The sequence below is a fragment of the Trinickia terrae genome (genome assembly GCF_005144415.1).
Taxonomy (GTDB): Bacteria; Pseudomonadota; Gammaproteobacteria; order Burkholderiales; family Burkholderiaceae; genus Trinickia_A; species Trinickia_A terrae.
Genome location: NZ_SWJE01000007.1, coordinates 56102 through 170284, shown reverse-complemented (window position 1 = coordinate 170284; position 114183 = coordinate 56102). Strand labels below are relative to the sequence as shown.

General features: G+C 64.9%; 102 protein-coding genes and 1 riboswitch (2 of these 103 only partly in view). Of the genes, 56 read left to right on the top strand and 46 right to left on the bottom strand.

Annotation, left to right across the window (positions count from 1 at the left end; genetic code table 11):
* The 3 genes from FAZ69_RS14715 to FAZ69_RS14705 all read left to right on the top strand — a co-directional run.
* A protein-coding gene (locus FAZ69_RS14715; RefSeq protein WP_136895708.1) for a sensor domain-containing protein crosses the window boundary here: on the top strand, window positions 1–1956 show its 3' portion. 1197 nt of this gene lie to the left of the window's left edge; the window shows 1956 of its 3153 coding nt (coding positions 1198–3153); its start codon lies off the left edge, out of view; it ends in the stop codon at window positions 1954–1956.
* Between the two features lie 108 nt (window positions 1957–2064).
* Complete coding sequence (gene hpnA, locus FAZ69_RS14710) at window positions 2065–3075, top strand: hopanoid-associated sugar epimerase (RefSeq protein WP_136895706.1); 1011 nt, start codon at window positions 2065–2067, stop codon at window positions 3073–3075.
* 127 nt (window positions 3076–3202) lie between these two features.
* Window positions 3203–3736: a hypothetical protein gene (locus tag FAZ69_RS14705; protein WP_136895704.1), complete on the top strand. Its 534-nt coding sequence runs from the start codon at window positions 3203–3205 to the stop codon at window positions 3734–3736.
* A 62-nt stretch (window positions 3737–3798) separates the two neighbouring features.
* Here the strand turns inward: FAZ69_RS14705 and FAZ69_RS14700 are convergent, their stop codons facing one another.
* Both FAZ69_RS14700 and hpnC read right to left on the bottom strand, forming a co-directional pair.
* Window positions 3799–4974, bottom strand: a complete 1176-nt coding sequence (locus FAZ69_RS14700; RefSeq protein ID WP_136895702.1) for a glycosyltransferase — start codon at window positions 4972–4974, stop codon at window positions 3799–3801.
* Window positions 4971–5837 (bottom strand): squalene synthase HpnC, encoded by an 867-nt coding sequence (gene hpnC, locus FAZ69_RS14695; RefSeq protein WP_136895700.1) that lies wholly within the window; start codon window positions 5835–5837, stop codon window positions 4971–4973. Before hpnC ends, FAZ69_RS14700 begins: the two co-directional genes overlap by 4 nt.
* A gap of 263 nt (window positions 5838–6100) precedes the next feature.
* Between hpnC and ispH the strand changes: the two genes are divergently transcribed.
* The 3 genes from ispH to pepE all read left to right on the top strand — a co-directional run bounded on the left by ispH (window position 6101) and on the right by pepE (window position 9122).
* Complete coding sequence (ispH, locus tag FAZ69_RS14690; RefSeq protein WP_136895698.1) at window positions 6101–7045, top strand: 4-hydroxy-3-methylbut-2-enyl diphosphate reductase; 945 nt, start codon at window positions 6101–6103, stop codon at window positions 7043–7045.
* An 11-nt stretch (window positions 7046–7056) separates the two neighbouring features.
* On the top strand, window positions 7057–8208 hold the full coding sequence (gene hpnH, locus FAZ69_RS14685; protein ID WP_136895696.1) for an adenosyl-hopene transferase HpnH: 1152 nt from the start codon (window positions 7057–7059) through the stop codon (window positions 8206–8208).
* A 158-nt stretch (window positions 8209–8366) separates the two neighbouring features.
* Window positions 8367–9122, top strand: coding sequence for a dipeptidase PepE (gene pepE / locus FAZ69_RS14680; RefSeq protein ID WP_136895694.1), 756 nt, complete (start codon window positions 8367–8369; stop codon window positions 9120–9122).
* Between the two features lie 30 nt (window positions 9123–9152).
* On the opposite strand, the gene FAZ69_RS14675 is transcribed toward pepE, so the two are convergent.
* Window positions 9153–9368: a YbdD/YjiX family protein gene (locus tag FAZ69_RS14675; RefSeq protein ID WP_136895692.1), complete on the bottom strand. Its 216-nt coding sequence runs from the start codon at window positions 9366–9368 to the stop codon at window positions 9153–9155.
* Between the two features lie 13 nt (window positions 9369–9381).
* Window positions 9382–11466 (bottom strand): carbon starvation CstA family protein, encoded by a 2085-nt coding sequence (locus FAZ69_RS14670; RefSeq protein WP_136895690.1) that lies wholly within the window; start codon window positions 11464–11466, stop codon window positions 9382–9384.
* Window positions 11467–11666: 200 nt separating this feature from the next.
* Between FAZ69_RS14670 and FAZ69_RS14665 the strand changes: the two genes are divergently transcribed.
* Together FAZ69_RS14665 and FAZ69_RS14660 are read left to right on the top strand one after the other, a co-directional pair.
* Window positions 11667–13076 carry a cache domain-containing protein gene (locus FAZ69_RS14665; RefSeq protein WP_136895688.1) on the top strand — a complete coding sequence of 470 codons (1410 nt, stop codon included), beginning with the start codon at window positions 11667–11669 and terminating at the stop codon, window positions 13074–13076.
* Window positions 13073–13723 carry a response regulator gene (locus FAZ69_RS14660; protein ID WP_136895686.1) on the top strand — a complete coding sequence of 217 codons (651 nt, stop codon included), beginning with the start codon at window positions 13073–13075 and terminating at the stop codon, window positions 13721–13723. The genes FAZ69_RS14665 and FAZ69_RS14660 overlap by 4 nt, the downstream gene beginning before the upstream one ends.
* Window positions 13724–13879: 156 nt before the next feature.
* Here the strand turns inward: FAZ69_RS14660 and FAZ69_RS14655 are convergent, their stop codons facing one another.
* Window positions 13880–14488, bottom strand: coding sequence for an MlaC/ttg2D family ABC transporter substrate-binding protein (locus tag FAZ69_RS14655; protein WP_136895684.1), 609 nt, complete (start codon window positions 14486–14488; stop codon window positions 13880–13882).
* A 224-nt stretch (window positions 14489–14712) separates the two neighbouring features.
* Between FAZ69_RS14655 and hpnN the strand changes: the two genes are divergently transcribed.
* Both hpnN and FAZ69_RS14645 read left to right on the top strand, forming a co-directional pair.
* Complete coding sequence (gene hpnN / locus FAZ69_RS14650; RefSeq protein ID WP_136895682.1) at window positions 14713–17337, top strand: hopanoid transporter HpnN; 2625 nt, start codon at window positions 14713–14715, stop codon at window positions 17335–17337.
* Window positions 17334–18176: an MlaA family lipoprotein gene (locus tag FAZ69_RS14645; RefSeq protein ID WP_136895681.1), complete on the top strand. Its 843-nt coding sequence runs from the start codon at window positions 17334–17336 to the stop codon at window positions 18174–18176. The genes hpnN and FAZ69_RS14645 overlap by 4 nt, the downstream gene beginning before the upstream one ends.
* A gap of 28 nt (window positions 18177–18204) precedes the next feature.
* Here the strand turns inward: FAZ69_RS14645 and FAZ69_RS14640 are convergent, their stop codons facing one another.
* From FAZ69_RS14640 to FAZ69_RS14605, 8 genes are all read right to left on the bottom strand, one after another.
* Complete coding sequence (locus FAZ69_RS14640; RefSeq protein ID WP_136895869.1) at window positions 18205–18861, bottom strand: phosphorylase; 657 nt, start codon at window positions 18859–18861, stop codon at window positions 18205–18207.
* A 38-nt stretch (window positions 18862–18899) separates the two neighbouring features.
* Window positions 18900–20927, bottom strand: coding sequence for a squalene--hopene cyclase (shc, locus tag FAZ69_RS14635; protein WP_136895679.1), 2028 nt, complete (start codon window positions 20925–20927; stop codon window positions 18900–18902).
* A 10-nt stretch (window positions 20928–20937) separates the two neighbouring features.
* Entirely contained in the window at window positions 20938–22263 is a 1326-nt protein-coding gene (gene hpnE / locus FAZ69_RS14630; protein WP_136895677.1) for a hydroxysqualene dehydroxylase HpnE, read from the bottom strand.
* Window positions 22263–23111, bottom strand: coding sequence for a presqualene diphosphate synthase HpnD (gene hpnD / locus FAZ69_RS14625; protein WP_136895675.1), 849 nt, complete (start codon window positions 23109–23111; stop codon window positions 22263–22265). The genes hpnE and hpnD overlap by 1 nt, the downstream gene beginning before the upstream one ends.
* Window positions 23112–23329: 218 nt before the next feature.
* The gene (locus FAZ69_RS14620; RefSeq protein WP_136895673.1) at window positions 23330–23662 is read right to left on the bottom strand and encodes a hypothetical protein; all 333 of its coding nucleotides are present in this window, start codon (window positions 23660–23662) and stop codon (window positions 23330–23332) included.
* A gap of 156 nt (window positions 23663–23818) precedes the next feature.
* Window positions 23819–24760, bottom strand: coding sequence for a sensor domain-containing diguanylate cyclase (locus tag FAZ69_RS14615; protein WP_136895671.1), 942 nt, complete (start codon window positions 24758–24760; stop codon window positions 23819–23821).
* A complete protein-coding gene (locus FAZ69_RS14610; protein ID WP_136895669.1) occupies window positions 24757–25380 on the bottom strand; it encodes a chemotaxis protein CheC in 624 nt (207 codons plus the stop codon). The genes FAZ69_RS14615 and FAZ69_RS14610 overlap by 4 nt, the downstream gene beginning before the upstream one ends.
* On the bottom strand, window positions 25373–25741 hold the full coding sequence (locus tag FAZ69_RS14605; RefSeq protein ID WP_136895667.1) for a response regulator: 369 nt from the start codon (window positions 25739–25741) through the stop codon (window positions 25373–25375). The genes FAZ69_RS14610 and FAZ69_RS14605 overlap by 8 nt, the downstream gene beginning before the upstream one ends.
* A 134-nt stretch (window positions 25742–25875) precedes the next feature.
* On the opposite strand from FAZ69_RS14605, the gene FAZ69_RS33265 reads away from it, so the two are divergent.
* From FAZ69_RS33265 to FAZ69_RS14595, 3 genes are all read left to right on the top strand, one after another.
* Window positions 25876–26028, top strand: a complete 153-nt coding sequence (locus FAZ69_RS33265) for a hypothetical protein (protein ID WP_169708651.1) — start codon at window positions 25876–25878, stop codon at window positions 26026–26028.
* Window positions 26029–26275: 247 nt separating this feature from the next.
* Window positions 26276–28534, top strand: coding sequence for a hybrid sensor histidine kinase/response regulator family protein (locus FAZ69_RS14600; RefSeq protein ID WP_136895664.1), 2259 nt, complete (start codon window positions 26276–26278; stop codon window positions 28532–28534).
* Window positions 28535–28631: 97 nt separating this feature from the next.
* Window positions 28632–29621 carry a hypothetical protein gene (locus FAZ69_RS14595; protein WP_136895661.1) on the top strand — a complete coding sequence of 330 codons (990 nt, stop codon included), beginning with the start codon at window positions 28632–28634 and terminating at the stop codon, window positions 29619–29621.
* 105 nt (window positions 29622–29726) lie between these two features.
* Here the strand turns inward: FAZ69_RS14595 and FAZ69_RS14590 are convergent, their stop codons facing one another.
* On the bottom strand, window positions 29727–30281 hold the full coding sequence (locus FAZ69_RS14590) for an NADPH-dependent FMN reductase (protein WP_136895659.1): 555 nt from the start codon (window positions 30279–30281) through the stop codon (window positions 29727–29729).
* Between the two features lie 522 nt (window positions 30282–30803).
* Here FAZ69_RS14590 and FAZ69_RS14585 point away from each other — a divergent pair.
* From FAZ69_RS14585 to FAZ69_RS34220, 7 genes are all read left to right on the top strand, one after another.
* A complete protein-coding gene (locus FAZ69_RS14585) occupies window positions 30804–31049 on the top strand; it encodes a BufA1 family periplasmic bufferin-type metallophore (RefSeq protein ID WP_136895657.1) in 246 nt (81 codons plus the stop codon).
* A 115-nt stretch (window positions 31050–31164) separates the two neighbouring features.
* Window positions 31165–32025: an MNIO family bufferin maturase gene (bufB, locus tag FAZ69_RS14580; protein WP_136895655.1), complete on the top strand. Its 861-nt coding sequence runs from the start codon at window positions 31165–31167 to the stop codon at window positions 32023–32025.
* The gene (locus FAZ69_RS14575) at window positions 32025–32774 is read left to right on the top strand and encodes an HvfC/BufC N-terminal domain-containing protein (RefSeq protein ID WP_136895653.1); all 750 of its coding nucleotides are present in this window, start codon (window positions 32025–32027) and stop codon (window positions 32772–32774) included. Before bufB ends, FAZ69_RS14575 begins: the two co-directional genes overlap by 1 nt.
* Window positions 32761–33231, top strand: coding sequence for a DoxX family protein (locus FAZ69_RS14570; RefSeq protein ID WP_136895651.1), 471 nt, complete (start codon window positions 32761–32763; stop codon window positions 33229–33231). Before FAZ69_RS14575 ends, FAZ69_RS14570 begins: the two co-directional genes overlap by 14 nt.
* Before the next feature lie 5 nt (window positions 33232–33236).
* Complete coding sequence (locus tag FAZ69_RS14565; protein WP_136895867.1) at window positions 33237–33839, top strand: RNA polymerase factor sigma-70; 603 nt, start codon at window positions 33237–33239, stop codon at window positions 33837–33839.
* A complete protein-coding gene (locus FAZ69_RS14560; protein WP_136895649.1) occupies window positions 33826–34029 on the top strand; it encodes a zf-HC2 domain-containing protein in 204 nt (67 codons plus the stop codon). The genes FAZ69_RS14565 and FAZ69_RS14560 overlap by 14 nt, the downstream gene beginning before the upstream one ends.
* 199 nt (window positions 34030–34228) lie before the next feature.
* Window positions 34229–34351 carry a hypothetical protein gene (locus tag FAZ69_RS34220; RefSeq protein WP_255451535.1) on the top strand — a complete coding sequence of 41 codons (123 nt, stop codon included), beginning with the start codon at window positions 34229–34231 and terminating at the stop codon, window positions 34349–34351.
* Window positions 34352–34551: 200 nt separating this feature from the next.
* On the opposite strand, the gene arsC is transcribed toward FAZ69_RS34220, so the two are convergent.
* Window positions 34552–34911, bottom strand: coding sequence for an arsenate reductase (glutaredoxin) (gene arsC / locus FAZ69_RS14550; protein ID WP_136895647.1), 360 nt, complete (start codon window positions 34909–34911; stop codon window positions 34552–34554).
* A gap of 1093 nt (window positions 34912–36004) precedes the next feature.
* Between arsC and parA the strand changes: the two genes are divergently transcribed.
* Window positions 36005–36667 (top strand): ParA family partition ATPase, encoded by a 663-nt coding sequence (parA, locus tag FAZ69_RS14545; protein ID WP_136895645.1) that lies wholly within the window; start codon window positions 36005–36007, stop codon window positions 36665–36667.
* Between the two features lie 24 nt (window positions 36668–36691).
* Window positions 36692–37756, top strand: coding sequence for a ParB/RepB/Spo0J family partition protein (locus FAZ69_RS14540; protein WP_136895643.1), 1065 nt, complete (start codon window positions 36692–36694; stop codon window positions 37754–37756).
* A 50-nt stretch (window positions 37757–37806) separates the two neighbouring features.
* Here the strand turns inward: FAZ69_RS14540 and FAZ69_RS14535 are convergent, their stop codons facing one another.
* Window positions 37807–39162 carry a replication initiation protein gene (locus FAZ69_RS14535; protein WP_169708649.1) on the bottom strand — a complete coding sequence of 452 codons (1356 nt, stop codon included), beginning with the start codon at window positions 39160–39162 and terminating at the stop codon, window positions 37807–37809.
* Between the two features lie 2148 nt (window positions 39163–41310).
* On the opposite strand from FAZ69_RS14535, the gene FAZ69_RS14530 reads away from it, so the two are divergent.
* Entirely contained in the window at window positions 41311–42507 is a 1197-nt protein-coding gene (locus FAZ69_RS14530) for a DNA-binding protein (protein ID WP_136895639.1), read from the top strand.
* Window positions 42508–42671: 164 nt separating this feature from the next.
* Here the strand turns inward: FAZ69_RS14530 and FAZ69_RS14525 are convergent, their stop codons facing one another.
* From FAZ69_RS14525 to FAZ69_RS14515, 3 genes are all read right to left on the bottom strand, one after another.
* Window positions 42672–43685: a tyrosine-type recombinase/integrase gene (locus tag FAZ69_RS14525; protein ID WP_136895637.1), complete on the bottom strand. Its 1014-nt coding sequence runs from the start codon at window positions 43683–43685 to the stop codon at window positions 42672–42674.
* A gap of 5 nt (window positions 43686–43690) precedes the next feature.
* On the bottom strand, window positions 43691–44080 hold the full coding sequence (locus FAZ69_RS14520; protein ID WP_136895635.1) for a DUF2471 family protein: 390 nt from the start codon (window positions 44078–44080) through the stop codon (window positions 43691–43693).
* 79 nt (window positions 44081–44159) lie between these two features.
* Window positions 44160–44768: a helix-turn-helix domain-containing protein gene (locus tag FAZ69_RS14515; protein ID WP_136895633.1), complete on the bottom strand. Its 609-nt coding sequence runs from the start codon at window positions 44766–44768 to the stop codon at window positions 44160–44162.
* Window positions 44769–44927: 159 nt separating this feature from the next.
* Here FAZ69_RS14515 and FAZ69_RS14510 point away from each other — a divergent pair, with 159 nt between their 5' ends.
* The 3 genes from FAZ69_RS14510 to FAZ69_RS14500 all read left to right on the top strand — a co-directional run bounded on the left by FAZ69_RS14510 (window position 44928) and on the right by FAZ69_RS14500 (window position 47862).
* Window positions 44928–46139: a glycine C-acetyltransferase gene (locus FAZ69_RS14510; RefSeq protein WP_136895631.1), complete on the top strand. Its 1212-nt coding sequence runs from the start codon at window positions 44928–44930 to the stop codon at window positions 46137–46139.
* Window positions 46140–46148: 9 nt separating this feature from the next.
* Window positions 46149–47177 carry an L-threonine 3-dehydrogenase gene (gene tdh / locus FAZ69_RS14505; protein WP_136895629.1) on the top strand — a complete coding sequence of 343 codons (1029 nt, stop codon included), beginning with the start codon at window positions 46149–46151 and terminating at the stop codon, window positions 47175–47177.
* A gap of 208 nt (window positions 47178–47385) precedes the next feature.
* On the top strand, window positions 47386–47862 hold the full coding sequence (locus FAZ69_RS14500) for a VOC family protein (protein ID WP_136895627.1): 477 nt from the start codon (window positions 47386–47388) through the stop codon (window positions 47860–47862).
* Between the two features lie 131 nt (window positions 47863–47993).
* Here the strand turns inward: FAZ69_RS14500 and FAZ69_RS14495 are convergent, their stop codons facing one another.
* Window positions 47994–48614: a YceI family protein gene (locus FAZ69_RS14495; RefSeq protein ID WP_136895865.1), complete on the bottom strand. Its 621-nt coding sequence runs from the start codon at window positions 48612–48614 to the stop codon at window positions 47994–47996.
* Between the two features lie 214 nt (window positions 48615–48828).
* On the opposite strand from FAZ69_RS14495, the gene FAZ69_RS14490 reads away from it, so the two are divergent.
* The 3 genes from FAZ69_RS14490 (at window position 48829) to FAZ69_RS14480 (ending at window position 50889) form a co-directional block, all read left to right on the top strand.
* Window positions 48829–49470 (top strand): TetR/AcrR family transcriptional regulator, encoded by a 642-nt coding sequence (locus FAZ69_RS14490; protein ID WP_136895625.1) that lies wholly within the window; start codon window positions 48829–48831, stop codon window positions 49468–49470.
* Between the two features lie 298 nt (window positions 49471–49768).
* Window positions 49769–50248, top strand: a complete 480-nt coding sequence (locus FAZ69_RS14485; protein ID WP_136895623.1) for a nuclear transport factor 2 family protein — start codon at window positions 49769–49771, stop codon at window positions 50246–50248.
* Between the two features lie 134 nt (window positions 50249–50382).
* Window positions 50383–50889 carry a hypothetical protein gene (locus FAZ69_RS14480; RefSeq protein WP_240702233.1) on the top strand — a complete coding sequence of 169 codons (507 nt, stop codon included), beginning with the start codon at window positions 50383–50385 and terminating at the stop codon, window positions 50887–50889.
* A gap of 175 nt (window positions 50890–51064) precedes the next feature.
* On the opposite strand, the gene FAZ69_RS14475 is transcribed toward FAZ69_RS14480, so the two are convergent.
* Both FAZ69_RS14475 and FAZ69_RS14470 read right to left on the bottom strand, forming a co-directional pair.
* Entirely contained in the window at window positions 51065–51295 is a 231-nt protein-coding gene (locus tag FAZ69_RS14475; RefSeq protein WP_136895619.1) for a hypothetical protein, read from the bottom strand.
* Window positions 51296–51308: 13 nt separating this feature from the next.
* Window positions 51309–52121, bottom strand: a complete 813-nt coding sequence (locus tag FAZ69_RS14470; RefSeq protein ID WP_136895617.1) for a hypothetical protein — start codon at window positions 52119–52121, stop codon at window positions 51309–51311.
* Window positions 52122–52200: 79 nt separating this feature from the next.
* Between FAZ69_RS14470 and FAZ69_RS14465 the strand changes: the two genes are divergently transcribed.
* Window positions 52201–52584, top strand: coding sequence for a helix-turn-helix domain-containing protein (locus FAZ69_RS14465; RefSeq protein ID WP_136895615.1), 384 nt, complete (start codon window positions 52201–52203; stop codon window positions 52582–52584).
* Window positions 52585–52625: 41 nt separating this feature from the next.
* Complete coding sequence (locus FAZ69_RS14460; RefSeq protein ID WP_136895613.1) at window positions 52626–53066, top strand: SET domain-containing protein; 441 nt, start codon at window positions 52626–52628, stop codon at window positions 53064–53066.
* Between the two features lie 710 nt (window positions 53067–53776).
* On the opposite strand, the gene FAZ69_RS14455 is transcribed toward FAZ69_RS14460, so the two are convergent.
* The 3 genes from FAZ69_RS14455 to FAZ69_RS14445 form a co-directional block, all read right to left on the bottom strand.
* Window positions 53777–54145, bottom strand: a complete 369-nt coding sequence (locus FAZ69_RS14455) for a hypothetical protein (protein WP_439654770.1) — start codon at window positions 54143–54145, stop codon at window positions 53777–53779.
* 348 nt (window positions 54146–54493) lie between these two features.
* Window positions 54494–56764: an ATP-dependent DNA helicase gene (locus FAZ69_RS14450; RefSeq protein WP_136895611.1), complete on the bottom strand. Its 2271-nt coding sequence runs from the start codon at window positions 56762–56764 to the stop codon at window positions 54494–54496.
* Window positions 56761–58434, bottom strand: coding sequence for a VRR-NUC domain-containing protein (locus tag FAZ69_RS14445; protein WP_136895609.1), 1674 nt, complete (start codon window positions 58432–58434; stop codon window positions 56761–56763). The genes FAZ69_RS14450 and FAZ69_RS14445 overlap by 4 nt, the downstream gene beginning before the upstream one ends.
* 143 nt (window positions 58435–58577) lie before the next feature.
* Between FAZ69_RS14445 and FAZ69_RS14440 the strand changes: the two genes are divergently transcribed.
* On the top strand, window positions 58578–58901 hold the full coding sequence (locus tag FAZ69_RS14440) for a thioredoxin family protein (protein WP_136895607.1): 324 nt from the start codon (window positions 58578–58580) through the stop codon (window positions 58899–58901).
* 13 nt (window positions 58902–58914) lie between these two features.
* Window positions 58915–59409: a cupin domain-containing protein gene (locus FAZ69_RS14435; RefSeq protein ID WP_136895606.1), complete on the top strand. Its 495-nt coding sequence runs from the start codon at window positions 58915–58917 to the stop codon at window positions 59407–59409.
* Window positions 59410–59509: 100 nt separating this feature from the next.
* Here FAZ69_RS14435 and FAZ69_RS14430 read toward each other — a convergent pair whose 3' ends face one another.
* Window positions 59510–59788, bottom strand: a complete 279-nt coding sequence (locus tag FAZ69_RS14430) for a hypothetical protein (RefSeq protein WP_136895604.1) — start codon at window positions 59786–59788, stop codon at window positions 59510–59512.
* Window positions 59789–60336: 548 nt separating this feature from the next.
* Between FAZ69_RS14430 and FAZ69_RS14425 the strand changes: the two genes are divergently transcribed.
* Window positions 60337–61575, top strand: coding sequence for a PQQ-binding-like beta-propeller repeat protein (locus FAZ69_RS14425; RefSeq protein WP_169708648.1), 1239 nt, complete (start codon window positions 60337–60339; stop codon window positions 61573–61575).
* A 402-nt stretch (window positions 61576–61977) separates the two neighbouring features.
* Here FAZ69_RS14425 and FAZ69_RS14420 read toward each other — a convergent pair whose 3' ends face one another.
* The 3 genes from FAZ69_RS14420 to tssJ all read right to left on the bottom strand — a co-directional run bounded on the left by FAZ69_RS14420 (window position 61978) and on the right by tssJ (window position 64940).
* Window positions 61978–62757, bottom strand: coding sequence for a DotU family type IV/VI secretion system protein (locus FAZ69_RS14420; protein WP_136895600.1), 780 nt, complete (start codon window positions 62755–62757; stop codon window positions 61978–61980).
* Window positions 62754–64100 (bottom strand): type VI secretion system baseplate subunit TssK, encoded by a 1347-nt coding sequence (gene tssK, locus FAZ69_RS14415; protein WP_136895598.1) that lies wholly within the window; start codon window positions 64098–64100, stop codon window positions 62754–62756. Before tssK ends, FAZ69_RS14420 begins: the two co-directional genes overlap by 4 nt.
* Window positions 64101–64325: 225 nt before the next feature.
* Window positions 64326–64940 carry a type VI secretion system lipoprotein TssJ gene (gene tssJ / locus FAZ69_RS14410; protein WP_136895596.1) on the bottom strand — a complete coding sequence of 205 codons (615 nt, stop codon included), beginning with the start codon at window positions 64938–64940 and terminating at the stop codon, window positions 64326–64328.
* A gap of 350 nt (window positions 64941–65290) precedes the next feature.
* On the opposite strand from tssJ, the gene FAZ69_RS14405 reads away from it, so the two are divergent.
* The 9 genes from FAZ69_RS14405 (at window position 65291) to tssA (ending at window position 76119) form a co-directional block, all read left to right on the top strand.
* Window positions 65291–65968 (top strand): tetratricopeptide repeat protein, encoded by a 678-nt coding sequence (locus tag FAZ69_RS14405; protein WP_136895594.1) that lies wholly within the window; start codon window positions 65291–65293, stop codon window positions 65966–65968.
* Window positions 65969–65999: 31 nt separating this feature from the next.
* Entirely contained in the window at window positions 66000–66536 is a 537-nt protein-coding gene (gene tssB / locus FAZ69_RS14400) for a type VI secretion system contractile sheath small subunit (protein ID WP_136895592.1), read from the top strand.
* Between the two features lie 21 nt (window positions 66537–66557).
* Window positions 66558–68048, top strand: a complete 1491-nt coding sequence (gene tssC / locus FAZ69_RS14395) for a type VI secretion system contractile sheath large subunit (protein WP_136895590.1) — start codon at window positions 66558–66560, stop codon at window positions 68046–68048.
* Window positions 68049–68172: 124 nt separating this feature from the next.
* The gene (locus FAZ69_RS14390; protein WP_136895588.1) at window positions 68173–68706 is read left to right on the top strand and encodes an Hcp family type VI secretion system effector; all 534 of its coding nucleotides are present in this window, start codon (window positions 68173–68175) and stop codon (window positions 68704–68706) included.
* Window positions 68707–68800: 94 nt separating this feature from the next.
* Window positions 68801–69280, top strand: a complete 480-nt coding sequence (gene tssE, locus FAZ69_RS14385) for a type VI secretion system baseplate subunit TssE (protein ID WP_136895586.1) — start codon at window positions 68801–68803, stop codon at window positions 69278–69280.
* Between the two features lie 94 nt (window positions 69281–69374).
* Window positions 69375–71210, top strand: a complete 1836-nt coding sequence (tssF, locus tag FAZ69_RS14380) for a type VI secretion system baseplate subunit TssF (RefSeq protein WP_136895584.1) — start codon at window positions 69375–69377, stop codon at window positions 71208–71210.
* On the top strand, window positions 71174–72268 hold the full coding sequence (tssG, locus tag FAZ69_RS14375; RefSeq protein ID WP_136895582.1) for a type VI secretion system baseplate subunit TssG: 1095 nt from the start codon (window positions 71174–71176) through the stop codon (window positions 72266–72268). Before tssF ends, tssG begins: the two co-directional genes overlap by 37 nt.
* Before the next feature lie 31 nt (window positions 72269–72299).
* Complete coding sequence (gene tssH, locus FAZ69_RS14370) at window positions 72300–74993, top strand: type VI secretion system ATPase TssH (protein ID WP_136895580.1); 2694 nt, start codon at window positions 72300–72302, stop codon at window positions 74991–74993.
* A gap of 1 nt (window position 74994) precedes the next feature.
* Window positions 74995–76119 (top strand): type VI secretion system protein TssA, encoded by a 1125-nt coding sequence (tssA, locus tag FAZ69_RS14365; RefSeq protein WP_136895578.1) that lies wholly within the window; start codon window positions 74995–74997, stop codon window positions 76117–76119.
* A 152-nt stretch (window positions 76120–76271) separates the two neighbouring features.
* Here tssA and FAZ69_RS14360 read toward each other — a convergent pair whose 3' ends face one another.
* The gene (locus FAZ69_RS14360) at window positions 76272–76484 is read right to left on the bottom strand and encodes a DUF1059 domain-containing protein (RefSeq protein ID WP_136895576.1); all 213 of its coding nucleotides are present in this window, start codon (window positions 76482–76484) and stop codon (window positions 76272–76274) included.
* Window positions 76485–76777: 293 nt separating this feature from the next.
* Here FAZ69_RS14360 and FAZ69_RS14355 point away from each other — a divergent pair, with 293 nt between their 5' ends.
* The 5 genes from FAZ69_RS14355 (at window position 76778) to FAZ69_RS14335 (ending at window position 84764) form a co-directional block, all read left to right on the top strand.
* The gene (locus FAZ69_RS14355) at window positions 76778–77512 is read left to right on the top strand and encodes a response regulator (protein WP_136895574.1); all 735 of its coding nucleotides are present in this window, start codon (window positions 76778–76780) and stop codon (window positions 77510–77512) included.
* Entirely contained in the window at window positions 77496–78767 is a 1272-nt protein-coding gene (locus FAZ69_RS14350) for an ATP-binding protein (RefSeq protein WP_136895572.1), read from the top strand. The genes FAZ69_RS14355 and FAZ69_RS14350 overlap by 17 nt, the downstream gene beginning before the upstream one ends.
* Window positions 78768–78900: 133 nt before the next feature.
* A complete protein-coding gene (locus tag FAZ69_RS14345) occupies window positions 78901–80130 on the top strand; it encodes an efflux RND transporter periplasmic adaptor subunit (RefSeq protein ID WP_136895861.1) in 1230 nt (409 codons plus the stop codon).
* 12 nt (window positions 80131–80142) lie between these two features.
* Window positions 80143–83340, top strand: a complete 3198-nt coding sequence (locus FAZ69_RS14340) for an efflux RND transporter permease subunit (protein ID WP_136895570.1) — start codon at window positions 80143–80145, stop codon at window positions 83338–83340.
* On the top strand, window positions 83337–84764 hold the full coding sequence (locus FAZ69_RS14335; RefSeq protein WP_136895568.1) for an efflux transporter outer membrane subunit: 1428 nt from the start codon (window positions 83337–83339) through the stop codon (window positions 84762–84764). The genes FAZ69_RS14340 and FAZ69_RS14335 overlap by 4 nt, the downstream gene beginning before the upstream one ends.
* A 323-nt stretch (window positions 84765–85087) precedes the next feature.
* Here the strand turns inward: FAZ69_RS14335 and FAZ69_RS14330 are convergent, their stop codons facing one another.
* From FAZ69_RS14330 to FAZ69_RS14320, 3 genes are read right to left on the bottom strand one after another with little or no spacing between them, the layout of a single operon-like run.
* Window positions 85088–85915 carry an SDR family oxidoreductase gene (locus tag FAZ69_RS14330; RefSeq protein ID WP_136895566.1) on the bottom strand — a complete coding sequence of 276 codons (828 nt, stop codon included), beginning with the start codon at window positions 85913–85915 and terminating at the stop codon, window positions 85088–85090.
* A 41-nt stretch (window positions 85916–85956) separates the two neighbouring features.
* A complete protein-coding gene (locus tag FAZ69_RS14325) occupies window positions 85957–86697 on the bottom strand; it encodes an SDR family oxidoreductase (protein ID WP_136895564.1) in 741 nt (246 codons plus the stop codon).
* A gap of 17 nt (window positions 86698–86714) precedes the next feature.
* Window positions 86715–87125: a (R)-mandelonitrile lyase gene (locus tag FAZ69_RS14320; protein WP_136895562.1), complete on the bottom strand. Its 411-nt coding sequence runs from the start codon at window positions 87123–87125 to the stop codon at window positions 86715–86717.
* Window positions 87126–87225: 100 nt separating this feature from the next.
* On the opposite strand from FAZ69_RS14320, the gene FAZ69_RS14315 reads away from it, so the two are divergent.
* Entirely contained in the window at window positions 87226–88131 is a 906-nt protein-coding gene (locus FAZ69_RS14315; protein WP_136895560.1) for a LysR family transcriptional regulator, read from the top strand.
* 257 nt (window positions 88132–88388) lie between these two features.
* Here the strand turns inward: FAZ69_RS14315 and FAZ69_RS14310 are convergent, their stop codons facing one another.
* From FAZ69_RS14310 to FAZ69_RS14295, 4 genes are all read right to left on the bottom strand, one after another.
* Window positions 88389–89339 (bottom strand): OmpA family protein, encoded by a 951-nt coding sequence (locus FAZ69_RS14310; RefSeq protein WP_136895859.1) that lies wholly within the window; start codon window positions 89337–89339, stop codon window positions 88389–88391.
* 25 nt (window positions 89340–89364) lie between these two features.
* Window positions 89365–90342: a type VI secretion system-associated protein TagF gene (gene tagF / locus FAZ69_RS14305; protein WP_136895558.1), complete on the bottom strand. Its 978-nt coding sequence runs from the start codon at window positions 90340–90342 to the stop codon at window positions 89365–89367.
* Complete coding sequence (tssM, locus tag FAZ69_RS14300) at window positions 90339–94370, bottom strand: type VI secretion system membrane subunit TssM (RefSeq protein WP_136895556.1); 4032 nt, start codon at window positions 94368–94370, stop codon at window positions 90339–90341. The genes tagF and tssM overlap by 4 nt, the downstream gene beginning before the upstream one ends.
* An 86-nt stretch (window positions 94371–94456) precedes the next feature.
* Window positions 94457–95353, bottom strand: a complete 897-nt coding sequence (locus tag FAZ69_RS14295; protein ID WP_136895554.1) for a M15 family metallopeptidase — start codon at window positions 95351–95353, stop codon at window positions 94457–94459.
* A gap of 126 nt (window positions 95354–95479) precedes the next feature.
* Between FAZ69_RS14295 and FAZ69_RS14290 the strand changes: the two genes are divergently transcribed.
* Window positions 95480–96409 carry a hypothetical protein gene (locus FAZ69_RS14290; RefSeq protein ID WP_136895552.1) on the top strand — a complete coding sequence of 310 codons (930 nt, stop codon included), beginning with the start codon at window positions 95480–95482 and terminating at the stop codon, window positions 96407–96409.
* Between the two features lie 185 nt (window positions 96410–96594).
* Here FAZ69_RS14290 and FAZ69_RS14285 read toward each other — a convergent pair whose 3' ends face one another.
* On the bottom strand, window positions 96595–97314 hold the full coding sequence (locus FAZ69_RS14285; RefSeq protein WP_169708647.1) for a hypothetical protein: 720 nt from the start codon (window positions 97312–97314) through the stop codon (window positions 96595–96597).
* A gap of 394 nt (window positions 97315–97708) precedes the next feature.
* On the opposite strand from FAZ69_RS14285, the gene FAZ69_RS14280 reads away from it, so the two are divergent.
* Window positions 97709–97954, top strand: a complete 246-nt coding sequence (locus tag FAZ69_RS14280) for an H-NS family nucleoid-associated regulatory protein (RefSeq protein WP_136895550.1) — start codon at window positions 97709–97711, stop codon at window positions 97952–97954.
* A gap of 16 nt (window positions 97955–97970) precedes the next feature.
* On the opposite strand, the gene bluB is transcribed toward FAZ69_RS14280, so the two are convergent.
* The 4 genes from bluB to FAZ69_RS14260 form a co-directional block, all read right to left on the bottom strand.
* Window positions 97971–98627, bottom strand: coding sequence for a 5,6-dimethylbenzimidazole synthase (bluB, locus tag FAZ69_RS14275; RefSeq protein WP_136895548.1), 657 nt, complete (start codon window positions 98625–98627; stop codon window positions 97971–97973).
* Entirely contained in the window at window positions 98611–99912 is a 1302-nt protein-coding gene (locus FAZ69_RS14270; RefSeq protein WP_136895546.1) for a cobyrinic acid a,c-diamide synthase CobB, read from the bottom strand. Before FAZ69_RS14270 ends, bluB begins: the two co-directional genes overlap by 17 nt.
* Window positions 99913–99915: 3 nt before the next feature.
* Window positions 99916–100518 carry a cob(I)yrinic acid a,c-diamide adenosyltransferase gene (cobO, locus tag FAZ69_RS14265; RefSeq protein ID WP_136895539.1) on the bottom strand — a complete coding sequence of 201 codons (603 nt, stop codon included), beginning with the start codon at window positions 100516–100518 and terminating at the stop codon, window positions 99916–99918.
* Window positions 100519–100579: 61 nt separating this feature from the next.
* Window positions 100580–100978: a cobalamin biosynthesis protein gene (locus FAZ69_RS14260; protein ID WP_136895537.1), complete on the bottom strand. Its 399-nt coding sequence runs from the start codon at window positions 100976–100978 to the stop codon at window positions 100580–100582.
* 205 nt (window positions 100979–101183) lie between these two features.
* Window positions 101184–101451: riboswitch (cobalamin riboswitch) on the top strand.
* 200 nt (window positions 101452–101651) lie between these two features.
* Between FAZ69_RS14260 and FAZ69_RS14255 the strand changes: the two genes are divergently transcribed.
* From FAZ69_RS14255 to FAZ69_RS14235, 5 genes are all read left to right on the top strand, one after another.
* Complete coding sequence (locus tag FAZ69_RS14255) at window positions 101652–102713, top strand: HoxN/HupN/NixA family nickel/cobalt transporter (RefSeq protein ID WP_136895535.1); 1062 nt, start codon at window positions 101652–101654, stop codon at window positions 102711–102713.
* Window positions 102714–102738: 25 nt separating this feature from the next.
* Window positions 102739–103812 carry a cobalamin biosynthesis protein CobW gene (cobW, locus tag FAZ69_RS14250; RefSeq protein WP_136895533.1) on the top strand — a complete coding sequence of 358 codons (1074 nt, stop codon included), beginning with the start codon at window positions 102739–102741 and terminating at the stop codon, window positions 103810–103812.
* Between the two features lie 27 nt (window positions 103813–103839).
* Complete coding sequence (gene cobN / locus FAZ69_RS14245; protein ID WP_136895531.1) at window positions 103840–107655, top strand: cobaltochelatase subunit CobN; 3816 nt, start codon at window positions 103840–103842, stop codon at window positions 107653–107655.
* A 74-nt stretch (window positions 107656–107729) separates the two neighbouring features.
* Window positions 107730–108782, top strand: coding sequence for a magnesium chelatase ATPase subunit I (locus tag FAZ69_RS14240; protein WP_240702239.1), 1053 nt, complete (start codon window positions 107730–107732; stop codon window positions 108780–108782).
* Between the two features lie 47 nt (window positions 108783–108829).
* Window positions 108830–109447, top strand: a complete 618-nt coding sequence (locus tag FAZ69_RS14235) for a vWA domain-containing protein (protein ID WP_240702238.1) — start codon at window positions 108830–108832, stop codon at window positions 109445–109447.
* 46 nt (window positions 109448–109493) lie between these two features.
* Here the strand turns inward: FAZ69_RS14235 and FAZ69_RS14230 are convergent, their stop codons facing one another.
* The 4 genes from FAZ69_RS14230 to FAZ69_RS14215 form a co-directional block, all read right to left on the bottom strand.
* Window positions 109494–110897 carry an MFS transporter gene (locus FAZ69_RS14230; protein WP_136895527.1) on the bottom strand — a complete coding sequence of 468 codons (1404 nt, stop codon included), beginning with the start codon at window positions 110895–110897 and terminating at the stop codon, window positions 109494–109496.
* Between the two features lie 57 nt (window positions 110898–110954).
* The gene (gene kduI / locus FAZ69_RS14225; protein WP_136895525.1) at window positions 110955–111806 is read right to left on the bottom strand and encodes a 5-dehydro-4-deoxy-D-glucuronate isomerase; all 852 of its coding nucleotides are present in this window, start codon (window positions 111804–111806) and stop codon (window positions 110955–110957) included.
* Between the two features lie 72 nt (window positions 111807–111878).
* Entirely contained in the window at window positions 111879–113333 is a 1455-nt protein-coding gene (gene hpaB, locus FAZ69_RS14220; RefSeq protein WP_136895523.1) for a 4-hydroxyphenylacetate 3-monooxygenase, oxygenase component, read from the bottom strand.
* Between the two features lie 37 nt (window positions 113334–113370).
* Window positions 113371–114183, bottom strand: the 3' portion of a protein-coding gene (locus FAZ69_RS14215; protein WP_136895521.1) for a non-ribosomal peptide synthetase. It continues 3426 nt past the right edge of the window; the window shows 813 of its 4239 coding nt (coding positions 3427–4239); its start codon lies off the right edge, out of view; the stop codon is at window positions 113371–113373.

Here is a 114183-nt window from a genome sequence, read left to right as displayed (position 1 = left end):
GACGTCGGCCTCACCGACGCCTCGAAGATCGCCGGCCTCACCGACTACGACCTGCCGTGGCACAGCTTCGCGTCGACGGCACGCATGCGCGACAGCGAAGTGATCGCGAGCGGCAAGCCGTTGCTCGGCTACGAGGAGTACGCCCCCGCGCAAGGCGGCGCATGGCGCTGGTTCCGCAAGACCAAGGTGCCGCTCAAGAACGCGCGCGACGACGTCATCGGCTTGCTCGCGACCTACGAAGACATCACCGAGCGCAAGGACGCCGAACTCGCGCTGCGCCTGCGCAGCCGCGCGCTCGACGCAATCGTCAACGCGGTGCTGATCACGCGCGCCACAAAGAACGGCAATCTGATCGAATATGCGAACCCCGCGTTCGAGCGCATCACCGGCTACCGCATCGACGACGTGATCGGCTCCGATTGCCGCTTCCTGCAAGGCGACGACCGCGACCAGCCCGGCATCGACGCGATCCGTCGCGCTCTTGCGCAAGAGCGCGACGTGACGACGCTCGTGCGCAACTACCGCCGCGACGGCACGCTGTTCTGGAACCAGCTCTACATCGCCCCCGTGCGCGACGAGCATGGCCAGGTCACGCATCACATCAGCGTCGTCAACGACGTGACCGAGCTCATGCAGTCGCACGAGATGCTGCACCACCAGGCGAACTTCGATTCGCTCACCGGGCTGCCGAACCGCGCGCTGCTCAACGAACGGCTCGACCAGGCGATCCGGCTCGGCGCCGAGCTCGGCACTCGCGTATCGCTGATCTTCATGGACGTCGACCATTTCAAGGACGTCAACGACAGTCTCGGACACGGCATCGGCGACCGCCTGCTGCGCAACATCGCGCAACGCCTCGGGGCCTGCGCCGGCGACGCGGACACGGTGGCGCGCTACGGCGGCGACGAGTTCGTGCTGGTGATCGCCGAAGAGGCGCACACCGACCGCCTGACCGAAGTCCTCGCGCGCGTCTCGCAGGCGTTCGCGCGCCCCATATGGATCGACGGCACCCAGTTCTACGTCGAGGCGAGCATCGGCATCGCGAGCTTTCCGTCCGACGGCTGCGATGGCGAAACGCTGCTGCGCCGCGCCGACCTCGCGATGTACCGCTCCAAATCGAACGGCCGCAATTCGGTACATCGCTACGAGCCCGAGCTCGGCCGCGCCGCGGACGAACGCCTCGCGCTGTCGCGCCGCATGCGCGTGGCGCTCGCCAACGGCGAGTTCCGGCTCGACTACCAGCCGCAAGTCGATCTTCTGACGAATCGCGTGACGGGCGTCGAGGCGCTGCTGCGCTGGCGCGATGCGGAACTGGGCCCCGTGAGTCCCGCCACCTTCATTCCGATCGCCGAGGAAAACGGCCTGATCGTGCCGATCGGCGAGTGGGTGATGCAGCAGGCGTGCTTCCAGGCGCAGGCGTGGCAGTCGACGCTGCCGGGCCTGCGGATGTCGGTGAACATCTCACCGCGGCAGTTCGCGCGCGCCGACATCCTGCGCGTGATGGAGTGCGCGCTCACGCGGGCCGGCTTGCCGCCGTCGCTGCTCGAAGTCGAGATCACCGAGGGCGCGCTGATGGCGTACGGGTCGATCGAAATGCTGCGCGCGATCCGGGCGACGGGCGTGGATATCGCCATCGACGATTTCGGCACGGGCTATTCGAGCCTTTCCTACATCCGCACCTTCCACGCCGACCGCTTGAAGCTCGACATGTCGTTCGTGCGCGGCATCGGGGAGCATCGCGAGGACGAGGTGATCACGCGCGCGATCCTCTCGCTCGGACGGGCGCTCGGGTTCAAGGTCGTGGCCGAAGGCGTCGAGACCGACAACCAGCTCGCGTTCCTGCGCCGCCACGGCTGCAACTTCGTGCAGGGATACCGCTTCGCGCGGCCGATGGTCGCCGCCGATGCGCATGCGTTCATCCTCAACTTCAATGAAGGGGCGGTGGAGTACAGCTGATCGGCCGCGCCCTTGTGTTCCTCGGGGCAAGTAAAATCGCGCAACGTCCAGACCGGCGAGCGCATGTGTGTCGCGCACCACGCCCGCCGCCGCACCACTGAGGAACCCATGGCAGATCAAACACGAGACCTCGTTCTCGTTACCGGCGCGTCCGGCTTCGTCGGCTCGGCCGTCGCGCGCATCGCGCAACAGAAAGGCTACGCCGTGCGCGTGCTGGTGCGCGCCACGAGCCCGCGCAAGAACCTCGAAGATCTCGATGCCGAAGTCGCCGTCGGCGACATGCGCGACGAAGCGTCGATGCGCACCGCCTTGCGCGGCGTGCGCTATCTCTTTCACGTCGCCGCCGACTACCGCCTGTGGGCGCCCGATCCCGCCGAGATCGAACGCGCCAACCTCGAAGGCACCGAAGCGACGATGCGCGCGGCGCTCGCGGAAGGCGTCGAGCGCATCGTCTATACGAGCAGCGTCGCGACGCTCAAGGTCACCAGCGCCGGCCATTCGGTCGACGAAACCGCGCCGCTCACGGCCGAGCAGGCGATCGGCGTCTACAAGCGCAGCAAGGTGCTCGCCGAGCGCGCGGTCGAGCGCATGATCGCGAACGACCGCCTGCCCGCCGTGATCGTCAATCCGTCGACGCCGATCGGCCCGCGCGACGTGCGTCCGACGCCCACCGGCCGCATCATCGTCGAAGCCGCCCTCGGCAAGATCCCGGCGTTCGTCGATACGGGGCTGAACCTCGTCCATGTCGACGATGTCGCCGCGGGCCACTTTCTCGCCCTCGATCATGGACGCATCGGCGAGCGCTACATCCTCGGCGGCGAAAATCTGCCGCTGCAGCAGATGCTCGCCGACATCGCCGCGCTCACGGGCCGCAAGGCGCCGACGATCAGCCTGCCGCGCTGGCCGCTCTATCCGCTCGCGCTCGGCGCGGAGGCGGTCGCGAAGATCACCAAGCGCGAGCCGTTCGTGACCGTCGACGGCCTCAAGATGGCGAAGAACAAGATGTACTTCACATCGGCGAAGGCGGAGCGCGAGCTCGGCTATCGCGCGCGGCCGTATCGCGAGGGATTGAGCGATGCGCTCGACTGGTTCCGGCAGGCGGGGTATCTGAAGGCGTGATGCGGCGTGGCTATCAGCTCGACCGCGCGGCGCGCCGAGCAATTTGTTACAACCTGTGAACGCGCCGGTACGGTCAAGGCCGGCGCGCAGCGAGTAAAATCGCGAGTCTTACGTAGAGAAGACTCGCATGAACCTCCAAGAACAGATCGGCGCGCTCGAAACGGGTGTCGATCAGCTCACCCAGCTCATTCAATCCGCCCTCGCTCAACAAGCGGCGCAGGAAGCGCCGCAAGCCTCGGCCGCTTCCGCTGAAACGCCCGCCGATTCAGCCGCGCCGGACGCAGCCGATGCGCATGCGGCGAACGCCGTCGAGCCCGCAGCGGAGAGCGTCGACGAAAAGCCCACTCTGCACGTCGCGCGCCCGACGCAAAACGAAATCGTGCTGACGGTCGGCGGGAAGTCGGTGTCGCTGCATCCCGACCAGGTGACGCAGCTGATCGAAGAGCTGGCGAACGCGCGTGCGTCGATGCTCCCGGAACCGCCGATGGCCCTGCCCCCCGGCTGGCGTTTCGTATCGACGAAGAACCCGGTGATGGCTGTGCAAAAGCAATCGAACGGCGATCGCCTGCTGGTCCTGCGCCATACGGGCCACGGCTGGGTGCCGTTCACGTTCTCGCCGGACATGGCGATCCAGCTCTACATGATGCTGACGCAGCGTTGACGATGTAAAAAAAGCCGCGCTCCAGGCGCGGCCGTTCGCGAGCAACGAGCAGCGAATCGAACCTACCGCTCCTGCACCGGCGCCTGCACGCGCGCCTTCCACTGCCCGCCCTTGCCGCGCCAATAGCGCACGGCGGACGCCACCGTCGCCCCGACATAGAACAGCGCCACGAGCGGCAACGCCGGCGCCCATAGCGGCGAGCGTTTGTAGTAGCGCAGCATCGGCGCATACGCGCAGCACATCGCGGCCCACGCGAGCCACGCCGGCCAGCCATACGGACCAAGCGCAAGCGCGACGACGGGCGGCACCAGATAGATCAGCGTCATGCCGATCAGCGTCCCGGCAAGCAGCCACGGCGAGTAGCGCAGCTGCGTGAACGCAGTGCGCGCAATCATGTTCCAGATCTCGCGCCAGTTGTCATACGGACGCAGCGACACGCTCTGCGCAGCGACATCGAGCCGGATCGGGTGACGCCCCTCGCCGCGATGCTTGATGCGATTCGCGAGGCTGCAATCGTCGATCAATTCGCCGCGGATCGATTCGATCCCGCCGGCTTCCTCGAGCGCCGCGCGCCTCACGAGCATGCAGCCGCCCGCGGCAGCGGCGGTCTTGTTGCGCGGATTGTTGACCCACGAGAATGGGTAGAGCTTCGCGAAGAAAAACACGAACGCGGGAATCAGCGCCTTTTCCCATAACGAATCGCAGCGCAGCCGCACCATCAGCGAGACCAGGTCGCGCTTCTCTTCCGTTGCGCGCGCAACGAGTTGCGCGACGGCGTCGGGGGGATGGCCGATGTCGGCGTCGGTGAGCAGCAGGTAGTCGGCGGGCAGCCCGAGCGACTTCACCGCCTCGATACCCTGCGACTGCGCCCAAACCTTGCCGGACCAGCCCGCGGGCAATGGCTTCGCGGTGAGCACCGTCAGGCGCTCCGGCCTTTGCAGCGACAGTGCCGCGGCGCGCGCGGCTTCAGCGGTGCCGTCGGTGCTATGGTCGTCGACGACGATCACATGGAACGCGCCCGGATAATCCTGCGCGATCAATGTCGCGACGGCCTTGCCGATCACGTCGGCCTCGTTGCGGGCCGGCACGACGGCAGCCACGGCAGGCCACGACTCGCGCGCGCCGATGGCGAGCGGCGGCGCCGGACGCGCACGCCAGAAGCCGCCGCGGGCAAACAGCAGCACACACCAGATCAGAAGCGATAGGGCGGACAGCAGAAACAACAGAATTGCGATCATGCGTGACCCTCAAACGATAGTGCGCTCACGCCGACGCTCCCGAAGAGACGCATTTTCGCCGTGCGCGCCGCGATGATGCACCAATCGAGCGTATCCAGCACGGGTCGATGGTGAAACACGTCGTAATCGGCCTGCTCGATGCGCTCGATAACGCGCAGGCCGCCTTGCACGACGCTGCACAGCTCGAGGCCGAAACGCCCCGGCAGACGCCGCGCGAGCGGCGCGCCGCGCACCATCAACGCACGGGCGCAGGCAAGCTGATGCGCCATCAGCGCCCGCCAGGCGTCGTCGCAAACGCCATTGGCGATTTGCGCCTCGGTCACGGAAAATCGCGCGATATCGGCAAGCGGCAGGTAGACATGCCCTTTGCGCCAGTCGAGCGCGACATCCTGGCAGAAGTTGATCAATTGCAGCGACGTGCAGATCGCGTCGGAATCGGCAATATTTTCCGGATTGGCGGCGCCAATCAGATGCAGCAGCAGGCGCCCGATCGGATGCACCGCAAGGCGGCAGTAGTCGACGAGCGCGGCGTGGTTGTCGTAACGGGTGGTGTCGATGTCCTGGTCGAAGGCCGACACGAGGTCGTAGAACGGCTCGAACGGCAAGCCGTGCTGCGAGGCCGCGGCAGCCAGTTTGTCGAACAGGAGCGGGTGGACGGGGGCCGTGCGGCCGTTCAGGGCGGCGTCGAGCCCGGCCCGGAAGTCGGCAAGCCGGGCACGTCGGCAGGCGTGGCTGAAATCGTCGTTCTCGGCAATCTCGGCGGCGGTGCGCACAAAGTGATGGATCAGTCCGACCGGCGCGCGCAGCGCCTTGGGCAACAAAATCCTCTCGACCGGTAAGGTTTCGTAGTGTTCGACTTCCATGCTGCAAATTACGTAATGCAAGCGAAAGATTCGCCTGCGGCCCAGTAGTTTACTGGGTTCCGGCATGCCTCGGCCCCCTGGGAACGACTGCTTTCAAAATGTGCGACGGCCCCATTAAAGCGCGCCGGACTCGATAGCGGTAGAATGCGCGTTTTGAATTCGGTTTTGCCGGGATTGCGCCCGCTTTCTAATACCTGGATTCGGGGCGACGAAGTCATGACCGGCTTGTTCGAGACCCCGCGTCAGTCGGAGTTCCCAAACATATGCGAGTCATCCTTGCTCAGCCCCGCGGCTTTTGTGCGGGGGTCGTCCGCGCGATTGAGATCGTGGATCGCGCGCTGCAACGACACGGCGCACCCGTCTATGTGCGCCATGAAATTGTTCACAATCGGCATGTCGTCGAAAACCTGCGCAGCAAAGGCGCGCGCTTTGTCGAGGAGCTCGACGAAGTGCCGCATGGCGCCGTGGCGATTTTCAGCGCGCACGGCGTGGCGCAGAGCGTCGAGCGCGATGCCGAGCAACGCGGCCTCGACGTGCTCGACGCCACCTGCCCGCTCGTGACGAAAGTGCACGTGCAAGGGCGCCAGTATGTGGCCGCCGGCCGCACGCTGATCCTGATCGGCCACGCGGGCCACCCGGAAGTCGAAGGCACGATCGGCCAGATTCCGGGCAAGGTCCTGCTCGTGCAGAGCGAGGCGGAAGTCGCGACCCTGCCGCTGGCGAACGACACGCCGCTCGCCTACGTCACGCAGACGACGCTCTCCGTCGACGACACGCGCGGCATCATCGAAGCGCTGATGCGCCGCTTCACCGACATCGTCGGCCCGGATACGCGCGACATCTGCTACGCGACGCAAAACCGCCAGGCAGCGGTGCGCGAGCTCTCGAAGCAGGTCGACGTGCTGCTCGTGGTCGGCGCGACCAACAGCTCGAACTCGAACCGCTTGCGCGAGATCGGCACCGAAAGCGGCGTGCCGAGCTACCTCGTCGCGGACGGCTCGGAAGTGAAGTCCGAATGGTTCGCGAATGCGCAGACCGTCGGCCTCACGGCAGGCGCGTCGGCGCCGGAAGAAATGGTCGAACACGTGATCGATGCGCTGCGCGCATTGGGCCCCGTCGATGTCACGACGATGGCGGGCCGTGAAGAAAAAGTCGAATTCAAGCTGCCGTCTAAGCTGGCCGAGCCAGCCGTCGCGCGCGAAGCCTAAGGAGCTCAACCTTGTCTATTCCGCTGCTACAAAAAGTCCGTGTTGGCTCCTACATCTTCCGCCAGCATTTTTCCGGCAACAAACGCTACCCGCTCGCGCTGATGCTCGAGCCGCTGTTCCGCTGCAACCTCGCCTGCAATGGCTGCGGCAAGATCGACTATCCCGATCCCATCCTGAACCAGCGCCTGTCGCTCGAAGAGTGCCTCGGCGCGGTCGACGAGTGCGGCGCGCCGGTCGTCTCGATCGCCGGCGGCGAGCCGCTCCTGCACAAGGAAATGCCGGAGATCGTCAAGGGCATCATCAAGCGCAAGAAGTTCGTCTACCTCTGCACGAACGCGCTCCTGATGGAAAAGAAGATGGACGACTACGAGCCGAGCCCGTACTTCGTCTGGTCGGTGCACCTCGACGGCGACCAGCAGATGCACGATCACTCGGTTTCGCAGGAAGGCGTCTACGACAAGGCTGTCGCCGCGATCCGCGAAGCGAAGCGCCGCGGCTTCCGCGTCAACATCAACTGCACGCTGTTCAACGACGCCGTGCCCGAGCGCGTCGCGGCGTTCTTCGATACGTTGAAGCCGATCGGCGTCGACGGCATCACGGTATCGCCGGGCTATGCGTACGAGCGCGCGCCCGATCAGCAGCACTTCCTGAACCGCGACAAGACCAAGCAACTGTTCCGCGAGATCTTCAAGCGCGGCAACAACGGCAAGAACTGGTCGTTCAGCCAGTCGGGCCTGTTCCTCGACTTCCTCGCGGGCAACCAGACCTACGAATGCACGCCGTGGGGCAACCCGGCGCGCACGGTGTTCGGCTGGCAGAAGCCGTGTTATCTGGTCGGCGAAGGCTACGTGAAGACCTTCAAGGAACTGATGGAAACCACCGACTGGGACAAGTACGGCACCGGCAACTACGAGAAGTGCGCGGACTGCATGGTCCACTGCGGCTTCGAGGCGACGGCGGTGATGGATACCGTCGCGCATCCGCTGAAGGCGCTTGGTGTGGCTATGCGCGGCCCGAAGACAGAAGGCGCGTTCACCAAGGACATCCCGCTCGACAAGCAGCGTCCGGCTGAATACGTGTTCTCGCGTCACGTCGAGATCAAGCTCGAGGAAATCGGGCGTGCGAAGGGCGCGAAGAAGACGCAGGCGGTCGCGGCGCATTGAGCCAATGAAACGCACGCTGCGTGCGTGGTGAATGAGAGGGCGCAACGGGTCATACTGTTGCGCCTTTTTTCATGCCCGCGCCGCTCTAAAAAGCGACTCCAACAATCGACCGCGCGGCTCCCGAATTCCCTCACCTTACGTCGATCCGGAAGGCAACCATGGCACATCGCATCCTGCTGATGAGCAGCTCCCGCAAAGACAGCCTCGGCTATCTGGAGCACGCCACCGAACAGATCCATACGGTACTCAAACACGAGGCGCGCAAAATTGTCTTCGTTCCGTTTGCCGGCGTCGCATTGAGCTTCGACGCGTATGAAGCCACCGTCAAGCCGGCGTTCGAAAAGCTCGGCTATGCGCTCGAGTCGATTCATCGCAGCGCGAATCCGCGTCAAGCGATTGAGCGGGCGGACGCGATCGCGGTCGGCGGCGGCAACACGTTTGCGCTGCTCAAGCGCATGTACGAAGCCGATATCGCCGATGCGATCCGCGCGAAGGTGCGCGAGGGGACGCCTTACGTCGGCTGGAGCGCCGGCAGCAACGTCGCGTGCCCGACGATCCGCACGACCAACGACATGCCGATCGTCCAGCCGCCGACGCTGCGCGCGCTCGGCCTCGTGCCGTTCCAGATCAACCCGCACTTCATCAGCGGCAAGCCCGTGGGGCACAACGGCGAAAGCCGCGAAGAGCGGATTGTCGAGTTTCTCGACATCAATGCGCCGGAGCAGGTGCTGGCGTTGCCGGAAGGCTCGGCGCTGCTCGTCGAAGACACACACGGCACCGTGCTCGGCGAACGCGGCGCGTTGCACTTCGAGAGCAAGGACGTGGTCGAACAGGTCATCGAAGGCACGACGTTCCCGCTCGCGCGCATCCGAGGCCCCGCGGACTTCGCGACCTGGCCGGACTTCCGCGTCTAGGTCGGCGCTTGCGGGCGCGGCAACGGCAGATCAACAGCACTTCCCCGCCCCCGCGCCATACCGCGCATTCTGCCGCTCGCGGAAAAACTCCTCGTACGTCATCACGGGCCGATCCGGATGCGTCGCGCGCATGTGCGCGACATACGTCTCGTAGTCAGGCACCCCGACCATCAGCCGCAGCGCCTGCCCCAGATAACGGCCCGCGTTCCGCACTTCATTGCGCACCCCAGTCAGGTTGGAGAACATCGCGGGCCTCCCGTTATTGCACCGTCGAGGCCACCGCGGCCTGGCTGGCCGGCATCGCTTCGAACGGCGTCTCGCTCGACGTCGGGCGCTCGGCGCGGCGCGCGCGCATCACCGCCAGCACGCCATACACCACCATGCTCGCCACGACGAAGATGAACAGCCCCGCCAGCGCTGCGTCGATATAGTCGTTGAAGATGACCCTGTGCATCTGCTCGATCGACTTCGCGGGCGCCATGACCGTCCCCGCATCGGCCGCAGCCGAGAGTTTCGCCGCGTGCGCCAGAAAACCCACTTTCGGATTCGCGTCGAAGATCTTCTGCCAGCCCGCCGTCAGCGTGCAAACCAGCAGCCACACCGTCGGCACCAGCGTGACCCAGGCGAAGCGGTCGCGCTTCATCTTGAAGAGCACCACCGTGCCGAGCGTCAGCGCGATCGCGGCCAGCATCTGGTTCGAGATGCCGAACAGCGGCCACAGCGTGTTGATGCCGCCGAGAGGATCGACCACGCCTTGGTACAGGAAGTAGCCCCACGCCGCCACGCACAGCGCCGTCGCCATAAGGTTCGCCGCCAGCGAGTCGGTGCGCTTCAAAGCCGGATGGAACGTGCCGAGCAGGTCTTGCAGCATGAAGCGGCCCGCGCGCGTGCCCGCATCGACCGCCGTCAGGATGAAGAGCGCTTCGAACAGGATCGCGAAGTGATACCAGAACGCCATCATCGCTTCGCCGCCGATCACCTGGTGCAGGATGTGCGCCATGCCGACCGCGAGCGTCGGCGCGCCGCCGGCGCGCGCGATGATCGTCGTTTCGCCGACGGCCTTCGCGGTCGTCGTGAGCATGTCTGGCGTCAGCACGAAGCCCCAGCTCGTGACGGTATGCGCGACCGCCTCGGGCGTCGTGCCGAGCACGGCAGCCGGCGCGTTCATCGCGAAGTAGATGCCCGGCTCGATCACGCAGGCGGCCACGAGCGCCATGATCGCGACGAACGATTCCATCAGCATCGCACCGTAGCCGATGAAGCGCGCATTGGTTTCGTTGTCGAGCATCTTGGGCGTCGTGCCCGACGAGATCAGCGCGTGGAAGCCCGACACCGCGCCGCACGCGATCGTGATGAAGAGGAACGGGAACAGGTTGCCCGACCAGACCGGCCCGGTGCCGTCGACGAACTTCGTCAGCGCGGGCATCTTCAGCTCCGGCGCGACGACGAGAATGCCGATCGCTAGACCAAGGATCGTGCCGATCTTCAGGAACGTCGACAGATAGTCGCGCGGCGCGAGCAGCAGCCAGATCGGCAGCACGGACGCCACGAAGCCGTAGCCGATCAGGATCCACGTGAGCTGCGTGCCGTTGAACGTGAACCAGGCGGCGAGCGTCGGCGAATCGTGCACATGCTGGCCGTAGACGATCGACGCCATCAGCAGCACGAAGCCGATGATCGACACCTCGCCGATCCGGCCCGGCCGGATGTAGCGCGTATAGACGCCCATGAACAGCGCGATCGGAATCGTCGCCGCAACGGTGAACGTGCCCCAGGGCGAATTGGTCAGCGCCTTCACGACGATCAGCGCGAGCACCGCGAGGATGATCACCATGATGAGGAACGCGCCGAACAGCGCGATCACGCCGGGCACCGTGCCGAGCTCCATCTTGACGAGATCGCCGAGCGAGCGGCCGTCGCGGCGCGACGAGATGAAGAGCACGACGAAGTCCTGCACCGCGCCCGCGAACACGACGCCCGCGAGAATCCACAGCATGCCGGGCGTGTAGCCCATCTGCGCGGCGAGCACGGGGCCGACGAGCGGCCCGGCGCCGGCAATCGCCGCGAAGTGATGGCCGAACAGCACGTACTTGTTGGTCGGCACGTAGTCGAGGCCGTCGTTGTGCTTGACGGCGGGCGTCATGCGCAGGCCGTCGAGCTGCAGCACCTTGCTCGCGATGAAGCGGCTGTAGAAGCGGTAAGCGATCAAATAGACGCAGACGGCGGCGATCACGACCCAGAGGGCGCTGACGCGTTCGCCGTGCGCAAGGGCGATGGTGCCGAACGCGAACGCGCCCAGCAGCGCGACCGCGATCCAGATCAAACAATGGGAAGCCCGACTCATGGCGTCTCCTAAATTATTATGGGATACCGGCGTCAGGCGCCGGCTGCGAAATCACGCGCTGGGCCAGCGCGATGCATGGCGCGTGGACCATGTCATGGCCGTGTAGTATTCGCTTTCGGTGTGTGCGCCACAAGCGGATAACTACGTAAGCACACTGCGTAAAACTACGTAGGCGCAGCCGCCATGAAACAAAGCCAGTGATGAAACTCAAGACAAAGATCTTCCTGCTCGCGATCGTGCCCTTCCTGGTCGCGATCGCGGGCATCGAGTTTGGCGTGCGCCAGCAGGCGACGGCGCTGGCGCAGACGCAACACGCGACGATGGAAGCCGCCTACCTGTCGAGCAAGGAGATCGAGCTCAAGCACTACGTCGACCTGGCGACGAGCGCGATCGCCCCGCTCTACGACGCCAGCGGCGAAAACGCGCGCGACGACGCGCTGCGCCGCAAGCAGGCCCTCGCCGTGCTCGAAAAAATGGACTTCGGCCAGGACGGCTACTTCTTCGTCTACGACATGCAGGGCAACTCGCTGATGCATCCGCGCGAGCCGAATCTCGTCGGCCACAACTGGTGGTCGCTGCGCGATCCCGCCGGCTCGCTCACGATCCAGCAGTTGATCGCCGCGGCCTCGCGCGGCGGCGGCTACGTGCGCTACGTCTGGCATCGGCCGTCGACGAACCAGCTCGCGCCGAAGCTCGGCTACGTCGTGCCGCTGCCGCGCTGGGGCTGGATGATCGGCACGGGCATCTATCTCGACGACGTCAACGCGACGCTCGCGCATATCGACGAGCGCGCCTCGGCCAACATCGAGCACACGATGGTGTGGATTGCCGCGATTGCGCTGACAGGCTTCGGCGCGATCGCGCTCTGCGCGCTCGTCGTCAACGTCAGCGAGTCGAGGAGCGCCGACGCGAAGCTCAAGCGCCTCGCGCAGCAGGTCGTCGAATCGCAGGAGAACGAGCGCGCGCGGCTCTCGCGCGAACTGCACGACGGGATCAGCCAGATGATGGTGTCGATCAAGCTGCTGCTCGAATCGGCGCTCGCGCGCTTCGAGCGCGCTTCAGGCCCGGCGGCCCGCGTGCCGGCGGCCGAAGCGGCGCTCTCCACGGGCCTCGCGCGCCTCTCCGACACGCTGCGCGAAGTGCGCCGCATCTCGCACGCGCTGCGCCCCGCGATGCTCGACGACCTCGGCCTCGCCGCCGCGCTCGAGCAGCTCACGCGCGAGCTCGGCGACGAGACCGGCATCGAGATCGGCTTCACGCAAATCACGCACACGCGTGCGGGCGCCCTGCCCGACGCGGTCAACACCGCCCTCTTCCGCATCGCGCAGGAAGCGCTCAACAACATCGTGCGTCACGCGCAGGCGACGCGCGCGTCGCTGTCGCTCGACGTGTCGGCGCGCGCCGTCACGCTCGCGATCGCCGACAACGGCCGCGGCTTCGACATCGAGCGCGTGCAGGCCGACGCGCGCGGCGGCATCGGCCTGCGCAACATGCGCGAGCGGCTCGATACGCTGTCGGGCGCGTTGTCGCTCGTCTCGCAGGCCGGGCATACGGTCGTCACGGCGCGCGTGCCGCTATCCGCAACACCCAACGAGGTTCCCCGCTCATGAACCCAGCGACTCCAGGCTCCGCCGCGAAAATCATCCTGGTCGACGACCACCCGCTCGTGCGCGACGGGCTGCGCCTGCGCCTCGAAGGCGTGCCGAACCTCGACGTCGCCGGCGAGGCGGGCAACGCGGACGAAGCGCTCGCGCTGGCCGAAGCGGTCTCTCCTGACCTCGTGCTGATGGACGTCGGCATGAACGGGATGAACGGCATCACGCTCGCGGGGATCTTTCACGAGCGCTTTCCGGCGATCCGGGTGCTGATGCTGTCGATGCACGACAACATCGAATACGTAATGCAGGCGGTGCGCGCGGGCGCGAGCGGCTACGTGCTCAAGGATTCGCCCGCGACCGAGATCGTCCACGCGATCGGCTCGGTGCTCAACGGACAGACGTTCTTCAGCGCGGGGCTCGCCGCGCGGATGATCCAGGCGAGCGCAATGCAGACGCCGCTCGAAACGCTGACGCCGCGCGAACGCCACATTCTCGATGCACTCGCGCAAGGGCTGTCGAGCAAGCAGATCGCGCAATTGAACGGGCTGTCGGTGCGCACGGTCGAGACGCATCGGCTCAACTTGAAGCGCAAGCTCAATATCGAGGGGCAGGCGGAGCTGATCAAGTTCGCCGTCGAGCATCGGCGGCCGAAGAAATGACCTGCCAGCTTTGCATGGGACCCAAGTAATGCTCTGCATGGGGCCGGAGTAAGTGCTGAAGCGCTAACTTGGGTCGACAAAAAAAGAAAGGACGCCGAGGCGTCCTTTCTTTGAACAACGCATCACGAGCGGCTTCTGCGCCGCCCGTCTCGCGCATCAACCCGCGCTGCGCGCGTTGTGCTCGGTCAGGAACTTGATGAGCCCGTCGATGCCGCCCTTCGCGATCTGGTCCGCGAACTGGTGCTGATAGACCTGGATCAGCCAGGCGCCCATCATGTTGATGTCGTAAATCTTCCAGCCGTCAGCCGTTTTTTCCATGCGGTAGTCGATCCCCTGGTCGTCGCCGTTGCTGATCACGTGGGTCTGCACGACGGTGTCCTTGGCGCCCGCGGGCGTCGGCGCCGGCACGAACTTGAAGCTCACGTCCTGGCTGCGCAGCTGCGACAGCGACGCGGCATAGGTCCGCACGAGCAGGAGCTGGAATTGCTCGAAGAGCTGCTTTTGCTGCTCGGGCGTCGCGGTGCTCCAGGCCTGCTGACCGACCGCGATGCGGGTGGTGCGCAGGAAGTCGGTGTAGGGCACGAAGCGCGTTTGGACCAGGCCGGTAATTTTTGCCATGTCGCCGCCCTTCGCCTGCGGGTCGGCCTTCATCGCGTTGACGGTGCCTTCGACGGCCGTCTTCACGGCGGAATCGGGACTTGCCTGGGCGAAGGCGGTGCCGGACACGAAAGCAGCTGCGAGAAAAGCAATCAGATAACGTTTCATACGCTCGTCGGGACAGTGAAGAAGTGAGCGGCCGCGGCTTGGAAGGCTATGGAGCGCGCGGGCGTCGGGCCAGTATACCGGCTTTGGCGGCCTCGCCTTGCCGCGTCCTCGCGCCGCGAGGCGCGCCAGACACGATGGCGGCTTCGTGCGCCCATCTCAGGCGCACCGGTATACTTGCGCCTCTTGCCAAATGCATCCCCTTGTGACAAGGCCCCCTCGCCTACATGCTGAAGTCATCCGTCGTCCGTCTCGTCGCCTGGTCCGTCCGCCATCCGGTCTGGGTCATCGTGCTCTCGCTGCTCCTGGCCGCAGTGAGCGGCTACTACGTCGTCAATCACTTCAAGATCAACACCGACGTGAGCCGTCTGATCGAAACCGACCAGACCTGGACCGCGCTCGGCGACGCCACCGACAAGGCCTTTCCGCAGCGCGGCCAGACGATCCTCGTAGTGGTCGAAGCCGGCGCGCCGGAATTCGCCGACGCGGCCGCCAACGAGCTGACAGCCGCGCTGCGCAAGCAGCCGAACGAATTCGCGGCGGTCTCGCAGCCGTCGGGCGGGCCGTTCTTCGAACGCAACGGCTTGTTGTTCCTGTCTCCGAAGGAAATCGCGGACACCACCTCGCAACTCACCAAGGCCAAGCCGCTCATCAATACGCTCGCGAAAGACCCGAGCCTGACCGGCCTCGCCGATACGCTGACCACCACGCTCCTCTTGCCGCTGCAGCTCGGCCAGGTCCAGCTCGGCGACATGGCGAACCTGCTCGGCAAGAGCGCGGCGACGGTCGACGGGGTGCTCGCCGGCAAGCCCTCGGTGCTGTCGTGGCGCGGGCTCGTCGACAAAGACCAGGCCAAGGTGCCCGCGCGCGCCTTCGTCACCGTGCAGCCCGTGGTCGACTACGGCGCGCTCGAAGCAGGCGCGCGCGGCTCGCAGGCGGTCCGCACCACCGCCACCGTGCTGAACCTCGCGGGCCGCTACGGCGCGACGGTCCACCTGACCGGCGAGCAGCCGCTCGCCGACGAGGAATTCGCCTCGGTCGAGCAAGGCGCGGCCGTCAACGGCATCGCCACTTTCGTCGTCGTGCTGCTGATCCTGTGGCTCGCGCTGCGCTCGGGCAAGCTGATCGTCGCGGTGTTCATCACGCTGTTCGTCGGGCTTGCGATCACGGCCGCGCTCGGCCTCTTGATGGTCGATGCGCTCAACATGATTTCGGTCGCGTTCATGGTGCTGTTCGTCGGGCTGGGCGTCGATTTCGGCATCCAGTTCGGCGTCAAGTACCGCGAGGCGCGCTTTCACGAAGACAATCTCGAACACGCGCTCATCGCCACCGCGCGCGAAGTCGGCATCCCGCTCACGCTCGCCGCGACGGCCGTGGCCGCGAGCTTCTTCTCGTTCCTGCCGACTGCCTATCGCGGCGTCTCGGAGCTGGGCCTGATCGCGGGCGTCGGCATGTTCGTCGCCTACCTGACGAACATGACGCTGCTGCCCGCGCTCATCAAGCTCTTCGCGCCCGCGGGCGAAAAGGGCTCGCCCGGCTTTCCGCGCCTCGCGCCCGTCGACGACTATCTCGACCGCAACCGCAAGCCGGTGCTGATCGGCACGCTGGTGGTGATCGTCGGCGCGCTGCCGCTGCTCTGGCACCTGCACTTCGACTTCAACCCGCTGCATCTGAAAGATCCGCACAGCGAATCGATGGCGACGCTGCTCGCGCTGAAGGATTCGCCCGAAGCGGGCGTCAACGACGTCACGGTGCTCGCGCCGTCGCTCGCCGCCGCCGACCGCACGGCCGCGCGCCTCGCGGCGCTGCCGGAAGTGGGCCGGGTCACGACGCTCTCGAGCTTCATTCCGGCCGGCCAGCCGCAGAAGCTCGGGCTCATCGACGACGCCGCCGCGGAGCTCTCGCCGGCGCTCACGCAGCCGGGCGCGCCCGCTTCGAGCGACGCGATCCGCGTCGCCTCGCTCAAGCGCGCGGCGAACCAGCTCTCGCTCGCCGCCGACGACCACCCCGGCCCGGGCGCGGCCGAAGCGAAGCACCTGTCCGAGGCGCTGACGAAGCTCGCCGCCGCCGATGCCGGCACGCGCGAGCGCGCCGAAACCGCGATCTCCGAGCCGCTGCGCCTCGCACTCCGGCAGCTCACGCAGCTGCTCGAACCCGAGCAGATCACGCGCGAGAACCTGCCGCCCGAACTCGTGCGCGACTGGGTCTCGGCGGACGGCCGCGCGCTCGTCAATATCTCGCCGAAGGTCGCGCCCGGCGCCGACCCGAACGACGACGCGACGCTGCGCCTCTTCGCCCACGCGGTGAAGAAGGCGGACCCGTCGGCGATCGGCGGGCCGATCTCGATCCTGCATTCGGCCGACACCATCATCGAGGCGTTCGTGCAAGCCGCCGCGTGGGCCGTGCTGTCGATCACGCTGCTGCTCTGGCTCACGCTGCGCCGCTTCGGCGACGTGCTGCGCACGCTGATTCCGCTGCTGGTCTCGGCGGTGGTGACGCTGGAACTGTGCGTCGTGTTCCACATGCCGCTCAACTTCGCGAATATCATCGCGTTACCGCTCATGCTCGGCGTCGGCGTCGCGTTCAAGATCTACTTCGTGATGGCCTGGCGCGCCGGGCAAACCAGCCTGCTGCAATCGAGCCTCACGCACGCCGTCATGTTGAGCGCCGCGACGACCGCGACCGCCTTCGGCAGCCTGTGGCTCTCGCACCATCCGGGCACGGCCAGCATGGGCAGGCTGCTTGCGCTGGCGCTGTCGTGCACGCTGATCGGCGCCGTGGTGTTCCAACCCGTATTGATGGGCAAACCGCGCGTGAAGCGCGCTTCCAAGAAGAAACCAGGAAATCGATGAACAAGATGCGAAACACCGCGCTGGCGCTTGCCGCCGCGAGCGCCCTCGCCGGCTGCGCCACCGGCCCGGATCGCACTCCCGGCGACCCGCTGGAGCCGATGAACCGCGTCATTTTCAAGGTCAACGATGCCGTCGACCGGACGATTGCCGTGCCCGTCGCGAAGGGCTACCAGAAAGTCACGCCGCAGCCGATACGCACGGCCGTCAGCAACTTCTTTTCGAATCTCGGCGATGTCGGCAACTTCGCGAACAACCTGCTGCAACTGAAGATCACCGATGCCACCGAAGACCTGATGCGCCTGACGTTCAACACCGTGTTCGGGCTCGGCGGCTTGATCGATTGGGCGACGCCCGCGGGGCTGCCGAAGCATCACCAGGACTTCGGCCTGACGCTCGGCCGCTGGGGCGTGCCGTCCGGCCCGTATCTGGTGCTGCCGCTGTTCGGGCCTAGCTCGTTCCGCGACGGCGTCGGGCGCGCCGCCGACGTCTACGTCAATCCGCTGAATTTCACCTCCCTCGATCCGGAGGAGCGCGTCCCGCTCTACGTGCTGCAGTTCGTCAGCGCGCGCGCGGACCTGCTCGGCGCGACGAATCTGCTGGAAGCGGCGGCGCTCGACAAGTATTCGTTCGTCCGCGATGCCTATGTGCAGCAGCGCAAGGCGTTGTTGAACCAGAATTCGTCCAAGCCACCCGCGCTGCCCAACTACGGCGACGAGGGTGAAGCCGAGGCGCCTAACGCGGCATCGGCGGCGGGAGCCGCAACGCCTGCGCCGGCCGCTCCGGCCAGTGGAAGCACGCCCGCCACCCCGGCCCCGGCGAGCGCTCCAAGCGGTCAATAAAGGGAAATAAAGAGACGCGCCGCGGGGCTCATGCCGCCCGCAATGCCCCGGCTTCGCCGAGCGCATGCCGCGCCTTGATGAGCGTCGTGCGGGCGGCGCGCGCGTCGGCGGCGAGCCGGATCAGCGCGCCGAGCTGCGACGGCTCGCGGACCAGTTCGCGCAGGATCGGCCCGACGGCCGTGGTGCCGTCGTCGCGCAAGCCTGCGGTCGCCGCGCGCGGCAGCGTGCGCCAAGCGGGATCGACGACCGCGCGGCATACGATGAACGGCAGTCCGTGCGCCGCCGCGATGGCGCCGGCGACGTGCGATTCCATGTCGACCGCAAGCGCACCCGTCGAGCGATGTAGCCGCGCCTTGTCCTCTGCGCTCACGACCGGCGCTGTCACGCCTGCCATCGTGCCGCGCCGCACGCTCGCCTTGATCGGCGTCGCGGCCAAAGCGGCAACGCAGCGCGCCGCCCAGGCGGCATCGATGGGTATGCGTCCGAGAGGTCCGTCGACGGCGTCCGCGATAATCAGCGAGCCGGGCTCGAGACCCGGCGCCAATCCTCCGGCCGTCCCGAAGCTCACGATGCCCGCGCAGCCGCGCGCCACGGTCTCCGATAGCGCGCGCTCGAGCAGGTCGGCGCGCGCCGCAAAGACCGCCTCGACGCCTTCGCCGCGCGCGATACGCGCCTCGAACGCCATGCCGGTCACGGCGACGATGGAAAGCGCCGCCCTCACCGTCACAGCCCGACCGTCACGCGCTTGAGCCCGTCGCGCTTCAGGTTGCGGTAGCGGGCCAGCGCCCACAGCGGGAAGAACTTGCGATAGCCGTGGTAGCGCAGATAGAACACGCGCGGAAAGCCCGTCGCCGTGAAGCGCGTTTCGTCCCACAGCCCGTGCGCTTGCTGCGTGCTCGTCAGGTAGGCGACGCCGCGCTCGATCGCCGGATGATCGACGACGCCCACCGCCATCAGCCCGATCAGCGCCCAGGCCGTCTGCGACGACGTGCTCGCCGCGCGCTCGTAGCCGCGATAGTCGAGCTTGTAGCTGGTGCCGTCCTCGCCCCAGCCGCCGTCGTCGTTCTGGATCGAGATCAGCCATTGCGTGGCGCGCTTGATGCGCGGGTCCTCGTGCGAGATGCCGGCCGCGTTCAGCGCGCACAGCGCGGTCCAGGTGCCGTAGATGTAGTTCATCCCCCAGCGGCCGTACCAGCTGCCGTCGGCTTCCTGCTCCTTCAGGATGTAGTCGTACGCCCGGCGCGCCGGCTCGCTGTTGGCCGGCATCTCGCCGAGCTGCGCGAGCATCGAGAGGCAGCGGCCCGAGACGTCCGCCGTCGGCGGATCGAGCAGCGCGCCGTGATCCGAGAACGGGATGTTGTTCAGGTAGTACTGCGTGTTTTCCGGCTCGAACGCGCCCCAGCCGCCGTCGCTGCTCTGCATGCCGACGACCCATTCGCGCGCCCGCGCAATCGCCTCGCGATCGACGTTCGACTTGGTGAGCGTCGCGGCACGGTCCATCGCCAGCGCGACCACGGCCGTATCGTCGACGTCCGGATAGTGCGGGTTCGCATACTGGAACGCCCAGCCGCCCGGGCGCACGTTGGGCCGGCGCGAGATCCAGTCGCCGCGCACGTCCAGGATCTGCAGCGGACGCAGCCATTGCAGGCCGCGCAGCGCGGCCTCTTCGGCGCGCGGCTCTTCGCTCTCGAGCAGCGCGTGCGCCGCGAGCGAGGTGTCCCACACCGGCGACAGGCACGGCTGGCAATACGCCTCTTCCTCGCCGATCACGAGCAGCTTCTCGACCGACTTGCGCGCAATCGCGCGATTCGGATGATCGGGCGGATAGCCGAGCACGTCGTACATCATCACGGAGTTGGCCATCGCCGGGAAGATCGCGCCGAGCCCGTCCTCGCCGTTCAGGCGCTCGTCGACGAACGCGACGGCGGCGTCGATCGCCTTCTGGCGCGTTATGCGCGGAAAGAGGCCGTCAACCGTGCGCAGGATCGCGTCGACACCGCGGAAAAACACGAACCAGCCCTGGCTCTGATGCCCGGCGCGCGGCAAGAGGCCCGTGGAAACGGGCGCGCCCCTGAAGATCTCGTCGATGCGCACGCCGCGCGGATTCTTCGCCTTCGGCCGCTTTGCGTTCAGGACGAGCAGCGGCACGATCACCGTGCGCGCCCAGTACGACACCTTCGACAGGTGGAACGGGAACCACATCGGCAGCAGCATGATCTCGACCGGCATCATCGGCACCGCATGCCACGGAATCACGCCGAACAGCGCGAGCAGGATGCGCGTGAACACGTTCGCGGCTTCCGCGCCGCCATGCGCGAGAATCGCGCGGCGCGCGCGCTGCATGTGCTCGGCGTCTTCCGGATCGCCGACCATCTTCAGCGCGAAATAGGCCTTCACGGTGGCGCTGACGTCGAGCTTGCCGTCGGTGAAGAGCGGCCAGCCGCCGTCGGCGAGCTGGATGCGGCGCAGATAGCGCGCGATCTTCTGCTCGAGCTCGAGGTTCGGCGTCTCGCCGAGGTAGTGCACGAGCAGGATGTACTCGGCGGGAATCGTCGCGTCGGCTTCGAGTTCGTAGACCCAGTGGCCGTCGGGACGCTGCGCGGCGAGCAGCGCGTCGACGGCGCGCGTCACGGCTGCATCGAGCGCGGGGTTCGCCGGCGCGCGGGCGGCGGCGCCCGCTTGCGGCTCGGCGAAGGGCGTGGCTTCGGTCACGGCGGCGTCGGCAAGGTTATCGGCGGTCAAGTCGTTCATCGGCGGTCCATCAGTTCATCGGTTGATTGAGGAGCGTGTCGGCGGCCTTCTGGCCCGAGCGGATCGCTCCTTCGATCGTCGCAGGCAGGCCGGTGGCCGTCCAGTCTCCCGCGAGCACAAGATTATTCCAGCGCGTCTTCGCCGCCGGCCGCAGCATTTCCTGCGACGGCAGCGCGGCGAACGCCGCGCGATTTTCGCTCACGATCTGCCAGGCCGGCATCGGATCGACAGGGAGGCCGGCCGCTTGCGCGACCTCGGCCCAGATCGTCTTCGCCAGCGCTTCGCGCGGCATATCGACCAGGCGCTCGGCGCCGCTCGCCGTCGCCGACAAGCGCGCGTCGAACGCGTAGAGCCACTCGGCCGTCGCGTTCACGAGGCCCGTGAGCGGCGGCATGCCGTGCGGCGGCGCAACCGCAAAATGCGCGTTGACGGCCGCGCTGTACACATTGGGCGCCCGCATGCCCGGCACGAGCGTTTGCGCGGCCTCCGGCGGCACCGCGAGCACGACGGATTCGCCGGGCTCGAGCGCGATGTCCGTGCCGTCGGCAAAAGTCAGCGCGGCGGCACGCTCACGCGGGTCGACAAACCCTCCGACGGCGCTTTTCGCCTCGCCATGCGCGGCCGCTTTTGCCGCACGGCCGGCAAATCCGATCTTCTCCAGCCGCGCGCCGAGCCTGATCGTCGCGCCGCCATGCTGAAGCATGCGCAGCGCCGGATCGACGAACGCGCTACCAAGCCCGTTCTTCGCGACGAGCGGCCGGCACGCCTGACCGCCCGCAGCGAACGTCTCGCGCGCCACCGCCGCCGCGAGCTCGGCCGTGCCCTGGCGCGGCTCGACCTTCAGTGCCGCGAGGAACAGCGGCCGCAGCAGCCGGTCCCACAGCACGCCGTCGCAGCGCATCGTCTGCGCCATCGTGCGGCCGGGCTTCGCGAAAAAAAGCGGTGCGAGCGCGAGGTAGTCGGCTGGCTGCGTACCGGGCACGCGTGCGGCGGCATCGAAGATCCACAGCGGCAGGCGGCCCGGGCTGAAGCGCACCGACCAGCGGCGTCCGCTCGCGACATCCACGAACGAAAATTCGGGCGACGCAGGCCCGGCCAGCTCGTCGGCTGCGCCGATCGCGCGCGCGTAGCCGAGCGTCGCCTGGTTGCCCGACATCACGAAGTGATTGCCGTTGTCGATCGTCGTGCCGAGCGCGTCGTCGTAATACGACCGGCAGCGCCCTCCCGCGTGACCGGCAGCTTCGTACAGCACGACTTGCGCGCCGCGGCGCTGCAATTGAACCGCTGCCGCGAGGCCTGCGAGCCCCGCGCCGATCACATGCACCCGCCTCGCCATCAGAACAAGGCATAACGCGCGACGATCCACAACAGCCGCCCCTTCGGCTTCGTGATCGGCGTGCGCGGCAGGTCGAAACCGCGTTCGAGAGTGCGTTCGAGCAAGACCCGGTAGACGCCCGACATGATGCGCGGCGCGCGCACCGCGCGGCGCGGCGACGCGTCCATGATCGCGTCGGCCTTGGCGAAGTGGTCGAGCGCGCGCTCGGCGAGCGTCGCGCAGACGCGCGGCAGCGAGGGGTCATCGGCGATCGCGGCCGGGTTCGACGCGACAATCCCCTCGCGCGCGAGCAATTCGCGCGGCAGGTAGCAGCGGTTGATGTCGGCGTCCTCGTCGATGTCGCGCAGGATGTTCGTCAGCTGCAGCGCGCGTCCCAGATGATGCGAGAGCCGGATGCCCGGCTCTTCCTGCATCCCGAATATCCTCACCGATAGACGCCCCGCCGCACTGGCGACGCGGTCGCAATAGAGATCGAGCGTGGCTTCGTCGGGCGCGCAGATGTCTTCGGCGGCGTCCATCGCCATGCCGTCGATCATCGCGTGGAAGTCTTCGCGCTGCAGGTTGAAGGTGCGGATGTGGCGCGTCAGCGTGGCGAGCGAAGGCCGCGGCGTGCCGGCATAGCACGCGTCGATGTCCGCGCGCCAGCGTGCGAGGCCCGCGCTGCGTTCGGCGCGCGGCGCGTTGCTGTCGGCGATGTCGTCGACGGCGCGGCAAAAGGCGTAGACCTGAAACATCGCGTCGCGCTGCTTGGCCGGCAGGATGCGCATCGCGAGATAAAACGAGCTGCTCGATGTGACGGCAGCGGCGTCGGTTTCTGGATCGTCCGCGACAAGATTGGAAACGGCCAAGACGAACTCCGCTGTGGCGCCCTCTTGGGCGATTGAGATCCAGGGCCTGTTCACGCTGATGGCGGGCCCTGAGCTATCCAGGCGGCGTGCCGCTCGGCGCCGCGCGCAAAAGATGCGCGGCGCACCGGCATGACTGCCGGAAACGGCCGAAAGTATAACAATCTTTGGGGGGAGCCGCTGATGCGGCCCGGCCGGCCGGGCTTACGCGCGCTCGGCGGTCACGCGAAAACGACATCGTGCTGGACTTCCAGCGCGATCAGGTTGAGTTCGCGCACGAGCCGCCGGACCTGCCGGGCTTCGATCTGCGAGGCCATGAAGCTGAGCACCTGCCCGTCGGGCTCGCTCGTGAACTGGAATTCGGAGGGGCCGGTGCCGAACCATGCGCCCGGCACGTGACGCGATTCGCACCAGGAAATCGCCGGGAAAAACGACGCGAGGTTTTGTTTGATGTCTTCGCAGGAGCCGATCGGGGCGGGCGCGTCGCCGAGATCGTCGAGCGAGTAAGGACCGGCCTTCGGCGGCTTCAGGTAAAAGAGATAGTCGCGGTTCATGGGGACCCCCTGTAGCAAAGGTCCCGCCAAGTTATCGGCGACCCCCGGCCTACGCATATCGGACAAGGACTAAAAATCGGGCCAGCGCGGGATCGGACTCGATCTGCGCAAACGAACACGCTCCGAAGGCTCCGATGCAACCCGCAAACGCGCTGATCAGACGAATGCCACCGACCGGTTGCGCCCCTGGCGCTTGGCGCTGTAGAGCGCGGCATCCGCATCGTTGATGAGAACTTCGTACGCGCTCATGCCCGCGCGAGCCGCGGCGCCGCCAACACTCGCCGTCACGGGCACGCTTACGCCCTCCGCGTCCACGGGCGTATCGCCGATCGTCGTGCGGATCTTCTCGGCGACGATCATCGCTTCGTCGAGCGTCGTGCACGGCAAGAGCAGTGCGAACTCCTCGCCGCCGAAGCGGCCAAACGTGTCCTGCGCGCGCACCACGTCGCCGACGCGCTGCGCCATCACGCGCAGCACCGTGTCGCCGATCGTGTGGCCAAACTCGTCGTTGATCGTCTTGAAGTGGTCGAGATCGAAGAGCAGCACCGAGAAATCGCCGCCGTAGCGCTGCCAGCGCACGTATTCGTCGTGTAGGCGCGCCTCGAAGAAACGCCGGTTCGAGATGCCGGTCAGGCCGTCGCGGTCTGCGTACTCCCTGAGCTTGGCGACGGCCTCCTCGCGCTCGCGCTGCATCACGCTGACGTGGGTCACGTCGGAGATCGTCACGCAGATGGCCACCACCTCGCGGCCGCGCATGAGCGGCATGAAGGTGCAGTCCTGCTGCATGAAATCGACGCCGCCCGTAATGGGCCGGTCATGCTCGAACTTGAACAGGTACGGCCGCTGCTCCCACGAGCTGAACGCGAAGCTGCCGAGCTGGAAAACGCTTTCGAGCTTGCGCGTGAGCCATCCGCGCGGCAACTCCGGGAAGCTCTCGAAGATCGGCTTGCCGACCACCTCGGCAGGCGGCCGGCCGCTGTGGTCCTGCATGAACCGGTTCCACATCAGGACATTGAAAGCGCGGTCGACCACGAAGATGCCGAACCCGACCCGCTCGATCACGAGGTCGGACAGAGATGGCTCGGTAGGGACGTTCATAAGCTGGAAAGCAGTGCGGCAATTGCCTCGTTCACGCGACGAATCGAGTCCTCGGCCATCAGCATCACGAGGTGCGCGCGGAACGACTGGTCTTCCAGCGCGAAATTCACCTCGAGCAGCAGCGCAACCTTCCAGGCAAGCACGTCGGACTGGAACACGTCGTCGAGCGAAATTTTTTCGCCAAGCATGCTTGGCGGGGAAAAAACCGGCGTGCGGTCAAATTGTTCGAGAATGCTCGCCACGCATGCGCCCGTCAGCACGTTGGCGACGTCGAGCATCAGCTCGCGCTGGCAATCGGCTTCGTCGGCGGGGTCGGCACACGGACCGTCGACGAACGCGCACAGGTGCTCGACGCCGCTGCTGCGGCAAATCACGAGCCCCTCACCCTTGATGTCGGCGCGAAAGCCCTGGCGCACGGCAGTCACGCTTTCGTCGATGCCCGTCATCTCACGCAGCGCCGCCGCCGCCTCGCTCACCTCGACCACGCGCACAACCGGCACCGACAGCTCGATGAAAGCATCGAGCAGCCGGGCAAGACGCGTCGCCGCCTGGCCCATCGCCAGGTTCGCGATCTCCTGCAACGCGTCGCGCTGTTCTTCGGTGAAGACGATCTCAGGCATACAACCCGTACTCCTTGAGGATGGGCACCAGGGCCTCGGGGGTCACGGGCTTGGCGACGAACGCCGCGGCGCCGAGCGCGCGAACGCGCTCCTGGGCGAGCGGCTGGATGTCGGCCGAGACGACGATCACGAACGTGTTCAGGTCCTCGTGCTGGAGCGCTTCGAGCACCTGGTAGCCGGTCATGTCGGGCATCGTCAGGTCGAGAAACATCACCGAAGCCTTGCCGGCGCGGTACAGCGCGAGTGCTTCGCGTCCGTTCGTCGCATACGCGATTTCGACGTCCCAATCGGCCGGCAAGGCTTTGGTCAGCACCTTGCGGGCAAGCAGGGAATCATCGGCAATCACAATCGGCAAAGGCATGGCAGCGTGACAAATAAGCGGAGTTTTCTAGGGCGCGTTAACGGCTGCCCGCGTCGATTCTTTAGCGCAAGCAAGGAAATCGACAGGCTACGGCGCGACTGGCGGCAAGAGAGCGGATTGGCCGGCCGGGAGGCATGGGCGTGCATCGCGTACGCAATGCGCGAAGCTTGCGCTTCGCTTGGCGCCCGGACTTGGCGGGCGTCTATGTCATCAAAATGATGCGCGATTTTCTGAGCAAACCGCTCGAAAAGCAACTCGCCAAATTTCCGGCGATCAAACAAAAATAATTTCCATTTTTTACTTTGGAGGAATACATCAGATGTAAACGTGTGAGAAATGCGTGAACTATTCTTTTGTGTACGTTTGCGCTTTTGAATTTGTCGCTGATTGGGGGCACGCCGCCAGCATGCGGGAAAGCCGCCGCCTTCCGAGCCACCGGACGCCGCAGGCCGGCGGCCGATCCCGACATGGCGGGCTGGTCAACTCGTTTATGATGGCACGCACAGCCTCCTTATCGCTCATACGATTCCGACGATGACGCCTCACCGGCCCGACGAGCCGCACGCGAGCCAGCCGGCTCCGAACTGGCAAGAGGAATCGCCGTATCCGGCCGTCCCCGAGCCCGATTTCGCCGTGCGGCGCATCACGCTGATCGCGCTCCTGATCGCCGCGATCGTGCTGCCATGCGTCTACGTGGCTGCCTCGGCCTATGCCAGCTTCCGGGCGCGCGTCGCCGAGGCGACCGATATCACGTTGCGCACCGTGCGCATCGGCGAGGAGCACGCGCTCAAGGTGTTCGACCTCAACGAAACGCTCGATGCGCGCATCGACGACTTCGTGCGCGGCCTCTCCAACGACGCCGTGCGCGCCCAGGAAGCCACCATCCACGAGAAGCTCAATACGATCGGCGGCGGCTATCCGCAGGTCGCGTCGGTGTCGATCTTCGGCCCCGACGGGATGCTGCTCGCCAACAGCCGCTACTACCCCGCGCCGCATGCGTCGATCGCCGACCGCGACGATTTCACCGGCATCCGCGACGGCAAGGTGATCGAGCACGTGTCCAAGGTGATGATCGGCCGCGTCGGCGCCGGCGAGACCGTGTTCAACAGCGGCATCGCACGGCGCAATGCCGACGGCTCGTTCGGCGGGCTGGTGTCGGTGGCGCTGCGCCAGTCGTATTTCGATGCGTTCTACCGGGAGCTGCTGGGCAGCGAGGCCTCGGCCGTGACGATGACGCTGATGCGCGAGGACGGCGCCGTACTCGCGTCGTTCCCGCTGTTGCCGGCCGCCCAGCGGCAGCCGGCGCCGCGCCCCGAGCTGGCGTCTGCGCTCGCCGCGGCCAGGCGCGACGGCGTGCTGCACACGCGCGACGACGGCGCGAGCGCAAACGGTGGCGCGGAGATCATCGCCTACCGGCGCGTCGGCTCGTATCCCGTGTACGTGTCGTGCGCGTATCGCGAAGCCGCGTTGCGGGCCGACTGGTACCGCCACCTGGCGGTGCTCATGGTGTCGGTCTTCACGCCGTCCATCGTGCTGTGGCTCATGATCGGACTGTCGCTCAAGCGGCTTGCCGCCGAAGAGCAGGCTTGGGCGCGCTGGCAGGCGGAGGCGTCGATGCGCCGCTCGATCGAATCCGCCTACCGCCAGTCGCGCAAGATGGAGGCGCTCGGCAACCTCGTCGGCAGCGTCGCGCACGATTTCAACAATCTGCTGATGATCGTCTCGGCCAACGTGCAGATCGCGCGGCGGCGCGGCAATCGTCCCGCCGAAGGCGAGTTGTCCGCCATCGAGCGCGCCTTGAAGGGCGGCCAGTCGCTCACGCGGCAATTGCTCGGCGTCGCGCGCAAGCAGCCGTTGCGCTCCGAGACGATCGAGTTCGCGCGCTGGATGGACGCGAGCCGCGAGCTGCTGCGGGCGTCGCTCGGCGCGAAGGTCGAGCTCGTGATCGAGGTCCGCGCCGACGTCTGGCCGATCCACGTCGACGTGGCGGAGCTCGAGCTCGCGCTCATCAACATCGCCGTCAACGCGCGCGACGCCATGCCCAACGGCGGGCGCTTCACCGTGCGCGCCGGCAACGTCAGCCTGCGCCACGGCGACGGCTTCCCGCTGACGGGCGACTTCGTCCAGATCTCGCTCGACGACACCGGCTCCGGCATGGGCCGCGACGTGCTCGCCCACGCCTTCGAGCCGCTCTTCACGACCAAGCCGAAGGGAATGGGCACGGGCCTCGGGCTGCCGCAGGTGTTCGCGTTCTGCGAGCGCTCGGGCGGGCTCGCGACGATCGACAGCGCGATCGGCGCGGGCACCTCGGTGCGTCTCTACCTGCCGCGCAGCAACGCCGTGGCCGCCGCGGCGCCCGCCGCCGAGCCGCGCCGCGAAGAACCGGCGGTATCGGGCGGCTTGAACATCCTGCTCGTCGAGGACAACGACGAAGTCGCGGCCGGCACCGAAGCGCTGCTGCAGATGATGGGCCACACGGTCCACTACGTGTTCAACGCCGACGCCGCGCTGCGGCTCGTCGAGCATCCCGCCGCGCCGTTCGATCTCGTCATCTCGGACATCCACATGCCCGGCGCGATGAACGGCATCGATCTTGCGGAGGCGATCGAGGCGCTGCCTGCGCCGGTGCCGGTGATCCTCGTGACCGGCTACGCGGAGGAGCTCGAGCGGGCGAGGAATGTCAAGGCGCGCGTGCTGTCAAAACCTTTTGATATCGCGCTGCTCGAAAAAATACTGCAGACAATCCGGCGCGAACGCGAGCAACGCGCGCAGCCTGCTGGCAAGCCGGGCTGAACGCGGCGGAGCGTTCCGGGGTTTGTTCATATATATGCGAGCGGCACGGCGCTTGCTGGCCGATGCATGAATGTCGAGCTTTGCATAGGAGAACGCCATGCAACATACCGTTATCGCGCTGTTCGACACCTACCCCGAAGCCGAGGCTGCGCGCGACGCGCTGATCCGGGCCGGCTTCGATCGCGACGGCATCGCGCTGCAGGCCCGCTGCGAGCCGACCTACGCCAGCGACGCCACCTCCGCCGCCGATACGGCACCGCCCGCCGACGAAGGCGTGATCGCGAACATCGGGCGCTTCTTCGAGGCGCTGTTCGTGAGCGAGCCACGCCGGCACGAAATCGCGCAATACGCCGAAGCGGTGCGCCGCGGCGCGGTGCTGCTGAGCGCCGACGCGCCGACCGACGCCTATGCCGAGCTCGCGCGCTCGATGCTGGAGCGCAGCGGCGCGATCGACATCGAGGAGCGCGCGGCGACTTGGCACGCGCCCGACGAGACCACCGCAGCCGCCTGGCGCGCGCCGGACGACGAGACCGCCCGCGCCCACTCGCCGCTCGAGGAGCTCGGCATCCGCAGATCGGCGCAGCGGCAACGCTCGCCGGTGCGCAGCTACATGCGGGGAGCGCCGGCCGAGCGCGGCATGGAAGGCGCGGCCGAGCGTCCCGCGACCGAAGCCGCGGCCACTGCCACGGCATGCGGCTCCGCGGCGGGGATGGGCGCGGTCTTTTCCGCAGGCCGCAGCGATCCGGCGGATTCGGGCACGGCGGCTGAAGGCGCAACGAACGCGCCTGCGGGCGCCGCCGCGCCGATTCCGGACGAATTTCTTCAGTACGAAGAGGATTTTCGCGGCGACTACGAGACCAAATACGCAAGCGACGGCTCGCGCTACGAAGACTACGAGCGCGCCTATCGCCATGGCGCAGCGCTGGGCCGCGACTCGCGCTACGCGGAGCCCCGCGCTTGGGAAGACGTCGAGCCGCACGCGCAGCGCGATTGGGAGAGCGCGCATCCGCACAATGCTTGGACGCGCTTCAAGGCCGCGGTGCGACATGGGTGGGAGCGCGCCACGCATCACGATCACCACGCGTGATCGGATTGCGGCCCCGGCTTCGTGCAAATAACAAACGGCGGCGTCCTCATCGGACAGCCGCCGTTCGCTTTTCGACGCAGCGTCGATGTACCCGGATTGCGCGAACTACTTGCTCACGTGTCGCTTCACCCAGCTCTCGTAGCGATGGACGAAGTGCTGCAGGAACTTGCGCGTATCGTCGTTGGTGACATCGCCGTCGGCCGTGATGACGCCGTCGACGTGCTTGATGAACATCTCGGGCTGGCCGAGCAGCGCCACATCAAGGTAGGCAAGCACGTTGCGCAGATGCTGCTGCGAAAGCGCCGTGCCCGTGGCGCCGGGCGACGTCCCCAGCACCGCGCCCGACTTGCCGCCCCACGAGTTCTTGCCCCACGGGCGCGAGCCCCAGTCGAGCGCATTCTTCAGCACGCCGGGCATCGAGCGGTTGTACTCGGGCGTCACGAACAGGAGCGCGTCGGCGGCTTCGATGCGCGCCTTGAAGTGCCGGGCGGACTCGGGAAAATCGGCGTCGTAATCCTGCGAATAAAGCGGCAGCGAGCCAATGTCGAGGAGTTCGAATGCGAAGTCCGCGCTGGCGAGCTTCGTCACAGCATGGGCGAGCGCCTTGTTGAACGACTCGCGACGCAGACTGCCGACAGTTACCGCAATGTTGTAAGCCATTCCTGTTTCCTCACTGTTGGTTGGACGAAACGCGCATACGATACAAGCTTCCGGCAATACCCACCCGACTCGAAAGCGACGGGCTTGTTTTTCATGCAATCCAGCTCTCGGCCTACTCGTCGTGGGTTCCGGCCACATTTTCCACAAAGTTCTCCACAGAATCTGTGGATAAGTTGCCGCCGACGAAACGCAGTTACTCGCGGTTACATTCATGAAACTGCCGTGGCGATTCCCTGACAGTTCGATGGCGATCGCCAGCCCGCCCGTTCGAGCGAAGACTCGCGCAACGCCCGTGCACGCGGCGCGAACGGCTAAAGCATAGTTCGCGATCGACGCATCTGCATCCGCCTGTTCCTTCGGGACGTATTGAAGCGTGCAAGAGCCGGATGTCATCGAAGCGGTGGGGATGCGCCGCCAGTCACAAAAAATTTTCATCCCGACTGTCATATCCGCCGGCGAGCGCCGACTCTAGCTCCGGAAGCCAATTTCAAGGCTCCATTTCCAACCTAAAGGAGAGTCAAGATGAACAAGCAACTGATCGCCGCTGCCGCCTTCACCGCCGTCCTGGGCGCCACGCTCGCGAGCCCGGTCTTCGCCGCCGACAAGGAAAAGTGCTACGGCATCGCCAAGGCCGGTCAGAACGATTGCAAGGGCAACAACCACTCGTGCGCGGGCCAGGGAACGAAGGACATGGACAAGGGCGAGTTCAAGGCCGTCCCCGCCGGCTCGTGCGAGAAGATGGGCGGCTCGCTGCAGCCCGGCATGTAAGTCGTCCACGCCGGCGCGCCGCAATTCGCGCCGATACTGGCAAGATGGGCGGCTGCGCGTCACGCGCGGCCGCCATCTCCACCATCACGAGCCATCACAGGACGGGACGCTTTCGATGAATCCGCAGCCTCAGCAGCTTGGCGCAGGTCTCGGCCTGCGCGGACCGCACGTCGCCGGCGTGCTCGCGGCGTGGCCGTCGGTCGGATGGTGGGAAGTCCACAGCGAAAACTATTTCGGCGGCGGCGAACCGGTCGCCGCGCTCGAGCGCGTGCGTGAGCACTATGAGATCAGCCTGCACGGCGTCGGTATGGGGCTCGGCAGTCATGCCGCGCCCGACGCCCAGCATCTGCAACGCCTGAAGGCGCTCGTGACGCGCATCGAGCCCGCGCTCGTCTCCGAGCACCTGTGCTGGAATCGCGGCGCAGGCCGGTATTTCAACGATCTGCTGCCCGTGCCGCGCATCGACGGCGCCGTGCCGCTGATCGCCGCGCATATCGATGCCGTGCAGGAAGCCCTCGGGCGCCGCATTCTCATCGAGAACGTGTCGGCGTATGTCGCGTTCGAAAACGAGACGTGCACGGAGGCCGAGATGCTGGCCGAGCTCGTCGCGCGCACCGGCTGCGGCGTGCTGCTCGACGTCAACAATCTCTACGTGAACGCGCTCAACCTGAAGACCGATCCGCTCGCGGAGATCGCGCGGCTGCCGCTTGGCTGCGTCGGCGAGATTCATGTGGCCGGGTTCGAATGGCTCGACGATGTCGCGATCGATACGCATGGGGCGAGCGTCTGCGACGCCGTGTGGACGCTGCTCGATGCGGCGCTCGAGCGCTTCGGGCCGGTGCCCGTGCTGCTCGAGCGCGATACGCACCTGCCGCCGCTCGATGCGCTCATCGACGAATACCGGCAGCTCGAAGCGCGTGTGGCCACGGCACGCGAGCGGGCGATGGCGCCCACGCCGACGACGGAGGCGCACTGATGTCGAGCTACCACGACACGCTCGAGCGCTTCGCCGCCGCGCTTGCCGACGACACGTGCGAGCCCGCGGGCCTCACGGCCGCAACACGCGCCAACATCGGCGTCTACCGCAACAACGTGCGGCTCAACCGCATCGCCGCGCTGACCGACGCGTTCACGCACGTCGTCACGCTCGTCGGCGCGGAGTATTTCCGCGCGCTCGCGCGGGCTTACGTCATCGCCACGCCGGCCACCTCGGCCAACCTGCACGACGACGGCGCCGGCCTCCCCGCTTTCATCCGACGCTTCGCGCCCGCCGCCGACCTGCCCTATCTCGGCGACGTCGCCGAAGTCGACTGGCTGATGCAGCGCGCCTACTTCGCCGACGACGGCACGCCGGTCGCGGGCGTTGCGCTTGCCGCGCTGGGCGCCGAGCGGTTTGCCTCGGCGTCGCTGCGGCTCGCGCCCTCGGTGGGCGTCGCGCGGTCGGCGAAGTGGCCGATCGCCGATATCGTCGCGATGCACGAAGGCGGTCCGGCGGCCTCGCTCGATGCGGGCGGGCAAGCCGTGCTCGTTTGGCGCGATACGTTCACGGTGCGCTGGCGCAAGATCGGCGGAGACGAGGCGCAAGTCGTCGCTGCGCTCAGCGACGGCAGCAGCATCGAAACCGCTCTGTCTCTCGCGACCGGCGACCCCAGTTCGTTGCTCGCACAACTATTCGCTCATGGGCTCGTCCATGACATAGAGGAACCCGAAAATGCAAACCACTAATCTTGCCGGCCGCTTGTACGGCCTACTGGAAGCCGTCGCCATCGCGCTGCAGCCGCTCGTCGCGCTCGCCGTGCGGCTCTACATCTTCCGCGTGTTCTTCGTGTCCGGCCTGCTCAAGCTGCGGGACTGGGGCAGCACACTCTATCTCTTCACGAGCGAATATCATGTACCGGTATTGCCGCCGGCCGTCGCCGCCGTGATGGGCGCGGGCGGCGAGCTGATCTTTCCGATCCTGCTGCTATTCGGATGGCGCGGACGCTTCGCAGCGGCGGGCCTGTTCGTCGTCAACCTGATCGCAGTGCTCTCCTACCCGGGGCTCGAGCCTGTGATGGTCAAGGACCACATCCTGTGGGCGGTGCTGATCGCCTACCTCTTCTTCCACGGCGTCGGACGCTGGTCGCTCGACGGCATCCTCTATGGCGCGAAGTCCGCGAGGCTGCGAGAGGAACACGCTTGAGGCCGGTGTCGCCGCGCGCCGCGCACGATGATCCGGCCTATCTGGCGCAGCTGCGCCGCGACCTGCTGCGCTTTGCGCGCCTGCAGCTGCGCGACGCAGCCGCCGCGGAAGACGCCGTGCAGGAAGCGCTCGCCGCCGCCTGGACGCAAGCCGAAAAGTTCACGGGACAATCGGAGCACAAGACCTGGGTATTCGGCATCCTGCGCCACAAGCTCATCGACACGCTGCGCGCCCGGCAGCGGACCGTCAACGTGTCGGCGCTCGAGTCGGAACTCGACTCCGAGACGCTGCTCGACCGCGAACTCTTCAAGGACAACGGCCACTGGACGCCGCATGCCAAGCCGCGTCCGTGGGCGACACCGGAGACCGAGCTGCAGCGGCAGCAGTTCTGGCGGTTGTTCGAGGCGTGTCTCGAGCATCTGCCAGAGCAGATCGGACGCGTGTTCATGATGCGCGAATTCCTCGATTTCGAAACCGAAGACATTTGCACCGAGCTCGAACTCACCGCGAACCATTGCAGCGTGTTGATCTATCGCGCGCGGCTCAGGCTGCGCACGTGTCTCGCCGAGAAAGGATTAGGCAGAGAGGACGCGAATGGGGAAATGTAAGGACATCACGCGTCTCTTGTCGGACGCGCTGGACCGGCGGCTGACCGCCGGAGAATGGCTGGCCATCGGGGTCCATCTGCCGACTTGCAGCGGATGCCGCAACTTTCGCAAACAGATTGCGCAGTTGCGCGATGCGTCGCGCGAAATCAGTGGGACGGATCGGGAGACGCCTGAAGAGCCGCGGAGCTGAGGTATCGCTTGCGTTGGCCGCGTGTACGCGCCGATGCAAGCACGACGCTTGTCATCCTAAGACAGCGCGTCCCGCAGCGCGAGTGTCAGCGCGAGCCCAACGACAGAGACGATCGTCCGCAATATCGACCGGACCGAACACGGTCTGCTTGAGCTTCAGGCCGAAGTGTTCGCGCACCATCAGAAGCTCCGTCGTTCACGTGCCAGAAGACGCCGATGGCAAGCGCAAGCAGCGAGCCATGCATCGCGCTCTGCCGGTCACGACCGGCGCGACGATGTCGACCGTCGTCGTGGTGGCGACAGTGGCCGAGCCGGTCGCCTAGCGCAGCGCGAACGAAGCGGTCAACTGCACGATGTTTTGTATTGGTTTGACGCATCGCGTGACGCGCTGGCGTGGGGGCGGATGGAAAGCGCTCCATCAGGGCAAGGCCGGGCTGTTAGTTGCGGACCAAACGTGCGGGCGGGCGCTTACGGTGTGTTGGCTAGGGCTTTCACAGGCCGCGTGCGCTCGCATGCATTCCCGTCAATCGAACAACGTCTTGACTGCTTCTGGCGGGCGGCCGATCACCGCCTTCCCGTCGCGCACGACAATCGGGCGCTGCAGCAGAATCGGATGCGCTGCAATTGCTTCGCATAACTGATCATCTGTCAATCGATCGTTGTCGAGGCCGAGTTCTTTGTATGGCGCCTCGTTGTCGCGAAGCATGTCGCGCACCGAGCCGCCCAGCATCTGGTGCAACTCCTTGAGTTGTGCAACCGTGGGTGGATGCTTCAGGTATTCGACGATTTCGACAGATTCGTTGGACACCTTCAAGGTGTTGTCGACGAGATCGCATGCACTTCGGGACTTGGAACAACGGGGATTGTGATAGATCGTGATCATGAGGTTGAGGCGTTGAAGCGAGAATTTGAAAGGCGATTCATTGTAGCTGGAGACGAGTTGGGGTGTTGTTGGAGTGAACTTGCGCGGTGGCAGGAAGAGCAAGGAGGAGTGGGCAGTGGTTCGGCGCGAGCCGTGAGGTGCTCAGGGCCGGTCGCGATTCAGAGGGCGGCTTCTGTGAAGGACATTCCAGCGGAGCGAACGAATTGACCAGGCTTATACAACCGATCGATAAGAAAAGTACCCAGGGGTTTTAAATTTGCCACGATAAGTCGATGGCGTATGGCTTTACGGTGACTCACCAATTCGCACTCTATATGCTACGTAAAACGTTTTAGGCGATTGTTCTTGAAGCCCGCAATCAACGATTTAACGTAGTTGGGCCGCCCACTGAAGAGCCTTGACCAACGTCCAGCGCACGATCGATCGATTGGGATTTATTGGCCTAGGTGAAAGCGGCGTGCGTCGGCGGATACTCTTGCGCGCGATACACCTCCGAGAATCACCCCAGCCGCCAGATTGCTCCTCGCAAGGAGCGAGAACATCAGGCGGCCGTACATATTACGAACGCGGCCGAATTTCGCAGCAAGTTTGCCTCCGCTGTATCCCATGCGCTGAAATTTGCTCCCGCCGTGAGGCGGATACGGCGTGTACGTCGGCAACCCGAGGGGCAGTGGCAAATCCAGTCTGCCTTTCGGCCTCGACCTTGAGCGTTTATGCGCATAAACCCGGCACGCGCTCAAAGACTCCATCATCCCTAATTCGCCAGCCGAGCCCACTTGCAAGCGCGGCCGCATGGGATCACGCGGTCGCGCAAACGGCGTCACGAGAATCTTGCAAGGGGCGATACAAACTGACGTTCGTACCCCAGCAGGCATCGCTTGCAGCCTCAGTGAGGATGTGGCAACTGAATCGATCGGCCGCGTCAGCAACCCAATCGACTCCATAACGAAGGACACCCTTTGCCGCCGGTCGGCCTCCTTTATGCGCATAAACATTCCCCGAACGGCCAATTCGTGGCATCGCGGCTACGAAATGATTGAAATGAAAATATTTCCCGGTAAAATTCACCAACCTCTATAAGGGAGTGAAAAAATTGGCAGCGGAAATCGTCGCGGTAACTCAACAAAAGGGCGGGGTCGGTAAGAGCACAATTGCCATGCATCTCGGGGCGGCCTTCCACGAAAAAGGAAAGCGCGTCCTCGTCGTGGATGCTGACGGGCAAAACACGCTGGTTCACTGGGCGAGCGCTTCTTCCGAGGGCGATTCAGGCATCCCGTTTCCGGTCGTGAACCTCTCGGAAGCCGGTGGCCAGATCCATCGCGAAATCAAGAAGTTCATCAACGACTATGACATCATCGTCGTCGACTGCCCGCCGTCCATTACCGAGAAGGTCTCCGGTGTCGTCTTGCTCGCTGCGACAATCGCAGTCATCCCCACCTCGTCATCACCAGCTGACTACTGGTCGAGCGTTGGGCTCGTCAAATTGATCCAGCAGGCGCAGGTCATGAACGAAGACTTGCGTGCCGTGTTCCTCCTCAACAAGACGGAAGAGAAGCGAATGTTGACGCGCGAACTCAAGCGCGCGCTGGAAGAGCTCGGCTTCCCCTTGCTGAAAACTCAAATCCCGACGCGCGAGGCCTACAAACAAGCCATGGCGCTCGGACAAACGGTGCTCCAAATGAGCGACCGAGGCGCGAAGCTCGCCGCCGTCGAAATCCGTGCATGTGCGGACGAAATTGCCGCCTTGCTACCCTGAATTTATGCGCATAAAGGACCCTGAATGAAACCCTCTCAATTCGCCAAAGGCTTCCAAGCGCGCCCAGAAACGACCAGCAGCGAAAAAAGAACAGCGCTTGACCGCCTGAATGCGATCGACGGCATCGTCAAGAGCGAAGCCGCCACTCCGGCTGCAAAAGCACCCGGGCGTTCAAGCCAGCCGCTCGTGGCCGTGCCGCAGGAGAATGATCCGACGCATGAGAACGAATCGCTGCAATATCGCGCGTGGCGCATCGAGCACGGCTACACCCACGGCCAAGTCATCGAACTTCCGCTCAAAACAATCAAGCCAAGCCCGTTCAATCCGCGGCATTTTTATTTGAAGTCGTCAATTGCCGAATTGGCGGTCAACCTCGCCAAGCAAGGTCAACAGCAAGCCATTCATGTCATTCCCGACTACGACAATCCTGGCACTTACTTCGTCAGCGACGGCGGTCGACGCGTTCGGGCGCTCAAGGAAGCCAACAAGGAAACGGTCAAGGCCATCGTCATCGACCTCCCGATCGGCATCCAGAGCTACAAGCTCGGCTATGACCTGAACGTTCAGCGCGATTCGCAAACCGTCTTCGATAACGCGGTCGTCTGGCGGCGCTTTCTCGACGACAAGCACTTCCAAAGCCAGAAAGAACTTGCCGAACATCTCGGCCTCGATGAATCCACGGTCGCCGTCGCGCTCTCCATCGCGAAGTTGCCTGAAGCCGTGATGCAGGAAATGGTCGCCAGACCGGATCGTTTTGGCTCGAACATGGCCTATCAGGTCGGCCGATATCATTCGGCACGCGGGGTCGACGCCACGCTGCGGCTCATCAACAAGATCCTTTCGGATGACCTGAGTACGCGGCAAGTCGCCGATATCGTGAAGGGCAGGGCTGCGGGCACGCCCGAAAATGCAAAGCCCGCAGGACGCCAGCGCTATGCGCAGCGGATGGAGATCAAGCTGGATGGCGTATCCGTCGGCGACCTGAAATCCTATGGCGACGATCGGCTCGAATTGCGCTTGCGCGGTTTATCGAAGGAAAAACGCGATGACATCCTGCGGCAGATCGAGCACATGCTTCTGCCGAATTAAGCAGGATCCAACAAAAAGGGAATCAAAGGACGCCGCGCCGCTCAGCGGCGTTACGCCGCACGCGACTGGCTGAGCGTGAACGACAGCAGATCGCCGTCGGTTGGTTCGCCCCAGGTCTTTCGAGCCAGCCAATCAAAAAACGCCGTTTCGGCGAGCTTCGAATTCAGCCCGCGCCGGCGCCAGTCGTCCCGCATATGGGCGCCGAGCTCCGGCAGCACATCGGTTTCGAACGATTGCCGTGCGAGTTCCTGATCGGCCTCACCCTGCTCGTCGTAAAGCGCCTGAGCTTCCTTGCGCCGATACACGGCGTACTCGCTGAGCAGGCGCGCCTTAAGATCGTCGGCCGGCGCAACTGCCGCCGCCTTGCTGTTGCCCGCCGACGGCAATGCCTCCACCGGCGGCGCATAACCCTTCTTCAGCGCATCCTTGAAGAGCGCCGGGGCGCTGCGTACCGGCGGCAGCGCCGTGCTGCGCATGCGCTGCTCGGTCATCTGCAAGGCGGCGCGAATTCGGTTTTCTTCGCTGTCGGCGTAAAGCGTCTGGGCTTCCTTGAGCGGAATGCCGATCTTGACCATGCGGTCGACCAGCGTGCTGTCAAACACGTTCGGGTGTTCGTCGAGCGCCAGCATCGGTTGCTTGCGTTCGGTTACGCGAAACTGAATTTCGGCAACCCGGCGTCCCTCCCGATGCTCGATCAGTTCGACGAAGATATTGGTCACCGCATTGACTTCCGCAATAGCCGGACGCAGATAGTCGCGCTTGAAGTACTTGTATTCGCGCTTGGCTTCGTCGCCAGCTTCGGTGTCGGGCGTACCCGACAGGATCGGCCGCCACCACTCCCACGACTCGCGCATCGTCAGATGGCTGGGATTGGTCAGATAGCGCACGCAGATTTCGTAGAGTGCAAGGCCCGCGCTGCTGCGCAGCTGGCTCTGGAACTGGAGACTCAGGCGCGCGTATTGGACGGGGTCCAACAGCTTCTTCTTGATCTTCGGCGCAAACGAAAATTCGACCCACACCCGGCGGGTCGTCGGATCTTCGAGAATTTCCGCATCGGCGATCAGCGTCGAGATGCCCCACTTGCGGCCAGGCTTCTGACTCGACGTGCCCTGACTCCACTCGACTTGAACCGACACCATGCGCCGCAAGTGCTCCTTGACGAGTGCCGTATCGTTCGAATCGAACGCCGAATTCGCGACGATATCGGACAGCAGCGCGCGGTAGGTGTCGCCCGACTCGTCGGCCTGCTGGGCCACAGCAAGGAGGACGTTGAACAGCTTGCGCGTGAGAAGCGTAATCTTGCCGCTCTTGGGCTGAATCGCGATCGCTTCGACAGCTTTACGCAATTCGGCCGAGCTTGCGCTCACCACATCCACGTCGGTTTTCTTCGCGCGCTTCGTTGCCATGCGTCGGGTCGAAAGGAGATTTTTCGAGAGGATACCGATTGCGGTGATGCACGTCTATAGGCACGCTCTCACCGTTTCCCGGTGAAGCCAGTTTACGAAGCATGACTCACTTCGGTGATCTCCCGCAAAAGCTCACCTCACCGAAGCGCGGTCTCGGCTAGACCTCGTTGCCGGTCGCCGGATAGCGGGAACTGTGTGCTTTCGGCGTGCCCAGAAGCCGCCTCAATCGATTCCCGAATTGGCTCACCTCAAAGTCTGTCGTTATTTCACGACGCGACTTTGCTCGTGACTCAAGGCGGGGCGGGGCCCTGAGCAACATCGAGCCGGATTTCGATCGCGTGCGCTCGAGCCACGCCAAAACAGACCAGACGATCAGGTGGCAAGGCAAACAACGGCAGCTGGAACGCTGCGGCCGAATCGGAGCGATAACGGGTAACAAGGTGCGCCGCGGCGTGCCGCCAGTGCGTCCCAAGCACCGCAGCGGTTCCGCTCTCGGCTACCAGACCGTCACGCTGCGTCAAAAACGCGCCAGGCGGGACTGGGTCTGCCCCCGCATTGCGCGTCTCGTCCCACAACCCGCCAGAAAGAACGAAGACCGGCATCGGCCACAAAAATGTCACCGCCCAATGCCGGCGCTGCGCTTACCGACACCTCTTGTGCTGCCGCAATGCCGGACACCAGGCCTGCGCCCCGAGCTCACTAAGCCGCACGAGATCCAGGCATGAAACTTTCATTTCATGGCCTTTCTCGTACGGCCCGCCTGCACTCCTGTAAATCCTCACCATTGTTCCAACTAAGAGCCGCCACCAGTCCGCCTCTCCCCGCACAGGCATCTCGAAACACCCGAATTTGACACCCGGAAAACCTCACCTTTCGATTCATTCGCTCCCAAATAGGAAAGGAAATCCGGGCCAACCCACTCTCCCGCAAAAGCTCACCATTGAAGCGCTCAGCGAAAATGTTCAATCGCATCCGGGACTTATCGCTTGCGCCTCAAGCACTTTCGATCGTGTCAAGCTCCCGTATTACCTCACCTTTGGAACTGGCACGATCCACCGTACAGCTCCCTCGACGCGTCGAACAGCTCCCGAAAAACCTCACCTCAGTCGAATCCCAGGATCTTCAATCACGCTCACCAACCAACTATCACGGGCATTTCGCCGCGAGTAACCGCCAACTTCTCTCGAAAACGCCCACCTATCGACGTCGCCGAGTCCAATTTGACTCCCGCAAACCCTCACCTTTAGCATTAGCCGAGCCCATTCGAAACCATCGCTTACTGGCAAAAGAGTCTCCCGAATAAGCTCACCTTGCAGGGCAAACCGGTACCTCGATCGACGAATTCGCCCCGCTTCCATGCAAAATGCATCGCCAAGGTCCCGAAAACCCTCACCTTAAGGTCCAGTTGCACAAATCTTGAGCAAATTTGGCCGCCCACTCCCGAAAAGACTCACTCCCGAACGCTGTTTACTCCCGTGATGCCTCACCACTTGAGATTTCAACCCGTAAACCGGCGCTCAACCCGGGCTCATAGGCATTCCCGAATGCCCTCACCACCATGCTTTCTTTCCCCAAGAGCCGCGATGATGCCGCTAAAGGGTCTACGTAAGGCACACTCCTGAAAAACTTCACCTTTGCAAAGGCCATACGTGAGCCAATGCTCCTGAACCCGCTCACGTCCTGTCCCGCAGCGGCTCACCGCCGGCCCCGAACCCCATCACTCGGCTATCCCGCAGCTCCTCACCACGCTTCCTGTAAAACCTCACCTTGTCGGGCTGTCTCCCTTGTCCCACAAGGGTTTAGCATGTCGTTAACGTTTTTAACAAGGTTCAATGGTGTTTACTTTTATTACTCTCAAGAGCACCCCGCGAGCTCTCGAAAAAACACCGTCCAAGCATCCAGCATTCCGCTTCGTGAAACACTCACAAAAGCCTAGAAAGCAGTCAGAATCTTTTTAAAACAAAAACTTATCGCGTGCTCTTCGCTTTGTTTCACGAAAAAACATGAGGGAGACCACTGTACGGACCCACCTCGACGGAGAAAAAGTACCGATTCGGCAAAACTGCAACAGCCCCTTCAAGAAACGTATCAAACGCTACGTAAATTGTTATTATTTATCCCTCTTAACGAGGCAAACGAAAAACATCGATGACGCTCGACGAACAACGGCAGGCCATCCGGCATGAGCTAGAAACGTTACGGGCCAACGGGGCTCGTCGCCAGGAACTGTCGCTTCACGCTTGCAAGCGATTGTTTTTCGATCTGGGCATTCGTCCATCGATGGCGACCGTACGTGACCTCACGCAAACCGGCAGCGCCAGCGACATCCCAAAAGACATCGATCATTTCTGGGAACGTATTCGGGAGGCTTCGAAAATTCGTGCCGGAGCGGGGTCAATTCCGAAAGCGCTCGAAGAAAAAGCCGGCGAGCTGCTCGGTGAGTTATTCGAAGCGGCTCGAGTTCACGCACGCGCGATGCTCGACGAGGAGCGCCATGAAACACAGACCTTCATACAAGCCTCCGAGGAGCGAACCCGACGAGCGGAAATTCTTCGCGAGGCTTCCGAAGAAGCCAGGCAACGGGCGGAAACGCGCGCCGATGCGGCCATGGAGCACATCCGCGAACTCGAAACCGAGTTGAGCGCTGCCGCCACTCGGCGTTCGGCGAATCACGAAAACGCGCAGAGCGCGGTCCAGCGACTTGAGGCGGAAAAAGAAAACCTCCTCAAACGCCTTGAGACCGAACAAGCGGCCAACGCCACACTGCGCGACCGAATCGATGCATTGCACACCGAGTTGCGGCAAAGCACCGAGCACTATGCGCAACAAATCAAAGACGCGATCGCCGAAGCAGAACGGCGTGTGAAGCCGATGCTGGTGGAACTCGATTCGCTACGCAGCATGGCGGCCACTTACCAGTCGGGGATTCGGGACGCGAGCCGCAAGGAATTCGATTTTATTCAACAGCTTAGCGTCGCCAAGGCCCGTGGCGACCGGCTCGAGGTCCAAGTGCGCAGCCAATCCGAAGAGCTCGACGCTTTGACGCGCGAAGCCGACGGCTTGCGTGCCCGGGGAAGCGTCGACCCCGCGCTCGCGACACTGCTCTGCTCGTTGGCGGCATCAGGCCGCCTCGGTGAGAATGAATTGAGTTCGATCGGCAACGTCCTCGACGGTTACGTGACGATTCCGCCGCGTTGCCCGAAATGCGAGGACGGTGAGCCCGAGCTATCGCAGGCGGGCACCGGTTACGAACTGCTATGCCCGGAGTGCGAGCATTCGTCGGGGGCCGGGTTGTCCCGGTTCGAGGCCGTTGCGCGGTTCTTGAACGACCGGGAAGCGCTGTAGCGGCGCGTGACGCATACGACCGGGGGGCGCGGCGAAAGCGTCACTCAGCGGCCAAGGTGAGAGAATTCGGGATTCAAAAGGTGAGTGTTTCCGGGATTTTCGAGACCACCGTTCTACGTCTGTCGGGCTTTTCCAAGCAGTGACGGTGAGCTTGGCGACGACGTTTATTGCGCCGATTCGATTCGCTGCTGAGATTCAGCAGCGTCATGCCAGCTTTCCCAGGCTCGATGCAATCGATTGACCGAGACCACCTGCGCGAACCCAAGCCACGCGCCGACCAGCTCGACGGATGCGCCGCTTTCGAACAAATCGGCCGCGAATGTATTGCGCAACGTCTGTGGGCTTGCGCGAGCGGTTCTCGATTGCGAAATGCCGGCTGTGTCGATCAGGGCGTCGACGGCGCGCAGCATGGTCGCTTTGTGCATGGGGCGCCCTGATGGTGACGCCGGAAACACCAATTCCCCTGCGAGTTCAGATAGACGCCGCTCCGCCAACCATGCTTCGAGAATCGCGACCGCAAATGGCGAAAGACGCGTGCGCCGGGTAAATGCCGGATTGGCTGCCTCGATCGTTACCCACGGCTTGCCTGTTTCGACGCAACTAATCGTTAATGATCGAGCTTCGCCGGTTTTCAGTCCGGCGCCGAGGAAAACCGCGATCAACGCGCGGTCGCGTTTCTCTCTCCACCGTTGACCGGGTGGCATGTCTCCCAGCGGCGAGAATAAATGGGCGACGAGCGCCGCGCGCTCGGCCGAGGTGAGAAACCCCGTCGGCTCGTTGTCACGCGCATTGCGCCACGCCGCTTCGCCGTCTTGTGCGATGAAGCGGGCGGGATTGGTCGATGCGGATTCGATCTCGCGCACGTGGTCTAGCACCCGTTCAATCAGGCGCAAGTACCGTACGCGCTGGGGTTTTCGTATCGGCAGATCGCCGACGAAATGGGCGATGGTCGCGGTGCCGACGGTTTGCAGATTCTCGTGCCGCAATGTGAGCCAATCGAGGAAGGCTCCCCATTGCGCGCGATAGACCTCGGCGGAAGAGCGCCTGAAATGCTGCTTCGCCAACCAGGCATCAAACGCGATGTTCGGACTGCGGCGCCAGTCTTCCCGCTGCTGATCGAAGAGGTCGGTATCGGGCGCTTGTGGATTGGCCGAACCGGACGAGTGCGAAGCGACCATCGCTGCTATTCAGTTAGTTGCGCAAAGTTCGAGTATCGCACGGCCGGATGGCGTGTCGAAGACCGCTTGGTCTGCGCCTCGCGATGGGCGTCTTCATACGCCGCGACAGCGAACGCGAAGGCGGCTGGGAGCGCATTCGACTGGCCGAAATCCACGACATCGTCGGTTTCCGGATAAGGCATATCGGCAGGCCGCTGAAACAGGGAGAGCATCAGTGCCTCATGCCGGCTCGCGAAGCCCAGGTCGGCAAGCGCCTCGGCCTCGATCGCATGCAGCAACCGCCAGGTCAGCGGAACGCCTTGCACGATATAGCGTGCGGCAATGCTGCGAACGATGTGCTCGAGATCGCGCGCCGCGGCCTGGAAGCGCAGCGCGGCCAGTTGTTGTTCTTGCATGGCGGGCTCCTGTCGATGCGTATACTGTACAAATATACAGTATCTGGCGCAACCTGACGGAACTGCCAGTTGGCAAGCGCTAGCCGTGGATCACCACGAGCAGGGCCTTCGCCTCGCCCTTTCCGGCGTTGCGGATCGCATGTGGCACGTCGGCGACGTAGCGCGCCGTATCGGCGGTTTTCAGGCGCCTCGTAGTGCCGTCCGCTTCGATTTCGATCATCCCTTGCAAGACCGTCAGGTGTTCGCGCGTGCCCGGTTCGTGTGCGTTCGAGACCAGCGCCCCGCCCGGCTGCAGCGTCAGTTCGTACCACTCGAACTTGCCGGCCAGCTCGATCGGCCCCCAGACGCGCAGTTGATATTTCGCGTCGTGCCCGTCGAGCGTGGGGATGTCGTGCGGACCGGCGACGCTGATCGTCTCCGGCGCCTTCTGCGCCGCAAACAGCTGATCGAGGCTCACGCCGAGCGCGTTGGTCAGGCGCCATGCGACGGCGATCGTCGGGTTTGCCTTGTCGCGCTCGATCTCCGAGAGCATCGACTTCGAGACGCCCGCCGAGCGCGAGAGATCGTCGAGCGTCAGCTTGCGTTCGGTGCGCAGCCGCTGGATCTGCTCGCCCACGCGCGGCGGCGTGGCGGGTGTTGCCGAGACAGATGCAGGCGCTGCCGCGCGCCGGGTTCCGGAGCTTGCCATTTGATTTCCGATCGCTTAGAGTTGTTCGCCATACCGAACTTTAGTTCGAAAAAACGAAAATGTCCGGTAAATTCGCCGAGCGACTATAACAGCAACAGGCCGCCGCATTGCCGGACACCCCGGCGCAGGCGGCACATCGACCCTATCAGGAGCCATTCGATGCGTGACACCTATCTCGCCCACCTGCGCGGCACGATCGACCAGATCCGCGCCGACGGGTTCTACAAGACCGAGCGCGTGATCGCGAGTCCGCAGTCGGCCGACGTGCGGCTCGCGAGCGGCGACGGCGTGCTGAACTTCTGCGCGAACAACTACCTCGGCCTCGCGAACGACGCGCGCCTGATCGCGGCGGCAAAGGACGGGCTCGAGCGCGACGGCTTCGGCATGGCGTCGGTGCGTTTCATTTGCGGCACGCAGACCGTGCACAAGGACCTGGAACAGGCGCTCTCGCAATTCCTCGGCACGGACGACTGCATTCTCTATTCCAGCTGCTTCGACGCGAACGGCGGCCTCTTCGAAACGCTGCTCGACGATGCGGACGCCATCATCAGCGACGAACTCAACCACGCAAGCATCATCGACGGCGTGCGTCTGTCGAAGGCGAAGCGCTATCGCTACAAGAACAACGACCTGGCGGATCTCGAAGCGAAGTTGCGTGAAGCCGACGCGGCCGGCGCGCGCTTCAAGCTGATCGCGACCGACGGCGTGTTCTCGATGGACGGCATCATCGCCAACCTCAAGGGCATCTGCGATCTCGCCGACCGCTACCGCGCGCTGGTGATGGTCGACGATTCGCACGCGGTCGGCTTCATCGGCGAGCATGGCCGCGGCACGCCGGAGCATTGCGGCGTCGAGGGGCGCGTCGACATCATCACGGGCACGCTCGGCAAGGCGCTCGGCGGCGCATCGGGCGGCTATGTCGCGGCGCGCAAGGAGATCGTCGAGCTGCTGCGGCAGCGCTCGCGCCCCTACCTCTTCTCGAACACGCTGACGCCGAGCATCGCGGCCGCTTCGCTCAAGGTGCTCGAGCTGCTCGCGAGCGACGAAGGCGCCGAGCTGCGCCGCCGCGTGCGCGCGAACGGCGAGCACTTCCGCAGCAAGATGAGCGCGGCGGGCTTCACGCTCGTGCCGGGCGAGCATCCGATCATTCCGGTGATGCTCGGCGACGCGCTGGTCGCGTCGCGCATGGCCGATGCCTTGCTGAAGGAATGCGTCTACGTGATCGGCTTTTCGTTCCCGGTCGTGCCCAAGGGCCGCGCGCGCATCCGCACGCAGATGAGCGCCGCGCACACGAGCGAGCAGATCGATCGGGCGGTGGCGGCGTTCACGCGCGTCGGCCGCGAGCTCGGCATCATTCCGGCCCAGGCATAAGGAGCGCACATGAAAGCACTCGCAAAACTCGAACGTGCGCCGGGCCTCACGCTCACGCGCGTGAAGAAGCCCGAGGTCGGCCACAACGACGTGATGATTCGCATCCGCCGCACGGCGATTTGCGGCACCGACATCCACATCTGGAAGTGGGACGACTGGGCGCAAAAGACGATTCCGGTGCCGATGCACGTCGGCCACGAATATGTCGGCGAGATCGTCGAGATGGGCCAGGAGGTGCGCGGCTTCGAACTGGGCGACCGGGTATCGGGCGAAGGCCACATCACCTGCGGCTTCTGCCGCAACTGCCGCGCGGGGCGCCGCCACCTGTGCCGCAATACGGTCGGCGTCGGCGTGAATCGCGAGGGCGCGTTCGCCGAGTATCTCGTGATTCCCGCGTTCAATGCGTTCAAGATTCCGCCCGAGATCTCGGACGATCTCGCCGCGATCTTCGATCCGTTCGGCAACGCGACACATACCGCACTGTCGTTCAATCTCGTCGGCGAGGATGTGCTGATCACCGGCGCGGGGCCGATCGGCATCATGGCGGCGGCGATCGCGAAGCATGTCGGCGCGCGCAACGTCGTGATCACCGACGTCAACGACTACCGCCTCGAACTCGCGCGCAAGATGGGCGCGACGCGCGCGGTCAACGTCGCGCGCGAGTCGCTGCGCGACGTGATGTCCGACCTGCACATGACCGAGGGCTTCGACGTCGGCCTCGAAATGTCCGGCGTGCCGAGCGCGTTCACGGGCATGCTCGAGGCGATGAACCACGGCGGCAAGGTTGCGCTGCTCGGCATTCCGCCCGCGCAGACGGCGATCGACTGGAATCAGGTGATCTTCAAGGGACTCGAGATCAAAGGCATCTACGGACGCGAGATGTTCGAGACCTGGTACAAGATGGTGGCGATGCTGCAAAGCGGGCTCGATCTGTCGCCGATCCTGACGCACCGCTTCGCGGTGGACGACTACGAGAAGGCGTTTGCGACGATGCTGTCGGGGGAGAGCGGAAAAGTCATTCTCGACTGGACGGCTTGATTCTCTCCGATTGCTGTATCGAAGCCCCGCCGCCCGATCAGGGCGGTGGGGCTGTCGTCATCATGGGGGCTGCGAATCCTGCCCGGTAAAAAATTTTGTCGACGCATGTCGATCTCACGCCGGCTCGTTCGTCGTAGTGTTGTGATCCTGCTGTTCCGTCACAGATCACCGATTTCCGAACGTCACCCTATTCCAAGGAGCTGTCGCCATGTCCGCATCGACCGTCAAACCGATTCCCGAAGGCATGCATTCGCTGACCCCGCACCTCGTCTGCGCCGGTGCCGCGGAGGCCATCGCGTTCTACATCAAGGCATTCAACGCCGTCGAAGGAGTGCGCCTGCCCGCGCCGAACGGCAAGATCATGCACGCATCGCTGAAGATCGGCGATTCGACGCTCTTTCTCTTCGACGAAATGCCCGAGCACGGCGCGCTGGGGCCGAAGAGCCTGAAGGGCTCGCCCGTCACCATTCATCTGTATGTCGAGAACGTCGATGCGACGGTCGAGCGCGCCGTGGCCGCTGGCGCCAAGGTCACGATGCCTGTCGCCGACATGTTCTGGGGCGACCGCTACGGTCAGATCGAAGATCCGTTCGGGCACCGGTGGTCGGTCGCGACGCATGTGCGCGATGTCAGCCCCGACGACATGCAGAAGGCGATGGCCAACGCATGCGGCGGACAGGGCTGACGCCGATGCGCCGCAAATGAAGTGAGTCAGGTCGGCGCGGATTGCCTCACCGGTTGGTCCGCGCCCGTCTTTTCGCTTCGGCTCCCGTTAAATCTCACCTTTCCCGCGAAACCTGCTGCCAATTCGTTGTGTCAGCTCCCCGCCTTCGGCTTCACGAACTCCGCCTGGATGCGCACATGCACGTCGTCGCCGACGGCCGGATACCACGTTGTCAGGCCGAATTGCGCGCGGCTGAATCGCCCTTCCGCCGAGAAGCCGAGCTTGTCCTCCTTGGTCAGCGGATCGGGCGCAAAGCCGTTGAATGTCACGTCGAGCGTGACCGGACGCGTCGTGCCGCGTATCGTCAGGTCTCCTGTCAGCTTGCCGGCCGCCTCGCCGGTGCGCTCGAAGTGCGTGCTCGCGAAGCGGATTTGCGGATTGCGCTCGACGTCGAACATGTCGGCACCCTTCACGAGCTTGTCGAGTATCGGCACGTTGGTGTCGACGCTCGCCGCATCGATCGACGCCGTGACGGTGCTCGCATCGAGACCGCCCGCGTTCCAGTCGAGCGCGGCGCTGGCGCGATCGAAGCGCATCGTGAAGCGCGAGTACTTCAGGTGATCGACGTCGAACACGATGCTCCAGTGGTGCGGGTCGAGTTCGTAGTGTCCTTGCGGCACGCGGGCTTCGGCTGTGCTGACCGAGTGCGTGACGACTTGCAGCGGCGTGCAGCCTGCGAAGAGCGCGGCGCCGGCCGCGATTCCCAGCGCCATGGCCCAGCGCGCGGCTGCCGTGCGAATCGTGCGATTTCCGAGTTGCGTCATGTGGTGTCGATCCAGAAGGTCGAGGCGAGGCCGATATCGATCGTGCGGCGTCACGATAGCGCAGATACCGGCGATGCGATACCCGCCGGAAAAACCTCACATACGTGATGGCTAATGCCGTCCGGCATTGACATGGTGGAACGATCGTTCCACCATGTGACGCATGACGACATCGACCGAAAACGCCTCTACGCCAGGCGCGCGCGAGCGCCTGCTCGACGCAGCTGAAGCGCTCATCTATGCCGACGGGATTCACGCGACGGGCGTGGACGCGATCGTCCGCGCGTCGGGTACCGCGCGCAAGAGCTTCTACACGCACTTCGAATCGAAGGACGCGCTCGTGGCCGCGGCGCTCGAGCGCCGCGACGAGCGCTGGATGGCCTGGTTCATCGAGGGCACGCTAAAAAGCGGCGACTCGCCGCGTGCCCGGCTGCTCGGCGTGTTCGAGGTGCTGCGCGCGTGGTTCGCATCCGCGGACTTCCACGGCTGCGCGTTTCTCAACGCTGCCGGCGAGATCGCGTCCGCCGACGATCCGATCCGCCTCGTCGCGCGCGAGCACAAAGCGCGCTTGCTGGCGTTCATCCGCGAGCTGTTCGACGCGTACGCGGCGGCTGCCGGTCACGATGGCCGCTACGCGGCGAAGCTGTCACGCCAATGGCTGATCCTGATCGATGGCGCGATCGGCGTGGCGCTCGTCAGCGGCGAGCCCGACGCCGCACGCGATGCACGCGCCGCGGCCGAGCGGCTCTTTGGCGACGAACCCGAATCCCCGCGCTCGCCTCCGAGGCGCGCGCGGTCACGTTGATTTTCGACCGCTGCAGGCTTGGGGTTAGCAGCGCTGAAGCGCTAACTCCAAGCAACCGCAGCATGGGATCAGAGTAGGCGCTAAAGCGCCAACTCTGATCGACCGCTGTGGACTTGGAGTAAGCGCTGAAGCGCTAACTCCAAGCAACCGCAGCATGGGATCAGAGTAGGCGCTAAAGCGCCAACTCCGATCGACCGCTGTGGACTTGGAGTAAGCGCTGAAGCGCTAACTCCAAGTAACCGCAGCATGGGATCAGAGTAGGCGCTAAAGCGCCAACTCTGATCGACAGGAGAAACGCATGTCCGCTGCGCCTGAAACCCGCCCGCCGCTTCCGCCGTTCACCCGCGAAACCGCGATCCAGAAAGTCCGCGCGGCCGAGGACGGCTGGAATACCCGCGACCCCGAGCGCGTGTCGCTTGCCTATACGCTGCAAAGCGTCTGGCGCAACCGCGCGGAGTTCGTCACCGGACGCGCCGAGATCGTCCAGTTCCTGAGCCGCAAATGGGCGAAGGAACTGGACTACCGGCTGATCAAGGAACTGTGGGCCTATACGGCGAACCGCATCGCGGTGCGGTTCGCCTACGAGTGGCATGACGATTCGGGCAACTGGTTTCGCTCGTACGGCAACGAGAACTGGGAGTTCGACGAGCATGGGCTGATGGCGCGGCGCTTCGCCTGCATCAACGACTTGCCGATTCGCGAGGCGGACCGTCTTTATCACTGGCCGCCCGGGCGCCGTCCTGACGACCATCCCGGCTTGTCCGAGCTGGGGCTCTGACTCTGATTGTCCATCCGAGCATGCCCTCCATACGCCGCGTCATTTCGGTGAGTTACAGTGCGCGGCGGGCAGCAAGATCAAGACCAATAACGCGCCGGCCGACGGCCGGCAATGGAGCGGACATGGGGTGTGGGATGGTGGCAAGGAACGCGGCGCGCGTGGGTGCGGCGCTGTGCTCGGCGTTGATCGGATTGACGGCATCGAATGCGCAGGCGGCGGATTGGTGCGGCGGGGGTGTCTGGGTCGACGCGATGGTCGGATCGAAGCACATCAACCCCAAGAAATCTTTCGAAGACTTCAATCCGGGCCTTGGCGTCGAGTGCTGGCTGAACGGCCAGTGGGCGCTGACCGTGGGCGGCTACCGCAACTCGCTGTCGCGGCCTTCGTGGTACGGCGGGGCCGTGTGGGCGCCCGAGTTCGCGCATTGGAGCTTCGTGCGGCTCGCGGCGATGGGGGGCATCATCTCCGGCTACAACTACGGCGACTGGGGACTGGGCCGCAATCACACGATTGGCCCCGTCGCTGCGCCGATCGTGATGATCGACTACAAGCGCGTGGGGATCAACTTCATCCTCGTACCGCCGATTCCTTCGGATAACTTGCCGTTTACGGTGGGGTTCATGTTGAAGGTGAAGTTTTGAGGATTTTGAGTGCGCCTCGGGTCACTATGGGACATCAGGCCAGTACGATTTGGCTTCCTGAAAAAGCTCACCTATGCCAACGCGGATAGGCCTTGGGAGCCGACGACTGGCCGGTGCTCACCGACGATTGCGTATGCGGTTGAAAAATTCCAGCGCCAGACCTTTGTCCACGAACTCAGGTTTGACGCGTCGAGTGGGCGCTAACGGCCAGGTCGAAGAGCTCCTGTGCTCGCGAAAGTTCATCCAGCGCTCGATCCAGTCGCGATACAGCTACTGCGTGTTCGGTATCCGAAATTTCATCTTCGGCTTTGCCTCGAACGGCACGAAAAGCCAAATCGACGTTTCGCGTCGCTTCAATGAAGCGATGTGCGGCGTTCGCTTCGTTCGAATGGGTGACGGTGGGCATGTTTGCTCCGCGTTCAAGGATTCGGCCTGCTCGCATGGTTCGAATGGGCCGCAGGGACGTTGCTCATCGGAGCAACGGATTCGCCTGAAGGCATATCGAAGAGGTCCCGCGTAAATCCACGCGCACGCTCTATCGATGGCCGGCTGCGAAAACGTCTCGTCAGCTCGATCCAGGTTTCGAAGTCGCCTTTGCGCGACGCCTGGTTGATTGCGGCGAGGTCCCGCGCTTTCACGAGGCTCGGCTGGGCGAGCCGAACGAAATAGGGCGTCTCGAGCTCGACCGCGAGCACGATCGGATAGCTCTTGCCGGGCTGCTCGCCCGCCTGCCCGATGCACTCGACTACCGCGGTGCTCAGCGCAGCCCCCGGCGCTTTTCCTGTGCTCACATTGCGCAGCAGTTCGGGGTATGCCCTGACTTTGCTGCCAATGCTCAGCTCCGTCGGAGACGAACAGACCAGCGCGAAGTGGTGCTCTCTACGGCGCCCCGACGGAAGCGTTTTTGGGCTCGTGATGAACGTATGAGGTGGCAATGGCCGCACTTGACCGTTCGAGTCGATCCACGCGTTCCAAAGAAGAACGTCCTCTCGCTTCGCGTTGACTGCTTTGAGGTTGCTCGACGCCGGTGAGAACAGGGCCATGAGCGAACCGATGCGGTGCGCCGCCCCCTTTGCGCTGCCGTCCAGCGGCTGGCTGATGCCCCACAGAAAGCGTCCGCCGCCCAACCTGCGTTCCCATTCCTTTCGAAGCACGATTGTGGGAAGCGCTTCGCCAGACTCGTTGCCTATCTTGGTCCAGCAAAACGTGGGCGGTAGGTGCTTCAGTGTCATTCACTTCCTCGGAACGGTGCCGTGCGGCGATCCCGGTGGCCAATTCAATAAGCGTTAATGTATAGGTATAATGCATGGAATGGAAGCCCCGGACACCGATTTTCCTGTGCAAGATCTGCTGCGCCGACTCGCGGAAGATCATCGCTCGTCCAGCGAAATAGCGCGGCTTTCGGGTGTCAGTCAACCGACTGTCTCGCGGCTTCGCTTGTCGAACGCGCAAAGAATGCGCCGAAGCGCGTCATTCAATAAGCTATGCAGTTTCTATGGCATCGAGGTGCGTCTTTCGGGCAAGCGTGCCGCCGGCTACAACGAGTTGCTGTGCAACGCGATCATCGAAGCGTGGGATGGCTCGGACGAGCATGGGCGCGCGCTGCTCGTGGTGATCGAAGGTTTGAAGGGGCTCAGCGGCCGATCCGAAGGATCGACGGGGCCCTTGATGGAAGGGCGCCATGGCGGTGCTTGATGGCGTGTCGAAATCGTTCGTACTCTTTGTGAGCCACCCATATGAGGCGAGTGGTCGTCCGGCGGTCGCCGGTTCATGGAAAAGGCGTGTTCGCGCTGCGGCCGCTGGCGGCAGGCGAGCGTGTGCTGGAATTCAAGGGCGAAGTCACGAGTTGGCACAAGGCGTCGAGGCGATCCCGGCTCACCGGCGTCGAGGGGCATACGTTTCTTTTCGGTTTGTCGGACGGCCGCGTCATCGATGGCAGTCAAGGCGGCAACAGCGCGCGGTGGCTCAATCACGCATGCGATGCGAACTGCGAGGCCGTCGAGGAGGAGGGGCGCGTATTCATCGAAACCCTTACGGACATTGCGGCGGGCACGGAACTCTTTATCCGTTACGGGCTGACCGTGGGTGAGCCGTTGACCGACGAAGTCCGCGCGCAGTACGCCTGCCATTGCGGGGCTGCAACCTGCTCCAGGTCCATGTTGGCAGTCGCGAGTTGACTCCCCGGAAAATCGACTTTGACGACGAAGCGAAAGAACAGCACACTGGCGCGCAGAAATTAGAAAACAACAAACCGGCCGTTGCTTATGTGGAGATGAACGAACTCTTGTCTTGGCCGGAGGAACACAAAGAAATAGCGCCATGGCAACGATGATTCCGGCCTTCGGGCCCAAAGAACCACAAAATTGGGGCGAAGTAAGCCGGGGCCAACCTGCAGACTGACCCCGTCAAGTGGAAGCAAACGATCGCAAATGCTCTTGCGACCTTGTACGGCAGAGGGTTCATTACCAAACCCGCAGAAGGGCATGTACGTTCCCGTGGACGACGAGGATTGATCGGCGCCGCTATCCGCCCCGGACCGATAAGACGCCTGTGACTTTGCGGCAGGCCGACGCGCAGTCAAAAGTGAGCTTTTGCGGGAGCAACGGCATAGGCTAGGGCCTATCGGCGGAAGTCATGCGTGAAACCCGAACGCGCAGCGCTATCTCGCGCGCCATATCGAACCAAAATACTGGCGCCGCCGCGGGAATGGTGAGTATTTTCGGGAGCACGAAGAAGGATGTCGTTGGCGGTGGCCGTCCGTCGAAACCGGCAATAACGGTCACGCCCTTCTAAACGATGTGTGGAACGTTGGCGCAGCCGTAAGCGAAGACGTCCGGTCCCGGACGTCTTCCAAATACGAGCGCGTATCGATTCCGCAAATTCCGTATTACTGCGCCGCCGCCAGCTTCACGCCCGGCCGCGACGCCTGCAGCGTTTCCTGCTGCCCCTTGCGCTGGTCGTAGACCTGCTCGATGCCCTTCTGCGTGACTTCTTCGAGGAACGCCAGGCGCGCGCGATAGTAATCCGCGTGCATCTGTGCATCGAGGACTCGCTGTTCCGCCTGAAACAGCTCCATGCGCAATTCGTTCAGCGCGCGTTCGGCGTGTTTCTCGGGAGTCGGTGCGTGATTTGAAGCCCAGTTGGCAATCCACCGCAGCATGATGAGCCCTCCTGTTTTGTAGTGCTCTTTTACCGATGAGAAACCGATTTCATTCCGCTGACCCTGGCAGCCGGTTCCGGTCATCAGTGCGATCAAGGCTATCAAAATCTAGACATTGCGAGTGTTACTTTCAATACATGTTGCGAAACCGATGCACCCCTGATTTCACGGATTGGCATTGTCGCCGGCGTTCGGCAAGATCGTGTGGAATGGGGCTTTTGCATCGATGCATGTTCCGTTGACGAGGCAAGCATCTTTTGCAATTTCGAGCGTCGTCGACGTTCGCTTCATGCAGAAATTTCAAGCACGCGTTCGAGCATGCGGCCTGACGATGAGCGAAAGGTGAGGCTTTTCGGGAGCATGGCGCGAATGGCCCGATGGTGAGTACGAGGGTTTTTGCCTACGCACCTCGCCCATCCTCAATGCCGGTCGAGCGCGCTGCGATCAGGGCAGCTGCCACCATCCCGGCAAGAGCCGCCGCACCTCCGAGCGCCGGTAGCGGTCATCGATCAGGTGGACGACGCCCGTGTCGTCTTCGGTGCGGATCACGCGTCCCGCTGCCTGCACCACTTTCTGCATTCCGGGGTACAGGTACACGTAATCGTAGCCGTTGCCGAACTTCGCCTCCATCGTGCGGCGCATCTGTTCGTTGACGGGATTCATCTGCGGCAGGCCAAGCGTGGCGATGAACGCGCCGATCAACTGTTCGCCGACCAGGTCGACGCCTTCGGAAAACGCCCCACCCAGCACCGCAAAGCCAATGCCGCGACGCGTCTCGCGAAAGCGCGCGAGGAACGCGTCGCGCGCGGCTTCGTCCATGCGTGGCGCCTGCGTCCAGATCGGCAGCGCGGGATGGCGTTCGCGCAGCAGCGCCGCGACGCGCTCGAGATACTCGAAGCTGCTGAGAAAGCCGAGGTAGTTGCCGGGCTGCGCGGCGTACTGCCGGGCGATCAGCTCGACGATCGGTTCGAGCGAACGTTCGCGGTCGCGCCAGCGCGTCGAGACGTGGGCCGCCACGTGCACTTTCAATTGCTGCGCGCGGAACGGTCCTTCGACGTCGAGCCAGTGCGTTGCTTCGGGCAAGCCAAGTGTGTCGCGATAGAAGTGCTGCGGGCTCAGCGTGCCGGAGAACATCACCGTCGTGTGCGCGGCCGCGTAGCGAGGCGCGAGAAACGGCGCGGGAATCACGTTGCGCACGCATAGCGTCGATGACGTTTGAGGACGCGTGCCGCGTGAGGTCTCATCGCGCGTCACGTCGAAGATCGAATGCTCGCCGAACTGCTCGGCGAGCGCGACGAAATGCATGGCGTCGAAGAACACTTGCAGCAATGCGTCGTCGATCGAGAGCGGCGCGTCGGCGAGCTGGTCCGAGATCGCGCCGATCAGGTTCTGCGCCGCCGACAGCAGCCGCGCGGGCACTTCGGCATGCACCGCGTATGCGCTCGTCTGCGCGCGGTTCAAGGCGTTCCATTCGCGATGCAGGCGCTCGAGCGGCTTCTTCAGCGTCGCGGGCGCGGTCTTGCGCGCCGCGCGAAACGCCGTCTGCTCGATGGCGGCCGTGTACATCTTGCGGGCGCGTTCGAGCAGGTTGTGCGCTTCGTCGACGAGCACCGCCACGCGCCACTGGTTCAGCCGGGCGAACGCGTAGAGCAGCGCGCTGCTGTCGAAGTAGTAGTTGTAGTCGCCGACAACGACGTCGCTCCAGCGCGCGAGTTCCTGTGCGAGGTAATACGGACACACGTCGTGCGCGAGCGCCGCCGCGCGTACGGCCTCGCGATCGAGTCTTCCCGCAGAGGTGAGCGCGGCGCTGCGCGCTGCATCGAGACGGTCGTAGAAGCCGCGCGCGAGCGGACAGGATTCGCCGTGACAGGACTTGTCGGGATGCTCGCAAGCCTTGTCGCGCGCGACGAGTTCGAGCGTGCGCAACGGCAGCGGCGCGCCGGCCCTGGCTCGCAGCGTATCAATGGCGTCGAGCGCCAGGGCGCGCCCGGGCGTCTTCGCGGTCAGGAAGAAGAGGCGTTCGATGCGATCCTCGCCGAACGCCTTCAGCGCCGGAAAAATCGTCGCGAGCGTCTTGCCGATGCCGGTGGGGGCCTGCGCCATCAAAGGCTGTCCGTCGCGCGCGGCCCGGTAGACCGCGACGGCCAGCTCGCGCTGCCCGCTGCGAAACGTGTCATGCGGGAATTTGAGCGCGGCGAGCGCCGCGTTGCGCGCCTCGCGATGCGCGGCTTCCTGCGCGGCCCAGCCGAGAAAGCGCTCGCATTGCTCGACAAAAAACGTTTCCAGCGATGCGGCGTCGTGCATCTGTGCGAGCACGGTTTCCTTCTGGCTCCCGATATCGAAGTACACGAGCGTGACGCTAAGCTGCGTGAGCGCGCGCGTTTGGCACAGCAGATGTCCGTAGACGAGCGCCTGCGCCCAGTGCAGCGCGCGATGATTGGCCGGCATGGCATCGAGATCGCCGCGATAGGTCTTCACTTCCTCGAGCCGGTTGAGCGCGGCGTCGTAGCTGTCGGCGCGGCCGCGCACGGTCAGGCCGCGATAGGCGCCGGCGAGCGGGATCTCGCTTTCGTAGCCGCTCGCGCGGCGCGCGGCCACGGTGGCGTGCCCGGCGATGCCTTCGAGCGCGGTCGGGGCCGGCGTGAAGCGCAGGTCGAGATCGCCGCGGCGCGCGGTGAATTCGCAGAGCGTCCGCACGGCGACGACGTAGGTCATGTGGCGGCCTCCACGGAGCCGGTGGCGGTATCGCCGATCCAGCGCACGTCGACGACACGCACCGGCATCCCGTGCTGCGCGCAGTACTGAAGCCAGCGGATCTGGTTGTCTTGCAGACGGTCGCCCGGGCCCTTCACTTCGATCAATTCATAGCGCCGCTCGGCGGGCCAGAAGCGGATCAGGTCGGGCAAGCCCGAACGGTTGCCGTGGATGTCCGCGAGCAGGCGTTCGAAGTACAGCGCGAGATGCGCCGCAGGCAGACAATCGAGCGCGAGCGCGATGAGTTCGGGCGTCAGCACGCCCCAGAACACGAACGGCGATTGCACGCCGGCTTTGCTCGCGAGATGCCGCAGGATCGTTTCGCGATACGTCCCGTCGCCGAGTTGCGCGAAGGCGCGGCTGAAGACGTCGGCGCGCCGCGTGCGGAAATCGGGTGCGTGCAGATCGGCGGGGCCGCGCTGGAACGGATGGAAGAACGCGCCGGGGATGGCCGCGAACACCGGCTCCCAGCACAGCAGGCCGAAGAGCGAGTTGATCAGCGCATTCTCGACGTAGTGCACCGGTGCTTGCGTGGAGCTGAGCGCGTCGCGCGCGGCGTACTCGACCGCGAGCGGCGCCGCGGGCCGCGCGAGTTCGATCGTGCTGCGCTCGACGATGCCAGCCGGCGCGGCGCGCATCGCCGGCTGGCCGGCCCGCCGTTGCAGACGCGGCAGCATCCGCGCGACGCGCTGGCTTTCCTCCTCGCTTTCCGGCGCGGCGGCCGCTTGCAGCGCGAGCGCCAGCGCATCGCCGGTACGCCCGCAGCGCTCCAGCACCCGCATGCGCCGATGACGCGCACCGGGCCACGCTGAGCGCGCGAATACGGCGAGCGCGGCTTCCCAGTCCTGCTGCCGCTCGGCGTGCTGTCCGACGCGAAACAGCAGCTTGGCGCGGCGGGTTTCGAGCCAGGCGTTGTCGATTTCGATCGCGAGGATGGCCGCGCATAGCGCCTCGGCGCTATCGCCGTCGCCTGGCGCATCGAGCGCTTCGCGGCACGCTTGCAGCGCGAGATAGGCGTCGATGTCCGCGCGCTTCTGGAACGCCCGCGAAGACGGCGAGAACGACACGCTTTCATACTTGAACACACCGAGATCGGCGAGCACGAATTCCGACCAGTCCTGATGCAGGTTGCCGAAGAACATGAGCCGCAGGCGGTCGCAAAGCGGCGCAATCGCCACATGGAACACCTGATCGGCTTGCGGCGCGCCCCAGGCGGCGTAGCTGCGCGCATCGCCATGAGACACGCGCAACGCATCGAGCAGATCCGCTTTGCGCGCCTGCTTGCCGAGCGCGGCGGCGGGGAACATCTGCAGCAACTCGGGGCGTGTCGCCAGCGCGAACAATTCGTCGAGCGTCAGCCGCGGCTCGGGATCGAGCCAGCCGAGCTCGACGAGGGGCGCGGCCGCCGCCAGCGGACACCCGATCTCCTCGTACGACAGACGGCTCGCCCGGAACAGCGTGCCTTTGCGCATCAGCATCCGCACGAGCAGCGCGCGCGAAGCTTGCGGCAAGCGGCCGAACGCCTCAAGAAAAGCGCGCTCGCCCGGGCTGAACAGGTCGTCGTAACGTTCGGTGACCCACGCGAGCGCACGCTCGAAATTCAGCAGGTAGTAGGGGACATCGGTCGGCACGGGAAGCCAGGGGACTGTATATTTGTACAGGCATGATAGCAAACCAGGCTGCGTGCGCGGCCTCTGAAGCGCCTGCGATGTTTCGGCAAAATAGCGGCTGACCGCGCGGGCGCGCCGCGCTCGCCGTCCCGTTGGGAGCCACGATGCAACACGACACCGCCTACTCCAAGACTGCGCCGACCCGCGCGGAAGTCGATGCGCTCGCCGGTGCGACCGTGCTCGAATTCGGCACCGACTGGTGCGGCTACTGCCAGCGCGCGCAGCCTGCCATCCGGCAGGCGCTCGGCGCGCACGCGCACGCGCGGCATCTGAAGATCGAGGACGGCCCCGGCCGGCCGCTCGGCCGCTCGTTCAAGGTCAAGCTGTGGCCGACACTGATCTTCTTGCGCGATGGCGCGGAAGTCGCGCGCGTGGTGCGCCCCGCGGACGCCGCCGCAATCGGCGAAGGCATCGCGGCGCTTGGTTGACAACGGAGGACTGATGGAACGACCTGACTTCATATGGCACTGGACCGAGCTCGAGGGCGAGGACAACAAGCACTACCCGGGCGACACCGAGCTGCAGGGCATCGGCGCGCCGCTGGCCGCGAAGCTCGGCCTTACGCGCATCGGCATTCATCACGTCCGGCTGCTGCCGGGCCGCCGCACGTCGTATCCGCATGCGGAGAGCGCGGAAGAAGAGTTCGTGTTCGTGATCGAAGGCACGCCCGATGCGTGGATCGACGGGCATCTGCATCGCCTTGCGCCCGGCGATTCAGTCGGGTTTCCGGCGGGCACGGGAATTTGCCACACCTTCCTCAACAACACGGATCAAGAGGTCCGGCTGCTGGTGATCGGCGAGAAGCCGAAGGACGAAAACCGGATCCGCTATCCGATGAATGAAGCGTACGAGGCAACGCGCGCGGATCGCTGGGCCGATTGGCCGGCGCGTCCGCTGGGGCCGCACGACGGCAAGCCGTCGCGCAAGAAATCGTGAGAAGGGAGCATAAAACAGCGCCGGGCGTTCGATTGAACGCCCGGCGCTGGTGCTTCACGGTGTTGCCAAGCGCGCTGGCAGCGCGCGCCTGTTGAGGCGATTAGTGGCCGCCAAAGTAGATCGAGTCCCGGCTGTTGTCGGTGGCTTGGGCACGGAAACCGGATTGCGACGACGCGCCCTTCACGCCGCCGTAAGCGGCGTCAGTGCCGCTGTTGCGTTGTTCAACGGCGAGGGTTTGTGCGCTTTGGCCGCGTTGGGCAGCCGGGGCGCCGTCTTGCGGCTTGTAGAACGGAGCCGGGCCATAGCCGCTTGCAAAAGCGGGAGCGGCGATCGAGGCGGAAACAGCGACGAGCAGGGCGGCGAGCAGCTTGGTCTTCATGGTGAGACTCCAATGATCTGTATGACTTCGGTTTCGGAAGGCGCCGCGGTCCGGTCTGATGAGTGGGTGTCCGCAACGTCGATGGAAGGCAGTGTATACCCCTACTATCGATTTATTGTATTGAATAGCCTGAAATGACTTTTTTGCAGATTTGAATAATCCTGAACGCCTTGCTGGACGGGGCTTCCAGCCACCCGGTGGGGTTCGGCGACGTCGATTTTTCCCAATTGGAGCCTAGGATCGACATGATCTGGCCCCAGGCGGGATGGAGGTGTCTATGTCCGTCGGCAGACCCGTTGTTCGCGTTCTCGCCTTGTGCTGCTGGCTGGCGAGCGCGTTGTCCGGCACGGCCTGGACGCAGGGCGCGGACGCCGTTCCGAGCTATCACCACGGCGACGACAGGAGCGGCCAGTACGTCGTGCCCGGCTTGACGTGGCAGAGCGCGCCTGCGCAGGGACGCGGGATTCGACGGCCGGGTAGACGGCCACATATACGCCCAGCCCCTCTATTGGCGTCCGTCAGGCGCTTTTGGAGCGACTAACGGTCTCGTGATCGTCGCCACGGAAGCCGACGTCGTCTATGCGCTCGATGCCGCGACCGGACGCGTCGTCTGGCGCACCGTGCTCGGCACGCCCGCGCCGCGCGCCGCGCTGCCGTGCGGGAATATCGATCCGCTCGGCATCACCGGGACGCCGGTGATCGATCCGGCGGCCGGCACGCTGTATCTCGACGCGATGGTGGTTCGTCAGAACGAGCCGGCGCATCTCGTCTTTGGACTGTCGTTGCGCGATGGGGCGGTGCTGCCGGGCTGGCCGGTCGACGTTGCAGCCGGACTGCGGGCGCGCGGCATGCCGTTCGCGGCGAGCGTGCAGAACCAGCGCGGCGCGTTGCTGCTCGCTGCGGGACGGCTGTTCGTGCCGTACGGCGGCCACTGGGGCGATTGCGGCGATTACCACGGCTGGGTCGTGAGCCTGCGGCTCGACCAGCCGGGCGTGTCCGGCGCCTGGCGCACGCGGGCGAGCAAAGGGGGGATCTGGGCGCCGGGCGGAATCGCCGCCGCCGACGGCGCCCTGTTCGTCTCGACCGGCAACACCGAGGGCGCGTCGAGCTGGGGCGACGGCGAAGCCGTCATCCGCCTGGCTCCCGATCTGCACCGGTCTTCAAGCGCGCGTGACGCGTTTGCGCCGAGCGACTGGCTCGATCTCGACGAGCGGGATCTCGACCTCGGCGGCGCGAACCCGATGCCGGTCGAGCTGCACGGCCGACGCCTGGCCGTCGCGCTGGGCAAGGACGGCAAGGCGTATCTGCTCGACCGCGACAACCTCGGCGGCATCGGCGGCGCGCTCGATGCCGCCCAGGCCGCGCGGCGGCCGATCCGCACCGGGCCGGCTTCCTTCGCCACGCCGGACGGCGTTTTCATCGTGTTCCAGGGCGACGGTGCGGCGTGTCCGGGCGGCGCACGGACAGCCGGGCTGATCGCGCTCAAGGTCGGCTCCGCGGCTCGCGGGGGCGTCGGCACTGCGTGGTGCGCGGCGGTGGACGGCGCCGGCAGCCCGATCACGACGACGAGCGACGGCAGCGCCGACCGCATCGTGTGGATCGCCGGCGCCGAGGGCGACGACCGGCTGCATGGGTTTCGCGCGGACAACGGCGCGCCGCTTTACGCGGGCGGCGGCGCGGATGAGCGAATGGCGGGGCTGCGGCACTTCGTGACGATTCTGGCCGCCGATCGAAGGCTCTATGTGGCGGGAGACAACAGGATTTACGCGTTCGGCGTCGGGCCTTGACGCCGATAGGTGAGCGTTTTCGGGAGTGCCCGCCGCGGTTCGACGCTTTTCTAGCAGATAGGCGCGGCTGTCGAGCATGCGAAGCGCGGTCAACGTGAGCAATTGCCACCGTATTGATCCACTTTCGATGTGCGCGCAACAAATTCGCCGGCGTTTGCGCCACTCGGTTCAGCGAACCTCGATTCCTGCTCCTGAAAAAGCTCACCATCGAGCTGGCGGGACCGCATCATGTTTACCGGAGCGAGGCGCATTGCTCGTCGAAGCCGGCGTTGCGCGCGCATGCTGCGCGCACAAAGATCCCTTCTCGTTCAACGACTTCGCTCGCCTATCAGCCAATTGTCCACAGAGCTATGAACAAAATCTGTGGACAACCGCTTCGCCAGGCGAGCCGCCGAGCAATGCCTACGGCAGCGAAATCGTCAAATTGGCCTGCTCCGCGCCGGCCTTGATGAGCTGCGAATACGGCGCCAGCGTGCGCGCCGTGCTGTCGCGCAGATACGCGTTCAGCCCGAGATACGCCCCCAGCGCCATGAGCGCGAACACCGCGCCGATCGCCCACAGCGGCACCTCGTGCTTGAGACGGTGCGCGACCTGGTCCGGCAGCGGCCAATGCGGCGCGAACGGTGCGCGCTTGCCCTTCAAGTGCGCGATTTCATCGCCGATCCGCGCCGTCAGATAGGCAAGCTTCTCCGGCCCTTCGAGCAGGTACTTGCCCTGGAACCCGAGCAGCAGGCACATATGGAACACCTCGAGCGATTGCAGGCGAGCCGCGCCCTGCGCGCGGCATTCCTCGAGATGCTGAAAGAACTTCTCGCCCGCCAGCTGCTCGCCGAACAGCGTGAGCTGCAGCGGACGGCGCTCCCAGTCCGCGCGAATCCGGAACCCCGACGCCAGCACCGATTCGTCGACCGCCGCGCAGAACGCGAACTTCGCCGCGTACATGTCTTCGGCCGACGCGTTGAGCTTCTTCGCGCCGCGCTCGAAGTCGGCGAGAAACGACTGGATGCGCGCGCCGAAATCGCCGGCGTGGTCAGGCTCGTGACCGTTCTTCAGCAGGAACAGCATGAAGAATCCGTCGTAGAGCAGATCGAGCAGCGAGCGCGCCTGATAGTTCGGCTCGGCGGCGGGCGCGGGCGGCGCGGACGGCATGTTGCCGCCAAAGAGGGAAGGCGCGTAGCTCATGATGTGACGGCGATCAGTTCGAGTTTGAGGTCGTTGATCCCAGACGGCGCGTAGATCATTGCCGACTGGGCTTGCAGCATGCGGTCGTAGAGCGCGCTGCGCGATTCCAGCGAGAAGTAGCAGGCGCCGGGCCGCACGGGAATCGCAGGCGGCACCTGCGGCGTATAGACGAGGCGCACGCCGGGCATCGCGGAGAGCACGAGCTTGTCGACGTCGTCGGGGGCACCGACCTTGAAGCGCGCGGGCACGGCATCGATCAGCTCGACAGTCGGCATGTCGGCCGAGACGGCAATGAAGAACGTGGTCTTGTCGTCGATCTTGCCGGAGTCGAGGCGGCCGAGGTGGAACGACGGACGCACTTCGTCGAGCGCGATCGCGAAGTAGCGTGTCGAGATCACGGTCTCGAGCAGGTCGCGCACGATCGTGTCGAGCCGCGCGAAGCCGGGGCCCGGATCGTCGTGGCGATAGGCGGGCAGATCGGCGAGCGCGTAGCCCTTCGAGAACGTCATCATCTGCCCGGCGAGGCGCAGCAATTCCTGGAACAGCCGCTCGGGATGCAGCGCCGCATGCTGGTGCAGGTGCGCGAGCGTCGCGAAGGCGGCGCTCGCCGTGTGCAGCAGCCAGAACGAGGCGATGTCGCCCGAGCGGAACTCGATGATGTTCTTGGTCGGCTCGCGGTGAAAACCGTAGAGCGCGCTGACCTTCGCCTGCAGCGCATCGATCAGCTGGCGCAGGCGCTGATGCAGGATCGGCGACGCTTCGATCGCGAGGCAGGGCGGCACGAAACTGTCGTCGATCTCGAAGCCGGAGGTTGCGGTGCGGCGCACGCGCACGAGCGGCACGGAGAGCAGCTGGTCGCGCGGCTCGATATGCGCGATCAGCTTCACGCTCGTCTTGAGGAACGTGATGTCGGCTTCGGCGGCATCGGTGAAGTGGTCGGCCACCGGCGCCGGCTCGCTCACGTAGCGCGCGATGAAGCCCGCGTCGCGATCGTCCGAATAGTTCGCGCCGGTCTCGCGCAGCGGATGCAGCGCGAGATAGAACGTGAATTCACTGATGCCCTCGGGGAGGGTATCGAGCGCGATCGGCGGCGGCAGGTTGTCCGCTTGCGGCGCGGCGTAGAGCGCGCCGTCGGGAAACACGAGCGAGAGCTCGCTCAGGCGCAGCACGTTGCTGCCGAGCGCATCGCGATCGAAGCGCACCGAGCGCACGCCCCAGTTATAAGGCTGGATCGCCTGTATCGATTCGAACAGCCGCGCCTCGTGATAGGCGTCCTGCCGCTGGAAATGCTGCGGCCTGAGAAAGAGCCCTTCTCCCCACAGCACCTTGGCCGAATAACTCATGATGCCTCCCGTCCTCCAAGGGGACTTCCTTCGGGCGCCGGTTCCGCCCCAAGGGAGGCATCCACCCCCTCGGGGGGCAGTGAACGTACGTGAGCGTGGGGGTGGTTCATTAGAAACCCGTTAAAAGCGTTCAGTGGCTGCGCTTGCGGCGATATGGCCGCTTGTTGTCATGGCTGCAATGCGACGGATCGGCAAATCGTTTTCAGTGCCCTCGCAATCCGGTGTTTAACCGCAACTGACCGACGACAGCATATTCAGCGGCTGCATCGGCATGCTCGGATCGGGCGGGATCACCGTGCCGTTGGTAACGGTCATTGCGCAGTTATGCAGGCCAATCATTATGCCGGATTTCTCCGACTTGGCCGGATCGAATGCGAATTTCCAGCGCTGCAAGGCCGGATCGCGGAATAGGGCGACTACGCCGAACGCCTGCGCTTCACGCGAGACTTTTTCGGTCACGTTGTAACGCTGGCCCGGTATCAAAGTGACTTCGCGCACGCTCAGCAAATCCGCGCCTAATGTAGTTTTTTCCTTATTCGGATCGGTAAAAGTGTCGAATGGCGCTTGCTGGAATGAAGTCGGGTCTTTCAGCGCATATAGCCGGACCACGAGCGCCAGCGGCTTTTGGTCGGTGGCCGCGTTCAGGTTGGGCGCGGCCGCGAGCGTGAGCCCGATATTGCGCGGCGGCTTTTGCGCGTCGGGCACGTCGGGCTTGCCGATGCCCGCGGCCTGCAAGGCCGTCGAGGCCGCCGTGCCGAGCAGGCCCACGCCGGCGGCGCAGCCCGCGAGGAGCGCGCATATCGAGAGCGATGCGGCGTAGCGAGTGAATTGCTGCTTCATTTAATTCGGCCGGCATTGCGCCGCCGCCCCCTTAAAGCCATCGACAAAATCACAGAAAAATCCACAGATTCGGGCATCCGGCGCACCGGCCGCGCGTTGCCTCTATTCGAGCCGCAGGCCCGGAAAATTTTTCCGGGCATTCGCTGGATTTAACATTTATTCCGGCAATAATTTCTGCGCTGATTCGCCGAATTGCAAAGAACATTCAAATCGCAATCCGCTTTTCACGTCAAAGTTGAATTATCAAAAATTGGCCTGTACTATACCCGCGCATTCGCCGCAAAGCAAAACTGCGGTTTCTCCAGTTTCTCCGTGAATTGTTGAATAAACCGCACGCCGGTAATAGAACGATGAAACAGCGACTTTTCTCCAGAATCTCGGGCGTGGTGCTCGCATGCGGCGTGATCGCCGGCTGCGCCACGCAAAACTCGAATCCCGCGGCTACGCCGGAAGTCTTCAATAAGGCGCTTGCCGATGCGGACGCCGTCGCCAAGTCGGGCGACCAGGATCGCGCGCTGGGTCTTTACCAGCAGCTCACCAAGGCCGACCCGACGCGCGAAGAGCCGTGGTCGCGCATTGCGCAGATCCAGTTCGCGCAGACGCACTACGGCCAGGCGATCGTCGCGGCGCAAGAGGCGCTGCAGCGCGACCAGACCGACCGTCAGGCGAAGAGCGTGCTGGCCGTCAGCGGCCTGCGCGTGGCGACCGAGTCGCTCGGCCAGTTGCGCCAGGACGCGGCGCTGCAGGGCGACGCGAAGTCCGATGCGCAGGTGCTCGCGAAGCAGCTGCGCGACACGCTGGGCGAAGCCACGCTGTTCCCGGACGAAGCCGCCGACGAGAAAAAGAAGCCGGTTGTGCGCAAGAAGTGGGTGCGCAAGCCGGCAGCCGTGGCCAAGGCAGGCAGCGACGCCGCAGCGCCGCAGAAGCCCGAGCAAGCCGCGGCAGCGCCCGCACCGCAACCCGCCGCGCCGCAGGCCAAGGCCGCGCAAAGCGGCGGGGCATCCGATCCGTTCAGCGCGCTTCGCTGATCCAAACGCTTACTAAATCCGAGGGCCGTCGATGGCTAAGAAAGAAAGCATCCAAAAGCGTTTGCAGAAAGTGCGCCCGCCCCGCGTGCAGTTGACGTACGAGGTCGAGCGCGGCGACGCGATCGAGGTGAAGGAGCTGCCGTTCGTCGTCGGCGTGATGGCCGACCTCGCGGGGCAATCGGAAGTGGAGCAGCCGAAGCTGCGCGAGCGCAAGTTCGTCAACATCGATCGCGACAACTTCGACGACGTGATGCGCGGCATCGAGCCGCGCGCCACGTTCCAGGTGAAGAACCGCTTGAGCGAGGCGGGCGGCAAGTTCGGCGTGGACCTGAAGTTCCGCTCGATGGCCGACTTCAATCCCGACGAGGTGGTCGCGCAGATCGAGCCGCTGCAGCGCCTGCTCGACGCGCGCTCGAAGCTCGCGGACTTGCGCAACAAGCTCGCCGGCAACGACAAGCTCGAGGACCTGCTCTCCGAAGTGCTCGCCAACACCCAGCAATTGCAGACGCTCGCGAAGAGCGCCGGCGTGGGCGGCGAGGCGCCGGATCAGGACAAGCAGGGCGAATAAGAAAGCAACGGGGGGTGTGAGATGAACCAGCAAACGGCCGCAGCGCCACTCGCGCAAGTCTCGACGGAAGCGGGGCCATCGCTGCTCGACGAAATCGTCGAGAAGAGCAAGGTCGCGAAGTCCGAATCGGAGCATGCGCGCGCGAAGGATTTGATCGGCGAGCTCGTGAACCAGGTGCTCGAAGGCACGGTGATCGTATCCGACAACCTGTCGGCGACGATCGACGCGCGCGTCGCCGAGCTCGACCGCCTGATCTCGGCGCAATTGAGCGAAGTGATGCATGCGCCGGAATTCCAGCGCATGGAAGGCACCTGGCGCGGCCTGAACTACCTCGTGATGGAGAGCAACACCGGCTCGACCATCAAGATCAAGGCGCTGCATGCGCCCAAGCGCGACATCGTGCGCGACTTCAAGACCGCGAGCGAGTTCGACCAGAGCGCGCTGTTCAAGAAGGTCTATGAAGAAGAGTTCGGCACCTTCGGCGGAGCGCCGTTCGGCGCGCTGATCGGCGATTTCGAAGTGACGCGCCAGCCGGAAGACATGTACTTCATCGAGCAGATGTCGCACGTCGCGGCAGCGGCGCATGCGCCGTTCATCGCTTCGGCCGCGCCCGAGCTGCTCGGCATCGAATCGTTCGCCGATCTCGGCAAGCCGCGCGATCTCGGCAAGGTGTTCGACACGGTCGAATACGCGAAGTGGAAGTCGTTCCGCGACGCGGAGGATTCACGCTACGTCGGCCTCACCTTGCCGCGTTTTCTCGGACGCCTGCCGTTCAATCCGAAGGACGGCGCGACCGCGGAGAACTTCAATTTCCTCGAGGACGTCGACGGCACCGACCACGCCAAGTACCTCTGGTGCAACGCCGCGTGGGCGTTCGGCGCGCGCCTCACGGCCGCGTTCGATGACTTCGGCTGGTGCGCGGCGATTCGCGGCGTGGAAGGCGGCGGCCTGGTCGAAGACCTGCCGACGCACACCTTCAAGACCGACGACGGCGAGATCGCGCTCAAGTGCCCGACCGAGATCGCGATCACCGACCGCCGCGAGAAGGAGCTCTCCGATCTCGGCTTCATCCCGCTCGTGCATTGCAAGAACTCCGACTACGCCGCGTTCTTCGCCGCGCAGTCGGTGCAAAAGCCGAAGAAGTACAGCACGGATAGCGCCAACGCGAACGCCGTCCTGTCGGCGCAGCTGCAATACATTTTCTCGGTGTCGCGCGTGGCGCACTACCTGAAGGCGATGATGCGCGACAAGATCGGCAGTTTCGCCTCGGCGCAAAACGTCGAAGTGTTCCTGAACCGCTGGATCTCGCAGTACGTCCTGCTCGACGACAACGCGTCGCAGGAGCAGAAGGCGCAGTTTCCGCTGCGCGAGGCGTCGATCCAGGTGGCCGAGATTCCGGGCAAGCCCGGCTCGTACCGCTCGGTTGCATTCCTGCGTCCGCATTTCCAGCTGGACGAGCTGTCGATCTCGCTGCGGCTGGTCGCCGACCTGCCGAAGCCGGCGGGCGCTTGATATCGCTCGAAGAGGCCCCGCCCTGGGGCCAGGTTGAAGGCAGAGAAGTAAAACGAAGGTCAGTGCATCCGGGCGGGCCGCCCGGATCGCGTGTCAAACCGCAATGCTCGGGAGCAACGGAGTTATGAAGGACATCTATCTAAAGTTTGGCAGCCCCGCCATCAAGGGTGAATCCGCCGACAAGGATCATCAGGGTTGGATCGAAGTCGATTCGTGGAACCACTCGATCACGCAGCCGCGCTCGGCGACCGCGTCGACGGCCGGCGGCCACACGTCGGAGCGCTGCGAGCACGGCGACATGGAGTTCACGAAGGATATCGACGTCGTGAGTCCGCTGCTGTATCAGCACGCGTCGGGCGGCACCACGTTCGACGAGGTCTCGATCGAATTCATGCGCTCGGACGGTGAAGGCAACCGGGTCAAGTACCTGGAAGTGAAGCTCAAGTACGTGATCATCTCGAGCATTGCGCCGAGCGTCGGGACGACGACCAGCACGACGGACGGCACCGCCACCAAGAGCCTGCCGAGCGAGAGCTTCTCGCTGAAGTACGCCGCCGTGCAGTGGAAGTACACGCAGCAGAAGGTCGGCGGCGGTCAGGGCGGCAATGCGCAGGGCGCATGGAGTCTGACCAAGAACGACAAGACCTACGCGGTCTGATGACGTGACGTAGAAGCGGGAAGCGGGTCGCCTTCGCGGGCGGCCGCTTTCCGTTTGTCGTCTGGTTGTTTCGCATGGCCTGTTGCCGTCGCTGATGAAACGCTTCGAACCGAGCTTTCTCGACAAGCTGTTCGATGACGAACCGCATATGCCTGCTTCGGCGGCGATGCGGCAATTGTCGCTGGACGAGCTGAAAAACACCGTCGCGCGCGATGTCGAGGCGATCCTGAACACGCGCATTGCGGTCACCGAGAGCCAGCTCGCGACGCTGCCGGAGTGTCAGCGCTCGGTGCTGACCTACGGCCTGAACGATTTCGCGGGCCTGAGCCTTGCGAGCCACTACGACCGCGCGTTCATCTGCAAGTCGATCCAGCAGGCGATCGCGCGCCACGAGCCGCGCCTGCAGCGCGTATCGGTGGAGCTGGAGCTGAAAGAGCAATCGACCAATGCGCTCTACTTCGCGATCTCCGCGCTGCTCGTCGTGCATCCGGCCGAAGAGCCGGTCAGTTTTGACGCGATGCTGCAACCGTCGACGTTGCAATATTCGGTGACGCGCTCGCGCGCCAAGCTCTGACGGCGTCCGGCGACGCCGCGCGTGCGAAGCGCCGCGGTCATTGCCGCATCCGCGGCGGCCCAGGCAGTAACCAAGCAGTTTCGGGGATCGATTGATGGAAGAATTGCTGCCTTATTACGAGCGCGAGCTGGCCTTCTTGCGGCGCGGCTCGCGCGATTTCGCCGATCGTTACCCGAAGATCGCCGCGCGCCTCGCGATTTCCGGCGAGCACTGCGAGGATCCGCACGTCGAGCGGATGATCGAATCGTTCGCGCTGCTCGGCGCGCGCATCAACAAGAAGCTCGACGACGATTACCCCGAATTCACCGAAGCGCTGCTGGAAGTGCTTTATCCGCACTACCTGCGGCCGTTTCCGTCGTGCTCGATCGCGCAGTTCGGCGCGGCCGACGCGCACCAGCTTACCGAGCCGGCGACGATCGAGCGCGGCACGGAATTGCGCAGCCGCCCGCTGCGCGGCGTGCAGTGCCGCTTCCGCACCGCCTACGACGTGACGCTCGTGCCCGTGCGCATCGCCGAGGCGCGCTGCGTGCCGATCTCGATGGCGCCGAGCGCGGCGCTGCTGCCGAACAATGCGACGGCGATCGTTTCGATCACGTTCGAATCGACGGCCTCCCAGCTCGACATGGGCGCTCTGAAGGTGAGTACGCTGCGCGCGCATCTGCACGGCGAGCAATCGTTCATCGCGGCGCTGGCCGACAGCCTGTTCGTCAACGCGATGGCGACCTACGTCGAAGCGGACCGCAGCGGCCAATGGAAGCCGCTGCGCACGTCGCCGCTCGCGCAGGCGGGCTTCGACGAGGCCGACGCGCTGATCGACTATCCGGCGAAGTCGCACCCCGCGTATCGCCTGCTGACCGAATACTTCGCGTTCCCCGAGAAATTCAATTTCGTCGACTTCGACCTCGCGGCGATGACGCGCGCGAGCGGCCGCTGCCGCCGCCTGACGCTGCACGTCGTGTTGAAGGACGTGCGCAGCGATTCGCACGTCGCGCGCCTGCTCGAATCGTTGTCCGCGCAACATTTCCGGCTGTTCTGCACACCCGTTGTCAACCTGTTCAAGCTGCACGGCGAGCCGATCCGCGTGAACCATCAGGCCGTGTCGTATCCGGTCGTCGCCGATGCGCGCCGCGCGTTCGCCTACGAGGTCTACTCGATCGATTCGGTCAAGCTCGTCAAGCAGCGCGCGCATGAAGAGACGGTGACGGAGTTCCGCCCGTTCTACTCGCTCCATCACGGCGAGAGCGCGCGCGCCGGCCACTACTGGTTCGCGCGCCGCAACGACTGGGTCGCGCAGCACAGCCCCGGCTACGAGACCGAAATCTCGATCGTCGATATCGAGTTCGAGCCGGCCGCGCCGCAGACCGATACGCTCTCGCTCGATCTCACCTGCACGAACCGGGACTTGCCCGAGGCGATGGCGGTGGGGCTCGAAGGCGGCGATGTGTTTTTCGAAGGCGGGTCGCTGGCGGGCAGCATTTCGCTGTTGCGCCGCCCGACGCCGACCGTGCGCTTCGAGCGCGGCCGCTCCGCGCATTGGCGGCTCGTCTCGCATCTGGCGCTCAACCACGTGTCGCTCGCGAGCAGCGGGCTTGCCGCGCTCAAGGAAATGCTCGTGCTCTACGATTTGCGGCGCACGGCGGTGTCCGCGCGCCATATCGACGGGCTCGTCGGCATCGAGCAGCGCGCCGCGGTGCAGTGGCTGCCCGGCAAGCCGTTCGCGACCTTCGTGCGCGGCATCGAGATCCTGCTCACGATCGACGAGGAGCATTTCGTCGGCACGAGCCTCGCGTCGTTCGTGCGCGTGATCGACACTTTCTTCGGGCTGTACGTGCATTTGAACAGCTTTGTGCAACTGGTCGTCGTGTCGAAGCGCACCGGCGAGGAGATCATGCGATGCAAGCCGCGCAGCGGAGAATCGATCCTGGCGTAGTCGAACGCCTGCTCGACGAGCCGCATCGCTTCGAATTCTTCCAGGCGGTGCGGATGCTCGAGCGGTGGTTCGCGCAGCAGACGCCCGAGAACGCAAACGCACGGCCCGGCGACGTGCTCGCGCGCCATATCGCGTTTCGCAATACGCTTTCGCTCTCGTTTCCGGCGAGCGAGATTCAAGGCGCCATGTCCTACGACGAGGCGGGCGACGCCGTTGCCGATAGCGCGAAGCGCGCGCAGGCGATCGCAGAGGAAACGCTCGCGCGCGTGGAGCTCACGCCGGCGTTCTTCGGCCTGCTCGGCGGGCAGGGCGCGCTGCCGCACCACTACACGGAGCAGATGCTCGCGCGCGAAATGAAGCGTGATCACGCGGCGCGCGAGTTCTTCGACATCTTCTCGAACCGAGCCACCGCGCTTTTCTACGCGGCGTGGAAGAAATACCGGCTGCCGTTCCACTACGAGCTCGACAAGGACGAGCGCTATCTGCCACTGTTGCTCGCGCTCGCGGGCGTGTCCGATGCGCCGTCGCGCTCGAGTGTTCAGCGCGGCCGGGGCGCGCTCGCCGACGAGGCCATCGCGGGCTATGCGATGGCGGCGCGGCATCGGCCAATGTCGGCGGCTTACCTGCAATGCACGCTGTCCGAGTACTTCAACGTGCCGGTGCGCGTCGAGCAATTCGTCGGCAAGTGGTACGACGTGCCGCCCGACCAGCTCACGCTGCTCGGCAGCTTCAACGCCACGCTCGGCGCCACGGCGCTTGCGGGCGCGCGCGTCTGGCAGCGCGACATGCGCGCGCGCCTCGTCATCGGGCCGCTCAAGATGGCAGACTACGAGGCGTTCCTGCCCGGTGCGGAGCGCGCCGTCGCGCTCGAGCGGATGTTGACGCTGCTCGCGGGCGTGACGCTCGAATACGAAGTGAAGCTCGTCCTGTGCCGCACGGAAGTCGGCCCGATCCAGTTGGGCCGCGGCTCGCGCCTCGGCTGGGATGCTTTCCTCTGCACGCGCGACGCCGAGCGCGACCGCGCGGATGCCCGCTACGAGCTCCACGTCATCCACTGACTGCAACGACACGAGAACCGGACTGCACGATATGAGCACGCCCCTCAAGACCCTCATCGCGAAGCTCGACACCACCAGCCGGGACGCCGCGTCGCGTGCCGCGAACCTGTGCCTCGCGCGCGGCCACTATGAGGTCGACCTGGAGCACCTGTTCCTCGCGCTGCTCGATGAAACCGCGAGCGACTTCGCCGTCGCGCTGCGCGCGAACCGCGTCAGCGCCAATGCGATGCGCGCCGATCTCGAACGCGAGCTCGAGCGCCTGAAGACGGGCAATACGCGCACACCGGTGTTCTCGCCGCATCTGATCGCGCTGTTCGAGCAGGCGTGGCTGATTGCGTCGCTCGATTCGCAGATCGGCAGCATCCGCTCCGGCCACTTGCTGCTCGCGCTCTTGAGCGCGCCCGATCTCGCGCAGTTCGCACAGCGCATGTCGCGGCTATTCGCGGAGATTTCCGTGCCGGACTTGAAGCACAAGTTCGACGAAGTGACGGAAGGGTCGTGCGAAAGCGAGCGTGCGCGCGCAGCGGCGGCAGCGGGCGATCAGGCTGCGAACGGCGAAGGCAGCGGCCCGGCTGACGCACCCGCCGGCCCCTCGAAGACTCCCGCGCTCGACACCTACACGACCGACCTCACGCAGCGCGCGCGCGATGGCGCGATCGATCCGGTGATCGGCCGCGAAGCCGAGATCCGCCAGACGATCGATATCCTCATGCGCCGCCGCCAGAACAACCCGATCCTCACGGGCGAGGCGGGCGTCGGCAAGACGGCGGTGGTCGAAGGGCTCGCGCTGCGCATCGCCGCGGGCGACGTGCCGGAGCCGTTGCGCGGCGTCGCGCTGCACGTGCTCGACATGGGTCTGCTGCAAGCGGGCGCGAGCGTGAAGGGCGAGTTCGAGAACCGCCTGAAGAACGTGATCGACGAAGTGAAGAAGAGCGTCCACCCGATCATTCTCTTCATCGACGAGGCGCACACGATCATCGGCGCGGGCGGCCAGGCGGGCCAGAACGATGCGGCGAACCTGTTGAAGCCCGCGCTCGCGCGCGGCGAGCTGCGGACCATCGCAGCGACGACGTGGAGCGAGTACAAGAAGTACTTCGAGAAGGACGCGGCGCTCGCGCGGCGCTTCCAGGTCGTCAAGATCGAAGAGCCGAACGAGACGCTGGCGGCGGCGATGCTGCGCGGCGTGGCCGCGAAGATGGAGGCGCATTTCAACGTGCGGATTCTCGACGAGGCGATCGTCGAGGCCGTGCGCCTGTCGCATCGCTACATCACGGGGCGCCAGTTGCCGGACAAGGCGATCGGCGTGCTCGACACCGCCTGCGCGAAGGTCGCGCTCGCCCACAGCTCGACGCCGGCCGCGATCGACGATACGAGGAAGCGCATCGAACGCATCGATGCCGAGACCGCTTTGCTCGAACGCGAGGAGTCGGCAGGGGCGTCGCATGGGGAGCGTCTTGCGCAATTGCGTGCGCTGCGCGAGGAGGATCTCGCCGTGCTCGCGCGCGACGAAGCGCGTTATGAGGAAGAGCGCGCGATCGTGAAGCAGATCGAGGCGCTGCGTGAAGAGATCGACGCGGCGCGCGAGGCCGCATCGTCGGCCGATGCGCAGGCCGATGCCGCCGCGAAGCTCGCGGCCGCCCGCGAAGCGCTTGCCGCGCAGACCCCGAAGCTGCAGGCGCTGCAAAGCATGCAGCCGATGGTGCCGCTGCAAGTCGACGCGCACGTGATCGCCGAAATCGTCGCCGCGTGGACCGGCATTCCGCTCGGCCGCATGGTCAAGGACGAGATCCAGACCGTGCTGAACCTGCAGCCGTTGCTCGCCGCGCGCGTGATCGGCCAGGACCACGCGCTCGAAGCGATCGCGCAGCGCGTGCGCACCGCGAGCGCGAGCCTCGAAGACCCGAACAAGCCGCGCGGCGTGTTCATGTTCGTCGGGCCGTCGGGCGTCGGCAAGACCGAGACCGCGCTCGCGCTCGCCGACATCCTCTACGGCGGCGAGCGCAAGCTCGTCACGATCAACATGAGCGAGTACCAGGAGGCGCACAGTGTGTCCGGCCTGAAGGGCTCGCCGCCAGGCTACGTCGGCTACGGCGAGGGCGGCGTGCTGACCGAGGCCGTGCGGCGCAATCCATACTCGGTCGTGCTGCTCGACGAAGTCGAGAAGGCACACCCCGACGTGCTCGAAATGTTCTTCCAGGTCTTCGACAAGGGCGCGATGGACGACGCCGAAGGCCGCGAGATCGACTTCCGCAATACGCTGATCATCCTGACGTCGAACGTCGGCTCGCCGGCGGTGATGCAGGCGTGCCTGAGCAAGAGCGCGGAGGAGCTGCCCGATGCCGACGCGCTCGCGCAAACGTTGCGTCCGCATCTTTACAAGGCGTTCAAGCCGGCGTTCCTCGGCCGCATGAAGGTGGTTCCGTACTATCCGATTCCCGATGACGTGCTGGCGGAAATCATCGAGTTGAAGCTCGAGCGCATCAAGAACCGGATCGCCGCGAATCACAAGGCGGCGTTCGAATGGGACGAGGCGTTCGTCGATGCCGTGCTCGCGCGCTGCACCGAAGTCGATTCCGGCGCGCGCAATGTCGACCATATCCTGAACGGCACGCTGCTGCCGGAAATTGCGGAGCAGGTGCTGGAGCGGATCGCGGAAGGCGAGGCGATCGAGCGGATCGCCGTGCACGCGAATGAAAGCGGCGAATTCGAATATACGGTGGCTTGATATGTCTCTCGATCTCAACGCACTGCTTGCTCCTGTTTCGGACGCATCGCCTTGCGGCGAGGACCTGCTGTTCTCGTCCGACTTCGACGCCATCCAGCACGCGCGCCGCTTCGACGACCCGTCGCTCGACCAGGGCGAATGGGTCACGGAAATCAAGGAGGCGAACTGGAAGTTCGTCGTCGAGCACAGCGGCGCGCTGCTGAAGACGCAAACGAAGGACCTGCGGCTCGCCGCGTGGCTCACGGAAGCCTTGGCGATCGAAGAGGGCTTGCCGGGGCTCACGCAGGGCTATTCGCTGCTCGGCGGCTTGATCGAGCGCTATTGGGATCAGTTGCATCCGCTGCCCGAGGGCGATGACGCCGAGTACCGGCTCGGCAACGTGTCGTGGCTTGCGGGCCGCACGGCGCAGTTGCTGCGCGACGTGCCGCTTGCGCAGGCGCCGGGCGGCGAGCCGTTCACGGCGCTCGATTGGGACGTGGCGACGCATGTCGCGCAGGCGGTGAAGCGCGACCCCGATCACGCGGACGATATCGCGCGCGGCAAGCCGTCGATCGAGCAGATCGAGGCAGCGAAGCGCTCGACGCCGGTGGCCTTCTATCGCGCGCTGCTGGGCGATTTGACGCGCTTCGAAGTGGCGATGCTCACGCTCGAAAAGGAGCTCGACAAGCGGGCGGGGGATGCGGCGCCGAGTTTTCGGCAGGTGAAGGATGCTTATGAGGCGGTTTATCGGCTTGCTGAGCGGTTTGCGCGTGAGCTTGGGGTGAGCGCGGTCGAGCCAACGCCGCCCGCGCCTGTCGAGCAGACGCCGCACGGTGAAGCGGGCGACCGCGCCGAGCCGACCTTCAAAACGCAAACGCAGCTGCTACGCGAGGAACCCATGCTGATGACGACGCCGCAATCGCAAGCCGGCCTTCAGAACCGTGCGCAGGCGGTCGCGCAACTGCGCGCGGTGGCGAAGTTCTTTCGCGCGGCGGAGCCGCACAGCCCGGTGGCGTATCTCGCCGATAAGGCTGCGGAATGGGCGGATATGCCGCTGCATCAGTGGCTTGCGGCGGTGGTGAAGGATGATGGGTCGCTCGCGCATATTCGCGAGTTGCTGGGGGTGAAGCCCGATGCGGAGAGGTGATAAAAAAGACTCGCGCCGCTGCAACGACCGCTTCCAAGGTGCAACCGCTGCTCACCCCAGCCAAATTGGCAGGTGAATCCTTGGCACTTTCCTGAATTCGACTATGGACGTAAGCGCGTGACGTGATCGCTCTTCAATCGGTCGCACCAGCGTTACGCGTGACGCGGTGATTCGACGGGCGGTGTGCCCTCATGAAATAGAGCCTTCAACTGTGAGCGCAGCTCCGGCGAATCGGCATGCTTGTGAATCGCGACCGCGTGTTGTACGGCCGCCTCCAGCAACTCGCTTTCGGAATCCGCGGATAGCGCGACAGAGCAATTCATTTCGCTCGGAAACTCCCGGCAATCGATGTATTTGCGCGCCATGATGTTCTCCTCATACGAAAGTGGCCACGGGTCTTGCATGAATGCCCGCGCGAGGTGCCGCGCGAAGCACGTAGGGCACGATTGCGCCTCCTTGTCGCACACGAAATCGTTCTGAAAGTATAGGCCGCAGGTCGTTAATTTGAATTCGGATGGTTAAGCCGCGGAGCCCGGTTGCCTATCCCGCCGGATGAGACAAGTTTTGTAATATTCACTAAGCCACTCTCAGGCGCTGTGCCGTACGATGTTCCGGATTGCCCGCCCATTTACGCGCACCAAAATGCGCGTCTTGTTCCATGTCCGATCATCCCATTCAGGTGTTGCTCGTTGATGACGACGCTGATCTGCGCGACCTGCTGCGTACGTTTTTCCAACAGCGTGGAATCGAGTTCTCGGTCCTCCATGATGCAACCAACCTCGAGTGCAGGCTGGAGCGGGAGCGTCCGTCGATCGTCGTGCTCGATCTGATGATGCCTGGAGTAGACGGACTGACCGCGCTCAAGCAGTTGCGCGCAAGGGGCGACGCGATTCCGGTCATCATGCTGACTGCGCGTGCTGAAGGCGTTGACCGCGTGGTGGGGCTTGAACTGGGTGCGGACGATTATCTCGGCAAGCCGTTTCTGCCACAGGAATTGCTCGCTCGCATCCACGCGGTGCTTCGCAGGCACGGGCAAGTGTCTGTGCCTCGCTCGGCTGAAAAACATCCGCCGTGCCGGTTTGGTCGTTTCGAGCTCGATTTCGCGACCCGCACGCTTCTACGCGACGGCAAGCCAGTCAAGCTCACCGAGGGCGAATATGCGCTGCTCGAGGCGTTCGCGCTGCATCCGATGGAGACGCTTTCGCGTTCGCGTCTACTCGATCTCATTCATGGCCCGGGCGCGGAAGTGACGGAGCGCGGTATCGACGTGCCGGTATGGAGGCTGCGGCGGCTGATCGAGGACGATCCGTCGAATCCACGTCGTTTGCAGACGAGGCGCGGTATTGGCTATATGTTCGTTCCGGACGGGTCGGGCGATGAAGAATCCGCTTGATACGCTGTTCGGGCGCTTCATGCTGATGACGGTGGGGTTGCTTCTGCTCGTCCAGCTCACGTTGCTGATGATGGTCGACCGCGACCGTGCAGGGCTCGACGCGCTGCACATTTCGCGGGCGGTGATGGCAGCGCAGAAGGTCCGCGACCGCACCCCAGACCTGGCATCGGACGTTGCCGGGACCTTGGGAATCTCCTTTGTCGATGCGCACGGGATGGCTGCGGCGGGTTGCCCGTCATCGTGTGCGGACACGGGTGGCCCCATCGAGAACGGTCTCAGGGAGCTGCTGCCCGCGGGAAGTCATGTCGCCATCGCGGAGAGCGGGACAATCTGGGTTCGCGTTCCGGGTTCGGCGTACGGGATCGTGATCCCATACGCAGTGGTGCCGCTGGGTCGTTTGATCATTGCCTCCGCGCTGATGCTCACGTTTGCCGTGGTGATTGCCATCGTTTTCGCGTGGCGGATGCAACGGCCGATCAGGGAAATGGCAAAAGCAGCGCAGGAGTACCGCATCGATCGTATATTCCAGCAGGTGCAGATGAGCGGACCGCGGGAACTTCGCGGGCTCATCGGCGATTTCAACGACATGGTGAGCGAATTGGCGGAGGCCGACCGTGAGCGCGCAGTCATGCTTGCGAGCATCGCGCACGACCTGCGCACGCCGGTTACCCGGATGCTGGTGCGCGCTGACCTGCTTGCCGACCAGAAGGATCGCGCGGGTTTCTTGCGCGATACGGAGTCGATGTCGCGCATCATCACGCAGTTCCTGGATTTCGCGCACGAAAGGGGCGATACGTCCGCTGACGTCAGCGTCGATGCACACTGCCGCCGGAACTATACGGACACATTCAGCAGCGGGGAAGACGAAGCGGATGCCCTCGTAAAACTCGATTTGCGGGCGGGGCCTGGCTTCATGCTTCCTGCGGTCGATATCGACCGCATCATGACGAATCTCGTCGAAAATGCCATGACCTATGGCCAGCCGCCTATCGAGGTGTCGACATCTCTGCACAAGGGCCACTATTTCCTCGTTGTTCGCGATCACGGCCCGGGTGTCCCCGAAGCTGAGCTCGACCGTGTACTTCGGCCGTTCGTGCGGCTCGACACGGCACGTGGCGGAAACGCCCATTGCGGACTCGGACTGGCGATTGTGCGGCGGCTCGTCCGCCATCATGGCGGGACGCTGGTCATTTCGAATGCGCCCGATGGCGGCTTCGTTACAACGATGAAGTTTGCCGGACGTCGCCATACCTGATCCCGCGACGAAGTGCTTTGTTGCCTCCTGCAATTTTTCCTAAGCATCTGTAAGACGAATCTGGATAGCCTTGCAGGCTGTACAAATCCTGATTGAGTTCGAGCATTGCATGCTTAAGGGCTCAAAGATTCCCATGTCAGAAACAACATTTCATCAGGCGAGAGGTTGGGCGCGGCACATGATGCGTCCGCTGCTTGCCACCCTCTCGATTACGGTGGTTTTCATGACCGCCGGTTGCGACACACATTCGGCGGGGCCGGGTGGATTGCCGGCGCAGACTGCGGAAGTCGGCGTGCTGACCATCTCGCCGCAGCGGATCGTGCAGACGACCGAATTGTCGGGGCGTCTGTCTGCCCTGAAGGTGTCTGAAGTCCGGCCGCAGGTGAGCGGCATCGTCCTCAAGCGGCTATTCGTCGAAGGCAGCGACGTAAAGGCCAGCCAGGTGCTGTATCAGATCGACCCGGCCACGTACCAGGCCTCGTACGATCAGGCGCGCGGCACGCTGGAAAAGGCCAAGGCGACCCTTGCGTCCGCCAAGACCAAGGCCGACCGTTACACGGAGCTCGTCAAGATCAATGCGGTCAGCAAGCAGGACTACGACGACGCTGTCGCGGCTGTTCGTGAAGATGCCGCCGACGTGACGGCGGATGAGGCGTCGCTGGAATCCGCACGGGTCAATCTGCAGTACACGCGCGTGCGCGCGCCGATTTCCGGCCGGATCGGCGCATCGAGCGTGACCGAGGGCGCGCTCGTCACCTCGCAGCAAACCACCGCGCTGGCAACGATCAACGCATTCGACCAGATGTATCTCGATGTGACGCGCTCCAGTGCCGAGTGGCTGAAGCTGCGCAAGGAGTTCGCGTCGGGACGCCTCAAGAAGGCCGGCGGCGATGGCGCGGCCGTCACACTGCTGATGGAGGACGGCACGGAATACAGCCATCCCGGCACGCTTCAGTTCTCTGGCATCACCGTAGACGCCACCACCGGTTCGGTCACGCTGCGCGCGACCTTCCCAAATCCGGAGGGCGAGTTGCTGCCGGGCATGTTCGTGCGCGCGCGTCTTACCGAGGGCGAGGACGATGCCGCGATCCTCGTTCCACAGGGCGCGGTCACGCGCGCCTCGGACGGCGGGGCGAGCGTCTACGTCGTGGACGGCTCCGGCAATGCGCGGCAGACCGCCGTCAAGGCGGACGCTGCGTACGGTGACCAATGGATCGTCACCCAGGGGCTCAAGCCGGGCGACCGCGTGATTGTCAGCGGCCTGCAGCAAGTGCGGGCGGACGCCCCGGTGAAGGTGGCCGCCGATGCTTCGCGAACGGCAAGCGAGGCGTCAGCCACGCTGGCGGCTTCCGTGCAGCACTGAGCGGAGAACGGCATGGCAAGTTTCTTTATCAACCGCCCGATTCTCGCGTGGGTGATCGCCATCGTGATCATGCTGACGGGCGGCGCCGCGCTGACGACGCTTCCCATCGAGCAGTACCCCACCATCGCCCCGCCCTCCGTGCAGGTGACGGCCACGTATTCCGGCGCCTCCGCGGATACCATCGCAGCGACCGTGACGCAGGTGATCGAGCAGAAGCTCAGCGGCATCGACAACCTGCTGTACATGTCCTCCACCAGCAGCGGTGCGGGGCAGGCGACCATCACGCTGACGTTCAGTCCGGGCACGGACCCCGACATTGCCCAGGTGCAGGTCCAGAACAAGGTCAGCCAGGCGACGTCGTCGCTGCCGCAGACGGTCCAGGAACAGGGCATCCAGGTCGCGAAGGCGTCCACCAGTTTCATGATGATCGTCGCGCTGTCGTCGCCGGGCGGCACCTTGAATTCGGTGGACCTGGGCAACGTCGTTGCCACCCAGATCCAGGACCCGCTCTCCCAGCTCAACGGCGTGGGGGACGTGTCGCTGTTCGGCGCCCAGCACGCCATGCGCATCTGGCTCAATCCCGTGAAGCTTCATGGGTATGGGCTCACCACCTCCGACGTCACGAGCGCGGTTTCCGCGCAGAACGTGCAGCTCTCCGTGGGACAGGTCGGTGGTGCGCCGTCCACGGACTCGCAGGCAATCAACGCGACCATCCGGTCGTCGAGCCTGCTGACCACGGCAGACCAGTTCGCCGACATTCTGCTGCGCGTGAACAGCGACGGTTCGAAGGTTCGGCTCAAGGACGTCGCCCGCGTCGAGGTCGGCGGCGACAGCTATGACATGTCTGCACGGCTGAACGGCAAGCCAGCCGCCGCGCTGGCGATCAAGCTCGCCACCGGCGCCAACGCGATGCAGACCGCCCGCGAGGTCAGGGCCAAGCTCGCGGAGATCCAGTCGCAGTTGCCGAAGGACGTCGCGATCAACTATCCCTACGACACGACGCCATTCGTGAAGATCTCGATCGAAGAGGTCATCAAGACGCTCTTCGAGGCCGTGATCCTCGTGTTTCTCGTGATGTACCTGTTCCTGCAGAACCTGCGGGCCACGCTGATTCCGACGATCGTGGTGCCGGTCGCCCTGCTCGGCACGTTCGGCGTGATGGCGATCATCGGATTCTCGATCAACGTGCTTTCGATGTTCGCGATGGTGCTCGCGATCGGGCTGCTCGTCGACGACGCGATCGTCGTGGTCGAGAACGTCGAGCGCATCCTGAGCGAGGAGAAGCTCGAGCCGAGGGAAGCGACCCGCAAGGCGATGGGCCAGATCACGGGCGCACTGATCGGCGTGACGACGGTGCTGACAGCCGTGTTCATCCCGATGGCCTTCTTCGCCGGCTCCACCGGCGCGATCTACCGGCAGTTCTCGATCACCATCGTGTCGGCCATGGTGTTGTCGGTCATTTTGGCGCTGACCCTGACGCCGGCGCTGTGCGCGACGATGCTCAAGCGCACCAGCGTCGAGCACCAGGAGCAGCGCGGCATTTTCGGCTGGTTCAACCGCCTGTTCGCGAACAGCAACGCGGGCTACAGCAACTCGCTTGGCCGCATCATCGCCAAGCCGATGCGCCATATGTTGGTCTATGCGCTCATTACCGGCGTCGTGGCGCTGCTCTACGTGACGCTGCCCTCCTCGTTCCTGCCCGACGAGGATCAGGGCTATTTCCTCGTCTCGCTCAGCACGCCGGCGGGTACGCCAGCCTCCCGTACGCTCCGGACCGTCGAGGAGGTGGAGCGTTACTTCCTGAACGACGAGCCCGCGGTCCAGCAGATGATTACGGTGAACGGCTTCAGCTTCAATGGCCAAGGCCAGAACAACGCCCTCGCATTCGTGGCGCTGAAGGACTGGAGCCGCCGCGGCGCCCGCGACAGCGCGGCGGCCATCACCGCGCGTGCGAACCAGCACTTCGGGAAGTCTCGGGACGCGCAGATTTTCGTGCTGAGTCCCCCCGCCATCCAGGAGCTGGGCACGCAGAGCGGGCTCGACTTCGAAATCGAGGACCGCGGCGGCCAGGGGCACGACAAGCTGCTGCAGGCGCGCAACCAGTTCATGCAAATGGCGCAGAAGGAACCCACGCTGGCGATGGTGCGCCAGTCCGGCCTCGAAGATACGCCGCAGCTGCAGGTCGACATCGACCGCGAGAAGGCCAGTGCGCTGGGACTGTCGATATCGGACGTCAACGACACGCTCCAGACCGCGTTCGGGTCGTCCTACGTGGACAACTACATCGATACGGGCCGTATCCAGAAGGTCTACGTGCAGTCGGATGCGCAGTACCGCATGATGCCCGCCGATATCGGCAACTGGTATGTGAAGGCTAGCTCGTCTTCTTCGTCGGCCAGTTCCTCCTCGTCTTCGTCTTCGTCGAGCACGACGACCAGTTACGACTCCACGATGGTGCCGTTCTCGGCGTTCGCGACCAGCCGCTGGTCCTTCGGGCCGCCGCAGATCGAACGCTACAACCGCCAGCTCGCGATGGGCATGTCGGCCCAGACGCGGCCCGGCGTGAGCACCGGGCAAGCGATGAACGCCGTCGAGAGACTCGCCAAGCAGTTGCCCAAGGGCTTCGCGGTCGAGTGGACCGGACAGTCGTATCAGGAGAAGCAGGCGGGCTCCCAGGCGACCTACCTCTACGCGGTTTCGCTCATTGTCGTGTTCCTGTGCCTCGCGGGGCTGTACGAGAGCTGGTCCGTCCCGCTCGCCGTGATTCTTGTCGTGCCGCTGGGTGTGCTGGGTGCGCTGCTGGGTGCGCATCTGCGCGGGCTCTCGAACGACATCTACTTCAAAGTCGGCCTGCTTGCCACCATCGGCCTGTCGACGAAGAACGCAATCCTGATCGTCGAATTCGCGAAGGACCTTCAGGCTCAGGGACGCGGCCTGATCGAAGCGGTGCTCGAGGCTGCCCATATCCGTCTGCGCCCGATCCTGATGACCTCGCTTGCCTTCGTGTTCGGCGTGTTGCCGCTCGTCGTCAGCTCGGGTGCGGGCGCCTCGGCACGTCACGCCATCGGCACCGGCGTCACGGGCGGGATGATCGCCGCCACCGCGCTCGCCATCTTCTTCGTACCGGTGTTTTTCGTCGTGGTGCGAAAACTGTTCAAGGAGCACGGACATTCCATGGATTCCAGCAAAGCAGGCGGGGAGCAGGCATGAAACGGAAACTGACCGCCCTTTTGTGCGCCTGTTGTTTGTGCGCCTGTACGCTGGATCCGGCTTACCATCGCCCGGCGGCGCCGGTCGACGACGCTTGGCCCGCCGTCTCGACGCAGGGCAGTGGAAAGCAGCAGCCGGCCACGGCAGCGCCGCTCGCCGCGGATGTCGGCTGGCGCGACTTCTTCAAGGACCCGCGCCTGCAGAAGCTGATCGAGCTCGCGCTCGCAAATAATCGCGATCTGCGCGTGGCCGCGCTCAACGTGGCCAAATACGAGGCGGAGTACCGGATTGCGCGCGCCAACATCGGGCCGACCATCGACGCTTCCGGCTCGGCGACGCGCGAACACGCACTGGGCTCCACCAGCGCTTACAGCTCCAGTAGCGTCAGCGTCGGCATGACGTCATGGGAAATCGACTTCTTCGGCAGGTTGCGCAGCCTGAAGCGCGAGGCGCTCGAGCAATATCTGTCCACCGACGCCGCGCGCGCCAGCACGCAGATCGACCTGGTCGCGACGGTGGCGACCGGCTACCTGCAACTGCTTTCGGACGAGACCTTGCTGGAGATCACACAGAACACCGTAGACGCGGATCAGAAGACTTACGACCTGACCGTCAGCATGATGAAGATGGGCAGCGCGTCGCTGCAGGACGTGCGCCAGGCGGAAAACTCGCTCGCCAGCGCCCGTTCGAGCCTCGCCTCCTACACTCGGGCGGTCGCACAGGATCGCAACAATCTCGTTGCCGCCATCGGCTGTCCGCTGCCCGGCGATCTGCCGAAAGGACCCACATTGATGGACAGCGAAAGCATGCTCGCCGACATCGGCGAGGGCGTTCCTTCGGATCTGCTGACCCGCCGTCCCGACATCGTGGAGGCGGAGCACACGCTCAAGGGCGCCAACGCGAATGTGGGCGCCGCCCGCGCAGCGTTCTTTCCGAAGATCGAACTGACCGCCTCCGCGGGAAGCACGAGCACCAGCCTGTCCGGGCTGTTCAAGGCGGGCACCGGTGCGTGGACCTTCTCGCCTTCGATCTCGATTCCGATTTTCGACTTCGGCTACAACAAGGCATCGCTCGATGTGGCAAAGATCGAGAAAAACATCGATATCGCGGACTACGAGGAGACCATTCAGACGGCCTTCAAGGAAGTGGCGAACGCATTGGCGGGACGCACGACCTACGTCGCGCAGGTCGATGCCGACCGCGACTATGTCAACTCGGCGCAGCAGTACGATGACATCGCCCAGACCCGTTATCGCAGCGGAACCGACAGCTTCCTGACCTTGCTCGATGCGCAGCGCACGCTCTACACCGCGCAGCAGCAACTGGCCAACGACACGCTGTCAAAGCTGTCGAACCTGATAACGCTGTACAAGGTGCTGGGCGGCGGATGGTCGGAGAGCAGCGTTTCGGCGGGGCGGTCGTGACTGCTTTGCAATACCCGGAAAAAAATCGGCTCGCTTGAACGAGCCGATTTCGGAACCCCGGTCAGGCGCTGCTTCCGCTACTCGGGGTGGCCCGTATTACGTGGTTGACGCTCATGTTGCCTGTTGCGCCACAGCAATTGGCCGGCAGCATGTGTGTCAGGGCCGATCGGCGCTGATCGATCCTTCTCGGCCTATACGTAATGGCCGATCTCGTCACAAAACAAGACACTGGCTCACAGTTCCTTTTTGCCGATAGCCGGCCAAAGCGCGATTACTCTTCGAATGGAGGCGGGTCGGCTTTCGGCGAAAGTCAGTGTGCAACGTTAATGTGGCGCTAGCGATCCGAACCAGTACGATGCCGTAACGCCCCCATCGATCAGGAAGTCGCTCCCCGTGATGAAGCCGCCGTCCGGCCCCATGAGCAGAGCTGCGACATTTGCCACCTCGTCCGGCGTACCCGCGCGCCTGGCGGGGCAACCTTCGATCATCCGCCGATAGCCAGCGCCACGCGGCCCAGATAGTTCGTCCTTCGCCAACGGGGTGATGACGATACCCGGGCTGATGGTGTTGACGCGGGCTCCGCGCTGACCCCAGCGACCAGATTCAAACATGACCCGCAGGGAATTTCCGCGCTTGGACAACTGGTAGGCGTGCAGCGCATCCTTGACCTGATCCGGTTGAAGCATCGGTAGCCTCAGCAGATCCTCGACGGGTGTCGTCGCGAGGGCGCGGCTCTCCTCCGGCGCGAGCGGCGGCAGACGATGACCGGACTGCGACGCTATAACAATACCGGAGCCGCCTTCCGCGATGATCTTGCCAAACTCTTCGAGGACCAGTGCCGTGCCGTAAAGGTCGACTTTCAGGATCGTTTCCGGCGAAGCCTGCGAGGGAGAAACGCCCGCAGCGTGAACAAGGCCATGGATTGCACCCAGTGACGTTGCCTTTGCGGCCAGAGCTTCGACGGACACGCGCGACGACACATCAACGACGGTTGTCGTCACGTCAAAACCTGCGTCGCTCAGCGTCCCGGCAGCCGCATCGGCGTTCTCCTGCCGCAGATCGGCGAGAAGAAGCTGTTTCCCGGTGCCCACACGGCGCGCAATGGCCTGTCCGATGGATCCGGGACCGATGACAACGACGACTTTCTGCATGATTTCCCTCCTTGTAGCCACGCGCCCTGAAATCGGGGGACTCACAGTTCCTGAGCTGTGGGGCGGAACAGGATCTCATTGACGTCCACGTCCTCCGGTTGCTGGATCGCGAAAACAACCATGCGGGCGAAGCTGTCTGCAGGAATGGCGAGGCGTTCGTAAAAGTCGGCGACGCCGGCAGCCACATCAGCCTCGGTAATGCTCTGGGGCAGTTCGGATTGCACCGCGCCTGGCGAAATAATCGTCGTGCGAATGTTGTAGGGCTTCACTTCCTGGCGCAGTCCTTCAGAGAGAACCCGGACAGCCGTTTTGGTGGCGCAGTAAACCGCATTGTTCTTCCCGACCTTATGGCCCGCGACCGACGATACGTTGATGATGTGGCCGCTCTTCTGGCGTGTCATGTGAGGAAGCGCAGCGGCGATGCCGTAGAGGACGCCTTTGAGATTGACGTCAATCATCTGATCCCAATCTTCGATCTTCCCACGCTCCAGAGGCGAGTGCGGCATCAGCCCCGCATTGTTGACGATCACGTCGACACGGCCGTGTGTTTCAACAGCCCGATCGACCAGTGCCTTTACCTGCTGTGGATCGGTGACGTCCGTCTGCACGACCGACGCTTCTGGAAGCTTCAGTTCGGCGGCCAAAGCCTTCAGGCGCTCAATGCGGCGCGCGCCAAGGATCAGCTTTGCGCCGTCCGCAGCCAGTCGGCGCGCGGTAGCCTCGCCGAGTCCGCTGCTCGCGCCGGTGATAACGATAACCTTGCCTGCGATGTTCTCTGACATGATGGTGTCCTTGTGCGTCATGATTGATGGGGCATGATCTGATACTGCTCGTCCGCGACTTTCTCCATCCAGTCAACGGGGCTGCCGTTCAGCGATTCAGCAATGGCGATATGCGTCATCGAGGTATTCGAAGTGGCGCCGTGCCAGTGCTTTTCTCCGGGGCTAATCCAAACGATGTCGCCGGGCCTGATTTCCTCGATGGGCCCGCCTTCGCGCTGCACCCACCCGAGACCTGCCGTCACGATTAGCGTCTGACCAAGCGGATGCGTATGCCACGCCGTCCGCGCGCCAGGTTCGAACGTCACAGTCGCTCCGCCAATTCGTGCGGGCTGCTCGCCCACGAACGGCGCGTCGATCCTTACCGTTCCTGTGAAATATTCGGCAGGGCCTTTCGCGGAAGGCTGCGCCCCGCATTTCCTGATGTCCATCGGTGCTCCCTTGCATTGATCGCTGGATGCTCAATTTATCAGTGCGGATTCAATCTATTAATATATAAAATCTGGATGAACCTAGAAGGATGGCTTATAAATGGCGCGCTCTGACCTTTCGGATATCACCGCGTTTCTGTCCGTCGCCAAGGAGGGCAGTTTTACGAAAGCAGCGGCAAAGCTCGGCGTATCGCAATCGGCGTTGAGCCAGACGGTGAGGAATCTGGAAGCCCGGCTTGGCCTCCGGCTTCTGACGCGGACGACGCGCAACGTCTCTCCGACAGAAGCAGGCGAGAGGCTGATCCAGGCGGTAGGTCCCAAGCTCGAAGAGGTGGAGGCGGAGTTGGCCGCGCTCACCGCTTTGCGCGACAAGCCGGCCGGCACGGTGCGCATCGCAGCCGGAGAGCTTGCGGCGGAGATGGTGCTTTGGCCCGTGATTGAACGCCTCCTGCCTGACTATCCCGACATCACGATTGAAATCGTTGTCGATAACGGTCTAACGAACATCGTCGAGCAACGGCTCGATGCCGGTGTGCGGCTGGGCGAGCAGGTGGACAAAGATATGGTCGCGGTGCGTATCGGGCCCGATGTGCGCATGGCCATCGTTGGAACGCCCAGCTATTTCACGCGATACCCGAAGCCGAAAGTGCCGCAGGATCTGATGGCGCATAACTGCATCAATATCCGCCTGCCGACCGCCGGGGGGCTATACGCATGGGAACTTGAAAAGGAGGGGCGTGCACTCAAAGTGCGCGTCGAAGGCCAGCTTGTATTCAATACGGCGACGATGGCCGTCAAGGCGGCGTGCGCAGGCTCGGGTCTCGCGTATGTCCCGGAAGACCGCGTTCTATCGCATATCGAGAACGGGGAGTTGGCGCAGGTGTTGGCTGACTGGTGTCCGTCTTTTTCGGGACTCCACCTGTATTACCCAAGCCGACGGCAGCCGACTCCCGCTTTCGCCGTCGTTGCCAATGCTTTGCGTCATTCGAATAGCGTTAGGGTGTAAATATCGGAACGGAATCCCAAGGTGATCTGGCCCGGCTCGGAATGACTTGTTTTAAGAGCGAAGCTGACGCTCCGATGGCGGACTGGTGGTGCTAGCGAGCGTCCGCTCCTGGCCGCTCTGCGACGCCGTCCGCAACCATTGATATCTCACGGCGTGCATTGCACCGCGCAAGACGGAATCAACCGCGAAATGCGGATACCCTGTATTTGTAACCGGCTCGCCCGCTCGAGCGAACCGGTTATTGGTGCGTCCAGCCCCTACTGCCCCACCCGAAACTCAATCCGCCGATTCCGTGCCCTTCCATCCGCCGTATCGTTCGACGCAATCGGCTGATCCGGCCCGACCCCCATCGTCGACATCGTCTGCGGCCCGATCCCCTTCGTCACGAGATACCCCTTCACCGCATCGGCGCGCGCCTGGCTCAACGCAACATTCGAAGCGCGATTGCCCGAATTGTCCGTGTGCCCGATGATCTCGACAGGCTTACCAGGCATCCTAGCCAGCGCCGCCGCCATCTGATCCAGAATCAGACGTCCTGCCGGCGCCAGCGTTGCGCTGCCGGTCTCGAACTCGATCGTGCGGTTCGCGAGCGTCTGGTCGAGCACGCCCTGCTCCGAAGCCGATACACGCAGCCCGTTGCGAATCGTATAAGTCGGGTTCAGTGCATTAGCCATATCGCTAGCGATCTGCTGCCGCTGCGCCTCGTTGTTCACTTCACCCTTCACATCGATCGACGTGCCGTCGATCTTCAGCTGCCCCTTGCTGATCTGCTTCAACTGCGGGCCGATCAGCTTTTGCACGTTTGCGGTCCAATTGGCCGGTGTCGCGACGCTGCCCACCTGGACCTGGTCGACCACATTCGCCGCGCCGTAGGTATCGCGCAGGCGCTGAAGCACGGCGTCGCGCGTCGCTTCGTCGGGCACCTTGCCGCTCACGACCACCTGCCCCGGCGTCGCGTTGGCCGCCGGCGGCGAGTAAGTCGCGGCGCGATTGCCGCCCGCGACGGCGGGAGCGTTCGCACCATTGACGCCATTCGCACCAGCCCCCGCATTCCCCGCCCCCTGCGCCGGCAGGACCGTCATCTTGACCGTAATGCCGCTGTTGTCGACCGGCGTGACAGTCGCAGGTCCCGCGTTGTCGGCGAGCGCCGCGCCGTTCGCCGCGATGCAAGCCGCAGCCGCTACAGCAAGCGCGCGCCGTTTGCCCATGAACCGATAGATCACGGCCATCGCATCAAGCCCCGACAAACGCTTCGCGGAACGTGTCGATGCCGACGCGCAGCGAGAGCTGGGGTTGTTCGAGGTAGCTGACGAGCTTGCTGATTCCATGATCGTTTTGCGTGTGTCCGTCGATCCATTCGGGATCGTCGATGTCGATGTTGTGCGCGGCGTAGGCCTGTGGATCGAGGACGCTGTGCAGCGTCTTCGCGGATGCGCCGTTGAAGCCGACGATGAGCCGTTCGCGCTCGGCGATCGTGCCGATGAAGATCGCGAGCTCGAAGTCGGCCTGCGAGACGAACGGCGCGATCAGCTCGAGCCAGAACGCGGCGACGAGGCTGCGATAGAACGTGTCGTTCGGCAGCGGCAGCGTGAGGCCTCGCTCGAGATGCGAGGACTTGCTCTGCATCACGGGCCGCAGCAGCGAGCCGAGCGCGAGCATCGCGCCGCGCAGGCGCACGGGGTGGCCGCTCGCGAGCAGCATCTGTTCGAGGCCGGCCATCGTCTGGTGGTCGACGAAGTCGGCGAAGGTGCCGTCGTGCGCGCCGACGTCGATCGGCACTTGCGTCTCGCCGAGCGCCTGCAGCACTTCGGCGGGCTCGCTCGCGTCGAGCAGCGGGCGCATCTTTTCCGCGGCGCGCGACCAGAGCCGGTTGAACGCCAGCGGGCTGCGCGCGAGAAACGGGAGCGGGCGGTCGACTTCGAGCGCGGTCGCGGCGAGGAACGGGAAGCGCCTCGATGAAATATCGCGGCTCGTCATGATGTGGCCCGCGATCGCGAGCTTGCTCTGCGAGCCGAGGAACGCGAAGTGCATCGGCTTCGCGTTCTCGTAGGTGATCTTCCAGCGCGGGTCGTCGGCGAGCAGCTCCATCGCCTGCGCGATCCAGCGGTCGAGCGTCTGCAAGAGCTGCGGGTTGTGCACGCTCTTGACGAAGTCGCCGCGCGAAGGAATCTTGCCGAAGTAGGCGAGTTGCGCCTGCACGGGTTGCGTCATTGCGCACCTCCTCCAGGATTGACCGCAGCCGGGGCGGCCTGCGTGTTCGCCGACACGTTCACCGGCGCGCTGGTTGGCGCGCCCGGCGGCGCCGCGGCCTGCGAGCCTGCGGCGGCATTCGCGTTCGCATTCGAAGCGCCGCCCGCGGCGCCGCTCGCGATTGCGAGCGCGGCGTTGGCCGCGCCGAGATCCACCACCGACGACGGCAGCTTCAGCCCGCGCAGGCTCTGCTGCTGCGGTGCGTCGCCACCGCCGCTGGCGCCGCCCGTCGGCTGCGAGGTGCTGATGATGCGCATCGACAGCGCCACCGTCACGTTGCCTTGCGTCCACGACAAATCGAACGTGCCGTCCGGACGGCGTTTGCGCTGCGCCGAGTTGATCAGCTTCTCGAGACCGTAGCGGCCCGGCTCGTTGACGAGCTGGATCGTGCGGCCGTCAAAGGTCGTCGCGGACAGCGTCGCGCCCGGCGTGCCCTGCGGGTTCGGCCACACGAAGTTGGTCCACTGCGGCGGCGTGTTGCGGTAGCGCAGCTGCTGGCCGTCGATCGCGAGCGTGTACTCGGTCGTGCCGGTGCTCGGCTGCGGCAGGATCTGGAACACCGTCTGCGGTTCGGATGATCCGCCGCCGCCCGCGCCGCCGCCGCCCGCCGCGCCGCCCGAGAGCGGCGCGACCCAGCGCGCGAAGCCGTTCGTGAGGTCGGGCGTGAGCGTCATGCCCATGTCGCCCCAGGTGCGCGCGGTCAGCGTATCGCCGCGGCGCACGGCGAGCGGCCCGAGCGTCGTGTTGACGAACTTCGCCACCGAGCCGTCCGGCCCGAACACCTGCGCGATCTCGCTGGCGCCGGCCTCGACCTTCGCGCTGCCGTCGAACGGATACTTGTTCGCGAGCGAGCCCTGGAACGGCTGGTAGACCTGTGCGTTCCACACCTTGTTGACTTCGGCGCTGGCCGGCTGGATCACGACCGCGAACGCCTGCATCAGCGGCCGCACGAGCAGCGGACGCAGCGCCTTGCGTTGCGCATCGGTGAGGCCCGTGAGCATCTGCTCGTCGACGAACTTCAGCGAATCGGCGAGCTCCGAGCCGTTGCCGTCGAGCGTCTGCTGCATCAGCTCGCGCGCGCCCGGTCCGGGGTCGCCCTGGTTCTTCAGCACGTTGAAGCGCGTGCGGACCTTCGACAGCGAATCCATGTAGCCGCGCAGCAGCGAGTTGCCGTCCTGCTTCGCGACCACGCGAGCGAGGCCCGAGAACTGCTGGCCGATCGGACCCACGCCGAGCTCGACCGGATTGCCGTTGATGTCGATGTTCGCGCTGACCGGCCCGGACTGCGCGCGCGAGAACAGGTTCTTGAACCAGCTCGTCACGCCGCCCTGCACGCTCTTCAACGCCGAGTTCGCGAGCGCCGGGTTGTCCCACGAGGTCTGGTCGTAGGCGGTTTCGAGCACCTTCTTGATCGGCGAATCCTGCGGGTCGCCAAGGCGGTTCATCGAATCGACCGCCTGGTTGAAGCTGCCGAAGCTCTGCACGGCGATGCCCTGCATGAACTTCTGCCAGTGCTGCGCGTACTCGTCCTTGTACATGCCGACGAGCGCCTTCTGGATCTGCTCGGGGCTGCCTTCGAGCGTCAGGTCGTCCTGCGACGCCGTGTTGAGCACCCAGTCCTTCGCCTGCAATTCCTTGGTTGCGGCGTCGCGGATCGCGGGCTGCACGTACTGGAACCAGGCTTCGCGCGTGAAGGTGCCCGGAATCGCGTAGCTGCCGCCGATCAGGGCCGTGTTCTGGTCACCGACGATGCGGGCGATCGTCATCGGCGCGAAGCGGGTCGAGGCGCGCGCCTTGATCTCTTCATAGACGCGCTGGCGAGCCGGCATGCCGCGCACGACGTGGCGCAGGTTCTCGCGGGTCTGGTCGACGAGCGAGAGGTTCGCTTCGACCATCGGCCAGTCGTCGTCGTTCACGCGCGCGAGGTAGAACGTGATCATGCGCTCGGCGCTGCGGATCATCTGGTCGCGAGGCATGGTGCCGCGGTTCGACTCGAGCCAGCCGCGCCAGAAGCGGGCGATCTGGTCGGTCAGGTGGGCCTGCTCGACATGGCGCTTGTCGGAGAGCATCAGGTAGGTCTTGAGCGCGTTGTAGGCGTCTTCGACGTTGGTCGGCGACGCGTCGCTATAGAGACTGCCCTGGCTGCCCGCCGTGGCCGACAGGCTCGTGGCGCCCGCGCCCGGCGTGCCCGATGCGCCCGACGTCTTCGCGGAGACCTGGATCGCGCCGGACTCGGGCGCGTGGGTCATCGGCGCGAGCTGGTCCGGATGCGCGTCCACGTCCTTCAGGAACGACACGAGATTCTGCGAGACCGGATCGAGCATCAGCTGCTTCACGCCGCTGTAATACTCGGCGAGCAGGCGCTGCTCCATCTGATCGCCCTGATACAGCCCGAGCGACACCGACAGCGGCCGGTCGCGGCGGAATTGCTCGAGCTGGTCGATGCGGTCTTCGAGGATGTCCATCGCTTGAAGGCGCGATTGCAGGTCTTCGCGGTTCTGCTGCAGGCGCACGACGTTGTCGAGATCGGCCTGCACGTTCGCGGCGAGCTGCTGGTTGCCGATCGTCGACCATGTCCAGCCGCCGAGCGCGAGCGCGAGCACCGCGACGAAGCCGAAGAACGTCGCGTAGCGCAGGCGCGTCTTGGCCGGGCTCGCGAATTGGCGGACCGTCTGGCGGTCGGCGAAGATGACTTTCGAAAACAGGTCGCGCAGGAAGAAGCCGTTCTTCGAGAAGGCGCTTTGCGGCTTCGGCAGGCTGCCGGTGTTCAGGCCGAAGCGCTGGCCGATGCGTTCGGCGGCGGCGCTGTTGGTCTCGCCTTCCTGCAGGGCGCTCGTGAAATAGAAGCCGCGGAAGATCGGCTTGTACTGGAACGGGTTGTTCTCGAACAGCGTCGCGAGGAACACGCGCAGCGCGGGCTTGATCGCCGAGAACTCGAGCGGGAAGCTCAACTGCCCAGGCGAGAGCTTGTTGCCGCGGCTGATCGACATCTGCGCGACGCTGATCTCCTTGAGGCCTTCGTAGAGCTCCTCGAAGCGCTCGTCGAAAAGGGCGACGATGTCGCGCTTCTCGTCGGGCTCGTAGGGCAGCGTCGCGCCCCAGACGCGGTCGTACTCGCTGCGGTCGCTGCCGCTGAAGAATTCGGTGAAGCCGGTGATGAGGTCGGTCTTCGTGAACATCACGTAGACCGGCGCGAACACTTCGAGCTTTTCGGTCAGCTCCTGCACGCGCTGGCGCAGGTTCTTGGCGAGGTTGATGGTCGCTTCGGGGCGGTTGCCCGTCAGTTCGGCGATGCTGGCCGTCACGATGATGCCGTTGATCGGCGCCTTCGGACGGTAGCGCTTGAGCAGGTTCAGGAAGCCGAGCCATTCGCTGCGGTCTTCCTCGTGCACCGAGTAGCGGCCGGCGGTGTCGAGCAGGATGCCCTCGGTGGTGAAGAACCAGTCGCAATTGCGCGTGCCGCCGATGCCGTGGACCACTGCATTGCTCTTGTCGGCGAACGGGAACTGCAGGCCCGAGTTCAGCACCGCGCTGCTCTTGCCCGCCGCCGGATTGCCGATGACGATGTACCACGGCAGTTCGTAGAGCGCGGAGCCGCCCGACATCTGGCCGATCTTCGACGTCTTGATCGTCTTGACCGCTTCGACGAGGCGCGTGCGCAGCGCGTCGAGTTCCGGCTGCTTCTGCCCGGATGCGGCTGCGCTGACCGGGGCGGCCTGGGCCGCTTCGGCCTGCGCTTCGAGCATCTCGCCGAGCTTGTTGTTGGCGCGCCGCGCGCGCAGCTTGCGCCAGAGCCAGACCAGCAGCATCAGCAGCACGACGGCGCCGAAAATGGCGGCCGGCCAGACCGGACCTGAGCCGGCCGCGCCTGAGCCGGCCGCGTCGATCTGCAGCACGGCGGCGCCGATGAACAGCACCGCCGCGAGCGCAATGAGCCCGATGACGGTCAGCGTGCGTTTATGTGTCAACCAACTGAGAAAGCGTTGCATAAGGCGTTTCGGTCTTGATGGTAGGCGTGGCTAATTGTGGCTATGCGTGGCGTTTAATGCGCAATTGTCAAATGCGTCTTGTCGGTTTATTGGCGCAGATCGGTGCGGCTTTGCAAGTTTTGTAATTGAGGCGGGACGGGGCTGCGCCCCATTACGAAGCCGGGCTTGTGATATTCGACGTGGCCGAGGTCCATCAATTTCCACCGTCCGCCCCAAACCAGGCCGACTTGCTCGGCGGTTTGTCCGTATAGCTCGTAGCCGTGCATGGCCCAGGGATCTTTTTCGGAAATGACGAGCTTGCCGTCGCGCAAAAAGGCGTTATCGGCGGCCAGGCCGTATTGGTGATAGCTCTGAAATGCTGCGGCATTGGTGACGCCCCCCAATTGCGCAAGCCGGTTTTGCCGCGCCGGGCTGCGGTAACCTTCCAGCAAGGCCATTTGATAGCCGTATTGCTCGCGCATGATTTTATAGACGAGCAATAGCCGGGTTCTGAAGTCGGCGTCGAGCAAGTTCCAGTCGCGGCTTGCATCGACCAGCGCGGGCCGCACCCGCTCGACCTCCTGGGTCGCGAACACCTCCGGCGGCAGCTGCGGCGGCGGCACGAGCTGTTCGCCGTTCAACAGCGCGGCAATTTTCTCGTCGGGAACCCGGATTGCCGTGTCGTCATACTGGAATAACAATTGACGGCCGCGCAATGCAATTGCGATTAACGGCGGCGTCGCAAGAATACCTGCGGTAACGAAAATCAGCAAGCGCCGCCGAAACAGTAATTTTTGCACGTCGACTAAAGCGATTTGCGAAGATTTTACTGATTTTGTTAAATGTCCGCGAGCGAGCGCTGCGCTATTCGATGCGCGGCGCGTGACGCGGCCATGCAAATCGAACACGGCATTCAATATCGACGCACGTAACGGCGGCAATAGCAGCATGGCCGCGGCGGTGACGGCGAGGGCGAAATAAGCGATCAGTGCGACGACAAACAAGGGTAAGCCCCGGAAATTCGAACTAATTGAATTTTGTAATGCTTGCTCTTAGAATCGGGCCTGCTGACAGATAGGCCGCAGCGTATTATCGGCGAATTAAACAAGGATTCAATGAGGCAGTGAAGAATGAGTGCGCCGGAAAGTTCAAATTCGAAAGCACCGCCTAGCTTGCTGGCGGACGCTGCCAAAAGCGCACCACCAGCGAACAACGCGCGCATCCTTGCCAATCTGGAGGGCCGCGTCACGCAGCAGGCCGCGCCGCGCCGGCGCTCCAAGCTGCCGTTCGTGCTGGCAGGGTTGCTGGTCGTCGCGGGCGGCGGAATTGCTGCTTGGCAGCTGCAGAAGCCAAGGCAGGCGGATCACGACGTCGCCGCGGTCGAGCAGGCGTCCAATGCCGTGCAGCAGAAAGCCGCCGCGCCTGCGAGCGCGGGCAGCGCGGCCCAGCTCGCGGCTGCCGACGCGAATGCGCAGAAGGATGCGGCTTCGGCGCCGCATGCCGCGACCATCATCACCGACGAGAACAGCGACGCCGACGCCAAGTCCGCTTCGGCCAGCGTGAGCGGAGCGGACGCGAACCCCTTGTCGCGCGCGCTGGCTGACGGCGCGGTGCCGGTGGGTGCGTCGGCGCCGGCAGTGGCCGCGTCGAAGCCTGCCGTTGCCGCCGTGAAGCTGCCGGCCGCGTCGCCCACATCGACTGCGCACGCGAAGCGCGAAACGGCGAAAGACCGTCACGAGGAGAAGGTCGCGGCGGCGCATGCGGAAAAGGATAAACACGCGGACACGAAGAAGGTGGCGGCCAAGAATGATTCGGATGCCGATCTTCTTGAGGCGCTTGTCGCGCGCACGACGCCGTATAACGCGAAGAAGCCGGCTGTGCCCGCTGCTCAGCAGCCGGCCGATAAGGCGCAAGCCAAGAAGAGCCTGGCCGAGCAGGTCAAGGAGTGCGGCACGCGGGGCTTCTTCGAGGAGGAGTTGTGCCGCTGGCGCGTCTGCGACGGCCATTGGGGCAAGGATCCGGCGTGTCCCAACGCGTCCGCGCAGGCCAAGCAGAATTGAGACGATGCGATTCGGCGGCGGCGCGCAAGGCGCCGCGCCGCCAGTCCTTCATTAAGGTGAGACTATTCGGGAGCACTCGCATCAGCGCCGGGTGATGGCGACGCAACCCCTTGCTGGACGGGCCCTTCCGGAATTCGAACCGGCGCCGCCCGCTGTCAAAGGTGAGAGTTTTCGGGGGATGCCGTTCAGTGCGATTGCTGGCAGCTCGGATACGGCGCCTTCTCGCCCGGCACGATCGGACAGATCCTGACCGGGGTCAGCTGGTTCAGCCGGTCCAGCCATTTGTTCTTCTCGGAGGCGAGATCGCCGGTGGCAACCGGCCCGCGCTCCGCCCATTGCACCGAGTAAAAGTCGGTCGTTCCCTTGATCGCGAACACAATGGCGGTTTCGCTATGCGCCGACGACGGGCCGTCCGTCACCGAGCCGCAGCGAACGACCGCTACATAGCCCGCATAGCCATCGACTTTCGCTTCGCCGAATGGCGTCACCGCGAACGTATCCGGGCACGCGCGGTGAAATCCGCCCGCGATGAATTTCGCCAGCTCGATCGGGGGCTCGTTCGCCATGCCCGGGTTCGCCTTGAGTCCGGTGACGGTGATCATCTGCGTCCAGCGGTCGACGGTTTCGCCCCTGAGAACCGATTCGCGAATATAGTTGTCGCCCTGCGTCTGCTCGAAGTCGACTGGATTGAAACCCGTCGGCAACGAGAAGCCGATGAGCTGGCTAAAGATCGGCGTGATCGTTTGAACCGGTTTTGGCTCGGACGAAGAGGCTGGAGCCGTCTTGGATTCCTGCGCGCCGGACGGCGTCGGCATCATCGAGAGCAGCGCCGACAGGCCCGCCACCAGCATGGCAGCGCGGACGGCCCGCTTGATTCGTCGGATGGGTAGCGCGGGTGCGTGCATGTTATGAATTGGCATTTGTTTGACTTTTTTAGAGCGAGCGTGATGCAGGAACGATCACTGCTCACCGGCATGAGAGGCGTGAGTGTACTGGCTGCCGGAATCTTGCGGAAAGCCCGCGATTCGATATACGCTTTAACGATTGAAAGTGCCGCAAACTAATCCGGCGTGCATAATATGCAAATCGGCACGATTTTGCGGTTTCGGATCGTCCGTCAATCCACGGGGAGGCGCGAGAGCGCAGACGTGTTTCCGGCACGGCTCCAAAATAGCGCACCGCTAGTCTCCTTACTCGCTTTGCAGGCTCGTCGGCGCCGATTGACGGCGTGTCGAGTATGATTCGCCTCTAGTCATTTGGAGCCCGCGCGCTCCCGCATCAACCGAATCGGAATCATCGATGGAACAGCTCAATGGCGAAGCTCGCGACCGGCTTATTCGCTGGTTGCGGCGACGAATGGAAGAATATGGCATTACCGATGAGGCGTTAGCCGCCTCCGTGGCGGCCGACCGCCAGGCGGAGCGGGAAATTTTATACCGCGACGCTTACGGCAACACCTGGGATGGTCACGGGGATCTGCCCGACTGGCTGCGCCGTGCCGTGGCGGCAGGGCAGCACGTCGAACATTTTAGAATCGGCGGTTAGGGAAAACCTTGCCGTTTCAGGCATCGTTTCTGGCGCACGGCCAGTAGTTCTCGAATACGCACTCCGCGACCGGCATTCTTTGCGCCCAGCGCTCCATTTCGAGCATCGGCTTCTCATAGAATTGCGCGACATGCCCGAGGCAGAGTATCGCTACCGGCTTCGCGCCTTCAGGCATTTTCATCAGGCTGCGCACGTCGTCGGCATCGAATAGCGATACCCATCCCATGCCGAGTCCTTCGGCGCGCGCGGCAAGCCACATGTTCTGGATCGCGCAGGCGACCGACGCCAGGTCCATCTCGGGCATCGTGCGCCGCCCGAAGATGTGCTTGTCGCGGCCGTCCATCAGCGCCATCACGAGCAGCTCGCCGCAGTCGCGCATGCCTTCGACCTTGAGCTTCATGAACTCGTCATGCCGCTCGCCGAGCGCCTCGGCGGTCTTCACGCGCTCGCGCTCGACGGCCGCGTGCAAGGCTGCGCGCAACGGCTCGTCGGTCACGCGCAGGATGCGCCACGGCTGCATGAAGCCGACGCTCGGCGCGTGGTGCGCCGCGTCGATCAAGCGCCGCAGCACGTCCGCGTCGACCGGTTCGCGCACGAAATGCCGCATGTCGCGCCGCTCGTAGATGGCGCGGTAGACAGCGGCCCGTTCGGATTCGTCAAATTGCATCGCCATGAAATAGAGCGGCCGCGAAGGCCGGGTTGGATGGCCAGTAGCCGTGCATGTAGGTCGCGACGATCGAGCCGATGCGATACACGGCCTCGCCCGGCGCGCCCGATTGCGGATGCGCGGCGCTCATCGCCGGCGCGAGCGGCGTGCTGATGCGCGAGTAATGGAACGTGTGGCCCGTCATCGCGCCGTGCACGCCATTCAGCTGCTGCATGCCGAGCGCCGACAGACGCGTCTGCAATGCCGCCTGTCCGGGCACGAGGCCGAGCATCGGCGTCGTCGCACCGGCGCTGTCGGTCAGGGCCTCGAGCAGATACAGCATGCCGCCGCATTCCGCGTAGATCGGCTTGGCCGCCGCCGCGTGCGCGCGGATCGCCTCGGCACTGCGAGTGTGACGGGCAAGCGTCGCGGCGTGCAACTCGGGATAACCACCCGGTAGATACAGCGCGTCGCTCGCGGCGGGCACCGGCTCGTCGGCGAGCGGCGAAAAATAGCACACGCGTGCGCCGAGCGTTTCGAGCAGGCGGACGTTGGCCGGATAGATGAAGGAGAACGCGGCATCGCGCGCAATCGCGATCCGCATGCCGTCGAGCAGGCGCGGCAGCACGGGCGGCGTCTGCGGCTCGCCGAACTCGACGGGCGGCGGCAGCGCGGCGAGCGGCGTCGATGCGAGCGCATCGGCGGCGCGCTCGAGCCGCGCATCGAGGTCGCCGATCTCGCCCGCCGTATGCAGGCCGAGATGACGCTCGGGCAGCTCGATTTTGTTCGCGCTGGCGATATGGCCGAGCCAGCGCATGCCTTGCGGCACCGCTTCCTCGAGCATGCGCGCGTGGCGCTCCGAGCCGACGCGATTCGCGAAGACGCCATGAAACGGCACCTGCGGCCGAAAGTGGGCAAGACCGAAGGCGATCGCGCCGAAAGTTTGCGCCATCGCTTTCGCGCTGATCACCGCGGCCACGGGCACGCCGAACGCGGTCGCGAGATCGGCGCTCGAGGGCGTGCCGTCGTAAAGACCCATCACGCCTTCGATCAGGATCAGGTCCGCCTCGCGCGCGGCATCGGCCAGCAACCGGCGGCATGCGTCTTCACCGACCATCCACAAGTCGAGCGATTCGACCGGCGCGCCGCTTGCGCGCGCGAGGATCATCGGGTCGAGGAAATCGGGGCCGGTCTTGAAGACGCGCACGCGCCGGCCCTGCCGCGCGTGGAGGCGCGCCAGGCCCGCGGTGATCGTGGTCTTGCCCTGGCCCGAAGCGGGCGCGCTGATGAAAAGCGCGGGACACGCCGACATGCTTCAGAACTCCACGCCGCGCTGCGCCTTCACGCCCTGCTCGCGATACGGGTGCTTGACGAGCCGCATCTCGGTGACGAGGTCCGCCGCTTCGACGAGCGCGTCGGGGGCATGCCGCCCCGTCACGACGACGTGCAGCATCTCGGGCCGCGACGCCAGCACGCCGAGCACTTCATCGAGCGGCAGATACTCGTACTTGAGCACGGTATTGAGCTCGTCGAGGATCACCATCTGGTACTCGCCGCATTCGATCATCCGGCGCGCCTCGTCCCAGCCTTTGCGCGCGGTGGCGATGTCGGCGTCGCGGTTCTGCGTATTCCAGGTGTAGCCGTCGCCCATCGTGACGAAATCGCAATTCGCCTGGCTGCCGAGGAAGTCGCGCTCCGAGGTGTGCAGCGCGCCCTTGATGAACTGCACGACGCCGAGCCGCATGCCGTGTCCGAGCACGCGCACCGCCATGCCGAACGCCGCCGTGCTCTTGCCCTTGCCGGTGCCGGTGTTGACGATCAAGAGCCCCTTTTCGACGGTCGCGGAGGCCTGCTTCTTTTCGTGGCCTTCGCGGCGGCGCTGGGTCATGCGTTGGTGCGATTCGGGATCGGTTTTCATCGGAGGTCCTGGTCTTGAGGGTCGGGCGTGATGCGTGGCGCGCGCTCGATATGGGCAAAGATTACTCGGCGTCGCGGGGTAGGGAGGCAATGGCGACCGTCACCCCGTCGCGCACGGTTTTCGCGGCGATCAGACGGCCTCCCGGCGCCGCCAGCAGCGCGCACGGCTCGCACACGCCGTCGATGCCGAGGTGCTCGCGCACCGCGGGCGAGGGCGTGAGCGTCGCAGGCAGCGCCGCGATTTGCTCGCGCGTGAAGGTCAGGAGCGGCAGGCCGTGGCGCGCGCAAAACGCGGCGAGTCCCGGCTCCCGCGCTTTCGCATCGAGCGTCGCGACGGCGCGCACGTCGTCGAGCGGCTTGCCTAGTGCAAAAAGCGCGGCATGGACGGCAGCGCCGATTTGCTCGGCCGAAGCGAAGCGCCGGCAGCCGATGCCAAGCGTGAGCGGCTTTAGCGATTGCATCAGACGTGGCGAAGATGGGCAAGACGGGAATAAACGCGCGAGATAGGCGAGGCGCGCGGAAAAAATGCGCGCATACGATAGCACACGCAAATTCGGCGGTTGCTACCTGGTAGCTTCCATGCATACAGTCTCGCATCGCGCCTCATATCGTTCCACCGATCTTCGATTTTCCTTACATCGCCTTGACGCTGCAATACGTCCCGCCTACACTCGCACGCACCTTGGTGCTCGCGGGCGCTCTCACGGCGCACGCAGTTAAACGGGAAACAGGGCGCAAGGCCTCATCGGCCGAGCCAACCTGTGCTGCCCCCGCAACGGTAAGCGAAGGCATCGCGCAATGCGATGCAGAGCCGTCTTCGATGTGCGTACGCAAGGCCGTGCCCACATTAGCCACTGCGCGAGAAATTCCTCGTGCGGGAAGGTGAAGCGGCGCTTTCGCCAGCCCGGATACCGGCCAAGGCAAGGGGTTGGCGCCGCGGGGATGCGGCGTTACTGCCACGAACCTCATCGCGTTGACTTGCGTTGACTTGCGTTGACTTGCGCGGACTCGCTATGGCGAGCGGCGCCGCTCATCGTCCTCGCTTTTCGTCTGATTTGCTTGTTGTCGATTGCGCGTCGATGGGGTTCGTGTTGGCAACCGATGTGTTTGTCGACCGTTCATCAAGGAGCCAGTGTGCTCAAATCCGTCTCCCAGCTGTTCAATGACAGCCCGGCCGAGCTGCGCGGCAAGATCACGGGCATCTATTTACTGTTGATCGCATTCAACGCCGGCGCCTGGGTGTGGGCCTTCGCGGCCTTTCACGGCCAGCCCGTGCTGCTCGGCACGGCGCTGCTTGCCTACACATTCGGCTTGCGCCATGCGGTCGACGCGGACCATATCGCCGCCATCGACAACGTCACGCGCAAGCTCCTGCAGGAAAAACGCAATCCGCTCGGCGTCGGCTTCTTCTTTTCGCTCGGGCATTCGACCGTGGTGATCGTGATGACGGTCGTGGTGGCGATGACCACGGCGTCGTTGTCCAACCGCTTCTCCGAATTGAAGGACATCGGCGGCGTGATCAGCACTTGCGTGTCGGCGTTCTTCCTGTTCGTGCTCGCGGCGGCGAACCTCGTCGTGCTGCGCGGCGTGTTCCGCACGTTCCGCGCCGTGCAGCGCGGCGAGCCGCTCGTCGAGGAAGATCTCGATCTGCTGCTCGGCAATCGCGGCTTTCTCGCGCGGCTGTTCAAGCCGCTGTTCCGCCTCGCGTCGCGCAGCTGGCACATGTACCCGATCGGCTTCCTGTTCGGGCTCAGCTTCGATACGGCCACCGAAATCGCGCTGTTCGGCATCTCCGCGACGCAAGTGTCGGGCGGCATGTCGCTCTGGTCGGTGATCGTGCTGCCGGTGTTGTTCACCGCGGGCATGTCGCTCGTCGACACCACCGACGGCATCCTCATGATGGGCGCCTACAAATGGGCGTTCGTGCGGCCGATTCGCAAGATCTACTACAACATGACGATCACGTTCGTTTCGGTGCTCGTCGCCGTGGTGATCGGCGGCATCGAAACGCTCGCGCTGATCGCCGACAAGCTCGACATGAGAGGGCCGTTCTGGGACTACGTCGGCATGCTCTCCGATCACTTCGGCACGCTTGGCTATATCGTCATCGGCCTTTTCTTCGTGAGCTGGATCGTATCCGCGCTCGTGTATCGCTTGAAGCGGTATGACGAGATCGACGTCACCGTGTCCGCCTGAGCCGAATTGAACTGGAGTCTCCGAAATGCAAACACGCAAAATTCCCGTCACCGTCGTCACGGGCTTTCTCGGCAGCGGCAAGACCACGCTGCTGCGGCACATCCTCAAGCACGCCGACGGCAAGCGCATCGCCGTGATCGTCAACGAGTTCGGCGAGCTCGGCATCGACGGCGAAATCCTCAAGGGTTGCGGCATCGGCTGCGACGACGAAGGCAACGAGCAGGTGGGGCAGCTCTACGAGTTGGCGAACGGGTGCCTCTGCTGCACCGTGCAGGAAGAGTTCTTCCCTGTGATGGAAGAGCTCGTCGAGCGGCGCGGCGAGATCGATCACGTGCTGATCGAGACATCCGGCCTCGCGCTGCCGAAGCCGCTCGTGCAGGCGTTCAACTGGCCGTCGATCAAGAACAGCTTCACGGTCGATGCGGTCGTGACGGTGGTCGACGGTCCCGCCGCCGCGAGCGGGCAGTTCGCGGAGAACCCGCAAGCCGTCGACGCGCTGCGCTTGGCCGATCCCAATCTCGATCACGAGTCGCCGCTGCACGAGCTGTTCGCCGACCAGCTTTCGGCCGCCGATCTCGTGATCCTCAACAAGACCGATCTGCTCGATGCCGCGCATCACGAGGCTGTCGTCGCGGCGATTCGCGAAGAGATTCCGCCGCAGGTGAAGATCGTGCCCGCGCAGATGGGGCAGCTCGACGTGCATGGGCTGCTTGGCCTCGCGTCGGCGTCGGAGGAGACGATCCATCTGCGTCATGACCATCACGGCTCCGCCGACGATGCCGACCATCATCACGACGAGTTCGATTCGGTCGTCGTGGAAGGCGAGACGCGCTCGCGCGAGGCGGCGATCGCCGCGCTGCAAAGCGTCGTCGAGCAGCACACGATCTATCGCGTGAAGGGCTTCGCGGCGCTGCCCGGCGCGCCGATGCGTCTCGTCGTGCAGGGCGTGGGCCGGCGCTTCGACAGCTATTTCGACCGCCGCTGGCAGGACGGCGAGGCAACGGCCAGCCGCTTCGTGCTGATCGGCGAGGACCTCGATCAAGCGGTGCTGCAAAGCGCGTTTAGCGCGGCGCTCGCAGGTCAGGCGCAACAGGCTTAACGAAGGCAACAACGGGAAGAGCACGCCATGCATCTGCTGCGCACCACGCCGGGCGGCTTCGTCGACGACACGGCGGGCGTCATCCGCATCGGCCAGCGGCCCGCCGAGATCGTCGTGCTCAGTTCGGCCGATACGACGCTGTCGCTGCTGGCGAGCGTTTTTCCGCGCCTCCCCGAGGGCTTTCCGAGCGTGCGGCTCGCCAACGTGACGTTCCTGCGGCAGCCTGCGTCGATAGATTTTTATATCGACGACGTGTTGAAGCATGCGCGCGTGGTGGTCGTCGATCATCTCGGCGGCGAGGCTTACTGGCCGTATGGGATCGAGCAGGTCGTCGCGCTCGCCGAGCGCAACAAGCAGTTGCTCGCGATGTTCTCCGGCGACTTGCAGGAGGACCCGAACCTGCTCGCGAAGAGCACGGCCGGCGCGGCGCTGTGCCACGCGCTATGGCGCTACTTGCGCGAAGGCGGCGCGCAGAACGCGGAAGCGTTCCTGCGCTGCATCGCGCACCGCGCATTCGGATGGGGCGAGGAGCCGGAGCCGCCGCGTCCGCTGCCGGCCGTCGCGCTTTACCATCCAGCCCACGATCTGGCGACCATCGAGCACTGGCAGGCCGATTGGTGCGCGGACGCGCCGGTCGTCGCGGTGCTGTTCTACAAGGCGCATTTGCAGGCCGCGAACACGGCGGTGTTCGACGCGCTCCTGAAAGCGCTCACCGACGAGGGCATGAACCCGCTGCCGATCGCGATCACGTCGTTGAAGGATGCGGTGAGCCGCGACGTGGTCCAACAGTTGTGCGCACAACATGATGTGGCGCTCGTGCTGAACACGACGGCGTTCGCCGCCTCCGCGATCGACGATCCCGAGCCGCTTGCGCTCGCCGGCGACGCGCCCGTGATGCAAGTGATTCTCTCCGGCGGCAACCGCGAAGACTGGCTCAAGGACAACCACGGCCTGAACTCGCGCGACATCGCGATGCACGTGGCGCTGCCGGAAGTCGACGGACGCATCATCACGCGCGCGATCAGCTTCAAGGGACTGGCGTACCGGTGTCCGCATACGGAGGTCGACGTCGTCCGCTATCAGCCGGACCTGGAGCGGATCGCGTTTCTCGCGGAGCTGAGCCGCCGCTGGTGCCGCCTGCGGCGCATCGACAACGCGGACAAGAAGCTCGCGCTGATCCTCGCCAACTATCCCGTCAGCGAGGGGCGCATCGGCAACGGCGTGGGCCTCGATACGCCGGCATCGGTCGTGAACATTCTCGCGATGCTGCGCGACGAGGGTTATCGCGTCGCGGCGGACGATCTGCCCGCCGGCGGCGATGCGCTGATGAAGCAGCTCACGCAGGGCGTGACGAACGATCCCGTGGTGCGCGACCTGCGGCCCGCGCTGCAGAGCCTCGCGCTCGACGACTACCTGCATTGTTTCCAGCAGCTTCCCGCAGCGGCGCGCGAGGCGTTGAACGCGCGCTGGGGCGCGCCGCACGAAGACCCGGCGATCCGCCACGGCCGCTTCATGATCGCCGGCTGGCGCTGCGGCCAAGTGTTCGTCGGCATCCAGCCGGCGCGTACACGAGCCGAGGGCGGCTACGCGAGCTATCACGACGCCGAGCTCGTGCCGCCGCATGCCTACCTCGCGTTCTACTTCTGGCTGCGGCACCGCTTCGGCATCGATGCCGTCGTGCACGTCGGCAAGCACGGCAACCTCGAATGGCTGCCGGGCAAGAGCGTCGCGTTGAGCGACGCGTGCTGGCCCGATCTCGTGCTGGGGCCGATGCCGCATCTGTATCCGTTCATCGTCAACGATCCCGGCGAGGGGAGCCAGGCCAAGCGCCGCGCGCAGGCGGTCATCGTCGATCACCTGATGCCGCCGCTCACGCGCGCCGAGAACTACGGCCCGCTGCAGGACCTCGAGCGGCAGGTCGACGAATACTACGAAGCGCTGATGGTCGATCCGCGCCGCGCGAAGCTATTGCGCAAGACGATTCTCGCGACGATCGTCGAGCATCGGCTGCATGAGGAGTTGAGTGTCGGATTGCCATCGGGGCAGGACGAGGAAGATGCGCTGCTCACGCGCGCCGATGCCTACCTCTGCGAGCTGAAAGAGGCGCAGATTCGCGACGGCCTGCATACGTTCGGGCAGTCGCCGCAAGGCGAGCAGCGGCGCGATACGCTGCTCGCGCTCGCGCGCTATCCGGTGAGCGGCGGGCAGGGCGCGAACGCCGGGCTGATCGAGGCGCTGGCGAAGGATCTGCAAGTCGATGCGATCTTCGATCCGCTTGCGCCGGATTGGTCGGCGGTGTGGGAAGGGCCGCGTCCCGAGCTGTTGGAGCGCGTGAGCGAGGCGTCTTGGCGGCACAACGGCGATACGCGCGAGAGGCTTGAGTTGCTTGCCGCCGAGTTGTTGATCGACGTATGCGGTGGTGCGAAACACGCGTATGCGCCGCTCATGAACGCCCCCGGCACGCTGCCGCATACCGAGCGCGTGCTCGAGCGCGTGCGCAACGATCTGCTGCCGCGGCTCGACGCCTGCGGCGGCGAAGAGATGCGCCACCTGAAACGCGGACTCGAAGGACGCTTCGTGCCGCCGGGGCCGAGCGGATCGCCGTCGCGCGGACGCCCCGACGTGCTGCCGACCGGCCGCAACTTCTACTCGGTCGACACGCGCGCCGTGCCGACGCAAGCGGCCTGGGCGCTCGGACTGAAATCGGCGCAGCAGCTGATCGAGCGCCATCTGCAGGATCACGGCGACTATCCGCGCGCCGTGGGGCTCTCGGTATGGGGCACGGCGACGATGCGCACGGGCGGCGACGACGTCGCGCAGGCGATGGCGCTGATCGGCGTGCGGCCGAAGTGGGCTCCCGGCAGCCACCGCGTCACCGACTTCGAGATCATGCCGATCGAAGCCTTCGACCGGCCCCGCATCGACGTGACGCTGCGCGTCTCCGGCTTCTTCCGCGATGCGTTCACGAACGTCATGCACCTGTTCGACGCGGCCGTGCAGGCCGTGGCCGAGCTCGACGAGCCCGAGCACCTGAACCCGATCCGCGCGCGCGTGCTGCGCGAGCGCGATGCGCTGATCGCGCGCGGCATCGAAGCGGGCGAGGCGCGGCGGCGGGCGGGCTGGCGCGTCTTCAGCGCGCGGCCCGGCGCTTACGGTGCAGGTTTGCAGGAGCTGATCGATACGAAGCAGTGGCAGACCGACGCAGATCTTTCCGACGCCTATCAGGCATGGGGCGGCTACGCCTACGCGCAGCACAGCGCCGGCGTGGAGGCGCGCCAGGCGTTTGGCGCGCGGCTTGCCACGCTCGATGTCGTCCTGCAGAACCAGGACAACCGCGAGCACGACGTGCTCGATTCGAACGACTACTACCAGTTCCAGGGCGGGATGGTGGCGGCCGTGCGGCATCTCGCGGGCAGCCAGCCGCATGTCTATCATGCCGATCACGCCAACCCAGCCGCGCCGCGCGTCCGCACGCTCAAGGAAGAGATCGCGCGCGTGATCCGCTCGCGCGTCGTCAATCCGAAATGGATCGACGGCGTGAAGCGCCACGGCTACAAGGGCGCGGCGGAAATTGCGGCGACGGTCGATTACCTGTACGGCTACGACGCGACCGCGCGCGTGATCGCCGACCATCAATACGCGCTCGTCACCGATGCCTATCTGAACGACGGCGATACGCGCGCATTTCTCGAGCGGCACAATCCGCATGCGCTGCATGGGATCTGCGAGCGCTTGCTCGAGGCGATGCAGCGCGGGCTGTGGCAGGAGCCGGGCGCGTATCGCGAGCAGGTCGAGCAGCATCTGCTCGCGAGCGAGCAGCACATCGAAGGATCACGGCAATGAATACATCGAAAGGTTTGCACGAAGTCGGCGGTGGGCGCGAGGACAAGGCTGTCACGGCGGCGTTGCCGCAAACGATGCCGTTCACCGCGCTCGTCGCCCAGGAGCCGTTGCAGCAGGCGCTGCTGATCGCGGCGGTCGATCCGGGGATCGGCGGCGTGCTCGTGAGCGGGCCGCGCGGCACGGCGAAATCGACGGCGGCGCGCGCGCTCGCCGATCTGCTGCCCGACGGGCGCTTCGTGACGCTGCCGCTCGGCGCGAGCGAGGACCGGCTGATCGGCACGCTCGATATCGGAGCGGCGCTGCGCGACGGCTCGGTGAAGTTCTCGCCGGGGCTCCTCGCGCATGCGCATCGCGGCGTGCTCTATGTCGACGAAATCAACCTGCTTGCCGATGCGCTCGCGGACGTGCTGCTCGATGCGGCGGCGAGCGGCGTGAACACGGTCGAGCGCGATGGTGTCTCGCATAGCCACGAAGCGCGTTTCGTGCTGATCGGCACGATGAATCCCGAAGAGGGCGAGCTGCGTCCGCAACTGACCGACCGCTTCGGTCTCGCTGTCGAATTGCAGAACTGCTTCGATCCGGACATGCGGCAGCGGATCGTCAAGACGCGCCTTGCGTTCGATGCCGCTCCGTCGGCGTTTCGTGCGCAATATGCGGCGCGGCAGGCGGGATGCGCCGAGCGTATTCGTGCGGCGCGGGAGGCGCTGCCGCTGCTGGCGTTCGACGATGCGGTGCATGCGCGCGTGAGCGAGCTGTGCATCGCGGCGGCCGTCGATGGCGTGCGCGCCGACCTCGTGATGCTGCGCGCGGCGCGCGCGCTTGCGGCGCTCGAACAAAGCGACGCGGTGACGGTTGCGCATGTGGAGCGTGTTGCCGAGGCGGTGCTGTGTCATCGGCGGCGCGAGCGTGAGGCGCCGCATGCTGCTGCGATGCCGCAAGCAGCGCAGCAGCATGCTCGGCAAGAGCAGCAGCCGCAACAAGCACAGCAAACGCCAGAGAACCCGCACGCGCCGCCATCATCCGAATCCGCCGACGGCGATTGGGGCTACCTGCCTCCCGAGCCGGCCGGAATCGCCAAGGTCAAAGGCGTCGTTCCGCTGGCTGCCCATTCGCCAAAAAAACGCTGAGCCATCGAACGCGCGCCGCCGCTCGCTCGACGAGCGGTCTTCGATGGCTGGCGGGCGCCGGCAGCGTCGCGCGCGAGGGCGCGGCGGGCACGCGCATCGCATGGCCGCTGACGCTCGCCGCCAAGCGCGACGGCGGTCTGCGCGCGGAGCATTTGCGCTTCGTGCGCGAAGCGGCGCGGGAAAGCGTGCTGCATTGCTTCGTGCTCGACTGCTCCGGCTCGATGCTGCGGGGCGAGCGCCTTGCGCTTGCGAAAGGCTTGCTGCTCGAGCTTTTCGAGCAGGCGGCGAGAACGCGTGCCGAGGTGGCGCTCGTGTGCTTCGGCGGCGCGCGCGCCGACGTGCGCTTCGGGCCGCTCGTGCCGCGCTGGTGGAACGAACGCTGGCTTGAGCCGGTGGGCGGCGGCGGCGGCACGCCGCTAGCCCCAGGCGTGCGCCGCGCGGCGCAATTGCTCGAACGCGCGAGACGCAGGAAGCCTGCGCAGGCGCGCTGGCTCTGGGTGCTCACTGACGGGCGCAGCCACGATTGGCCGGCGCGGCCTGAAGCGGCGGATCAGATCATCGTCGCCGATTTCGAATCGGGCGCGCTCAGGCTCGAGCGCTGTGCGCGGCTTGCCGACGAGTGGGGCGCAAGGCTGTGCCGGGCGGAGGATCTGCTGGCACGCTGAAGGACGAGGCTATGCCTGGCTCTCGCAAATCGCCGGCTGCCTGCAGTCAGGTCCCGGTTCGAGCGGTGGCCAACTCGTCCTCTCGATCCGGCGCCAGCATGGCTGCCGTCAGCGCCGCAGCCAGCAGCAGCGCCGCCGAAGTCAGCATGACCGGCTTCATGGCGTTGAGAATGTCGGCGCTCCGGCCGTTCCCGACCATGATGCCGAACGCGGCCACGCCGAGCGCGCTGCCGACCTGGCGCGCCGTGCTCAGGACCGCGGAGGCGATGCCGGCAGACGCGCTGTCGACGCCCGATAGCAGGATGGCCGTCATGGCCGGGACCGCCGCGCCCATGCCTGCGGGAATCAGCACGAAGCCGGGGATCATCTGCCATACGCTGCTCGCCTGGCCAAGCCAGGACAACGAGGCATAGCCGGCCCCCGCGATCAACCCCCCGCCGATCATCACCATGCGGGGTCCGATGCGCGCCGCAATCTTGCCGCCGGCCAGATTCGCAAAGATGAAAGTGGCCGTCAGCGGCAGGAAGGCGAGGCCCGCATGCACGGCCGAGTACCCGAGCGCCTTTTGCAGATAAAGGCTGAGAACGAAAAGCACGCCGGAAAAGGACACATTGATCAGAAAGCCGAACACGACGGGGCTGCTGAATCGCGAATCCTGGAACAAGGTCAGTGGAAGCATCGGGGACTCGACGCGCCGTTCGACCCGCACGAACGCACAGGATGCCAGCATGGCAACGCCCGCGCCGCCCCAGACGAGCGGATGACGCCACCCGAGATGCCGATACTCGATCGCCGCGCCGATCAGGCTCGTCAGCGCAAGCACGATCAGCCATTGCCCCTTGAGGTCCAGCCGCCGCGACCCCGCCTGGTCCAACTGTGCCGGAATGCCTCGGTAAGCGACGATGAGGCCGACGGCGCAAATCGGCAGGTTGATCAGGAATACGCCGCGCCAGCCGACCGCCGAGAGCAGCGCGCCGCCGACCACCGGCCCTGCCGCCAGCGACGCCCCGCCGACCGCGGCCCAGATGCCGAGCGCACGTGCGAGCAGCTTGGCGTCGCCCTCGCACGACTTGCGCAGCAGGGTCAGCGAGGTCGGCAGCAGCAAAGCTGCGGCGATCCCCTGTGCGATCCGGAACACGTTCAGCTGCCAGATCGTCTGCGAGAAAACGCCGGCGAGCGATGTCGCCGCCAGAACCCAGAAGCCGCACACGAAGATGCGTTTTGCCCCGAGCCGGTCGGCGAGCGCGCCGGCGGACAGCAGCAGCACCGCGAAGCCCAGCGTGTAACCGTCGACGACCCACTGCAGTCCCGCGATCGATGCGCTGAAATACTCGGCGAGGCGCGGCAACGCCACGTTGACGACCGTGAGGTCCAACTGCACGATGCACGATGCGAAGCTCGCCGCAATCAGGATTCGCGCAACCGATGCTGCGTCACGTCCTTGGTTCATTTCTTCTCCGTTGGCTTTTTCGATTGGCGGGCGCCGGGCAAGAGGAGGCGCCTCGAATCAGCGTAGCTGCGACGTCGGCACGAAGTCCATGTCCCCGATATCCAGATTCTCCCCCGCCATTGCCCACACCACGCCGTGGCTGGAGGTCCCCACCCCAGAATGGATGGCCCAGCCCGGCACGATCACGGCCTGTTCGTTGCGCACGATGATATGCCGTGTTTCGTCGGGTTCGCCGATCAGAAAAATGACCGCCGCATCCGGTTCGAGCCCGTAGTGGAAGTAGACCTCGCTGCGCCGTGCGTGACGATGCGTCGGCAGCGGGCTCCATACGTTGCCTTCGTCGAGCGCCACGATGCCCATCACCAGCTCGCACGTCGGCAGGATCTCGGGAGCCAGGTACCTGACGACGGTTCGGCAGTTGCTGGCGTTCCTGTCGCCGCGCTTGACGGACAGGGCCTCCTCCCGCGCCACCTTTCTGGCCGGAAACGGCTGATGCGCCGCGGCGCTGACATAGTAGAGCTTCGCCGGGCGTTGCGGGTCGCGGCTGACGAAGCGCGCAGTCCGGGTTCCCGCACCGAGGTATAGCGCATCGAGCTCGCCGATATCGAACCGGACGCCGTCCGCGTCGACCCATGCTGGTCCGCCGAAATTCAGCAGCCCGAGCTCGCGGCGTTGCAGGAAAAAACCGGTTCCGCACGCGTCGGCCAGTGCATGCGGCAGCTCCAGCGCTTCGCCGTCCGGCACGATTCCGCCGAAGACCATCCGGTCTTCTTGCGCATAAGCGGCCGTGACCGTGCCGGGGACAAACACCTGTTCCACCAGGTATTGCTGCCGCAGCGCGGCCGTTCCGAGTGTCTTGACGTGCGCGGGATGCATCGCTTCGCGCATGTCGATCACTGTTGCATTCATGAGATAGGGCCGTTGGGATGGGATAGGCGACAGCCTGGCGGAAATGTTCCAGGCTGCCGGATCGGGAGCAGCTCAGCGGCCGGCCTGATGAGAGTCGTCGAGCAGCCGTCGAACCTTTTCGACCGATGCGGAGCGATCCTTGTCCTTGAAGACGGCGCTCGCCATCTGAACCGGGTCGCCGAAGAAGAATCGCTCGTAAAGCACCTGCCGCGACCCGAATGCGGAAACGGCGGCGTCCCACGCAAGCCGGTAGAGCGGAATCCGTTCGGTCGCGTCGAGACGGGCAGCTTGGTAGTAGTGGCGGATCTCCTCGCCGAGCGGCCCCTCGAGATCGGCCTGCGTCGGCATCGCCACCAGCCCGCTCGCGCCGATCTGCTGGATGATCTCGACCATGCGCGGATAGAGGCGGGGATACAGATTGCGCGCCGCGTCGAGCGGGTCCCATGACGGCGTCACCACGCCGTATTCGTTTGCGCGCGCATCGGCTTCGCTGGCCCGCTTGAAGGCCTTCAGCGTGGTGAGATTGACCCAGACTTCAGCGATCTTCTCGTGGATGTGCTGGAAACTCTCCAGCCCCGATCCGTCCACCATCATCGATGCGAGGCCGAGCAGGAATTCGGTCTTGACGATGTTCTTGCAGACGACCTGGTACGCCATCTGCGCAAGCGCGCCGGTACGAACCGCCATCGCGTTGCAGATGTTCACGTCGCGATAGCAGAAGACCCGTTCCCACGGCACGAAAACGTCCTCGAATATCACCACGGCATCCATCTCCTCGAATCGCGAGCCGAGCGGATGGTCGAACCCGCTGAAGCCATAATCGACGCTGTCCCGGCAGATGAATTTGAGACCCGGGGTGGCGGTCGGAATGGCGAATGCGAAGGCGTAGCGCGCGCTTTCCTCCGGGCCGTCGGGGAGCCGTGCAGGGAACACCATCAGTTCGTCCGATAACGGCAGCGTCGCGAGCATGCGCGCGCCCCGTATCACGAGCCCGTCGTCGCGCTCCTCGTGCACGTGGGCTGCGACCAGCGGATCGGCTTGCCGGGCCGGGCCCGCAAGCCGGTTCGGCCGCGGATTCAGGAGCGTGTGTGTCAGCGAGAGATCGTTCGAACGCAGATACGCGTGATAGCGGGCGACGTTGTCGCCGTAGGCCCGCTCGCGGCTGCCGAAAAATTCGGCGGCGCCCGCATAGGCCGACATCGCGCGATTCAGATACGACGGCTCGCGGCCCATCATTCCCATGCTGTATTCCGACGAGCACAGCAACGCTGCGCCGACGCGCTCGAATTCGGCCTGGGACGCCGGAATCGAAAACGAACGCGCCACTTTCAGATCGGTGCGCGGATCGGTTTCGAGCATCAGGTCCGCGTGCTGCCATTGGTAGTCGTATAGCCCCGCGAGGCTGCGGACGCCGTTTGCCAGCCCCGGTTCCGTCGTGACGTCTTGCACGCGGACACCGCGGTGCCAGACCTGCGCGGGCCGCGACCTGAGCCTTTCGAGAACGTCATGCCCCCTTCTTGCACCCATTGTGGAATCCTTTTTGATATTGGTCGAAGTAGATAGCCTATTGATCGGAGGTGCACGCCGACAGCGCGTCGTCGACGTGCGCGAGCGCCGCGTGCCGCGGCATGCCCGGCTCCAGGAATTCGGCGAGAACGTCGATGACATTGCCGACATGCGGCGGCGACAGCATCGTTTCGTGCCGGCCCGGCACGATGCGCTCGATCAGCGCATCGCCGGGCTGGCGGGGCCATGCGAGACCTCGCTGGCGTGCGGCCGGGCCGGCTGTGCGCTCCGCTGCGCGTAACAACAGCAGGCGCTGCGCCGGTGAGGCGCTGGGCCGGTAGCCCGCGAGCGCCGTGCAATGCTGCCGGTAGGTATCGATCATGCGCCGGATCGATTCGAGATCGAGCTCGTGCGGGAAGGCGCCGGCCGCTTTGGCATATTCGACAGCGGTTTCCAGGCGCATTGCCAAAGGCACGCCTGCCAGGCGGCCGGCGGCCTTGGCTTCATCCCAGCCTGGCGCGGCGTGGATGCCGTCGCTCAGCCACCACAGCAGCCAGTCGGTTTCGTCGGCCTTGCCGATGGTTTCGTCGCGTTCGAACAGGTAGGTGTCGATCAGACCGACGAGATCGACGCGTCGGTTCGCCGCGGTCAATTGCCGGGCCATTTCATGCGCGATGGCGCCACCGGCCGAATAGCCGATCAGGACGCAGGAGCCCTGCGGATGCTGTGCGAGCAGATGCTCGACATAGAAGGCCGCCATCTCCGTGATCGATCGTTGCGGAATCTGGCCCGGCTCGAAACCCCGCGGCTGAAAGCCGAACACAGGATGTCCGCGCTCGGCGAGCGTCGCGGCCAGCGGCTTGAAGCAGGA

Coding starts and splice junctions, on each gene's coding strand:
- hpnA (WP_136895706.1), top strand. CDS start 2,065: ATGGCAGATCAAACACGAGACCTCGTTCTCGTTACCGGCGCGTCCGGC.
- FAZ69_RS14705 (WP_136895704.1), top strand. CDS start 3,203: ATGAACCTCCAAGAACAGATCGGCGCGCTCGAAACGGGTGTCGATCAG.
- FAZ69_RS14700 (WP_136895702.1), bottom strand. CDS start 4,974: ATGATCGCAATTCTGTTGTTTCTGCTGTCCGCCCTATCGCTTCTGATC.
- hpnC (WP_136895700.1), bottom strand. CDS start 5,837: ATGGAAGTCGAACACTACGAAACCTTACCGGTCGAGAGGATTTTGTTG.
- ispH (WP_136895698.1), top strand. CDS start 6,101: ATGCGAGTCATCCTTGCTCAGCCCCGCGGCTTTTGTGCGGGGGTCGTC.
- pepE (WP_136895694.1), top strand. CDS start 8,367: ATGGCACATCGCATCCTGCTGATGAGCAGCTCCCGCAAAGACAGCCTC.
- FAZ69_RS14675 (WP_136895692.1), bottom strand. CDS start 9,368: ATGTTCTCCAACCTGACTGGGGTGCGCAATGAAGTGCGGAACGCGGGC.
- FAZ69_RS14670 (WP_136895690.1), bottom strand. CDS start 11,466: ATGAGTCGGGCTTCCCATTGTTTGATCTGGATCGCGGTCGCGCTGCTG.
- FAZ69_RS14665 (WP_136895688.1), top strand. CDS start 11,667: ATGAAACTCAAGACAAAGATCTTCCTGCTCGCGATCGTGCCCTTCCTG.
- FAZ69_RS14660 (WP_136895686.1), top strand. CDS start 13,073: ATGAACCCAGCGACTCCAGGCTCCGCCGCGAAAATCATCCTGGTCGAC.
- FAZ69_RS14655 (WP_136895684.1), bottom strand. CDS start 14,488: ATGAAACGTTATCTGATTGCTTTTCTCGCAGCTGCTTTCGTGTCCGGC.
- hpnN (WP_136895682.1), top strand. CDS start 14,713: ATGCTGAAGTCATCCGTCGTCCGTCTCGTCGCCTGGTCCGTCCGCCAT.
- FAZ69_RS14645 (WP_136895681.1), top strand. CDS start 17,334: ATGAACAAGATGCGAAACACCGCGCTGGCGCTTGCCGCCGCGAGCGCC.
- FAZ69_RS14640 (WP_136895869.1), bottom strand. CDS start 18,861: ATGGCGTTCGAGGCGCGTATCGCGCGCGGCGAAGGCGTCGAGGCGGTC.
- shc (WP_136895679.1), bottom strand. CDS start 20,927: ATGAACGACTTGACCGCCGATAACCTTGCCGACGCCGCCGTGACCGAA.
- hpnE (WP_136895677.1), bottom strand. CDS start 22,263: ATGGCGAGGCGGGTGCATGTGATCGGCGCGGGGCTCGCAGGCCTCGCG.
- FAZ69_RS14620 (WP_136895673.1), bottom strand. CDS start 23,662: ATGAACCGCGACTATCTCTTTTACCTGAAGCCGCCGAAGGCCGGTCCT.
- FAZ69_RS14615 (WP_136895671.1), bottom strand. CDS start 24,760: ATGAACGTCCCTACCGAGCCATCTCTGTCCGACCTCGTGATCGAGCGG.
- FAZ69_RS14610 (WP_136895669.1), bottom strand. CDS start 25,380: ATGCCTGAGATCGTCTTCACCGAAGAACAGCGCGACGCGTTGCAGGAG.
- FAZ69_RS14605 (WP_136895667.1), bottom strand. CDS start 25,741: ATGCCTTTGCCGATTGTGATTGCCGATGATTCCCTGCTTGCCCGCAAG.
- FAZ69_RS33265 (WP_169708651.1), top strand. CDS start 25,876: ATGGGCGTGCATCGCGTACGCAATGCGCGAAGCTTGCGCTTCGCTTGG.
- FAZ69_RS14600 (WP_136895664.1), top strand. CDS start 26,276: ATGACGCCTCACCGGCCCGACGAGCCGCACGCGAGCCAGCCGGCTCCG.
- FAZ69_RS14595 (WP_136895661.1), top strand. CDS start 28,632: ATGCAACATACCGTTATCGCGCTGTTCGACACCTACCCCGAAGCCGAG.
- FAZ69_RS14590 (WP_136895659.1), bottom strand. CDS start 30,281: ATGGCTTACAACATTGCGGTAACTGTCGGCAGTCTGCGTCGCGAGTCG.
- FAZ69_RS14585 (WP_136895657.1), top strand. CDS start 30,804: ATGAACAAGCAACTGATCGCCGCTGCCGCCTTCACCGCCGTCCTGGGC.
- bufB (WP_136895655.1), top strand. CDS start 31,165: ATGAATCCGCAGCCTCAGCAGCTTGGCGCAGGTCTCGGCCTGCGCGGA.
- FAZ69_RS14575 (WP_136895653.1), top strand. CDS start 32,025: ATGTCGAGCTACCACGACACGCTCGAGCGCTTCGCCGCCGCGCTTGCC.
- FAZ69_RS14570 (WP_136895651.1), top strand. CDS start 32,761: ATGCAAACCACTAATCTTGCCGGCCGCTTGTACGGCCTACTGGAAGCC.
- FAZ69_RS14560 (WP_136895649.1), top strand. CDS start 33,826: ATGGGGAAATGTAAGGACATCACGCGTCTCTTGTCGGACGCGCTGGAC.
- arsC (WP_136895647.1), bottom strand. CDS start 34,911: ATGATCACGATCTATCACAATCCCCGTTGTTCCAAGTCCCGAAGTGCA.
- FAZ69_RS14540 (WP_136895643.1), top strand. CDS start 36,692: ATGAAACCCTCTCAATTCGCCAAAGGCTTCCAAGCGCGCCCAGAAACG.
- FAZ69_RS14535 (WP_169708649.1), bottom strand. CDS start 39,162: ATGGCAACGAAGCGCGCGAAGAAAACCGACGTGGATGTGGTGAGCGCA.
- FAZ69_RS14530 (WP_136895639.1), top strand. CDS start 41,311: ATGACGCTCGACGAACAACGGCAGGCCATCCGGCATGAGCTAGAAACG.
- FAZ69_RS14525 (WP_136895637.1), bottom strand. CDS start 43,685: ATGGTCGCTTCGCACTCGTCCGGTTCGGCCAATCCACAAGCGCCCGAT.
- FAZ69_RS14520 (WP_136895635.1), bottom strand. CDS start 44,080: ATGCAAGAACAACAACTGGCCGCGCTGCGCTTCCAGGCCGCGGCGCGC.
- FAZ69_RS14515 (WP_136895633.1), bottom strand. CDS start 44,768: ATGGCAAGCTCCGGAACCCGGCGCGCGGCAGCGCCTGCATCTGTCTCG.
- FAZ69_RS14510 (WP_136895631.1), top strand. CDS start 44,928: ATGCGTGACACCTATCTCGCCCACCTGCGCGGCACGATCGACCAGATC.
- tdh (WP_136895629.1), top strand. CDS start 46,149: ATGAAAGCACTCGCAAAACTCGAACGTGCGCCGGGCCTCACGCTCACG.
- FAZ69_RS14500 (WP_136895627.1), top strand. CDS start 47,386: ATGTCCGCATCGACCGTCAAACCGATTCCCGAAGGCATGCATTCGCTG.
- FAZ69_RS14495 (WP_136895865.1), bottom strand. CDS start 48,614: ATGGCGCTGGGAATCGCGGCCGGCGCCGCGCTCTTCGCAGGCTGCACG.
- FAZ69_RS14490 (WP_136895625.1), top strand. CDS start 48,829: ATGACGACATCGACCGAAAACGCCTCTACGCCAGGCGCGCGCGAGCGC.
- FAZ69_RS14485 (WP_136895623.1), top strand. CDS start 49,769: ATGTCCGCTGCGCCTGAAACCCGCCCGCCGCTTCCGCCGTTCACCCGC.
- FAZ69_RS14480 (WP_240702233.1), top strand. CDS start 50,383: ATGGTGGCAAGGAACGCGGCGCGCGTGGGTGCGGCGCTGTGCTCGGCG.
- FAZ69_RS14475 (WP_136895619.1), bottom strand. CDS start 51,295: ATGCCCACCGTCACCCATTCGAACGAAGCGAACGCCGCACATCGCTTC.
- FAZ69_RS14470 (WP_136895617.1), bottom strand. CDS start 52,121: ATGACACTGAAGCACCTACCGCCCACGTTTTGCTGGACCAAGATAGGC.
- FAZ69_RS14465 (WP_136895615.1), top strand. CDS start 52,201: ATGGAAGCCCCGGACACCGATTTTCCTGTGCAAGATCTGCTGCGCCGA.
- FAZ69_RS14460 (WP_136895613.1), top strand. CDS start 52,626: ATGAGGCGAGTGGTCGTCCGGCGGTCGCCGGTTCATGGAAAAGGCGTG.
- FAZ69_RS14450 (WP_136895611.1), bottom strand. CDS start 56,764: ATGACCTACGTCGTCGCCGTGCGGACGCTCTGCGAATTCACCGCGCGC.
- FAZ69_RS14440 (WP_136895607.1), top strand. CDS start 58,578: ATGCAACACGACACCGCCTACTCCAAGACTGCGCCGACCCGCGCGGAA.
- FAZ69_RS14435 (WP_136895606.1), top strand. CDS start 58,915: ATGGAACGACCTGACTTCATATGGCACTGGACCGAGCTCGAGGGCGAG.
- FAZ69_RS14430 (WP_136895604.1), bottom strand. CDS start 59,788: ATGAAGACCAAGCTGCTCGCCGCCCTGCTCGTCGCTGTTTCCGCCTCG.
- FAZ69_RS14420 (WP_136895600.1), bottom strand. CDS start 62,757: ATGAGCTACGCGCCTTCCCTCTTTGGCGGCAACATGCCGTCCGCGCCG.
- tssK (WP_136895598.1), bottom strand. CDS start 64,100: ATGAGTTATTCGGCCAAGGTGCTGTGGGGAGAAGGGCTCTTTCTCAGG.
- tssJ (WP_136895596.1), bottom strand. CDS start 64,940: ATGAAGCAGCAATTCACTCGCTACGCCGCATCGCTCTCGATATGCGCG.
- FAZ69_RS14405 (WP_136895594.1), top strand. CDS start 65,291: ATGAAACAGCGACTTTTCTCCAGAATCTCGGGCGTGGTGCTCGCATGC.
- tssB (WP_136895592.1), top strand. CDS start 66,000: ATGGCTAAGAAAGAAAGCATCCAAAAGCGTTTGCAGAAAGTGCGCCCG.
- tssC (WP_136895590.1), top strand. CDS start 66,558: ATGAACCAGCAAACGGCCGCAGCGCCACTCGCGCAAGTCTCGACGGAA.
- FAZ69_RS14390 (WP_136895588.1), top strand. CDS start 68,173: ATGAAGGACATCTATCTAAAGTTTGGCAGCCCCGCCATCAAGGGTGAA.
- tssE (WP_136895586.1), top strand. CDS start 68,801: ATGAAACGCTTCGAACCGAGCTTTCTCGACAAGCTGTTCGATGACGAA.
- tssF (WP_136895584.1), top strand. CDS start 69,375: ATGGAAGAATTGCTGCCTTATTACGAGCGCGAGCTGGCCTTCTTGCGG.
- tssG (WP_136895582.1), top strand. CDS start 71,174: ATGCAAGCCGCGCAGCGGAGAATCGATCCTGGCGTAGTCGAACGCCTG.
- tssH (WP_136895580.1), top strand. CDS start 72,300: ATGAGCACGCCCCTCAAGACCCTCATCGCGAAGCTCGACACCACCAGC.
- tssA (WP_136895578.1), top strand. CDS start 74,995: ATGTCTCTCGATCTCAACGCACTGCTTGCTCCTGTTTCGGACGCATCG.
- FAZ69_RS14360 (WP_136895576.1), bottom strand. CDS start 76,484: ATGGCGCGCAAATACATCGATTGCCGGGAGTTTCCGAGCGAAATGAAT.
- FAZ69_RS14355 (WP_136895574.1), top strand. CDS start 76,778: ATGTCCGATCATCCCATTCAGGTGTTGCTCGTTGATGACGACGCTGAT.
- FAZ69_RS14350 (WP_136895572.1), top strand. CDS start 77,496: ATGAAGAATCCGCTTGATACGCTGTTCGGGCGCTTCATGCTGATGACG.
- FAZ69_RS14345 (WP_136895861.1), top strand. CDS start 78,901: ATGTCAGAAACAACATTTCATCAGGCGAGAGGTTGGGCGCGGCACATG.
- FAZ69_RS14340 (WP_136895570.1), top strand. CDS start 80,143: ATGGCAAGTTTCTTTATCAACCGCCCGATTCTCGCGTGGGTGATCGCC.
- FAZ69_RS14335 (WP_136895568.1), top strand. CDS start 83,337: ATGAAACGGAAACTGACCGCCCTTTTGTGCGCCTGTTGTTTGTGCGCC.
- FAZ69_RS14330 (WP_136895566.1), bottom strand. CDS start 85,915: ATGCAGAAAGTCGTCGTTGTCATCGGTCCCGGATCCATCGGACAGGCC.
- FAZ69_RS14325 (WP_136895564.1), bottom strand. CDS start 86,697: ATGTCAGAGAACATCGCAGGCAAGGTTATCGTTATCACCGGCGCGAGC.
- FAZ69_RS14320 (WP_136895562.1), bottom strand. CDS start 87,125: ATGGACATCAGGAAATGCGGGGCGCAGCCTTCCGCGAAAGGCCCTGCC.
- FAZ69_RS14315 (WP_136895560.1), top strand. CDS start 87,226: ATGGCGCGCTCTGACCTTTCGGATATCACCGCGTTTCTGTCCGTCGCC.
- FAZ69_RS14310 (WP_136895859.1), bottom strand. CDS start 89,339: ATGGGCAAACGGCGCGCGCTTGCTGTAGCGGCTGCGGCTTGCATCGCG.
- tagF (WP_136895558.1), bottom strand. CDS start 90,342: ATGACGCAACCCGTGCAGGCGCAACTCGCCTACTTCGGCAAGATTCCT.
- tssM (WP_136895556.1), bottom strand. CDS start 94,370: ATGCAACGCTTTCTCAGTTGGTTGACACATAAACGCACGCTGACCGTC.
- FAZ69_RS14290 (WP_136895552.1), top strand. CDS start 95,480: ATGAGTGCGCCGGAAAGTTCAAATTCGAAAGCACCGCCTAGCTTGCTG.
- FAZ69_RS14285 (WP_169708647.1), bottom strand. CDS start 97,314: ATGCACGCACCCGCGCTACCCATCCGACGAATCAAGCGGGCCGTCCGC.
- FAZ69_RS14280 (WP_136895550.1), top strand. CDS start 97,709: ATGGAACAGCTCAATGGCGAAGCTCGCGACCGGCTTATTCGCTGGTTG.
- bluB (WP_136895548.1), bottom strand. CDS start 98,627: ATGGCGATGCAATTTGACGAATCCGAACGGGCCGCTGTCTACCGCGCC.
- FAZ69_RS14270 (WP_136895546.1), bottom strand. CDS start 99,912: ATGTCGGCGTGTCCCGCGCTTTTCATCAGCGCGCCCGCTTCGGGCCAG.
- cobO (WP_136895539.1), bottom strand. CDS start 100,518: ATGAAAACCGATCCCGAATCGCACCAACGCATGACCCAGCGCCGCCGC.
- FAZ69_RS14260 (WP_136895537.1), bottom strand. CDS start 100,978: ATGCAATCGCTAAAGCCGCTCACGCTTGGCATCGGCTGCCGGCGCTTC.
- cobW (WP_136895533.1), top strand. CDS start 102,739: ATGCAAACACGCAAAATTCCCGTCACCGTCGTCACGGGCTTTCTCGGC.
- cobN (WP_136895531.1), top strand. CDS start 103,840: ATGCATCTGCTGCGCACCACGCCGGGCGGCTTCGTCGACGACACGGCG.
- FAZ69_RS14240 (WP_240702239.1), top strand. CDS start 107,730: ATGCCGTTCACCGCGCTCGTCGCCCAGGAGCCGTTGCAGCAGGCGCTG.
- FAZ69_RS14230 (WP_136895527.1), bottom strand. CDS start 110,897: ATGAACCAAGGACGTGACGCAGCATCGGTTGCGCGAATCCTGATTGCG.
- kduI (WP_136895525.1), bottom strand. CDS start 111,806: ATGAATGCAACAGTGATCGACATGCGCGAAGCGATGCATCCCGCGCAC.
- hpaB (WP_136895523.1), bottom strand. CDS start 113,333: ATGGGTGCAAGAAGGGGGCATGACGTTCTCGAAAGGCTCAGGTCGCGG.